The organism is Streptomyces sp. NPDC051064 (assembly GCF_044455985.1).
Taxonomy (GTDB): Bacteria; Actinomycetota; Actinomycetes; order Streptomycetales; family Streptomycetaceae; genus Streptomyces.
On record NZ_JBITFK010000001.1, the window covers coordinates 110,557 to 223,566 of the forward strand.

105 protein-coding genes and 2 pseudogenes (1 of these 107 only partly in view) are annotated in these 113,010 nt (G+C 71.0%); 32 read left to right on the plus strand and 75 right to left on the minus strand.

Annotated features, from left to right (window positions below; translation table 11 throughout):
• Positions 1-115 precede the first annotated feature (115 nt).
• The 16 genes and pseudogenes from ACIBCU_RS00555 to ACIBCU_RS00630 all read right to left on the minus strand — a co-directional run bounded on the left by ACIBCU_RS00555 (position 116) and on the right by ACIBCU_RS00630 (position 18,775).
• Entirely contained in the window at positions 116-1,219 is a 1,104-nt protein-coding gene (locus ACIBCU_RS00555) for a pectinesterase family protein (RefSeq protein WP_399228257.1), read from the minus strand.
• 94 nt (positions 1,220-1,313) lie between these two features.
• Complete coding sequence (locus ACIBCU_RS00560; RefSeq protein ID WP_399228259.1) at positions 1,314-2,642, minus strand: polysaccharide lyase family 1 protein; 1,329 nt, start codon at positions 2,640-2,642, stop codon at positions 1,314-1,316.
• A gap of 58 nt (positions 2,643-2,700) precedes the next feature.
• Positions 2,701-3,528, minus strand: coding sequence for a rhamnogalacturonan acetylesterase (locus ACIBCU_RS00565; protein ID WP_399228261.1), 828 nt, complete (start codon positions 3,526-3,528; stop codon positions 2,701-2,703).
• Positions 3,529-3,658: 130 nt separating this feature from the next.
• The gene (locus tag ACIBCU_RS00570) at positions 3,659-4,993 is read right to left on the minus strand and encodes an ABC transporter substrate-binding protein (RefSeq protein ID WP_399228263.1); all 1,335 of its coding nucleotides are present in this window, start codon (positions 4,991-4,993) and stop codon (positions 3,659-3,661) included.
• 69 nt (positions 4,994-5,062) lie between these two features.
• A pseudogene (locus ACIBCU_RS00575) lies at positions 5,063-6,142 on the minus strand (polysaccharide lyase family 1 protein); the annotation flags it as partial.
• Positions 6,143-6,168: 26 nt separating this feature from the next.
• The gene (locus ACIBCU_RS00580; protein ID WP_362934575.1) at positions 6,169-7,716 is read right to left on the minus strand and encodes a glycoside hydrolase 43 family protein; all 1,548 of its coding nucleotides are present in this window, start codon (positions 7,714-7,716) and stop codon (positions 6,169-6,171) included.
• Positions 7,713-8,537, minus strand: a complete 825-nt coding sequence (locus ACIBCU_RS00585) for a PmoA family protein (RefSeq protein ID WP_362934578.1) — start codon at positions 8,535-8,537, stop codon at positions 7,713-7,715. Before ACIBCU_RS00585 ends, ACIBCU_RS00580 begins: the two co-directional genes overlap by 4 nt.
• The gene (locus tag ACIBCU_RS00590) at positions 8,534-9,706 is read right to left on the minus strand and encodes a Gfo/Idh/MocA family protein (protein ID WP_399228266.1); all 1,173 of its coding nucleotides are present in this window, start codon (positions 9,704-9,706) and stop codon (positions 8,534-8,536) included. The genes ACIBCU_RS00585 and ACIBCU_RS00590 overlap by 4 nt, the downstream gene beginning before the upstream one ends.
• Positions 9,703-11,070, minus strand: coding sequence for a polysaccharide lyase family 1 protein (locus tag ACIBCU_RS00595; protein WP_399228268.1), 1,368 nt, complete (start codon positions 11,068-11,070; stop codon positions 9,703-9,705). Before ACIBCU_RS00595 ends, ACIBCU_RS00590 begins: the two co-directional genes overlap by 4 nt.
• A gap of 5 nt (positions 11,071-11,075) precedes the next feature.
• Positions 11,076-11,993, minus strand: a complete 918-nt coding sequence (locus ACIBCU_RS00600; protein ID WP_393755275.1) for a carbohydrate ABC transporter permease — start codon at positions 11,991-11,993, stop codon at positions 11,076-11,078.
• Positions 11,990-12,928, minus strand: a complete 939-nt coding sequence (locus ACIBCU_RS00605) for a carbohydrate ABC transporter permease (protein WP_104789979.1) — start codon at positions 12,926-12,928, stop codon at positions 11,990-11,992. The genes ACIBCU_RS00600 and ACIBCU_RS00605 overlap by 4 nt, the downstream gene beginning before the upstream one ends.
• A gap of 123 nt (positions 12,929-13,051) precedes the next feature.
• Positions 13,052-14,794 (minus strand): L-arabinonate dehydratase, encoded by a 1,743-nt coding sequence (araD, locus tag ACIBCU_RS00610; protein ID WP_362934588.1) that lies wholly within the window; start codon positions 14,792-14,794, stop codon positions 13,052-13,054.
• The gene (locus ACIBCU_RS00615) at positions 14,791-15,693 is read right to left on the minus strand and encodes a dihydrodipicolinate synthase family protein (protein ID WP_399229709.1); all 903 of its coding nucleotides are present in this window, start codon (positions 15,691-15,693) and stop codon (positions 14,791-14,793) included. The genes araD and ACIBCU_RS00615 overlap by 4 nt, the downstream gene beginning before the upstream one ends.
• Positions 15,694-15,743: 50 nt before the next feature.
• Positions 15,744-16,400 (minus strand): GntR family transcriptional regulator, encoded by a 657-nt coding sequence (locus tag ACIBCU_RS00620; RefSeq protein WP_362934591.1) that lies wholly within the window; start codon positions 16,398-16,400, stop codon positions 15,744-15,746.
• Between the two features lie 234 nt (positions 16,401-16,634).
• Positions 16,635-17,819 carry a hypothetical protein gene (locus ACIBCU_RS00625; protein WP_399228272.1) on the minus strand — a complete coding sequence of 395 codons (1,185 nt, stop codon included), beginning with the start codon at positions 17,817-17,819 and terminating at the stop codon, positions 16,635-16,637.
• Positions 17,816-18,775 (minus strand): 5-dehydro-4-deoxyglucarate dehydratase, encoded by a 960-nt coding sequence (locus tag ACIBCU_RS00630; RefSeq protein WP_399228274.1) that lies wholly within the window; start codon positions 18,773-18,775, stop codon positions 17,816-17,818. The genes ACIBCU_RS00625 and ACIBCU_RS00630 overlap by 4 nt, the downstream gene beginning before the upstream one ends.
• A 335-nt stretch (positions 18,776-19,110) precedes the next feature.
• On the opposite strand from ACIBCU_RS00630, the gene ACIBCU_RS00635 reads away from it, so the two are divergent.
• The 3 genes from ACIBCU_RS00635 to ACIBCU_RS00645 all read left to right on the plus strand — a co-directional run bounded on the left by ACIBCU_RS00635 (position 19,111) and on the right by ACIBCU_RS00645 (position 21,507).
• The gene (locus ACIBCU_RS00635; protein ID WP_362934600.1) at positions 19,111-19,920 is read left to right on the plus strand and encodes an NAD(P)-dependent oxidoreductase; all 810 of its coding nucleotides are present in this window, start codon (positions 19,111-19,113) and stop codon (positions 19,918-19,920) included.
• Between the two features lie 56 nt (positions 19,921-19,976).
• Complete coding sequence (locus tag ACIBCU_RS00640) at positions 19,977-20,210, plus strand: hypothetical protein (protein WP_362934603.1); 234 nt, start codon at positions 19,977-19,979, stop codon at positions 20,208-20,210.
• A gap of 64 nt (positions 20,211-20,274) precedes the next feature.
• A complete protein-coding gene (locus ACIBCU_RS00645) occupies positions 20,275-21,507 on the plus strand; it encodes a TerD family protein (protein WP_399228276.1) in 1,233 nt (410 codons plus the stop codon).
• 108 nt (positions 21,508-21,615) lie between these two features.
• On the opposite strand, the gene ACIBCU_RS00650 is transcribed toward ACIBCU_RS00645, so the two are convergent.
• The 5 genes from ACIBCU_RS00650 to ACIBCU_RS00670 form a co-directional block, all read right to left on the minus strand.
• Positions 21,616-21,846: a hypothetical protein gene (locus tag ACIBCU_RS00650; RefSeq protein ID WP_014156926.1), complete on the minus strand. Its 231-nt coding sequence runs from the start codon at positions 21,844-21,846 to the stop codon at positions 21,616-21,618.
• Between the two features lie 79 nt (positions 21,847-21,925).
• Positions 21,926-23,506: a TROVE domain-containing protein gene (locus ACIBCU_RS00655; protein ID WP_399228279.1), complete on the minus strand. Its 1,581-nt coding sequence runs from the start codon at positions 23,504-23,506 to the stop codon at positions 21,926-21,928.
• 334 nt (positions 23,507-23,840) lie between these two features.
• Positions 23,841-25,307: an alkaline phosphatase PhoX gene (locus ACIBCU_RS00660; protein WP_399228280.1), complete on the minus strand. Its 1,467-nt coding sequence runs from the start codon at positions 25,305-25,307 to the stop codon at positions 23,841-23,843.
• Between the two features lie 220 nt (positions 25,308-25,527).
• Positions 25,528-27,000, minus strand: coding sequence for a hypothetical protein (locus ACIBCU_RS00665; RefSeq protein ID WP_399228282.1), 1,473 nt, complete (start codon positions 26,998-27,000; stop codon positions 25,528-25,530).
• Positions 27,001-27,317: 317 nt separating this feature from the next.
• Entirely contained in the window at positions 27,318-27,947 is a 630-nt protein-coding gene (locus ACIBCU_RS00670; RefSeq protein WP_362934615.1) for a DUF4232 domain-containing protein, read from the minus strand.
• A gap of 145 nt (positions 27,948-28,092) precedes the next feature.
• On the opposite strand from ACIBCU_RS00670, the gene dapA reads away from it, so the two are divergent.
• Complete coding sequence (gene dapA, locus ACIBCU_RS00675) at positions 28,093-28,980, plus strand: 4-hydroxy-tetrahydrodipicolinate synthase (RefSeq protein ID WP_362934618.1); 888 nt, start codon at positions 28,093-28,095, stop codon at positions 28,978-28,980.
• On the opposite strand, the gene dapD is transcribed toward dapA, so the two are convergent.
• Positions 28,977-29,975: a 2,3,4,5-tetrahydropyridine-2,6-dicarboxylate N-succinyltransferase gene (gene dapD, locus ACIBCU_RS00680; RefSeq protein WP_362934621.1), complete on the minus strand. Its 999-nt coding sequence runs from the start codon at positions 29,973-29,975 to the stop codon at positions 28,977-28,979. The two genes, dapA and dapD, sit on opposite strands and share 4 nt — an antisense overlap.
• A gap of 9 nt (positions 29,976-29,984) precedes the next feature.
• A complete protein-coding gene (locus ACIBCU_RS00685; RefSeq protein WP_399228285.1) occupies positions 29,985-31,262 on the minus strand; it encodes an MFS transporter in 1,278 nt (425 codons plus the stop codon).
• 87 nt (positions 31,263-31,349) lie between these two features.
• On the opposite strand from ACIBCU_RS00685, the pseudogene ACIBCU_RS00690 reads away from it, so the two are divergent.
• Positions 31,350-31,654 (plus strand): annotated as a pseudogene (locus ACIBCU_RS00690) (redoxin domain-containing protein); the annotation flags it as partial.
• Between the two features lie 44 nt (positions 31,655-31,698).
• Here ACIBCU_RS00690 and ACIBCU_RS00695 read toward each other — a convergent pair.
• Both ACIBCU_RS00695 and ACIBCU_RS00700 read right to left on the minus strand, forming a co-directional pair.
• On the minus strand, positions 31,699-32,247 hold the full coding sequence (locus ACIBCU_RS00695; RefSeq protein ID WP_362934627.1) for a TetR family transcriptional regulator: 549 nt from the start codon (positions 32,245-32,247) through the stop codon (positions 31,699-31,701).
• Positions 32,247-32,567 (minus strand): DMT family transporter, encoded by a 321-nt coding sequence (locus ACIBCU_RS00700; protein ID WP_399228288.1) that lies wholly within the window; start codon positions 32,565-32,567, stop codon positions 32,247-32,249. The genes ACIBCU_RS00695 and ACIBCU_RS00700 overlap by 1 nt, the downstream gene beginning before the upstream one ends.
• Positions 32,568-32,725: 158 nt before the next feature.
• Between ACIBCU_RS00700 and ACIBCU_RS00705 the strand changes: the two genes are divergently transcribed.
• The gene (locus ACIBCU_RS00705; protein WP_399228289.1) at positions 32,726-33,874 is read left to right on the plus strand and encodes a hypothetical protein; all 1,149 of its coding nucleotides are present in this window, start codon (positions 32,726-32,728) and stop codon (positions 33,872-33,874) included.
• Between the two features lie 100 nt (positions 33,875-33,974).
• Here ACIBCU_RS00705 and ACIBCU_RS00710 read toward each other — a convergent pair whose 3' ends face one another.
• The 9 genes from ACIBCU_RS00710 to ACIBCU_RS00750 all read right to left on the minus strand — a co-directional run bounded on the left by ACIBCU_RS00710 (position 33,975) and on the right by ACIBCU_RS00750 (position 40,809).
• Positions 33,975-34,139, minus strand: coding sequence for a hypothetical protein (locus ACIBCU_RS00710; RefSeq protein ID WP_399228291.1), 165 nt, complete (start codon positions 34,137-34,139; stop codon positions 33,975-33,977).
• Between the two features lie 89 nt (positions 34,140-34,228).
• A complete protein-coding gene (locus ACIBCU_RS00715) occupies positions 34,229-34,567 on the minus strand; it encodes a metal-sulfur cluster assembly factor (RefSeq protein ID WP_093539690.1) in 339 nt (112 codons plus the stop codon).
• Positions 34,564-35,019, minus strand: coding sequence for a Fe-S cluster assembly sulfur transfer protein SufU (gene sufU / locus ACIBCU_RS00720; protein ID WP_104789963.1), 456 nt, complete (start codon positions 35,017-35,019; stop codon positions 34,564-34,566). The genes ACIBCU_RS00715 and sufU overlap by 4 nt, the downstream gene beginning before the upstream one ends.
• Before the next feature lie 26 nt (positions 35,020-35,045).
• Complete coding sequence (locus ACIBCU_RS00725; protein WP_362934642.1) at positions 35,046-36,314, minus strand: cysteine desulfurase; 1,269 nt, start codon at positions 36,312-36,314, stop codon at positions 35,046-35,048.
• On the minus strand, positions 36,311-37,075 hold the full coding sequence (sufC, locus tag ACIBCU_RS00730; RefSeq protein WP_099176101.1) for a Fe-S cluster assembly ATPase SufC: 765 nt from the start codon (positions 37,073-37,075) through the stop codon (positions 36,311-36,313). The genes ACIBCU_RS00725 and sufC overlap by 4 nt, the downstream gene beginning before the upstream one ends.
• A 7-nt stretch (positions 37,076-37,082) precedes the next feature.
• Positions 37,083-37,400: a bifunctional 3-phenylpropionate/cinnamic acid dioxygenase ferredoxin subunit gene (locus tag ACIBCU_RS00735; RefSeq protein ID WP_018555702.1), complete on the minus strand. Its 318-nt coding sequence runs from the start codon at positions 37,398-37,400 to the stop codon at positions 37,083-37,085.
• On the minus strand, positions 37,400-38,581 hold the full coding sequence (gene sufD / locus ACIBCU_RS00740; RefSeq protein ID WP_362934648.1) for a Fe-S cluster assembly protein SufD: 1,182 nt from the start codon (positions 38,579-38,581) through the stop codon (positions 37,400-37,402). The genes ACIBCU_RS00735 and sufD overlap by 1 nt, the downstream gene beginning before the upstream one ends.
• 60 nt (positions 38,582-38,641) lie before the next feature.
• Positions 38,642-40,063: a Fe-S cluster assembly protein SufB gene (gene sufB, locus ACIBCU_RS00745; protein ID WP_351327858.1), complete on the minus strand. Its 1,422-nt coding sequence runs from the start codon at positions 40,061-40,063 to the stop codon at positions 38,642-38,644.
• Positions 40,060-40,809: a metalloregulator ArsR/SmtB family transcription factor gene (locus ACIBCU_RS00750; protein ID WP_362934651.1), complete on the minus strand. Its 750-nt coding sequence runs from the start codon at positions 40,807-40,809 to the stop codon at positions 40,060-40,062. Before ACIBCU_RS00750 ends, sufB begins: the two co-directional genes overlap by 4 nt.
• A gap of 234 nt (positions 40,810-41,043) precedes the next feature.
• On the opposite strand from ACIBCU_RS00750, the gene ACIBCU_RS00755 reads away from it, so the two are divergent.
• The 4 genes from ACIBCU_RS00755 (at position 41,044) to ACIBCU_RS00770 (ending at position 44,431) form a co-directional block, all read left to right on the plus strand.
• Positions 41,044-41,970 carry an ABC transporter ATP-binding protein gene (locus ACIBCU_RS00755; RefSeq protein ID WP_362934654.1) on the plus strand — a complete coding sequence of 309 codons (927 nt, stop codon included), beginning with the start codon at positions 41,044-41,046 and terminating at the stop codon, positions 41,968-41,970.
• Positions 41,967-42,734: an ABC transporter permease gene (locus ACIBCU_RS00760; protein WP_399228297.1), complete on the plus strand. Its 768-nt coding sequence runs from the start codon at positions 41,967-41,969 to the stop codon at positions 42,732-42,734. Before ACIBCU_RS00755 ends, ACIBCU_RS00760 begins: the two co-directional genes overlap by 4 nt.
• Before the next feature lie 81 nt (positions 42,735-42,815).
• Positions 42,816-43,799 (plus strand): COX15/CtaA family protein, encoded by a 984-nt coding sequence (locus ACIBCU_RS00765; protein ID WP_362934742.1) that lies wholly within the window; start codon positions 42,816-42,818, stop codon positions 43,797-43,799.
• A gap of 161 nt (positions 43,800-43,960) precedes the next feature.
• Positions 43,961-44,431, plus strand: a complete 471-nt coding sequence (locus ACIBCU_RS00770; RefSeq protein ID WP_399228300.1) for a hypothetical protein — start codon at positions 43,961-43,963, stop codon at positions 44,429-44,431.
• Here the strand turns inward: ACIBCU_RS00770 and ACIBCU_RS00775 are convergent.
• Both ACIBCU_RS00775 and ACIBCU_RS00780 read right to left on the minus strand, forming a co-directional pair.
• Positions 44,428-44,796, minus strand: a complete 369-nt coding sequence (locus ACIBCU_RS00775; protein WP_362934663.1) for a hypothetical protein — start codon at positions 44,794-44,796, stop codon at positions 44,428-44,430. The two genes, ACIBCU_RS00770 and ACIBCU_RS00775, sit on opposite strands and share 4 nt — an antisense overlap.
• Before the next feature lie 95 nt (positions 44,797-44,891).
• Positions 44,892-45,845, minus strand: coding sequence for a heme o synthase (locus ACIBCU_RS00780; protein ID WP_362934666.1), 954 nt, complete (start codon positions 45,843-45,845; stop codon positions 44,892-44,894).
• A 286-nt stretch (positions 45,846-46,131) separates the two neighbouring features.
• Between ACIBCU_RS00780 and tkt the strand changes: the two genes are divergently transcribed.
• The 5 genes from tkt to pgl are packed head-to-tail and all read left to right on the plus strand — an operon-like array spanning position 46,132 to position 52,717.
• Positions 46,132-48,219, plus strand: a complete 2,088-nt coding sequence (gene tkt, locus ACIBCU_RS00785; protein ID WP_362934669.1) for a transketolase — start codon at positions 46,132-46,134, stop codon at positions 48,217-48,219.
• A gap of 34 nt (positions 48,220-48,253) precedes the next feature.
• A complete protein-coding gene (gene tal, locus ACIBCU_RS00790; protein ID WP_362934672.1) occupies positions 48,254-49,372 on the plus strand; it encodes a transaldolase in 1,119 nt (372 codons plus the stop codon).
• Positions 49,373-49,377: 5 nt separating this feature from the next.
• Positions 49,378-50,910 carry a glucose-6-phosphate dehydrogenase gene (gene zwf, locus ACIBCU_RS00795; protein ID WP_362934675.1) on the plus strand — a complete coding sequence of 511 codons (1,533 nt, stop codon included), beginning with the start codon at positions 49,378-49,380 and terminating at the stop codon, positions 50,908-50,910.
• The gene (gene opcA, locus ACIBCU_RS00800) at positions 50,907-51,938 is read left to right on the plus strand and encodes a glucose-6-phosphate dehydrogenase assembly protein OpcA (protein ID WP_362934678.1); all 1,032 of its coding nucleotides are present in this window, start codon (positions 50,907-50,909) and stop codon (positions 51,936-51,938) included. Before zwf ends, opcA begins: the two co-directional genes overlap by 4 nt.
• Entirely contained in the window at positions 51,935-52,717 is a 783-nt protein-coding gene (pgl, locus tag ACIBCU_RS00805) for a 6-phosphogluconolactonase (protein ID WP_399228304.1), read from the plus strand. Before opcA ends, pgl begins: the two co-directional genes overlap by 4 nt.
• Positions 52,718-52,795: 78 nt before the next feature.
• Here pgl and ACIBCU_RS00810 read toward each other — a convergent pair whose 3' ends face one another.
• Positions 52,796-53,848, minus strand: coding sequence for an esterase/lipase family protein (locus tag ACIBCU_RS00810; protein ID WP_399228306.1), 1,053 nt, complete (start codon positions 53,846-53,848; stop codon positions 52,796-52,798).
• Positions 53,849-54,074: 226 nt separating this feature from the next.
• On the opposite strand from ACIBCU_RS00810, the gene ACIBCU_RS00815 reads away from it, so the two are divergent.
• A complete protein-coding gene (locus tag ACIBCU_RS00815; protein ID WP_399228309.1) occupies positions 54,075-55,799 on the plus strand; it encodes an alpha/beta fold hydrolase in 1,725 nt (574 codons plus the stop codon).
• Positions 55,800-55,809: 10 nt separating this feature from the next.
• Here the strand turns inward: ACIBCU_RS00815 and ACIBCU_RS00820 are convergent, their stop codons facing one another.
• Positions 55,810-57,063, minus strand: a complete 1,254-nt coding sequence (locus ACIBCU_RS00820) for a beta-ketoacyl-[acyl-carrier-protein] synthase family protein (RefSeq protein ID WP_399228311.1) — start codon at positions 57,061-57,063, stop codon at positions 55,810-55,812.
• Complete coding sequence (locus ACIBCU_RS00825) at positions 57,044-57,241, minus strand: hypothetical protein (RefSeq protein ID WP_362934693.1); 198 nt, start codon at positions 57,239-57,241, stop codon at positions 57,044-57,046. Before ACIBCU_RS00825 ends, ACIBCU_RS00820 begins: the two co-directional genes overlap by 20 nt.
• A gap of 520 nt (positions 57,242-57,761) precedes the next feature.
• On the opposite strand from ACIBCU_RS00825, the gene ACIBCU_RS00830 reads away from it, so the two are divergent.
• Positions 57,762-58,286, plus strand: a complete 525-nt coding sequence (locus ACIBCU_RS00830; RefSeq protein ID WP_399228314.1) for a helix-turn-helix domain-containing protein — start codon at positions 57,762-57,764, stop codon at positions 58,284-58,286.
• Positions 58,287-58,350: 64 nt separating this feature from the next.
• Here ACIBCU_RS00830 and ACIBCU_RS00835 read toward each other — a convergent pair whose 3' ends face one another.
• The 6 genes from ACIBCU_RS00835 to ACIBCU_RS00860 form a co-directional block, all read right to left on the minus strand.
• On the minus strand, positions 58,351-59,100 hold the full coding sequence (locus ACIBCU_RS00835; protein WP_362934699.1) for a response regulator transcription factor: 750 nt from the start codon (positions 59,098-59,100) through the stop codon (positions 58,351-58,353).
• Between the two features lie 51 nt (positions 59,101-59,151).
• Positions 59,152-60,585 (minus strand): MFS transporter, encoded by a 1,434-nt coding sequence (locus tag ACIBCU_RS00840; protein WP_362934702.1) that lies wholly within the window; start codon positions 60,583-60,585, stop codon positions 59,152-59,154.
• A gap of 88 nt (positions 60,586-60,673) precedes the next feature.
• Positions 60,674-61,603 (minus strand): ThiF family adenylyltransferase, encoded by a 930-nt coding sequence (locus ACIBCU_RS00845; RefSeq protein ID WP_399228317.1) that lies wholly within the window; start codon positions 61,601-61,603, stop codon positions 60,674-60,676.
• Positions 61,600-62,595: a hypothetical protein gene (locus ACIBCU_RS00850; RefSeq protein WP_362934708.1), complete on the minus strand. Its 996-nt coding sequence runs from the start codon at positions 62,593-62,595 to the stop codon at positions 61,600-61,602. The genes ACIBCU_RS00845 and ACIBCU_RS00850 overlap by 4 nt, the downstream gene beginning before the upstream one ends.
• A complete protein-coding gene (locus ACIBCU_RS00855) occupies positions 62,592-63,818 on the minus strand; it encodes an acyl-CoA dehydrogenase family protein (protein ID WP_399228319.1) in 1,227 nt (408 codons plus the stop codon). The genes ACIBCU_RS00850 and ACIBCU_RS00855 overlap by 4 nt, the downstream gene beginning before the upstream one ends.
• A 62-nt stretch (positions 63,819-63,880) precedes the next feature.
• Complete coding sequence (locus ACIBCU_RS00860) at positions 63,881-64,273, minus strand: hypothetical protein (RefSeq protein WP_362934714.1); 393 nt, start codon at positions 64,271-64,273, stop codon at positions 63,881-63,883.
• A gap of 623 nt (positions 64,274-64,896) precedes the next feature.
• On the opposite strand from ACIBCU_RS00860, the gene ACIBCU_RS00865 reads away from it, so the two are divergent.
• Positions 64,897-66,042 carry a SagB family peptide dehydrogenase gene (locus ACIBCU_RS00865; RefSeq protein WP_362934717.1) on the plus strand — a complete coding sequence of 382 codons (1,146 nt, stop codon included), beginning with the start codon at positions 64,897-64,899 and terminating at the stop codon, positions 66,040-66,042.
• Positions 66,043-66,069: 27 nt separating this feature from the next.
• Here ACIBCU_RS00865 and ACIBCU_RS00870 read toward each other — a convergent pair whose 3' ends face one another.
• The 14 genes from ACIBCU_RS00870 to uvrA all read right to left on the minus strand — a co-directional run bounded on the left by ACIBCU_RS00870 (position 66,070) and on the right by uvrA (position 83,362).
• A complete protein-coding gene (locus ACIBCU_RS00870; protein WP_399228323.1) occupies positions 66,070-67,578 on the minus strand; it encodes a PH domain-containing protein in 1,509 nt (502 codons plus the stop codon).
• The gene (locus ACIBCU_RS00875) at positions 67,575-68,078 is read right to left on the minus strand and encodes a PH domain-containing protein (RefSeq protein ID WP_399228325.1); all 504 of its coding nucleotides are present in this window, start codon (positions 68,076-68,078) and stop codon (positions 67,575-67,577) included. Before ACIBCU_RS00875 ends, ACIBCU_RS00870 begins: the two co-directional genes overlap by 4 nt.
• Before the next feature lie 3 nt (positions 68,079-68,081).
• On the minus strand, positions 68,082-69,734 hold the full coding sequence (pgi, locus tag ACIBCU_RS00880; RefSeq protein ID WP_399228327.1) for a glucose-6-phosphate isomerase: 1,653 nt from the start codon (positions 69,732-69,734) through the stop codon (positions 68,082-68,084).
• A 213-nt stretch (positions 69,735-69,947) separates the two neighbouring features.
• The gene (locus ACIBCU_RS00885) at positions 69,948-70,283 is read right to left on the minus strand and encodes an RNA polymerase-binding protein RbpA (protein ID WP_078598194.1); all 336 of its coding nucleotides are present in this window, start codon (positions 70,281-70,283) and stop codon (positions 69,948-69,950) included.
• 109 nt (positions 70,284-70,392) lie between these two features.
• On the minus strand, positions 70,393-70,629 hold the full coding sequence (gene secG / locus ACIBCU_RS00890) for a preprotein translocase subunit SecG (RefSeq protein ID WP_031094498.1): 237 nt from the start codon (positions 70,627-70,629) through the stop codon (positions 70,393-70,395).
• 113 nt (positions 70,630-70,742) lie between these two features.
• Entirely contained in the window at positions 70,743-71,519 is a 777-nt protein-coding gene (tpiA, locus tag ACIBCU_RS00895) for a triose-phosphate isomerase (RefSeq protein ID WP_362934730.1), read from the minus strand.
• Between the two features lie 6 nt (positions 71,520-71,525).
• The gene (locus tag ACIBCU_RS00900) at positions 71,526-72,737 is read right to left on the minus strand and encodes a phosphoglycerate kinase (protein ID WP_362934733.1); all 1,212 of its coding nucleotides are present in this window, start codon (positions 72,735-72,737) and stop codon (positions 71,526-71,528) included.
• Between the two features lie 114 nt (positions 72,738-72,851).
• Positions 72,852-73,862 carry a type I glyceraldehyde-3-phosphate dehydrogenase gene (gap, locus tag ACIBCU_RS00905; RefSeq protein WP_104789935.1) on the minus strand — a complete coding sequence of 337 codons (1,011 nt, stop codon included), beginning with the start codon at positions 73,860-73,862 and terminating at the stop codon, positions 72,852-72,854.
• A gap of 666 nt (positions 73,863-74,528) precedes the next feature.
• Positions 74,529-75,518, minus strand: coding sequence for a DNA-binding protein WhiA (gene whiA / locus ACIBCU_RS00910; protein WP_104789934.1), 990 nt, complete (start codon positions 75,516-75,518; stop codon positions 74,529-74,531).
• On the minus strand, positions 75,509-76,543 hold the full coding sequence (gene yvcK, locus ACIBCU_RS00915) for a uridine diphosphate-N-acetylglucosamine-binding protein YvcK (protein WP_362938875.1): 1,035 nt from the start codon (positions 76,541-76,543) through the stop codon (positions 75,509-75,511). Before yvcK ends, whiA begins: the two co-directional genes overlap by 10 nt.
• Positions 76,540-77,454 carry an RNase adapter RapZ gene (rapZ, locus tag ACIBCU_RS00920; RefSeq protein ID WP_362938872.1) on the minus strand — a complete coding sequence of 305 codons (915 nt, stop codon included), beginning with the start codon at positions 77,452-77,454 and terminating at the stop codon, positions 76,540-76,542. The genes yvcK and rapZ overlap by 4 nt, the downstream gene beginning before the upstream one ends.
• A 56-nt stretch (positions 77,455-77,510) precedes the next feature.
• On the minus strand, positions 77,511-79,601 hold the full coding sequence (gene uvrC / locus ACIBCU_RS00925; RefSeq protein ID WP_399228333.1) for an excinuclease ABC subunit UvrC: 2,091 nt from the start codon (positions 79,599-79,601) through the stop codon (positions 77,511-77,513).
• Between the two features lie 73 nt (positions 79,602-79,674).
• Positions 79,675-80,103: a Rieske (2Fe-2S) protein gene (locus ACIBCU_RS00930; protein WP_362938866.1), complete on the minus strand. Its 429-nt coding sequence runs from the start codon at positions 80,101-80,103 to the stop codon at positions 79,675-79,677.
• Between the two features lie 241 nt (positions 80,104-80,344).
• Positions 80,345-83,362, minus strand: coding sequence for an excinuclease ABC subunit UvrA (gene uvrA, locus ACIBCU_RS00935; RefSeq protein ID WP_362938863.1), 3,018 nt, complete (start codon positions 83,360-83,362; stop codon positions 80,345-80,347).
• A gap of 175 nt (positions 83,363-83,537) precedes the next feature.
• Between uvrA and ACIBCU_RS00940 the strand changes: the two genes are divergently transcribed.
• Together ACIBCU_RS00940 and ACIBCU_RS00945 are read left to right on the plus strand one after the other, a co-directional pair.
• Entirely contained in the window at positions 83,538-84,227 is a 690-nt protein-coding gene (locus ACIBCU_RS00940) for a maleylpyruvate isomerase family mycothiol-dependent enzyme (protein ID WP_362938860.1), read from the plus strand.
• A 10-nt stretch (positions 84,228-84,237) separates the two neighbouring features.
• Positions 84,238-84,894 carry an MBL fold metallo-hydrolase gene (locus tag ACIBCU_RS00945; RefSeq protein WP_399228336.1) on the plus strand — a complete coding sequence of 219 codons (657 nt, stop codon included), beginning with the start codon at positions 84,238-84,240 and terminating at the stop codon, positions 84,892-84,894.
• 66 nt (positions 84,895-84,960) lie between these two features.
• Here ACIBCU_RS00945 and ACIBCU_RS00950 read toward each other — a convergent pair whose 3' ends face one another.
• From ACIBCU_RS00950 to ACIBCU_RS00970, 5 genes are all read right to left on the minus strand, one after another.
• A complete protein-coding gene (locus ACIBCU_RS00950; RefSeq protein WP_399228338.1) occupies positions 84,961-85,959 on the minus strand; it encodes a TerC family protein in 999 nt (332 codons plus the stop codon).
• A gap of 266 nt (positions 85,960-86,225) precedes the next feature.
• Positions 86,226-88,160 (minus strand): TerD family protein, encoded by a 1,935-nt coding sequence (locus ACIBCU_RS00955; protein WP_362938851.1) that lies wholly within the window; start codon positions 88,158-88,160, stop codon positions 86,226-86,228.
• 121 nt (positions 88,161-88,281) lie between these two features.
• Positions 88,282-88,860, minus strand: a complete 579-nt coding sequence (locus tag ACIBCU_RS00960) for a TerD family protein (protein WP_362938848.1) — start codon at positions 88,858-88,860, stop codon at positions 88,282-88,284.
• Between the two features lie 131 nt (positions 88,861-88,991).
• On the minus strand, positions 88,992-91,112 hold the full coding sequence (gene uvrB / locus ACIBCU_RS00965; RefSeq protein WP_362938845.1) for an excinuclease ABC subunit UvrB: 2,121 nt from the start codon (positions 91,110-91,112) through the stop codon (positions 88,992-88,994).
• Positions 91,113-91,151: 39 nt separating this feature from the next.
• Entirely contained in the window at positions 91,152-92,024 is an 873-nt protein-coding gene (locus tag ACIBCU_RS00970; protein WP_399228341.1) for an MHYT domain-containing protein, read from the minus strand.
• A 215-nt stretch (positions 92,025-92,239) separates the two neighbouring features.
• Here ACIBCU_RS00970 and ACIBCU_RS00975 point away from each other — a divergent pair, with 215 nt between their 5' ends.
• From ACIBCU_RS00975 to ACIBCU_RS00995, 5 genes are all read left to right on the plus strand, one after another.
• A complete protein-coding gene (locus ACIBCU_RS00975; RefSeq protein ID WP_399228343.1) occupies positions 92,240-93,112 on the plus strand; it encodes a glycerophosphodiester phosphodiesterase in 873 nt (290 codons plus the stop codon).
• A gap of 48 nt (positions 93,113-93,160) precedes the next feature.
• The gene (locus ACIBCU_RS00980; protein ID WP_399228345.1) at positions 93,161-93,706 is read left to right on the plus strand and encodes a methylated-DNA--[protein]-cysteine S-methyltransferase; all 546 of its coding nucleotides are present in this window, start codon (positions 93,161-93,163) and stop codon (positions 93,704-93,706) included.
• Between the two features lie 113 nt (positions 93,707-93,819).
• Positions 93,820-95,136, plus strand: a complete 1,317-nt coding sequence (locus ACIBCU_RS00985) for an MFS transporter (RefSeq protein ID WP_362938834.1) — start codon at positions 93,820-93,822, stop codon at positions 95,134-95,136.
• A 64-nt stretch (positions 95,137-95,200) separates the two neighbouring features.
• Positions 95,201-96,154: a pseudouridine-5'-phosphate glycosidase gene (locus ACIBCU_RS00990; RefSeq protein WP_399228348.1), complete on the plus strand. Its 954-nt coding sequence runs from the start codon at positions 95,201-95,203 to the stop codon at positions 96,152-96,154.
• Positions 96,151-97,065: a PfkB family carbohydrate kinase gene (locus ACIBCU_RS00995; RefSeq protein WP_362938828.1), complete on the plus strand. Its 915-nt coding sequence runs from the start codon at positions 96,151-96,153 to the stop codon at positions 97,063-97,065. The genes ACIBCU_RS00990 and ACIBCU_RS00995 overlap by 4 nt, the downstream gene beginning before the upstream one ends.
• A 12-nt stretch (positions 97,066-97,077) precedes the next feature.
• Here the strand turns inward: ACIBCU_RS00995 and ACIBCU_RS01000 are convergent, their stop codons facing one another.
• A complete protein-coding gene (locus tag ACIBCU_RS01000) occupies positions 97,078-97,719 on the minus strand; it encodes a uridine kinase (RefSeq protein WP_362938825.1) in 642 nt (213 codons plus the stop codon).
• Between the two features lie 34 nt (positions 97,720-97,753).
• Between ACIBCU_RS01000 and ACIBCU_RS01005 the strand changes: the two genes are divergently transcribed.
• Complete coding sequence (locus ACIBCU_RS01005; RefSeq protein WP_362938822.1) at positions 97,754-98,119, plus strand: nuclear transport factor 2 family protein; 366 nt, start codon at positions 97,754-97,756, stop codon at positions 98,117-98,119.
• A 57-nt stretch (positions 98,120-98,176) separates the two neighbouring features.
• Here the strand turns inward: ACIBCU_RS01005 and ACIBCU_RS01010 are convergent, their stop codons facing one another.
• Positions 98,177-98,599, minus strand: coding sequence for a cupin domain-containing protein (locus ACIBCU_RS01010; RefSeq protein ID WP_362938884.1), 423 nt, complete (start codon positions 98,597-98,599; stop codon positions 98,177-98,179).
• A gap of 52 nt (positions 98,600-98,651) precedes the next feature.
• Positions 98,652-99,338 (minus strand): helix-turn-helix domain-containing protein, encoded by a 687-nt coding sequence (locus tag ACIBCU_RS01015; protein WP_362938819.1) that lies wholly within the window; start codon positions 99,336-99,338, stop codon positions 98,652-98,654.
• 70 nt (positions 99,339-99,408) lie between these two features.
• Here ACIBCU_RS01015 and ACIBCU_RS01020 point away from each other — a divergent pair, with 70 nt between their 5' ends.
• The 4 genes from ACIBCU_RS01020 to ACIBCU_RS01035 all read left to right on the plus strand — a co-directional run bounded on the left by ACIBCU_RS01020 (position 99,409) and on the right by ACIBCU_RS01035 (position 102,281).
• Complete coding sequence (locus ACIBCU_RS01020; RefSeq protein WP_362938816.1) at positions 99,409-100,620, plus strand: pyridoxal phosphate-dependent aminotransferase; 1,212 nt, start codon at positions 99,409-99,411, stop codon at positions 100,618-100,620.
• Positions 100,617-101,246: a peptidase gene (locus tag ACIBCU_RS01025; protein ID WP_399228353.1), complete on the plus strand. Its 630-nt coding sequence runs from the start codon at positions 100,617-100,619 to the stop codon at positions 101,244-101,246. Before ACIBCU_RS01020 ends, ACIBCU_RS01025 begins: the two co-directional genes overlap by 4 nt.
• Positions 101,247-101,359: 113 nt before the next feature.
• Complete coding sequence (locus ACIBCU_RS01030; RefSeq protein WP_399228355.1) at positions 101,360-101,860, plus strand: DUF3574 domain-containing protein; 501 nt, start codon at positions 101,360-101,362, stop codon at positions 101,858-101,860.
• A 112-nt stretch (positions 101,861-101,972) separates the two neighbouring features.
• Entirely contained in the window at positions 101,973-102,281 is a 309-nt protein-coding gene (locus ACIBCU_RS01035; RefSeq protein WP_362938807.1) for a hypothetical protein, read from the plus strand.
• A gap of 15 nt (positions 102,282-102,296) precedes the next feature.
• Here ACIBCU_RS01035 and ACIBCU_RS01040 read toward each other — a convergent pair whose 3' ends face one another.
• From ACIBCU_RS01040 to ACIBCU_RS01050, 3 genes are all read right to left on the minus strand, one after another.
• Positions 102,297-103,568 (minus strand): SWIM zinc finger family protein, encoded by a 1,272-nt coding sequence (locus ACIBCU_RS01040; RefSeq protein WP_399228358.1) that lies wholly within the window; start codon positions 103,566-103,568, stop codon positions 102,297-102,299.
• Positions 103,565-106,459: a DEAD/DEAH box helicase gene (locus ACIBCU_RS01045; protein WP_399228360.1), complete on the minus strand. Its 2,895-nt coding sequence runs from the start codon at positions 106,457-106,459 to the stop codon at positions 103,565-103,567. Before ACIBCU_RS01045 ends, ACIBCU_RS01040 begins: the two co-directional genes overlap by 4 nt.
• Positions 106,460-106,581: 122 nt before the next feature.
• Positions 106,582-107,652, minus strand: coding sequence for a slipin family protein (locus ACIBCU_RS01050; protein WP_399228362.1), 1,071 nt, complete (start codon positions 107,650-107,652; stop codon positions 106,582-106,584).
• A gap of 218 nt (positions 107,653-107,870) precedes the next feature.
• On the opposite strand from ACIBCU_RS01050, the gene ACIBCU_RS01055 reads away from it, so the two are divergent.
• A complete protein-coding gene (locus tag ACIBCU_RS01055; protein ID WP_362938795.1) occupies positions 107,871-108,227 on the plus strand; it encodes a hypothetical protein in 357 nt (118 codons plus the stop codon).
• 226 nt (positions 108,228-108,453) lie between these two features.
• Here the strand turns inward: ACIBCU_RS01055 and ACIBCU_RS01060 are convergent, their stop codons facing one another.
• The gene (locus tag ACIBCU_RS01060; protein ID WP_362938792.1) at positions 108,454-109,158 is read right to left on the minus strand and encodes a class I SAM-dependent methyltransferase; all 705 of its coding nucleotides are present in this window, start codon (positions 109,156-109,158) and stop codon (positions 108,454-108,456) included.
• Positions 109,159-109,315: 157 nt separating this feature from the next.
• On the opposite strand from ACIBCU_RS01060, the gene ACIBCU_RS01065 reads away from it, so the two are divergent.
• Positions 109,316-109,540 (plus strand): DUF6343 family protein, encoded by a 225-nt coding sequence (locus ACIBCU_RS01065; protein ID WP_399228366.1) that lies wholly within the window; start codon positions 109,316-109,318, stop codon positions 109,538-109,540.
• A gap of 46 nt (positions 109,541-109,586) precedes the next feature.
• Here the strand turns inward: ACIBCU_RS01065 and ACIBCU_RS01070 are convergent, their stop codons facing one another.
• The 4 genes from ACIBCU_RS01070 to ACIBCU_RS01085 form a co-directional block, all read right to left on the minus strand.
• Complete coding sequence (locus tag ACIBCU_RS01070) at positions 109,587-109,955, minus strand: tetratricopeptide repeat protein (RefSeq protein ID WP_362938786.1); 369 nt, start codon at positions 109,953-109,955, stop codon at positions 109,587-109,589.
• A 70-nt stretch (positions 109,956-110,025) separates the two neighbouring features.
• Positions 110,026-110,628, minus strand: a complete 603-nt coding sequence (gene coaE, locus ACIBCU_RS01075; protein WP_362938783.1) for a dephospho-CoA kinase — start codon at positions 110,626-110,628, stop codon at positions 110,026-110,028.
• A gap of 43 nt (positions 110,629-110,671) precedes the next feature.
• Positions 110,672-111,610: a PAC2 family protein gene (locus ACIBCU_RS01080; RefSeq protein WP_362938780.1), complete on the minus strand. Its 939-nt coding sequence runs from the start codon at positions 111,608-111,610 to the stop codon at positions 110,672-110,674.
• Between the two features lie 81 nt (positions 111,611-111,691).
• On the minus strand, positions 111,692-113,010 hold the 3' portion of the coding sequence (locus tag ACIBCU_RS01085; RefSeq protein WP_399229712.1) for a flavin monoamine oxidase family protein. The gene runs 205 nt beyond the window's last position; the window shows 1,319 of its 1,524 coding nt (coding positions 206-1,524); its start codon lies beyond the right edge, outside the window; it ends in the stop codon at positions 111,692-111,694.

Genomic DNA, 113,010 nt, shown 5'->3' on the forward strand with positions numbered 1-113,010 from the left:
GCGCGCCAGGCCGGGAAGTCACGGCCCGCGGACCTCTCCCAGGAGAGCGGGAAGGTGAGTTCGTCCCTGAGCCGCTCGTGGAAGGCGGGGAGAACCCCTCGGGTGATGCCCAGGTTCACGCGTAGGGGCGCCAGTCGCCCAGGTATCCGGCCGCGGTGTGCGCCCGGGCCTCGGAAGCGGTCAGCTGCGGGCGGTTGCCGGGGACCGTGAGGCGCGCGCCCGGGCCGGTGTTGCGGTACTCGGCGAAGCGCTGGTCCTGCCACGGGAAGCCCGAGGACATCGTGCCGTACGGCGTGACCGCGTCGATGCCCGCGCCGAGGTGGCTGTCGCGGACGGTCAGCATCGGGTGCGCGGTGAGGTCCGAGGAGGGCACCCAGGGGCGGGCCAGCTTGTAGTACGCGTCGGGGGCGGTGCTGGTGATCCGGGAGCGCAGGACGAGGTAGCCGCGCGGGTTGGCTCCCGCGGTGCTGGGGGCGAAGACGAAGCCGTACGGGGCCGAGGCCAGGTCGGTGCGGGTCAGGGTGCGGAAGTGGCACCGGTCGTAGACGGCGGTGGCGCGGCCGAAGACGAAGTCGACGTCTCCCTCGACGTAGCAGTCGCGGTAGTACTGCCGGGCGAAGGCGGTGAGGGCGAGGGAGTCGGCGTACAGGGTGTCCTGGTGGCCGAGGAAACGGCAGCCGTGGAAAGCGGAGCGATCGCCCTGCACCTTGATCGCGACGGCCTGGGTGCCGGTGTACTCCGGGTTGTCGGAGCGCAGCCAGTCGTTGGCGAAGGTCACGTCGCGGGCGGTGAAACCGGCGGCCTGGACGGTGACGGTGGCCGATCCGCTCGTGCCGTAGGTGCCGGATCCGTCGGGCTTGGGCGTACCGGCGGCGTTGTCGTACACGAGGACGGTGTCACGCGGGTCGCCGCTCGCGCCGATCAGCGTGAGCTCCGCCCGGTCGGCGGTGACGAGGACCGTGGAGCGGTAGGTGCCGGGCGCGAGCACCAGGGTGCGGCCGGTGCCGGACGCGGCGTCGACGGCGGACCGCACGTCGGTGTGGTCGCCCCTGCCGCGCGGGTCGACGTAGAGCGTCCGTGCGTCGAGCCGGCGGGACGGCGAGCCGTAGCGGCCGAAGGGGCGCGGGTGCGCGGGCCGGGCCATGGCGGCGGGCGTACCGAGGGCGAGGGCCGCGCCCGCACCCGCGAAGAGGGTCAGCGCGCTGCGTCTGCTGGGCATGGCGGTACTCCTTGCGAAGAGGGGACGGGCCGGAGCGGCGCCTTCCGGGGTGGTGGAAGGGTGCGGTGCCGCTCCGGCCGGTCCGGGGGTGGGGTCAGCGGGCCGACGTCTTGCCGGCACCCGCCTGGATCCCCACCAGCAGGGGGACGGCGAGGGGGTGGTCGACCTTCGTGCGCAGCGTCGGGGTCCAGCCGGCTCCCTCGGTGAGCTGCTCGGCGGGAACGCCCGCGTTGTGCACGGCGATCAGGTCGGTCTTCCGCCCGTTGACGTAGTTGTCACCGGCCGTGAGGGAGGACTCGGACCACTTCTTGAGGATGGTCGCCTTGTCGAAGCCGGCGGGCACGGTGAAGGCGTTGTGCTCCGCGACGAGGTGGGACTCGGCACCGATGCCGTACGTGTAGCCGTACGCGGCGCCCTCGGTGGCGGCGAAGTAGTTGTTGTAGGAGTCGACCTGGCCGAAGCGGACGCGGGGCGCGCGCTCCTTCACGTCCTTGAAGAGGTTGTGGTGCAGCGTCACGCGGAGCTTGCCCCGGTCGCTCGCCCCGGCGCCGTCGCTGTTCCCGATGAGCATGGTCTTGTCGTGGTCCTTGAGGACGTTCCACGACACGGTGACGAGGTCGGCGCCGCGCACGATGTCGAAGAGGCCGTCGTGCTGCTGGTACACCTCCCCGAAGTAGTGGGGCTGGCCGGCGTCGGGGCGGTCGCCGTCGCCGAAGGTGTTGTGGTCGACCCAGACGTGGCTGGAGCCGTGGACGACGAGGTTGTCGTACTCGGAGTTCCAGGCGCCCTGGTCACCGTCGGTGGGGTCCCACTGGGGGAAGCAGTCGTAGGTGTCCTCGAACGAGATGTTGCGGACGATGACGTTGGAGACGTTCTTCACCTGGAGGCTGGCGCCGATGATCGTGGCGTCCTTGCCGACGCCGACGAGCGTGGTGTTGGACGGGACGTTCACGTTGACCGCGGCCGCCTGCAGCTTCGCGGACGCGACGCGGGCGTCCTCCAGCGGGCCCGACGGGACCGCGTCGGTGCCCCAGACGGCCGGGTCGTAGGCCGCGAGGTACTTCTCCAGGGTGTAGCCGTCCTGCTGGTAGGCCTCGCAGCCGATCGGGGTGCCGGCGGCGTCGGAGTTGCCGTGGACGGTGCCGGCGATCCTGACGATCTTCGGCGCGTCCCCGGCTTCCTCGAAGGCGGCGATGAGCTCGGCCCGGTTGCTCACGGTGTAGATGTGGTCGGGGGTGGCCTTCGAGCCCCCCGTGGTGGAGCCCTCGGCCGCGGCCCAGCCGTCGCCCGAGGGAAGTACGGCGCGCTCGATCCCCTTGCCGTGGTGGGACGAGGCCTGGGCGGGGAAGCTCACGGCGAGGGCGAGCGAGGCACAGCCCGTCACCACGGCGATGGCGCGGACATGTCTCATGCGTGCGGGCATGGCGGATCCCTAACTGTCGTACGGGGAATGGAATGAGGAGGAGTGCGGGGAGCGGGGGTCAGGCCTGGGGCCAGGTGATCCACGTCCCGGGCACCGGCTCGCCGAGGCGGCGCAGGTCGCGCCGGTCCAGCACACGCCGGTCCAGCAGGGCGCGGGCGGTCATCCTGGCCACCTCGACCGCGCCGTCGGGCCGGAAGTGGGTGTTGTCCTGCTTGCCGTCGGGGTAGTTCGGCGACTCGCCGGGCTCCAGCCAGTTGAAGTACGCCTCGGTCCCGTCGGGGCCGAGTTCCTGCCAGCGGGCGAGGGAGAGCGCCTGGATGTCGAGCAGGGGCACGTCCTCCTCGGACGCCAGGGCGCGCATCGCGGCGGGGTACTCCCCGTGGGTGGGCTTCGCGGTGCCGTCCTCGGCGAACCGGCGGCGCTCGACCGGGGTGATCAGCACGGGTTCCGCGCGTCGGGCGCGGGCGCCCTCGACGTACTGGCGCAGGTACTCCTGGTAGGTGGTGTACGGGTCGGTGCCGCGGGCGGGGTCCTCGGTCTTCTCGTCGTTGTGCCCGAACTGGACGATGACGATGTCGCCCGGGCGGACGCCGTCCAGGAGGGTGGTGAGACGGCCCTCGTCGATGAAGCTCTTGGAACTCCGGCCGTTCATCGCGTGGTTGGCGACGGCGAGCGACCGGCCGAGGAAGAAGGGCAGGGCCATGCCCCAGCCGGTCTCGGGCGCGGCGTCCGCGTACTTCTGGGCCGCCGTGGAGTCGCCCGCGATGTGGAGTGTCCGGGGCCCGGGCCGGCCGCCGCCACCGCCGTGCGCGAACGCGGGAGTGGCGGAGAGGGCGAGGGGCAGCGCGAGGAGCGCGGCTGCCGTCCGTCTGCGGGTGAGTGACACAGGTTGACTGCCTCTCTCGGAGGACGAACGTGTGGTGGTGCGCGGGAAGAGGGACCGGCGGCGGGGTGCGACCCGGACCGCCGCCGGTCCCCCGGTCATCGGGGGTGGGGCTGGGGTGGGACAGCCGGGATCAGCCGTTGCCCAGTTCCTTCCACTCCTTCTGGGCGGTGTTCAGCTCTTCGGCCATCTTGTCCAGGAAGTCCTTGGCCGTGACCTTGCCGAGGAGCAGCTTCTGGAACTCCGGCTCGTTGTCCGCCTTGCTGATGTTGTTCCAGTCGGGCAGGTAGTACGGCAGGTCGACGATCTTGGTTGAGCCGTCGGTGAGGGCCTTCGCGGCGAGCGCGGTGGGCTCGGCCTCGTTGATCCACGGGTCCTTGGCCGCTTCGGTGTTGGCCGGGATGGCGCCCGCGGACTCGTTCCACTTGCTGTTGGACTCGTGCGAGGCCGCGAACTCGATGAACTTCCAGGCCGCGTTCTTGTTCTTGCTGGACCGGAAGAGGCCGAGTCCGTCGACGGGGTTGGAGACCTGGACGCGCGTGCCGCCCTCCCCGATGGGGGCGGGTATGCCGGCGAACTTGCCCTCGCCCAGCGCCTTCAGGTGGTCCTGGTAGGAGCCGAGGTTGTGGCTGAGCATCCCGATGGTGCCGGTGTCCCACTGGGCGACCATCTTGGTGAAGTCGTTGTTGACGTCGGCGGCCGGCGTCGTCTTCTTGAAGAGGGCGGCGTACTTCTCCAGTGCCGCGACGTTCTTCGGGTCGTTCAGGGTGGTCTTGTCGCCGTCCCAGAAGTCCGTGATGCCGGTCTGGCCGTAGATCGCGTCGAGGGCCTGTGCGATGGAGCCGGCGCCGCCGCGGATGGTGTAGCCGAACTTGTTGTTCTTCGCGTCGGTGAGCTTGTCGGCGGCCTCGTAGAACTTGGGCCAGGTGGTCGGCGCCTCCAGCTTCGCCGCCTCGAACAGGTCGGTGCGGTACCAGAGCGCGCCGTTGTTCGCGGAGGTCGGCACGGTGTACATGTCGTCGCCCCGGCCGGCCGCGGCTCTGACGCTCTCGACCATGTTCTCGACGAGCTTGCCCTTCAGCTCCGACTTCTCCAGCCGGTCGCTGATCGGCTCCAGGGCCTCCTGGGACACGATGTTGGCCAGGTACGCGGTGCCGACGCCGCCCACGTCCGGCAGGCCGCCGCCCGCGATGGCCGTGTCGTACTTGGACTGGACGTCGGCGATCGGGATCGGGACGTACTTGACCTCGATGTCCGGGTTCTTCTTCTCGAAGTCCTTGATGATCTCGGTCCAGATGGCGGTGCGCGGACCACCGTTGTTGTCCCAGAAAGTGATCTCGCCCTTCCCGCTGCCCTCCGTGCCTGAGCTGCTGCCGTCGTCGCCACAGCCGGTGGCCGCGAGTGCCAGGACCGCGGTGAGGGACACCGCGGTCGCGGTACGCCCCCGGAGCGTCTTCGAGATGTTCATGTCGGCTCTTCTCTCTCGGATCTGTACGCGTACGTGGGGGGAGGGTCAGTGGTGTGTGCGGTGCGGGGCGGTGCCGATGTACTCCTGCGGACCCGCGTTCCGGGTCACGAGCCTCGGTACGTCGGCGGCGCGGTCCAGCGTGTACGGGTAGAAGTCACGCGGTTCGAACGCGGCGCCCCAGGCGTCGGTGCGGCCCGTGGTGTTCTTCAGGATCGATCCGCGCTGGACCAGCTCGGCCGTGGCATCGGCCTGGTAGGGGTGCTGGACGTCCCGGTAGTAGCTGTTCTCGATGACCATCTTCGTGGCGCCGCGCGCCCAGTTGCCGTACGTCCACAGCGGGTCCCCGTCCGCGACCTGCGCGGAGAGGTAGTTGTTGTAGAGGTGGGCGTAGGCGCAGTTGTCGGCGGACGGGTTGCGCTGCTTCGTGCCGCTGAACCAGTTGTGGTCGATCGTGATCTGCGTGGTGACGTTCTCGGTCCAGCCGATGCCGAGCGCCTTGTTGTGGTTGTCGAAGTGGTTGTACGACACGGTGATGTACTGGCTGTCCTTGCGGATGTCGAGCAGCCCGTCGCCCATGTGCGTCAGCCGGTTGTGGTCGATCCAGACGTGGTCGGCGGTGTCCATCTGGATCGCGTCGAAGTCGGTGGTCTTCCCGTCCCAGTCACCCTCGACATTGGGGTCTCCCCTGCTCGAACGTAGTTGAGAGCTTGGGGAAGAGTCGCGGATGGTGAGGTTACGGATGATGACGTTGCTGGTGCCCGGGTTCAGGTGGAGTTCGCCGTGGACGATCTCGCCGGTGTCGCCCACCCCGACGATGGTCTTGTCCGACGTGACGTCGATGTCCGCGCCGAAGGGTTCGACGGCGATGGAGCCGGCCACCCGGATGACGTAGGGCTCCTCGGCACCGGCGTACCGCTCCAGGCCCGCCTGGTCGGTGACGGTGACCACCTCGCCGCCCCGGCCCCCTGTGGTGCCGCCCGCCAGCGAGGCGAAGCCGTGCGGTGTGGCGCCGCCGTGGTGCGCCGCGGGCGGTGACCCGGTGGCGGCCGACGCCCCGCCGGGGGCGGTGGGCAGGAGAAAGGCGGCCGCGAGTGCGATCGCCGTGCACAGTGTTCTCGTTCTGGTGCGCTCGGTACGGAGGTGCGTCATTGCGACTCTCCCAAAGCGGTGCGGGGTCAGGTTCTGGGTGGTGTTCCGGTGGTGCGGAATGCGGTGAAGCCGGCTGTTCCGGACGGCCCGTTGCCGGCCGGCGCGGTGGCGAAGAGGCCTAGGAGCGCTCCCACCCAGCGCCAGGGGGTGGCCGCGAAGACCTGGCCGGACGCCTGGAAGCCGGCCCCGTCGCCGCTGTCGGCGTAGAAGCGGCAGCGGGCGCCCCGGGTGACCTCGATACGGACGCGGACGGCTGCCCCGGGCGCGGGGCGCGGGTGTTCCGCGTCCCGCTCGTGCTCGGCGACGGTCTCGGCGTACCGGTGCACGAGCCTGGCAGTCCCGTCGGCTCCCGCCTCCAGGCCGATCCACGAGAAGGCGTCCCCGAGCACGGCGAGCCCGGCCTTGGCCCCGGGTTCGGCGGAGTCCAGCGTGATGCCGGTCTCGACGGTGAACTCCTCGGCCGGCAGCCGCTGCACCAGGATGTTGGGCAGGGCGCGCAGATCGTGGGCGTACGCGGTCCGTACGCAGCTGAGGCGCAGCCCGTCGCCGCCGTGCCCGACCGTCCAGCCGGGCCGCGGGTTGGCCGTCCACTGCCACTGACGGCCGTAGCGGCCGCCGGGGAAGTCGTCGCTGGAGGCGGGTGCTTCGACGGGCTGCTCGGGGGCGCTGGGGCGACGGTGCACGAGGACGGGTTCGCCCTCGTCGCCGATGACCGGCCAGCCTCCCTCCCAGCGCATCGGCTGGAGGTGCACCACACGGCCGTACGCTCCGCGGGCCTGGAAGTGCAGGAACCAGTCCTCACCGGCGGCGGTCCTGACCCAGCCGCCCTGGTGCGGGCCGTTGACCTCGGTGGTGCCCTGCGCGAGGACGACCCGCTCCTCGTAGGGCCCGTCGAACGTCCGCGAGCGGAAGGCGCCCTGCCAGCCGGTCTCCACTCCCCCGGCCGGGGCGAAGATCCAGAACCAGCCGTCGTGGCGGTAGAGCTTGGGGCCCTCCAGGGTGAACCAGCCCGGGATGGTGTCGGCGTCGACGAGGGTCGTGCCCTCGTCGAGCAGTTCCCGGCCGTCGGGGCTCATCCGGTGGCCGGTGAGGCGGTTCTTGATGCCGGAGCGGGACTTCGCCCAGGCGTGCACCAGGTAGGCCTCGCCGGTCTCCTCGTCCCACAGGGGGCACGCGTCGATCAGGCCCTTGCCGGACTTCACGAGGTGCGGGGCACTCCAGGGGCCGCGGATGTCCTCGGCGTTGATCTGCTGGATGCCGTGGTCCGGGTCGCCCCAGAAGATCCAGAAGCGTCCCGCGTGGTGGCGCAGTGAGGGCGCCCACACCCCGCAGTCGTGGCGGGGCACGGCGAAGTCGGCGTCCGGTCCGATCCGGTCGAGGGCGTGGCCGACCAGGGTCCAGTTGACCAGGTCACGGGAGTGCAGCAGGGGCAGTCCGGGGACGCGGCCGAAGCTGGACGCGGTGAGGTAGTAGTCGTCGCCGACGCGTACGACGTCGGGGTCGGACCAGTCGGCGTTCAGGACCGGGTTGCGGTAGGTGCCGTCACCGAGGTCGGCCGTCCAGGGCATCGTCATGCGGAGACCGCCTTGCGGACGTGGGCGGCCGCGGCGTCCCGGTCGAGGCGTCCGTCGGCGACGACGGTGACGACCCGGCGCACGACGGTGTCCCCGGCGGGGACGGGAAGCCGGCGGTCGGCGGCGAGGGAGGAGCCGACCCCCGGGTATGCGGTGGTCCGCACGAACCACGGGTCGCGCCGGGTCTCGTCGGTCGCGCCGGCGAAGACCAGCGTCCAGCCGTCCCCGGCGAGGGCCAGCCAGTCGGCGGCCCTGCCGTGGACGGCTTCCTCGCCGTCGAGCGTTCCGCTGAACACGGCGGGCGGCGCGGCCTCCTTGGGGGCGCGCCAGAAGAAGCCGCCGTAACCGGCGCCGGGGCGGCCGTTGGTGGCGGGGCTGCCGATGGAGAGGTCCGTGGAGCCGCGGTTGGAGAGGGAGAAGGAGAAGTCCAGCGCCCAGGCGGTGTCGGAGATCTCGGCGACGGCGACCGTGCGGTGCTCGCGCAGCAGCTCGGCGCCGTCGGCCTCCCAGCTGAGCTCCTCCACGAAGCCGTCCGGGTCGCGCAGCTTCCAGCCGAGGTGGCGCTGCGTCCCGTGGTTGTCGAGCTCGGTGGGGCCCTGGTCACGGACGAAGGTGCGGCCGCCCCAGAAGTTGTGTCCGGCCACGTCGGGCACCGCGACGGACGCGCCGAGGTGGTGGATGTGGTCGGCCGGACGCTCCTCGGTGACGGGGGTGCCGGCGAGCGTGGTGACGGGGTGCAGATAGGGGCGGCTGTCGGTCCCGTTCCCGTAGGTGTAGCGGCCGACGGGGCGTCCGGCGCAGCTGAGGAGTGCGGTGGTCATGAGGTGCTCACCTCGCTGGGTCGCGCCCAGGAGGCGCCTAGTTCGGAGAAGAGGGTGAGGGTGTCGGCGGCGGCGGCGACGGTGCCGTCGATGCCGCGCACGATGCGCCGTACGCCGTCGCCCGTGTCGGCGGGCCGGGTGTGCCAGGCGGTGGCGGGCAGCGCGGTGGGCTCGGGGGCGGTGCGTACGGCGTCGAGGACCCGCATGAACGCGCCGGTGCGCTCCGGCGGTACGAGGAGCGCGGTGCCGTGCTCCAGGTGGTCGACGAGGTTCTCCAGGAGGTCGGTCCGTCCGTGCACGGTCTCCTCCGGGCCGTGTCCGGCGCGCTGGACGAGGACCCGGTCCTGCTTGTACCAGAAGGTGATGCGGCCGCGGTCGCCGTGGACGATCACATAGGGTTCGCCGGCCTCCTCCGCGCAGAGGGTGACCGCGACGGTCACCGGCAGCCCGTCGCTGGTGGTGACCCGGACGCAGCTGGTGTCGTCGGACTCGATGTCGTGGGCCCGGAAGAGCTCGGTCTCGATGGACGCGACGTCCTCGGCCGTTCCCCGGCCCGCGAGTTCGAGCGCGGTGGCGACGGCGTGGGCCAGCGGGTTGGTGAGCACGCCGTCGACCACGTCGGTCCCGCCCAGCCGACGGCGGCCGGCCCAGGGCGCGCGCCGGAAGTAGGCGTCGTCGCGGACCCAGGCCCCGGCGGCGCCGATGCCCCGTACGGTGCCGATGGCTCCGGTGCGTACGAGGTCCTTGATGGCCGTCACGGCGTGCGAGCCGAAGGACTGGAAGCCGATCTGGCAGGCGATGCCCGCCTCCCGTACTCCATCGGCCATGCGGGCGTAGTCGTCCCAGGTGGCGGCGGGCGGCTTCTCCAGGAGGAGGTGGACGCCCCGGGCCGCCGCGGTGAGGGCCAGTGTGGTGTGGGTCGGGATGGGGGTGCAGACGATGGCGGCGCGCGCGCCGGTGGAGTCCAGGAGGGCCCCGAAGTCGGCGGACTGCTCCGGCATCTCGTCGGCGAACATGTCGAGTTCGGCGTCGGTCAGCGGGTTCAGTTCGCAGACGCCGGCCAGCCTGACCAGGCCCTGGTGCTGGAGGCGGCGGATGTTGGCGAGGTGCCAGCGGCCGTGGCCGCGGGCTCCGGCCAGGACGACGGGGAGGGGTGTGGTCGCGCTCATCGGGCGGCCCTCCCCGCTCCGGCCTCGCGGGCCACCTCGGCGGCGGCGCCCCGGGCGCTGTCGACGGGACCGTGCAGGGTGGGTGTCCAGCCGGTGTCGGTGGCGAGATCGGCCTCGCTGCCGGAGTTGTAGGCGTTGTAGATGGAGACCAGGTCGACCGGGAAGCCGTTGAACACGGTGCCGCGCTGGGTGAGGGCGCTGCCGTTCCAGCTCTTCAGCAGGTCGGCGACCTCGACGTGGCCCGGGGTCTCGAAGGCGTTGTTCTCGGCGACGATCCGGGACTCGGTGGAGACGCCGAGGGAGTAGCGGTGGCCGCCGTCCTCGGGGATGACGTAACGGTTGTTGTAGAGGTGGACCTGGCCGAAGCGGACCCGGGGGGCGCGCTGCACGACGGAGTGGAACTCGTTGTGGTGCAGGGTGACGCGGAGCTTGCCCCGGTCGGTGGTCACGCCGTCGCCGTTGCCGATGAGCATCGCCTTGTCGTGGTCGGCGAACCGGCTCCAGGAGACGGTGACGAGGTCGGAGCCGTTGGTGATGTCGAGGAGCCCGTCGTGGCGCAGGTAGTTGCGCCCGAAGTAGGTGGGCTCCCGGTCGTCCGGGTGGCCCTTGTCGCTCGCGGTGACGTGGTCGACCCAGACGTGGGTGGCGCCGCGCAGCCACAGCGTGTCGTACGCGGTCTTCCAGTCGCCGAGGCCGCCGGTGTTGGGCTGCCAGGCCGGGAAGCAGTCGTAGGCGTCGCGGAGTTCGAGGTTGCGGATGATGACGTTGTCGGCGTCCTCGACCTGGAGGCTCGCGCCCTTGAGCACGGCTCCCGCACCGATCCCGACGATCGTGGTGTTCGAGCCGACCGGCAGCTCGACGCGCTCGGCCTGGCGGGCGGCGGACGCCTTGCGGGCGTCCTCCTGCACCCCGGCGGGCTTGGCGCCACCCCACGTACGGGGGTCGTAGGCGGCCAGATAGGCGTCGAGGGCGTAACCGTCGGTGGCGTAGTCGGCGCAGTCCAGCCGCCGTCCCCGGTCGTCCGTGTTGGCGTCGATCGTGCCGGCCACCCGGATGATCTTGGGGACGGAGCTGCCGCCGTCGAGCGCCGCGACGAGCTGGGCCCGGTTGCGCACGGTGAGGACGTGGTCCTCGTCGGCCGCGGAGCCTCCGGTCGTTCCCGTGCCTTCCGCGGCCCAGCCGTCGTCGTCGGCGAGCACCTCCCGGCCGAGATCCCGGCCGGGAGCCGTCGCGGCCGTCTCCGGCGCCGTGTCCGGCGACGCGGTGGCCGCCTGGGCACCCGGCTGGAGGACCGTGCTGCCCAGCAGCAGGGCGAGCGCGGCACCGGCGCGGCGCGCGGTACGGGGGCGGAGCTTCCAGGTCATGTACGTCATCCCTTCACGGCGCCGGCGCTGAAGCCGGTGATGAGCCACTTCTGGATGAAGGCGAAGACGATCACCACGGGCACGGCGGCGATGACACCGCCCGCGGCCAGCGCCCCCAGGTCGACGCTGTCGGCGCCGATGAGGGTGTTGAGGCCGACCGGGATCGTCTGCTTGTCCTGCTCGCTGAGGAACATCAGGGCGAACAGGAAGTGGTTCCAGCTGTGGACGAAGGCGAACGAGCCGACCGCGATCAGTCCGGGGCGCAGCAGCGGCAGGACGACGGCGCAGAAGGCCTTGAAGCGCGAGCAGCCGTCCACCCAGGCGGCCTCCTCGAGGGAGACCGGCACGTTCTTGATGAAGCCGCTGATCAGGATGATCGAGAGGGGGAGCTGGAAGACGGTCTCCGCGATGACGACGCTCCCCAGGGAGTTGATCATCTGGAGGTTCTTGAAGATCTCGAAGAGCGGCACGAGCATCAGGGCGCCCGGGATGAACTGCGAGCAGAGCAGCGCCAGCATGAAGGCGCCCTTGATCTTGAAGTCGAACCGGGCCAGGGCGTAGCCGCCGGCCAGCGCGACCAGGGTCGTGGCGATCAGCGTCGCGACGCCGACGATCATGCTGTTCTGGAAGAAGAGGGCGAAGCTGCGCTCGTTCCAGACCTTGGAGAAGTGGTCCCCCGTCATCGGCCAGGGCACCAGCGAGGTGGAGCCGGCGGGCCGTACGGCGAAGAGGAACATCCAGTAGAACGGGATGAGGGTGAAGAGCAGATAGATCCCGAGCGGCACGTAGATCTGCCAGCGCGGTACGTCGTCGAAGGCCCGCTCACGCTTGGTCCGGCGGTGCGAGGAGGGGGGCGGGAGGTCGTTGCCCCCGGACAGTCCCGGCGTGCGGGCGTCGTTCTTCTCCACGAGTGCGGCAGTCACTTGTTGTCGCCTCCGAACTTGCTCAGGCGCAGATAGACGATCGAGCAGAAGAGGAGGATCACGAAGGCGACGGTGGTGAGCGCGGAGGCGTATCCGAAGTCGTGGCCCTCGATGCCTGTGTTGGCGACGTAGAGGGGCAGGGTGGTGGTCTCGCCCGCCGGTCCGCCGCCGGTGAGGGTGTAGAGCAGGTCGACGTTGTTGAACTCCCAGACCCCGCGCAGCAGGGTGGCCAGGATGATCGCGTCGCGCAGGTGCGGGAGCGTGATGTGGAAGAACTGCCGCAGCCGGCCCGCGCCGTCCACCGACGCCGCCTCGTACAGCTCCTTGGAGACGGACTGCAGGTCGGCGAGGATGAGGATGGCGAAGAAGGGGACCCCGCGCCAGAGTTCGGAGATGGTCGCCGCCCAGAAGACGGTCCCGGTGTCGGAGAGGACCGACGTGCCGTACTCACCGATCCCGGCGTCCGCGAGGTAGCGGCTGAAGCCGGTCGAGGAGTTGTAGAGCAGGATCCAGATGGTGCTGGTCAGCACCCCGGAGACGGCCCAGGGCGAGAAGACCATGGCGCGGGATATGCCGCGGCCGATGAAGGTCTGGTTGACGATCAGCGCGAGGGCGAGACCGAGTGCGAGCTGCAGGGTCACCTGCGTGAAGACCCACTGGGCGCTGAAGCCGAGCGTCGGCCAGAACTGCTCGTCCTCGGTGAAGATCTTGGTGAAGTTGTCGAAGCCGGCGAAGCCGTTCCGCCACGGCTTGGTGACGTTGTAGTTCTGCAGGCTGTAGTAGAAGACGCTGACCACCGGGTAGGCGATGAAGCCCAGCATCAGCAGGCCCGCGGGCGCGATCAGCAGATACGGCAGGCGGCGGGGGGTGGCCGAGCGGCGCTTGGACGCCTTCCCCTTGGGGGGCGGTGTGGCCACGGCTGCGGATTGGGCCATGACGCGTCTCCGATCTGTGGAAAGTGCTGGATGTGCCGTGCTTTCGGTGCATGGTGCAAGCGCTTACCGCATGCCGTTCGAGATCCCGGACGGGGCGGTGCGCGGAATTCCCTTCGCCCGGCTTCAGCCCGCGTACGGGTCGGGCACTTCTCCCTGCCGTGCCAGGAACGCGAAGTCGCATCCGGTGTCGGCCTGGGTGATCTGGTCCTGGTAGAGCGCGCCGTAACCGCGCCCGTAACGGGCGGGCGGCTCGGTCCACTCGGACCTGCGGAGTTCCAGCTCCTCGTCGGTCACGTCGAGGTGGAGCAGCCGCGCCTCGACGTCCAGCGTGATGCTGTCACCGGTGCGGACCAGGGCGAGCGGTCCGCCGACGAAGGACTCGGGCGCGACGTGCAGGACGCAGGCCCCGTAACTGGTGCCGCTCATCCGGGCGTCGGAGATCCGCACCATGTCCCGTACACCCTGCTTCAGCAGGTAGTCCGGGATCGGCAGCATGCCGTACTCGGGCATGCCGGGGCCGCCCTTGGGGCCGGCGTTGCGGAGCACCAGCACATGGTCGGGGGTGAGGGCCAGGGCCGGGTCGTTGATGGTGCGCTGCATCTCTTTGTAGTCGTCGAAGACGACCGCGGGACCGGTGTGGCGCAGCAGGTGCGGCTCGGCGGCGATGTGCTTGATGACCGCGCCGTCGGGGCAGAGGTTGCCGCGCAGGACCGCGACACCGCCCTCCTCCGCCAGAGGGTTGTCCCGCTCCCTGATGACGTCGGGGTCGTGGACGAGCGCCCCGTCGAGCTGTTCGCGCATCGTGGTGTGCGCGACGGTGGGCCGGTCCAGGTGGAGCACGTCGGTGAGCCGCGCCAGGAACCCGGGCAGCCCTCCGGCGAAGTGGAAGTCCTCCATCAGGTACTTCCCGCCGGGGCGGAGGTTGGCGAGGACGGGCACGGTGCGGGCGATGCGGTCGAAGTCGTCCAGGGTGAGCTTCACCCCGGAGCGGCCCGCCATGGCGATCAGGTGGATGACGGCGTTGGTGGAGCCGCCAAGGGCGAGAACGGTGGCGACCGCGTCCTCGTAGGCGTCCGCCGTGAGGAGCTGCGACAGCTTCAGCTGCTGCCACACCAGTTCGACGATCCGGATCCCGGACTGTGCCGCCATCCGGTCGTGACCGGAGTCCACGGCCGGGATGGAGGAGGCACCCGGCACGGTGACGCCCAGTGCCTCGGCGGCCGCCGTCAGGGTCGAGGCGGTGCCCATCGTCATGCAGTGGCCGGGCGAGCGGGCGAGCCCGTTCTCCAGCTCGGCCATCTCGCAGTCGCCGATCAGGCCGGCCCGCTTGTCGTCCCAGTACTTCCACATGTCCGTGCCGGAGCCCAGGACCTCGTTGCGCCAGTGCCCCGGCAGCATCGGCCCGGCGGGCACGAAGACCGTCGGCAGGTCGACGGACGCGGCGCCCATCAGCAGCGCGGGCGTGGACTTGTCGCAGCCGCCCAGCAGCACGGCGCCGTCGACGGGGTAGGAGCGCAGCAGCTCCTCCGTCTCCATCGCCAGCATGTTGCGGTAGAGCATCGGGGTCGGCTTCTGGAAGGTCTCCGAGAGGGTGGAGACCGGGAATTCGAGGGGGAAGCCGCCCGCCTGCCAGACTCCCCGCTTGACCGCCTGCGCGCGGTCGCGCAGATGGACGTGGCAGGGGTTGATGTCCGACCAGGTGTTGAGGATCGCGATGACCGGCTTGCCCAGGTGCTCCTCGGGGAGGTAGCCGAGCTGCCGGGTACGGGCGCGGTGGCTGAACGAGCGGAGCCCGTCCGTGCCCCACCACTGATGGCTGCGCAGCTCCTCGGGGGCGATGCGGCCCGCCGTGCCGTTGTCCGTCATACCGACCACCCGGCGACCAGACCGGCGACCTCGGCGCGCTGCTCCTCGGGCAGTGCCCGGCTCGGTGCGCGTACGTCGCGGCGGCAGAGCCCGAGCGAGGACAGGGCCTCCTTGACGACCGTCACGTTGTTGGCGGACTGCTGGTCGGCGCGCAGTTCCTCGAAGCGGCGGATCTGCTCCCAGACCTTCATCGCCGCGAGGTAGTCGCCCGCCCGCAGCGCCTCCAGCATGGCGAGCGAGACACCGGGGGCGACGTTGACGAGTCCGGAGGTGAAACCGCTGGCGCCGGTCGCGAAGTAGGAGGGGGCGTAGAGCTCGGCGAGCCCGGCGACCCATACGAACCGCTCCAGGCCGGCGTCCCGCGCGAACGCGCCGAAGCGGGCGGCGTCCGGGACGGCGTACTTCACGCCGATGACGTTGGGGCAGCTGTCCGCGAGCTCGGCGAGGCGCTCGCCGGCGAGCAGCGGGTTACGGATGTACGGGACGACCCCGAGCCCGGGAACGGCCTCGGCGATGGCCCGGTGGTAGTCGATCCAGCCCTCCTGCGAGACGTAGGGGTGCACCGGCTGATGCACCATCACCATCTCGGCCCCGGCGTCCCTGGCGTGCTCGGCCGCGGCCACGGCGGTCGGCACGTCGTGGCCGACCCCCACCAGGACGGTGGCACGGCCTCCGGCCTCCTCGACGGTCAGCTCGGTGACGGTGCGCCGCTCGTCGGGGGTGAGTGCGTAGAACTCACCGGTGTTGCCGTTCGGGGTGACGATGCGGACGCCGCCGTCGAGCAGCCGTCGCAGCAGTGCGCGGTGCGCCGGGACGTCGATGCTCCCGTCCTCGGCGAACGGGGTCACCGGGATCGCCACAACGTCAGCGAGGGCCGCCTTCAGCGGGGAGAGGTCCATGCGGACTGGCCTTTCGTCGAGGTGCTGGTGATACACGTCCAGCTGGTGGTTCACGCTGTGTCACCCCCGTCTTCGTCGTCGGGGAATGCGCGGCGTACGAAGGATGCGATGTGGTCGTGCAGGGCCCTCACGGCGGCCGTCGCGTCGTCGGAGAGGGCGAGCCGCAGGATCTCCCGGTGCTCGGCCGCCTCGCGCTCCCAGGACGGGTTCGCCGACCAGGCCACGGTCGAGACGAGTGCGGCCTGGTCGCGGATCTCGTCGAGCATCCGGGCGAGCAGCGGGTTCCCGCAGGGCAGGTAGAGGGCCCGGTGGAAATCCCGGTTGGCGAGTGACCTGTCCGCCTTGTCGATCGCCGAGTCGGCACGCTCCAGGGCCTCCTGGGCCGCTTCGAGCGAGACCTTGCGGGTCATGGAGCGGCGCAGCGCCTCCGGCTCGAGGAGCAGGCGTACGTCGTACACCTCCCGGGCCATGGCCGCGTCGACGAGTCGCACGGTGGCACCCTTGTACTGGCTCATGACGACCAGCCCGGTGCCGGCGAGCGTCTTCAGTGCCTCGCGTACGGGCGTCTTCGACACCCCGAACTGCGCGGCGAGTTCGGTCTCCACGAGCGCTTGCCCTGGCTTCAGCTGCGCGGTGAGGATCGCGTGCTTGATCGCCTCCAGCACGTACTGGGTCCTGGAAGGAATCGGGGCAGGCGCAAAGGTCATGGGTGAAGAGCTCTCACATCTCGCGTATCGCGTCTCATATATGACGTACGAAGTACGACGCGATGAAGCTAGAGCGGTGGGAATGTTTCGTCAACGCTTCTGGCAAAAGAAGTTCCGCGAACGTCGGATCCGCGTCCTCCGGGGGCGGCCCTCGCACCCCCGGGCGGACATGACTCAGGCCCCCGGCCGCACGCCGGGGACCTGAGTTCTTCGCGCGTGGGGAACGCGCCGGGATCAGCCGCCGCGGACGGCGGAGAGGGCGGTCGCGACGGCGCTCAGGTCCGGCCCGGAGGCCAGGCCCGCGTGGTAGAGGCGCAGTTCGTTCGCGCCGAGCGAGGCCGCGTGCGCGGCGTCCCGCTCCAGCGTGCCGGGGCTGCCGCCCATGCCGCTCACCACGTTGAAGTTCGCCGCCAGCACCCCGGACAGCTCCGCGAACGGCCCGAGAACGGCCTCGCGTGCCGTTGCGCCACCGGTGCAGGGCAGCACGACGCCGTCCGCCGTGGAGAGGATGTGCGCGGGGTCGACCCCCACGTTGGCCCCGGTGCGGTAGGAGGCGGGATCGGCGTGGAGCAGGACCTGGAAGTCCGGCCCGGGTGCCGCTCCCCTTACGGCGGCGACTGCGGCCTCCTGGAGCCCTCTGGCGACAGGGGCGCGCCACCGCCGGGTGGCGTCGGCGAGGCCGGCGCCGAGCAGCTTCTCCACCCCGGCCCAGCCCTGCTCACCGGAACCCGATCCGGCCCAGACCGGTTCCAGGGCGTGGCGCACGGCGGTGCGCAGCTCTTCGGCGTCCTGCCCCACGGAGGCGTAGCCGGCCCGGCAGTCGGCGCAGAAGCAGAGGGACATCAGATACTGCGCCGCGTCCCCGAGCGCGACCCCGGAGGTCTTGTCGTGGGCGTGCAGATGGGCGAAGCCGTACCAGCCGCACGATTCCAGCTCGGTGCCCGACGCCCCGGGGCGGGCGCCCGCCTCCGCCGCCAGGTCCACCAGATACGCGCGGACGGCGGGCTGCGCGATGCACGGCGCCCAGGGGTAGCGGTCACCGTAGGCGTTGACCACGGAGGTGTCCGGGTGCTCCGCGCCCAGGCGCGAGTTGTGCGCGAGGACCACCCAGGAGTGCACCTGGAGGCCGGCGCCCGCGAGGGCCTCGGCCGCCTCGGCGTACGGGTCCTCCCCCGCCACCCAGGACTGCGTGTAGGGGCGCAGCTCACGCCGCGCCCAGCGCGTGGCGTCCGGCGGGTAGAGCACGGCCGCGTGTTCGGCGGTCACGATCCGGCGGCCGGGGTGGCGCGGGGTGAGGGCCCGGGTGGAGTGGTAGGCGGAGGCGAGCGTCACCTGCTGGACGCCGAGGCCGGCGAGGCGGGCGGGGGCGTCCGGGTCCCCCACGACGTCCCAGGGGTACAGGAAAGCCGAGGCCTTCACTTCACCTCACCCGCGCGGTACTTCTCCAGGACCGCGCGGCCGTTGGCGATGATCGAGGTCAGCTCCTCGATGTGCACGGCCGGGGGCTCGGTGAGCGGGGTGCGCACCGTCCCGACGGCCAGACCCTCGAGCCGGACGCCCGCCTTCACGAGCGACACGGCGTAACCGTGGCCCTTGGCCCGGAGTTCGACGAGCGGACGGTAGAAGTGGTCGAGCAGGGCGTTGACCAGGTCGTCGTCACCGGAGTCCAGCGCCCGGTAGAACGCCAGGGCGATGTCCGGGGCGAAGGCGAAGACGGCGGAGGAGTAGAGCGTGACGCCGATGCCCCGGTAGGCGAGCCCGGTGAGCTCGGCGGTGGGCAGCCCGTTGAAGTACAGGAACTCCTCGCCGGGCAGCCCGGTGCGCACGGCGCTGACGATGCGCTGCATCAGGTCGAGGTCGCCGTAGCCGTCCTTGAGGCCGATGATCCCCGGGGTCCGGGCCAGGGCGACGACGGTCTCCGGGGTGAAGAGCGCGTTGTCCCGCTGGTAGACGACCGTCTCCAGGGAGGTGGCGGCGGCGAGGGCCGTGTAGTGGGCCAGCAGCCCTTCCTGGCCGGCGACGACGAGATAGGGCGGCATGGCGAGGAGCCCGTCCGCCCCCGCCTCCTCGGCGAGCTTCGCGTACTGGATCGCGAGCGCCGTGCCGTAACCGGCACCGGCGACCACGGGCACCTGTCCCGCGGTCTCCTCGACGGCCGCCCGGACGACGAGCCGGAACTCCTCCGGGGCCAGTGCGTGGAACTCGCCGGTGCCGCAGCAGGCGAAGACGGCCGCGGCACCGGCGTCCACGCCCTTGCGCACGTGCGCGCGGAAGGCGTCGAGGTCGACGGCGCCGTCCGGTCCGTAGGCGGTGACGGGGAAGAAGAGCGGCCCGGCGGCATCGGTGAGTCGGGCGGCAAGAGGGGCTGAGGTCACGGGCGCTCCCTGTGCAGATTCAGTCGTGCACAATTATGATCGGTGTCCATATCTCTGAACGCCGCCACGCTAAAGCAGCCGTGCTGCGCCGGTCAAGACAGGAACACCCAGCCTCGGGACGAACCCACCCGGACCGAGCGACACTTGACGGGTCCGCCGCGAGTTCCTAGCGTGTCCACGCATGTGAATGCTGCCCATGGATTTGACGCCTCGGGCGGTCGCGTGACTTCGGCGTGCCTGGCGCACCCCGCCGCCCGCACCCCCACGCAGCACCGCATCACCCCGTCCGCGCACGTCGCGCCCGCACCCTGCGCCCGCACCGAGGAGACCCCCGAATGCCAGCTCCGCGCACCGTCCTTCTCACCGGCGCCGCCGGCGGCCTCGGCACCCTCATGCGGGGACTGCTTCCCGCGTACGGCTACGACCTCCGGCTGCTCGACCTCACGCCCATCGAGGGCGAACCGGACGCCGTCACCGCCGACCTCGGCGACAAGGCCGCGCTGCGGGAAGCGGTACGGGGCGTCGACGCGGTCGTCCACCTCGCGGGCATCTCCCTCGAGGCCTCGTTCGACAAGATCCTGCGCTCCAACATCGAGGGCACCTACAACCTCTACGAGGCGGCACGCGAGGAGGGCGTCAGGCGCATCGTGTTCGCCTCCTCGAACCACGCCATCGGCTACACCCCGCGCCCGGTCGCCGGCGACCCGCTGATCCCGGTCGACACCCCGCGCCGGCCCGACACCTTCTACGGCCTGTCGAAGTCCTTCGGCGAGGACCTCGCGCAGTTCTACTGGGACAAGCACGGCATCGAGACCGTCTCCGTGCGGATCGGCTCCTGCTTCATGGAGCCGACGTCGGTGCGGATGCTCTCCGTCTGGATGAGCCCCGGCGACGGGGCGCGCCTGTTCCACGCGGCCCTCACCGCAGAGGACGTGCGGCACACGGTGGTCTACGGCTCCTCCGACAACACCCGGCTCTGGTGGGACCTGACGACGGCCCGTTCCCTCGGCTACGAGCCGCAGGACGACTCCGAGCAGTACGCGGAGAAGCTCGTCGCCGAACACGGGGAGCTGGACCCGGCGAACCCCGACCACGCCCACATCGGCGGCCACTTCGTCACGGACCCGCCGATCTGGCCGTACTAGGACCGGGCCCACGCAATTCACGCGACGCGGCACCGCGGGTCGGGCACCATTCGGGCATGCCGAAACCCTCCGGATTCCGGTACGAGCAGCACGGCGACGCGAGCGTCACCATCACGCACCACGGCCGCCCCGCGGGCACCCTGCGCGGCGGCCGGGCGGAGAAGTTCCTCGCGGAGGTGACCTCCGGCGACGCCCAGCTCGTCATGGCCCGCTGGACGGGCGCGTACCGGCACGGCAACGAGCGCACCGCCCGCGAACACCCCCGCAACCGGGCGCGCGGCGGGCGCTGAGCCGTACGGAGCAAGTCCGCGAAGGTAAGGGAACGGCAAAGCCGGGTCGTTCGTTACCCCGTGCATGACCGCAATGACCCCCGGCTCGAACATCCCTCTCTCCGCCGCCCGCGTGGCGGTGGACGTCGCCGCCCCGGTGCGGCTCGACGTCTCGGGCCTGCTGCTCACCGCCGACGGCAAGGTGCGCTCCGACGACGACTTCATCTTCTACAACCAGCCATCGGGCCCCGGCGTGACCTACCGCTCGGGCGGCGGGTCGGCGCCCGACGCGATCGTGGTGGACACCACCGCGGTCCCCCCGGGCATCGAGAAGATCGTGGTCACGGCGAGCCCCGACGCCGCGGGCCAGACCTTCCGGGGCGTGGAGCCCACCGCCACCGTGCGCAACGCGGACGACGGCAGCGCGCTCGCCACGTTCACGCCGCCGCAGCTGGGCGGCGAGACGGCGCTGGTGGTCATCGAGATCTACCTGCGCAACGGCGCCTGGAAGGCCCGCGCCGTCGGCCAGGGCTATGCGAACGGCCTGGCGGGCATCGCCACGGACTTCGGCGTCTCGGTGGAGGAGCCCGCCCCGGCGGCGACGCCCGCACCGGCCGCCGCACCCGTCGCACCGCCCGCCGCTCCGCCCATGGCTCCCCCGGCCGCCGCGCCCGTCGACCCGCGGCTCGCGCCGCCGGCCCCCGCGGCACCGCCCGCACCGCCGGCCCCCGCCGGCTCCGGCAAGATCAATCTCGACAAGGGCCGGATCAGCCTCCAGAAGAACCAGACCGTGTCCCTGGTCAAGGGCGGCAAGCCGCTGCTCTCGCAGGTCAAGATGGGCCTCGGCTGGGAGCCCGCGTTCCGTGGCAAGGACATCGACCTCGACGCCTCGGTGATCGCCTTCGGCCCCAACCGCAATCACCTGGACAGCTGCTACTTCGGCAAGCTCTCCATCCTGAACGGCGCGGTCAAGCACTCCGGCGACAACCTCACGGGTGAGGGCGCGGGCGACGACGAGGTGATCGTCGTGGATCTCGGCAGGATCCCCGCGGACGCGACCGGCCTGGTCTTCACGGTCAACTCGTTCACCGGGCAGAAGTTCACCGAGGTCGCCAAGGCCTACTGCCGGCTGATCGACGCGCGCACCGGCGAGGAGCTGGTCCGCTTCGACCTGACCGGCGCGGAGCCGCAGACCGGCGTCATGATGGCCAAGCTGATCAAGCAGTTCTCCGGCGAGTGGGAGATGACCGGAATGGGCGAGTTCGTGAAGTCCCGGACCGTCCGCGGCATGGTCAAGCCCGCCGCCAAGGCCCTGTAGCACCGCCGCCCCCCGGAAACGGCTTCCGGGGCACCCGCGGGTTCTCCCCTCAGGTGCCCCGGATCCGGAGAGTTTCCGGTGGGACGCGGTGCGTGCTCGTTCGCTCTCTCAGAGCTTGGTCAGCTTGGAGTACGGGCTCAGGATCCTCCCCTGTCGCCCCGAGAAGTCGATGAGCACTGCGTCGTTGTCGCCCTCGACAGCGAGGACTCGGCCGAGTCCGAACTGGTCGTGCGACACCCTGTCGCCCACATCGAAGCATTCGACCGGTGGGGCCGCCTGGGCCGGGCGGTTGAAGGGACTGGAAGGCAGGTGACGCCGGGAACCGGCTGACTGTTTCATTACGGTCGAGTATGCGCCCTGTAAGCGCCCGACGCCATGCCCGACCGCTCCGGAGCGGTCAGTAGTGCCGCATTCGTAATCAGCGGTTCCAGGGCCAGTCCGCGCTCCTGCCCGCTTCCAGCAGGGGCACCATGCGGAACGCCGCGTCGGAAAAGCCCCCGAAGGTGTGGCGGTTCTCGCCTCCCGACGGCGCGTGCCCGACCCGGTACCCGGCGAGGTTCCAGGTGTAGACGGGCACGTCCGCCGGGATGCCCTCGGTGGCGTCCCCGTAGTGCGTGAACGACGCCTGCTCGTCGGTGACGATCAGCACCCGGTCGTGCCCGCGGTAGTGCTTGCGTACCGCCTGCACGGTATTCGTGCCGCCCAGGTCGCCGAAGCGCTCCAGGATCTTCAGTACGGACTCGCCCTTGCGGCACTCCACCTGCCGGCTGCCCGTACCGAACTGCACCAGATCGGCCTCTGCGGCCCGCAGCGCCAGTGCCGCGCCGAAGACCGCCGCGGCGTCGGCCCGGTTCAGGAGCGAGCGGTCGGAGAGCGGTGACCACATCGAGCCGGACCGGTCGACGAGGACCAGGGTGCGGCCGGGCAGCGCGGGGACATTGCCCAGCGAGTGCCCGAGCGCCCGCTCCAGCGGGTACGCCCACCGCAGTGACGGGGCGTGCTGGTACGCCGCGAGGTAGCGGAAGGGGAACTGCCGCGAGGCGGCGACCGCCTCCGGGTCGCTGATCCTCTCCGCCACCCCCGCCGCGACGTCGTCCGACACACCCGCCTCGTCGAAGTTGCGCAGGTTCCGCACGAGCGCCATCGCGCCCATGGACGGGATCACGGCCTCCCAGGCGGCGGCGTCCATAGGTCCCTGCAGCCAGCCCGCCAGCGCCTCCCAGGTCATGCCCGCCTCGGCCAGCCGGTCCACGCCACCGGGCCCGGTGATCACCGCACGGCGCTCGGCGACCGGCAGCGCCATCAGCGCCCGGTGGGCGGTCAGCGTGCGGTCCGACGCGGGCGCCACGGCGTCCTCGGGGTGGTGCCTGCGGTCCAGGGCGTACCGGAACAGGTCCCCCTGCCAGGGCTTGGCGGGGTCGGGCGCGGCGTGCACCAGATTGAGTACGTCGCCGAAGCGATAGCCCTTGGACGCCGTGTCGTACTTCAGCAGCGTCCTGCCGCTGTAGAGCCGGCGCACGGCGTCGGCGATCCCCCGCTTGACCGGCTTGGGCACGGCGCGGCCGTACCGCGAGGTCCAGTATCCGAGCAGCTCACCGGGCTCGTCCGCGCGCAGCAGCACGGAGTCGACGACCTGCCGGTTGGACGGGCCGTCCTCCGCGCCGGCCTCGAGCCGCGCCTTCACGTACTCGGCGGCACCGACGACCGACGCCGTACGCATCCGGCCCTCGCGGCGCAGCCAGCTCAGCAGCCCCGCGGTCCACTCCGGGTCCTCCACGGCGAGCGTCCGCACCAGCGTGGCGAAGCGGCTGTCGCGGCTCTCGCCGTCCTCGTGGAAGGTCTCCTGCGAGACGAAGTTGGCGACGCCGAGCAGAAAAAGTTCGGAGCGGTTGTCCCGGAGGTGCCCCACGGCGCCCTGGTGGTTGCGCGCGGTGCGCCCGGTGGACTTCACGGGCGAGGTGGCATGGGGCCGGGTGGAGCGGGTGTTGAAGCGTGCCATGTGAATTCCCCCGAATTCATGGGAGAGGACACAGCGAAGAAGGGGTGCCCGAGATCTGGAGTCGGCGACGGTGCTATTCCGATGCTCTACCCAATTGAGCTACCGGCCGTGGCCGGACGGGACTCGAACCCGCAACCGTCAGATCAAAGAAGTATCCGTCGCCTGCGCACCGGGCACCCCGGCGCTCGTGCCTCCCGAGGTCAGGATGGCCGCGGCGTGATTTCGGGAAAGGAAGTAGCCGCTGCCTTCGCACCGGGAGGTGCGTGGCCCTGACTCTAGGAGAACAACTGCGCGGCGCGCGAGAGGATTTCCCCACGCGCCGCGCAGGCTGGTGTCAGTGCTTGTCCGGCTGGCGCTTCCACGGACCCGTGATGGCGAGCATGATGCCCGGGGTCTGGATGTTCGCGAACAGCGTCTTTCCGTCCGGGGAGAAGGTGACCCCGGCGATCTCGCTGTAGGAGGGGTCCTCCTCCGTGCCGGCGTTGAGGTCGTTGCGCGCGATCGGGTAGGTGCGGCCGCTGTCGGTCGCGCCGAAGAGGTGCTGGATCCCGTTGCCGTCCTCGGAGATGACGATGCCGCCGTACGGGGACACGGTGATGTTGTCCGGGCCGTCGAAGGCGCCGTCCACGGACGGGTCGGCGTTGACGCCGAGAAGGACCTTGAGGGTGACCGTGCGGCGCTTGGGGTCGTAGAACCAGACCTGGCCGTCGTGGGCCACGGGGCTCTCGTCCCGGGCGAAGGAGGAGACGAAGTAGGCGCCGCCGTCGCCCCACCACATGCCCTCGAGCTTGCGGGCGCGGGTGACCTCGCCATCGGCGAACTGCTTGCGCACGGACACGGTCTTCGCGTCGCGGTCGGGGACGTCGACCCAGTCCACGCCGTAGACGGTGCCGATCTCGGTGGCGCGGGACAGGTCGTCGACGAACCTGCCCTTCTTGTCGAAGCACTTGGTGGCCTGGAGGACACCGGCGTCGTCGGCGAGGGTGCGCAGCTTCCCCCGGCCGTGCTCGAAGCCGTGCGGCGGGACCCAGCGGTAGAGCAGGCCGTTGGGGCCGGACGCGTCCTCGGTCAGGTAGGCGTGCCCCCGCTTCGGGTCGATGACGACGGCCTCGTGCGCGTACCGGCCGAACGCCTTGATGGGGCGCGGGTCGCGGTTGGCGCGCTTGTCGTACGGGTCGACCTCGAAGACGTAGCCGTGGTCCTTGAGCAGACCGTTCTTGCCGGCCTTGTCCTCGGTCTCCTCGCAGGTGAGCCAGGTGCCCCACGCGGTGCTGCCACCCGCACAGTTGGTCGACGTACCCGCGATGCCGACCCACTCGGCGGTGCGGCCGTCGCGACGGGTCTCCACGACGGTGCAGCCGCCGGCCGCGACCGGGTCGTAGACGAGGCCCTCGGTGAGCGGGACGGGGTACTCCCAGCGGGCCCGGGTGCCGGCCAGCTCGTGGTTGTTGACCAGGAGCGTGACACCGCGGGCGCCTTCGAAGGCGGCGGTGCCGTCGTGGTTGGAGGGGGTCGGCTCGCCGGTCTCCAGCTTGGTGACCCCGCTGTGGGTGATGACGCGGTACGAGAATCCGGCGGGCAGCGCGAGGATGCCCTTCGGGTCGTCGATCAGCGGCCCGTAGCCCAGTTCCTTGCCGTGCCCGTGGCCCTTGTCGTCGTCCCCGTGCCCATGGCCGTGCCGCGAGTCCTCGGCGGCCAGGGCGCCGGGTGCCGTGGCCAGTGCGCCGACGGCGCCGGTCAGGGCTATCCCCGCTCCGGTGAGGGCGGACTGTCTGCTGAATTCCCTGCGGGTGATCAACATGGCGGGCTCCTGGTGCTGCGTGGCCGGGTGGGCTGGCGCGATCACGTTCCCTCCCCCGCACCAACTCCGGCTGAACGCCGGTCGGCGCTCCGGGGGCCTGTGGCCCAACCCGCTCCCCGGGTCAGGACAATTACGCCCAGAAGTGCGGCGACAACAGGCCGCGTCTGGCTGAAACGCACCGGTCCACCAGGTGGTGCGGCTGCCGTCCCGTACCCGCGCGTCAGCTCTGCTGCCGCGACCGCGCCTTGTACGCCGCCTTGCGGGCCGCTTTCGCGGCGCCGCGGTCGCCGTGGAGGCGGCCCATCGCCTCGAGGACCTCGGCGGTCGCCGGGTGCTCCACCCGCCAGGCCTCGTCGAAGAAGCCGCTGTGCTGGCCGGAGAGCCCCTCGACCAGCTCCTGGAGCTCGTCCAGGTCGCCGTCGGCGTCCAGTTGGGCGGCGATCGTGTCCACGGCCAGCCAGAAGATCATCGACTCCGGGGGCGCGGGCACGTCCGCCGCGCCGCGCTCCGCGAGCCAGACCCGCGCCAGACCGCCGAGCTCGGGATCACCGAGCACCGCGCGCACCGCGGGCTCCGCCTCCGGGCCGACCAGGGCGAGGGCCTGCTGGCAGTGGAGCCTGCGCAGCGGTGCCCGCCGGTCGGCGCCGCGCGCCGCGTCCAGGAGCTCCACCGCGGCGGCCTCCGCCCCCTCGGCTCCGCGGCGGCCGAGCCAGAGACCGACCTCGGTGCGCGCGGCCTCCTCGGGGTAGTACGCGATGCCGTCGAGGAGGGCGTCGGCCCCCTTGTCGGCGAGGTCACCGACGGCGGGGGCGTCCACACCGGCCTCCAGCATCCGCTCCCGGATGCCGTAGAGGCCGAGCGGCGTCAGCTTCACCATGCCGTAGCGGGTGACGTCCTCGTCGTCGACGGGCGGTGTCGCCTCCTCGCCCTCCTCGGTCAGCAACGTCTCGTCCACCGGCCGGTATTCGACGATCCCGATGGGTTCGAGGACCCGGAACTGGTCGTCCAGCCGCATCATCGCCTCGGACACCTGCTCCAGGACGTCGTCGGTGGGCTCCCCCATGTCGTCGGGCACCACCACGGAGGCGGCGAGGGCCGGCAGCGGCACGGGGCCGTCGGCGGGACCGGCCTCCGAGAGGGTCAGCAGATAGAGGTTGCCGAGCACCCCGTCGAGGAACTCGGCCTCCTCCTCCGGGTCCCAGTCCAGGGCGTCGAAGTCGACGCTGCCGTCCTCACCGATGAGATCGGCGAAGTCGTCGAAGGCCGGGGCGGTGGCGTCCGCGTGCACGGCCTCCAGCCCGTCGAGCCAGATCGCGAGGACGTCCTGCGGGGATCCGGAGGTCAGCAGCGCCAGGTTCTCGCCGGCCGTGACGGTGCCCTCCGCATCGCCCTCCCCGGTCCCGTCGGCGTCCTGCGGGTCCTCGAAGTCGACGAGCCCGGTGTCGACGGCGAGGCGCCACGCCTCGCTGGCGTAGGCGGCGCCGTCCTCGTCGTCGCCGAGCCCCAGGTGCTGTGCGGCCTCGGGCAGCTGCGCCTCGACGAGCTCACCACCGGCGCCGACCCGGGTCGCCGGCCCCGCCCAGCGGGCGAGGCGGACGGCGCGGGCGAGCAGCGGAGCGGCCAGCGCGTCCCGTGCCAGCTCGGCCTCGGTGTGCAGCCGCACCGGCGGCAGGGAGGGGCGCTCTGCGGACATCAGTGGGTTCTCCTCGGGGGCGTGCGCGGGCTGTGTGCGAGGGGCCGGCCCGGTGTGTACGGGGCCTTGGCCGCCCCCCAGCGTAGACGCATTTCGTCCCGAGCCCGGTTCTCCTACAGGCCGGACGCGAGGCGAGCGCGGGTGTGTAGCGGCGGACGGTACTGCGCCTCAGGGCGGGGTGACTCTGGACCCGGTGCCACCGCGGTGTCATCGGTCCGACCCCGGTGGCCCGAGGCGGCGAGCGCGTCGACGTGGGCCTGTGCACTCTCCCACGATCACCACCCTCATACGTCAAGTGCGCTTGAGGTCAAGACCGGTCATCCGGCCGTCCGCGCACGCCACGCCGTCGTGTTCAGCTCGTCCATCAGGCGTATGTCGTGGCCCTCCAGCGGGAAGACGCGTGCCCCCGCGTCCGGGGCGGCGGCGATCTCCAGGGCGTCGCCCTCGATGAGGTCGCCGCCTTCCTCGGTGGAGACCCAGGCCAGCGTCGATGTGACGCTCGCGCCGGGCTTCAGCATGACCTCCTCCGGCCCCTCGTCGTTGCCGAACATCGATCCGCCCGCGTTCACGGGTACGGGGATGCGTTCACCCTCGTCACCCAGCGCGCGGACGGACGGGTAGCCGTGGACGCGGTAGGGCTGCTTCCCGCAGTTGGTGAGCGTGAGGGTGACGGCGCGGTGGAACATCGCCGTCTGCACGGGGCCCATCTCCACGACCACTCCGGAGGCGGGGCAGCCGTCGGCCGGCGCGGTGGGCGTGGGCGCTCCCTGGGCGGGTGCCTCCGTCGTGGCCCCGGCGCCCGGGGCGGGCTCGGCGTCCGTCGGCCGCGTCGTGCGGGTGGGGCCCGGCTCCCCCTCGCCCGCGGGGACGAGGAAGCCGGCACAGCCGGACAGCGTCAGCGTGGCCGCCGTGAGCACGGCGGCCGGGATCGTTCTTCGTACGCGCATGCCGTGCACCCACCCCCGGAACGGTTTGTCGCAACCGCGTTCGATCATGCCAGACGCCGCGCCGCCTCACCGTTCAGCGTCTCTTGCCCTTCACCCGAAGCAGAACTAAGTGGACCCGCACGCACCGGAAGCCGAGACTGCGGACATGACATCCCACACGGCCAGGCCCTTCGGCCGCGCCCTCTGCGCCATGATCACCCCGTTCACCGCCGCAGGTGACCTGGACCTGGACGCCGCCCGCCGTCACGCCGCCGGTCTCGTCGCGGACGGCTGCGACGGCCTCGTGCTCAGCGGCACCACCGGCGAGTCACCGACCACGACGGACGAGGAGAAGACTGCGCTCCTGCGGGCCGTCCGGGAGGCGGTCGGCGGCTCCGTCCCGCTCGTCGCGGGCGTGGGCAGTTCCGACACCCGGCACACGGTCCGGCTCGCGCGGGAGGCCGAGGCCGCGGGCGCCGACGGGCTGCTGGTGGTGACGCCGTACTACAGCCGTCCCCCGCAGGCCGCCGTGGAGGCGCACTTCCTCCGGGTCGCGGAGGCCACGGGCATCGGGCTGATGCTGTACGACATCCCGGGCCGCACCGGCACGAGGATCGAACCGGCGACGCTGCTCCGGCTGGCCGGGCACCCGCGCGTCGTGGCGGTCAAGGACTGTTCGTACGACATGCTCGCGGCCGCCAAGGTGATGGCGCGGACCTCGCTGGCCTACTACTCGGGATGCGAGGAGCTGAACCTTCCGCTGTACGCGCTCGGCGGGGCCGGCTACGTGAGTACGGTCGCCAACGCGGCCCCGCGTCAGATGCGGGCCGTGCTGGACGCGTTCGACGCCGGCGACACCGCGGAGGCGGCCCGTCTCAACGGGCTCACCGCCCCGCTGATCGAGGCCATGATGGCCGCCGGCCTGCCCGGCACGGTCACGGCGAAGGCACTGCTGGACGCGGGCCCGGTCCGCGAACCGCTGCAGCCCGCCGACCGCGAGGCGGTCGACGGGCTGCGCGGGGTGTACGAGGAACTCCTCGCCGCTACGGACTAGTCGTTGCTGTGCAGTACGTCGTTGAGCCCGTCCCAGACCGCGTTGTTCGGGCGGGCCTCGACGGCGCCGGTGACAGAGTTGCGGCGGAAGAGGATGTTCGAGGCGCCGGAGAGCTCACGGGCCTTGACGACCTGGCCGTCGGGCATCGTGACCCGGGTGCCGGCCGTGACGTAGAGCCCGGCCTCGACGACGCACTCGTCGCCGAGCGCGATCCCGATGCCCGCCTCGGCGCCGATCAGGCAGCGCTGCCCGATGGCGATGCGCTCCTTGCCACCGCCGGACAGCGTGCCCATGGTGGACGCGCCGCCGCCGATGTCGGAGCCGTCGCCGACGACGACGCCCGCGGAGATGCGGCCCTCGACCATGGAGGTGCCGAGGGTGCCCGCGTTGAAGTTCACGAAGCCCTCGTGCATGACGGTCGTACCGGAGGCCAGGTGGGCGCCCAGCCGCACCCGGTCGGCGTCGGCGATCCGCACGCCCTTGGGCGCGACGTAGTCCGTCATCCGGGGGAACTTGTCCACCGAGGTGACCTGGAGGTGCAGGCCCTCGGCGCGGGCGTTGAGCCGGACCTTCTCCAGGTCGTCGACGGCGACCGGGCCCAGCGAGGTCCAGGCGACGTTGGCGAGGAAGCCGAACATGCCGTCGAGGTTCTGCCCGTGGGGCTGCACGAGACGGTGCGAGAGCAGGTGCAGCCGCAGGTAGATGTCGTGCGCGTCGAGCGGCTTGTCGTCCAGTGAGGAGATGACCGTGGACACGGCGACGATCTCCACGCCGCGGCGTGCGTCCACGCCGATGGCCTTGGCCGCGCCGTCACCGAGACGGTTCACCGCCTCCTCCGGGCTCAGGCGCTGCGTCCCGGCCGGGCCGGGCTCCGCGGCGAGCTCGGGGGCGGGGAACCAGGTGTCGAGGACGGTGCCGTCACCGGCGATGGTGGCGAGGCCGGCGGCGACGGCGCCGGTGGTGCGGGCGGAGCCCTGGGAAGTCGTGTCGGTCATGAACAGAACCTAACCGTCGGAGCCCCGCGCGGGCGAACCGGTCTCAGTTACCGGAGCGTGTTCGCCCGGAGGAACGGGGCGACCGGGCCCCGCGCCGCCTGTCACCCGTGGCCCGGACGAGGGTTCGTGCAGCCGCCGTGCCGCCAGTACGGCCACGCCCGCGCCGCACGCGAGGGCCGCGCAGAGGGGCCAGAGCAGGGAGGGCGCGGCGGTGTACAGCGCGCCCCCGAGGGGTGGGGCGAGGACCTGGCCGCTGATCGACGCGCCGGCGTACAGGCTCTGGAACCGGCCCTGGGCGTGGAGCGGCGCCTGGTCGGCGACGTAGGCCGTGGCCGTCGTCTTGTAGAGGATCTCGCCCAGGGTCAGCGACACCATCATCGAGACGGCGAAGAAGGCACCCGCCCCGGGGATCAGCACCGCGTAGCCGAGCCCGACGAGGAGCAGCCCGGTCCCGACGACGGTCAGAGGCGCCCGGCGGCGCAGGGCGTGTGCGGCGGGGAGTTCGAGGCAGAGGATGACGCCCCCGTTGACCGCGATCAGCCAGCCGTAGAACTGGGTGCCGTAGCCGTGGTGGGCGAGGAAGACGGGCAGGGTGGAGTACTGCTGACGGTAGACGAGGTCGACGCAGACGATCGCGGCGAGCAGCACCAGCACCCCGGGCCTGGCCCGGAGTTCGCGCCGGAGGCCCGGTGCGTGCGGATCGTGCGTGCTCAGGGTGTGCACGGTGCCGCGGGACGGCAGGATCGCGGCCGCGTAGCCGGCGAAGAGCAGGGTGCCCAGTCCGTCCGCGAGGAAGAGCCAGTCGTACGAGGACGCGGCAGCGATGAGCGCGCCGAGGGGCGGCCCGACGGTGAAGCCGCCGTTGGAGGCGAAGCGGGTGACGGCGAAGCTCTGGCGGCGCCCTCCGGCGGGGACGGAGACCGCGACGAGCGCCGCGCCGGCCGCGCGGACGACCCCCGAGGCGTACTGGGCCGGCGGCAGCACCGCGTACAGGGCGGCCAGGGGCAGCAGGGGGAGGGCGACGAGAGCGGCGCCGCTCACACAGGCGCCGGTCAGAAGCATCCGCCGGTGGCCGTACCGGTCCCCGAACCAGCCGCCGGTGAAGTTTCCCGCGACCAGGCCGATCCCGCCGATGCCGCTGATCACACCCGCCTGGGCGACGGAGAGGCCGCGCGGTCCGGTGAGGTACACGAAGAGATAGACGAAGGTGAAGCTGACGACGGCGTTGAGGAAGGCGCCGAACGCCAGGAGCCGCACCGTTCTCGGTACGCCGCGCAGCATGCCCATCCCGCCCCCAGGCAGTGAGTTCCTTTTGGGAACGGACTATGGCAGCCCGGCATCCGCTGGTCAACCGAGCAGGGCGTGCACACCTGTCCGCCGGAGTGGGCCGGGATCCCGGGTGCGAAAGGCTGCACTTTCGAGGCGTGCACCACCGCGACCAGCCGGCCGAGTTCACGGAGGCCGGCGCGAGCGTGCACGGCGTGTCCACCCAGCACCCGGACGAGCAAAGGGCGTTCACCGAGAAGGAGAGGCCCCACTTCCCGCTGCTCTCCGACGCCGGACTGACACCGACGGCCGCGCTGCGGCTCCCCACGTTCCGCACGGCGGGCGTCAGCCGGCCGACGCTGGTGACGGACCGGGACCGTACGGTCGTCGAGGCCCTGGACCCGGTCACGGACGGGCGGCGCCGGCGGCGGTCCGGCGGGTCACCGTCTGACCGGTGTCAGCGGCCCGCCCCGTGCGCGACCCTGGCCAGCATCTCCCTGGTGTACTCCGGGTCGAAGTCGCCGCCGGTGAGCAGCACCTGGAGGCTGATCCCGTCCAGCAGGGCCGTGAGCGCCCGAGCGGTGGCCCGGTCGGTGCGGTCGGCGATCACGACGGCCAGGGCGTCGGCCCACTCGGCGGCGACCGGCCGCAGAGCGGGCCGGCGGAGGGCCGCGAGGTACAGCTCGTACTCCAGAGCCAGCGACCCGCGCCCCGCGGCGAACCACTCCCCCAGCAGCCGGGTCAGCTCGTCGGCAAGCGGGATCTCGGGGTCGGAGAAGTACGGGCTCTCCCGCACCGTCCGGGCGAAGCTCTCGTTGCACCGGCGCAGGGCGGCGACCAGCAGTTCGTCGAGCGAGCCGAAGTGATACGTCGTCGAGCCGAGCGGCACGTCGGCCTCGGCGGCCACGGTGCGGTGGCTGAGCCCGCCGATACCCCGGTCCGCGACGACGCGGATGGCCGCGTCGATGATGCGCTCACGCCGCTCGGGGTCGTACCGCCGGACCATCAGTGGGCTCCTCCGAGATTGAGGACGACGACCCCCGCGATGACCAGAGCGATGCCCGCCAGCTTGGCGAGGCCCGCGGACTCGCCCATCCAGAGGATGCCGATGGCGGCGACAGCCGCGGTGCCCGTCCCCGCCCAGATGGCATAGGCGGTGCCGATCGACAGCGTCTTGAGGGTCTGGGCCAGCAACGCGAAGGCCAGGACATAGCCGACGACGGTGATGAGCGAGGGCCACAGCCTGGTGAACCCCTCGCTGTACTTCATGGCCGTCGTGCCGGCCACCTCCGCCGCTATGGCCGCAACCAGCATTCCGTATCCCATGCGTACAAGCGTACCCAACGTTGCGTACGACCGTACACAAGAACGGTGCACCCATATCGTGACCGGCCAGGAAGGGATTCGGGGGCACCCCGGGACGCTACGGTGTCCGCACCGGCAGGACCGGATGACAACCGGACGATACGAGCAACGGAGCAGTGGTGGCGCAGGACGCAGGGTGGGGCGGGGGCGCCTACGGGGGCGCGGCGTACGGCGGTAGTCCCTACGGGGGGCCGCCGGGATGGGGCGGCTGGGCGCCACCGCCGAAGCCGGGGGTCATACCGCTCGCCCCGCTGAGGCTGGGGGACGTGCTGGGCGGGGCGTTCTCGACGATGGGCAGGTACTGGAAGCAGCTGTTCGGCATGGCCGCCGCGCTGTACGGCGGGGCCGCGCTCCTGATGGCGGCGGCGGTGGCCATCGCCTACTCCGCCGTCTCCGACCACCTGGAGCGGGTGGTCTCCCTCGACTACGACGAGGGAGCGTCGTCCTCGGACATCGTTCCGCTCGTGACCGCGGGCTGCCTCCTCGCCTTGCTCGGCATCGTCACCATGGCGGTCGTCTCCGGCCTGATGTACGCGGCGGTCCCGGCCGTGCTGCAGGAGGCGGTCCTGGGCAGGCCCGTGGCCTTCTCGACGGTGTGGCAGAGGGCCTGGGCCCATGTCGCCCCCGTGATCGGCGCCCTGATCCTCACCGCCCTGGTCGCGATGGTCCCCGTGCTGCTGGTCATGGCGGTCTTCATCGGGGCGATCATCAGCCTCGTCACGATGGACAGTGGCGGCGGCGCCGCCACCGCCATCACGCTGGGCGTCGTCGGCGTCCTGATCACCGGGCCGCTGGCGGCCTGGATCTGGATAAAGGTGAGCCTGGCACCCGCGGCAGTGGTCTTCGAGGGCCGGGGGCCCGTCGCCGCGCTGCGCCGCTCGTCCCAGCTGGTGCGCGGCGACTGGTGGCGGATCTTCGGCATCACCCTGCTGGCCGGCGTGATAGCGGGCGCGGCCGGCTATGTGATCCAGATGCCCTTCTCGGTCCTCGGCCTCTTCCCCGGCATGATCGGGACAGCATCGCTGGAGGACGACCCGAGCCCCGCGGCGGTGATGGTCGCGATGAGCGGTTATCTGGTCGCGACGCTCCTGGGGCAGCTCGTGAGCCAGATCATCTCGACGACATTCCCCCAGCTGGTGACCGGCCTGCTCTACGTCGACCGGCGGATGCGGACGGAGAACCTGGGCCCCGTCCTGGCCGAGGCCGCCGGCGTCCCCGCACAGGGCCCGGTACCTCCGCCGTACGGGGGCGGCGCCCCGCAGTGGTGACCCGGCCGGGGCAGGAGCCCCCGGCCGCGCCGGGGCACCGCCCGCGGGAGGCGGCACCGCCCGAACCCTCCTGAACCGGGCGCGAGCAGCCGCCCGAGCGTCAGCCGTTCGACAGCTGTTCGCGCAGGACCGCGCCCGCGGTGACGGGCTCGCGGCCGATCAGGGCGGCCGGTGTCGGGTCGACGGTGGCGAACTCCCCCGCCCGGGCGGCGGTGAGGATGCCCAGGAGCTGGTCCGCGGTCTCCGCGGCAACCCCTCGGTCCACCGCCTGCTCCACCGCCTGGCCACCGAAGGCTGACCACGGACGAGGAAGGCCCCCGGCACAGTGCCGGGGGCCTTCCAGGACGTCATGACTCAGACGTTGAAACCGAGCGCGCGAAGCTGCTCGCGACCGTCATCGGTGATCTTGTCGGGGCCCCACGGCGGCATCCAGACCCAGTTGATCCGGAGCTCGTTGACGATGCCGTCCGTCGCGGACTTCGCCTGGTCCTCGATGACGTCGGTCAGCGGACAGGCCGCCGACGTGAGGGTCATGTCGAGGGTGGCGATGTTGGCGTCGTCGATGTGGATGCCGTAGATCAGGCCCAGGTTGACCACGTCGATCCCCAGCTCGGGGTCGACCACGTCGTACAGGGCCTCGCGGACCTCCTCCTCGGAGGCCGGCTTGGTCGTAAGAGTCTCGTTGTCGCTCATGCCGTCTTCCCTTCGGACAGCGCCTGCGCCGTCGCGTCCTTCCACGCCATCCAGCTCAGCAGCGCGCACTTGACCCGGGCCGGATACTTGGAGACGCCGGCGAACGCGACCGCGTCCTCCAGCACCTCCTCCATCGCGTCGTCCGGCTCCAGCTGACCCTTGGACTGCATCAGTTCCAGGAAGGTCTCCTGGATCTTCTGCGCCTCGCCGAGCTGCTTGCCCACCAGCAGCTCGTTGAGCACGGAGGCGCTGGCCTGGCTGATGGAGCAGCCCTGGCCCTCGTAACTGACGTCGGCGATGGTGTCGCCGTCGTACTTCACGCGGAGCGTGATCTCGTCGCCGCACGTCGGGTTGACGTGGTGCACCTCGGCGTCGCCGTCCCGCAGGCCACGCCCGTGGGGGTGCTTGTAGTGGTCCAGGATCACTTCCTGGTACATGGAATCAAGCTTCACCAGTCAACCCTCAGCCGCTCTGCCATCTAACCGAAAAAGTTCCGCACGTGCTCGAGCCCGTCCACCAGGGCGTCGACCTCGGCGGGCGTGGAGTACAGATAGAACGACGCTCGCGTCGTCGCAGGAATTCCGTACCTCAGGCACACCGGGCGTGCGCAGTGGTGTCCCACCCGGACCGCGATGCCCTGCTCGTCGAGCACCTGGCCCACGTCGTGCGGGTGGATGTCGCCGAGCGTGAACGAGATCGTCGCACCCCGGTCCTCGGCAGTCGCCGGGCCGATGATCCGGAGGTCCGGAACCTCCAGGAGCCGCGTCACCGCGTACTGGGTGATGGCCTGCTCATGGCGGTGGATGTTCTCCATGCCGATCGAGGAGAGGTAGTCCACGGCCGCGCCGAGGCCGACGGCCTGTGCGATCGGGGGCGTGCCCGCCTCGAACTTGTGCGGTGCCGGAGCGTACGTCGACGAGTGCATCGACACGGTCTCGATCATCTCGCCGCCACCGAGGAACGGCGGCAGGTCCTCCAGGAGCTCCTGCCGTCCCCAGAGCACGCCGATGCCGGTCGGGCCGACCATCTTGTGGCCGGTGAAGGCCACGAAGTCGGCCTGCAGCGCCTGCACGTCGAGCACCATGTGCGGGGCCGCCTGCGAGGCGTCGATGCAGACCAGCGCGCCGACCTGCTGGGCGCGGCGGATGATCTTCTCGACCGGGTTGATCGTGCCCATGATGTTGGAGACCAGCGTGAAGGAGACGATCTTCGTCTTCTCCGTGATGATCTCGTCGATGTCGGACAGGTCCAGCCGGCCGTCGTCCGTGATGCCGAACCACTTGAGCTTCGCGCCGGTGCGCTGCGAGAGCAGCTGCCACGGCACGATGTTGGAGTGGTGCTCCATCTCGGTGGTGACGATCTCGGTGTCGCTGTCGACCCGGTAGGGCTCGTCCGCCCAGCCGAGCATGTTGGCGACGAGGTTCAGCGACTCCGAGGCGTTCTTGGTGAAGATCACCTCGTTGCGGCTGGGTGCGTTGATGAAGGCCGCGACCTTGTCGCGAGCGCCCTCGTACAGCGCGGTGGCCTCCTCGGCGATCGTGTACACGCCGCGGTGGACATTGGCGTTGTGCCGCTCGTAGTACTCGTTGAGCGCGTCGAGCACCTGCCGCGGCTTCTGCGAGGTCGCCGCGCTGTCCAGGTAAACGATCTTCTTGCCGTCGTGGACCGTGCGGTCCAGGATCGGGAAGTCCTTGCGGATCGCCTCGGTGTCGAGGAGGCCGGAGAGCCCCTGTCGGGCGTCAGTCACGCGGAAGCGCCACCCTTCGTGTAGGCCTCGTAGCCCTCGTTCTCCAGCTGGTCGGCCAGCTCGGCACCGCCGGAGGCGGCGATCCGGCCGTTGGCGAAGACATGCACGTAGTCGGGCTTGATGTACTTGAGGATGCGTGTGTAGTGCGTGATCAGCAGAGTGCCGACCTCGCCGGTCTCGCGCACGCGGTTGACGCCTTCGGAGACCGTCTTCAGAGCGTCGACGTCCAGACCGGAGTCGGTCTCGTCGAGGATCGCGATCTTCGGCTTGAGAAGCTCCAGCTGAAGGATCTCGTGGCGCTTCTTCTCACCACCGGAGAAGCCCTCGTTGACGTTGCGCTCGGCGAAGGCCGGGTCCATCTGGAGCTGGGCCATCGTCTCCTTGACCTCCTTCACCCACGTCCGAAGCTTGGGGGCCTCACCGCGGACGGCGGTGGCGGAGGTGCGCAGGAAGTTGGAGACCGAGACACCGGGGATCTCGACCGGGTACTGCATGGCGAGGAACAGGCCGGCGCGGGCCCGCTCGTCCACGGACATCTCCAGGACGTCCTCGCCGTCCAGGGTCACCGTGCCACTCGTGATCGTGTACTTGGGGTGACCCGCGAGCGAGTACGCGAGGGTGGACTTGCCGGACCCGTTCGGGCCCATGATGGCGTGGGTCTCGCCCTGCTTCACGGTCAGGTCGACGCCCTTGAGGATCTCCTTCGTGGCGTTGTCGGCCTCGACGGAGACGTGCAGGTCGCGGATTTCAAGCGTTGCCATGGGTGACTCAGGACTCCTGGGTGACGGAGACGAGCACATCGTCCCCTTCGATCTTTACGGGGTATACGGGGACGGGGCGCGTCGCGGGAAGACCGGACGGCTTGCCGGTGCGGAGGTCGAAGCTCGATCCGTGCAGCCAGCACTCGATCGAGCAGTCCTCCACCTCGCCCTCCGACAGCGAGACGTTCGCGTGCGAGCAGATGTCGTTGATCGCGAACACCTCGCCCTCGGTGCGGACGACGGAGACCGGCGTGCCGTCGAGCTCCACCCTCTTCGGGGTGTCGTCCTCCAGCTCGCTCAGCGCACAGGCTTTGACGAAGGCCATCAGACCGACGCCTTCAGCTCGGTCTCGATCTTGTCGAGGAGACGGGCTTCGACGTCGGGCAGACCGATCTGCTGGACCAGCTCGGCGAAGAAGCCGCGCACGACGAGTCGGCGGGCCTCCTCGGCCGGGATACCGCGGGACTGCAGGTAGAACAGCTGCTCGTCGTCGAAGCGGCCGGTCGCCGAGGCGTGGCCGGCGCCGACGATCTCGCCGGTCTCGATCTCCAGGTTCGGTACGGAGTCGACACGGGCACCGTCGGTGAGAACCAGGTTGCGGTTCATCTCGTAGGTGTCGGTGCCCTCGGCCGCGGCCTGGATGAGCACGTCACCGATCCATACGGCGTGTGCGCCATCGCCCTGCAGCGCGCCCTTGTAGGCCACGTTGGACTTGCAGTGCGGGGCGTTGTGGTCGACAAGGAGGCGGTGCTCCTGGTGCTGGCCCTTGTCGGTGAAGTACAGACCGAAGAGCTCGGCCTCGCCGCCGGGGGCGGCGTAGGCGACCCGCGGGTGAAGGCGGACCAGGTCACCTCCGAACGTCACGATGATCGACTTGAAGGAGGCGTCGCGGCCGACCAGCGTGTTGTGCTGGCCGACGTGGACGGCCTTCTCGTCCCAGTCCTGGACGGAGACGACGGTCAGCTTCGCACCGTCACCCAGGACGTATTCGACGTTGGCGGCGAGCACCGCGTCACCGGTGTGGTCGATGACGACGACGGCCTCCGCGAAGGCGCCCAGCTCGATGACCTGGTGGCCGTAGGCCACGCCGCCCTCGCCGTGCACGGTGATCCGGACCGGCTCGCTGAGCACGGCCTCCTTGGCGACCGTGACGACCGAGGCGTGCTGGAAGGACGAGTACGCCTGGGCGGCGACCCGGTCCACCGGCGTCCCGGCCTTGCCGAGCCGCGCGTCGTCGCGGCCGACGGTCTCGACCGTGACGCCCGAGGGCGCCTCGACGACGACCTTGACACCGTCACCGGTGGCGACGGCGGTGCCGTCGTGCAGGCCGCGCAGCCGCTCCAGCGGCGTGAACCGCCACTCCTCCTCGCGGCCGTGCGGGACCGGGAAGTCCGCGACGTCGAAGGACGGGGGCGCGCTCATGCGCGTGGCGACGGTGGACTCGGCCGCCACCGCGATGGAACCGGCGGTCGTCGAACCGGCCGGGATGTTCTGAGCCTCAGCCATGGCTGTCGTAGTGCTCGCTTTCTCAGTCAAGAACTCTTCGGGACGCGGTCGGCGGGCGTACTAGCCGACCGAACCCTCCATCTGCAGCTCGATCAGCCGGTTGAGCTCCAGGGCGTACTCCATGGGAAGCTCCTTGGCGATCGGCTCGACGAAGCCGCGCACGATCATCGCCATGGCCTCGAACTCGGTCATGCCGCGGCTCATCAGGTAGAAGAGCTGGTCCTCGGAGACCTTGGAGACGGTCGCCTCGTGACCCATCGACACGTCGTCCTCGCGGACGTCGACGTACGGGTAGGTGTCGGAGCGGGAGATGGTGTCCACGAGCAGCGCGTCGCACAGCACGTTGGACTTGGCGCCCGGCGCACCCTCGCCGATCTCGATGAGACCGCGGTAGGAGGTGCGGCCACCGCCTCGCGCCACCGACTTGGAGACGATGTTGGAGGAGGTGTTCGGAGCCATGTGGACCATCTTGGCGCCGGCGTCCTGGTGCTGGCCCTCGCCCGCGAAGGCGATGGACAGGGTCTCGCCCTTGGCGTGCTCGCCCATCAGGTAGACGGCCGGGTACTTCATGGTGACCTTGGAGCCGATGTTGCCGTCGACCCACTCCATGGTCGCGCCCTCGTACGCCACGGCGCGCTTGGTGACCAGGTTGTAGACGTTGTTCGACCAGTTCTGGATGGTCGTGTAGCGGCAGCGGCCGCCCTTCTTCACGATGATCTCGACGACCGCGGAGTGCAGCGAGTCCGAGGAGTAGATCGGCGCGGTGCAGCCCTCGACGTAGTGGACGTAGGCGTCCTCGTCGACGATGATCAGCGTCCGCTCGAACTGGCCCATGTTCTCCGTGTTGATACGGAAGTAGGCCTGGAGCGGGATCTCGACGTGCACGCCCTTCGGCACGTAGATGAAGGAGCCACCGGACCACACGGCGGAGTTCAGCGAGGCGAACTTGTTGTCACCGACGGGGATGACGGTGCCGAAGTACTCCTTGAAGAGCTCCGGGTGCTCCTTGAGCGCGGTGTCGGTGTCCATGAAGATGACACCCTGCGACTCGAGCTCCTCGTTGATCTGGTGGTAGACCACCTCGGACTCGTACTGCGCGGCGACACCGGCGACCAGGCGCTGCTTCTCCGCCTCCGGGATGCCGAGCTTGTCGTACGTGTTCTTGATGTCCTCGGGCAGGTCCTCCCAGGACTCCGCCTGCTTCTCCGTGGACCGCACGAAGTACTTGATGTTGTCGAAGTCGATGCCCGACAGGTCCGAGCCCCAGTTCGGCATGGGCTTCTTGTCGAACAGCTTCAGGCCCTTGAGCCGGAGCTTGAGCATCCACTCCGGTTCGTTCTTCTTCTCCGAGATGTCGCGGACGACAGCTTCGGACAGGCCGCGCTTCGCCGCCGCGCCTGCCGCGTCGGAGTCGGCCCAGCCGAATTCGTACGTGCCCAGGCCATCGAGCTCAGGGTGGGCAGTCTCCGTAGGGAGCGTCATGCGGGGTTCCTCCCGGCCGTACTTGCGGATGCTGAATGAGTGGTCTGTGAAGCCTGTGGCGCTGCGGGGCTGCTGCGCGGAACGAACGTCGTGCACACACCGTCGCCGTGGGCGAGGGTGGCGAGACGCTGCACATGGGTCCCGAGCAGACTGGAGAAGAATTCCGTCTCCGCCTCGCACAGCTGCGGGAACTGCTCGGCTACGTGCGCGACCGGGCAGTGGTGCTGGCACAGTTGCTCGCCCTGCTGACGGCCCGGCGCGCTGCGCGCCGTAGCAGCGTACCCGTCGGCCGACAAGGCCTTGGCCAAGGCCTCGGTGCGGGCCTCGGGGCCCGCGGCCTCGATCACGGCCCGGTACTTCTCGGACTGGGAGGCCATCCTGGCGCGGGCGAAGGCGACGAGCGCCTCGTCCCCCGCCGTTTCGGCGATCCAGCCCAGAGCGTCGGCGGCGAGCTTGTCGTAGGACTGGTCGAACGCGTCCCGGCCGCAGTCGGTGAGCGCGAAGACCTTGGCCGGACGGCCGCGGGTCCGCGCTCCGTAGACCCGCTGTTCGCGGGCCTCGACCACATCGTCGGAGACGAGTGCGTCCAGGTGGCGACGGACGGCGGCCTGGGTCAGACCGACGCGCTTCGCCAGATCGGCGACGGTGGACGGGCCGTGGTCCAGGATGGAGCGCGCGACCCGGTTGCGCGTCGAGCGCTCACCGGTCGCGAGTTCCTCCTGAGGAGCCTCGCCAACGTATTTCACAACGCCATTGTTGCGTAATTCCTTCGGGCCTGACAACCCACCTCCCGGCCGGGGGCGGTGCCCTTCATCACTTAGGCAGACCTAAGTTGACCTGCGGAAACAGACGATCACAGCAGGCCGTCGCAGGTGGGGGCCGCCCGGACCGGCCGGTGGCCGGACCGCCGGAAAGGCTCCCGGGACCTGGGGGAACCCGGCGCGCCGGACCCCTCACCTGCCAGCCTAGACTTGCGCGCCATGAGCAGTGAGCCCGTCGTACAGGCCAGGGGCCTCGTCAAGCGGTACGGCACCAGAGCAGCGGTCGACGGCCTCGATCTGAAGGTCGCGGCGGGCGCCGTGACCGCGGTCCTCGGCCCCAACGGCGCCGGCAAGACCACCACGATCGAGACCTGCGAGGGCTACCGCCGTCCGGACGAGGGGACCGTACGGGTCCTCGGCCTCGACCCGGTCGCGGACGCCGCGGCGCTCCGCCCCCGAATCGGCGTGATGCTGCAGTCCGGCGGCGTCTACTCGGGCGCCCGCGCCGACGAGATGCTGCGCCACATGGCGAAACTGCACGCGCATCCGCTGGACGTCGACGCCCTCGTCGAACGCCTCGGGCTCGGCGGCTGCGGCCGGACCACCTACCGCCGGCTCTCCGGCGGCCAGCAGCAGCGCCTCGCGCTGGCCATGGCCGTCGTCGGCCGCCCCGAGCTGGTCTTCCTGGACGAGCCGACGGCGGGTCTCGACCCGCAGGCCCGCCGCTCGACCTGGGACCTGGTCCGGGAGCTGCGCACCGACGGGGTGTCTGTCGTCCTCACCACCCACTTCATGGACGAGGCCGAGCAGCTCGCCGACGACGTCGCCGTCATCGACGCGGGCCGGGTCATCGCCCAGGGCAGCCCGGAGCAGCTGTGCCGCGGCGGCGCCGAGAACACCCTGCGCTTCACCGGCCGCCCCGGCCTGGACCTCGACTCGCTGCTGAAGGCGCTGCCCGACGGCAGCGAGGCGGCCGAGCTCACCACGGGCGCCTACCGCATCACCGGCCGGATCGACCCGGAGCTGCTGGCGACCGTCACCTCCTGGTGCGCCCAGCACGGTGTGATGCCGGACGGCATCGCGGTGGAGCGGCACACCCTCGAGGACGTCTTCCTCGAACTGACCGGCAAGGAGCTGCGCGCATGAGCGCCGGTACGTACACCCCGCGCCCCGGCGCCGCCCCGCTGCCGCGCATGATCGCCGCGCAGGCCGCGCTGGAGACGCGGATGCTCCTGCGCAACGGCGAGCAGCTACTGCTCACCGTGGTCATCCCCACGCTGCTGCTCGTGCTGTTCAGTGCGGTCGACATCGTCGACACGGGCACGGGTGAGCCGGTCGACTTCCTGGCGCCCGGCGTCCTCGCGCTCGCGGTGATGTCCACGGCGTTCACGGGCCAGGCCATCGCGACAGGATTCGAACGCCGTTACGGGGTGCTCAAGCGGCTGGGCGCCTCACCCCTGCCCCGCTGGGGCCTGATGACGGCGAAGACCATCTCGGTGCTGGTCACGGAGGTGCTGCAGATCGTCCTGCTGACGGTGATCGCCTTCGCTCTGGGCTGGTCGCCCGAGGGCAGTCCGTTCGCCGTGCTGCTGCTCCTCGCACTGGGCACCGTGGCCTTCTCCGGGCTCGGGCTTCTGATGGCGGGGACGCTGAAGGCCGAGGCGACGCTGGCGGCGGCCAACCTGGTCTTCCTGCTGCTGCTGGTCGGCGGCGGGGTCATCGTGCCGCTGGACAAGTTCCCCGACGCGGCGCGGTCGGCGCTGGGCCTGCTGCCGATCTCGGCGCTCTCCGACGGGCTCAGGGACGTCCTCCAGCACGGCACGGCGATGCCCTGGGGCGACGCAGCGGTCCTGGCCGTCTGGGCGGTCGTGGGGCTGGGCGCGGCGGCCAGGTTCTTCCGCTGGGAGTGAGCGGCCGGTGCCCGCCGGTATGTCCGGGCTCAGCCGGTCATGCCCACCCCTCGTGAAAACATGCACAAGCCGTTCCCTACGATAGGGCGCGTGGAAACCCCCATCTCCTACATCGCCAAGCGCTGGACACCGTCGGTGAGGACGGCCAAGCGCGCCGCTCTTTCCGCGGTGGTGATGAGCGTCTTCATCATCATCACCGGCGGCGCGGTCCGGCTGACCGGTTCCGGCCTGGGCTGCGACACCTGGCCCAAGTGCACCGACGACAGCCTCTTCGCGACACCCGAGCAGGGCCTGCACGGCGCCATCGAGTTCGGCAACCGGATGCTCACCTACGTCCTGTCGGCCGCGGTCGGCTGGGCGATCATCGCGGCGCGCTCGCTGAAGCCCCGCCGGCGCGGTCTCACCCGACTGGCGTGGTCGCAGTTCTGGCTGGTGATGGGGAACGCCGTGATCGGTGGGATCACCGTCTGGGCGGGTCTCAACCCGTGGTCGGTGGCCGGGCACTTCCTGCTCGCCAACTGCCTGCTCACGGTGGCCGTGATCACCTGGGTGAGGATCGGCGAGGGCGACGGCGCCCGGCGTCCGCGCGCCCCGCGCCCGGTGCGGCAGCTGTCCTGGGCCATCGTCGCCACCACGGTCGTCCTGATCGTGCTCGGCACCACCGTGACCGGCTCCGGCAAGCACGCCGGTGACAGCAGCGACGTACCGCGCATGCCGTGGGACTGGAGCGCGGCCGCGCACATCCACGCCATCGCCGCCTGGGCCGTCTGCGCGCTGGCCCTCGCGATGTGGTTCGTCCTGCGCGTCGTCGACGCCCCCGCGGACACCCGGGCACGCGCCCGGGACCTGCTGATCGTGCTGGTGGCGCAGGGCGGCATCGGATACGTCCAGTACTTCAACGACGTGCCCGAGCTCCTGGTCGGCCTCCACATGTTCGGCTCGGCGCTGCTGTGGATCGCGGTGCTGCGTCTGCTGCTGTCGCTTCGCGAGCGCCCGGTGGCCGACGCCGGCATTCCCGCGCCCGCGGCTGCCGGAGAGCTGCCGGAGCACGCCGCCGCGCGCTGAGCAAGAACGCCTCCCCGGCACGTTCCACCCGGCGTTTCGGACACGGTGCGTCCGTCCTCTGGACGGGTGCCGCCCCCGCCCTCCACCATGGTCCCGGTCGACGACCGCGCGTCCGTCCGGGGGAAGGTGGGGCGATGGGCTCGTGCTCCGGGGAACACCGCATGGCCTGTTTCTACGAGAAGAGCTACGACGTAGGGGCCTTCAAGGACCGCGCCCAGCCCCTGCGCCGCGACGAGCTCCCCGCGGTACCCACCCACGCGCCCCTGCTGATACCGGTGGCCGGGGTGCTGCTGCTGGTGGCCGACTTCTCCTGGAAGCTGGTCGTGCTCGAACTTCTCCTCGTCCCCGTCCTGGTGCTCCTGGCACGCCGACGGGTGCGGGCACGGCTCAGGGCCCGTGAGGAGGCCGCGGCGTTCGCGGAGCGCGCGTACGCGCCTGCGGGCAGCGGCCGGTCGGGCTCGGCGATCCGGCACTGTTCCGGGTGCACGGGCGTCCTCGTACGCGCGAAGGACACCGACTCCCCGGACGACTACTCCACCCCCACCGACGCGGACGGCTGGGAGGCGTGGGCCCGCGATCAGGGCGCGGAGTTCGGGCCGGCCTCGCGGCCGGCCGAACCCGAGAAGCCTTAGGCCTTGTCGTTGGACGGGCCGCCGACCTGGATGCCCGCCATGCGGGACCACTCGTACGGGCCCGTGCGGACCTTGGCCGCGAACTCGCCGTCGAAGTCCTCGTGGACCGTGATGCCCGCCTTCAGCGTGGCGCTCTCGGCGACGGCGTAGGAGGGCGCGACCAGGTCGCCCCAGCCACCGTCCTCGCCGACCAGCACGATGCGGGTGCCCATCTGGCCGAGGTAGGCGAGCTGCCCCTCTGCGCCGCCGTGCGCCTTGGCGAAGGCGCCGATCTGCTTGGCGAGCTTCGCAGCCCTGCGCTCCGCGCGGGCCGCGTGCTTGCTGTCGTCCGTCTGCCGGTTCTGAGGCTCTGCCGTCTCTGCCATGGACAGGATGCTACCGACGGGTAGATCAACTGGCGACGGGCGGGGGGCGTGGCATCGGCCACGTCCCCCGCCCGTCGGCAGGTCTTCGGCGCGGGCTACCTCAGGAAGGGGTCCACCGCGACGGCGACGAAGAGGAGCGAGACATAGGTGATGGACCAGTGGAACAGCCGCATCTCCTTGAGCTTGGCGCCCGTCACGCCGGACTTCGCACGGTTCTGCAGACCATGCGCCTCCCAGAGCCAGAAACCACCGGTCAGCAGGGCCACGGCGGTGTAGAACCAGCCGGTGTAGCCCAGCGGGGTGAGCAGCAGCGAGACCCCGACCATGACCCAGCTGTAGACGACGATCTGGCGGGCCACCACGCGGTTGGAAGCGACGACAGGGAGCATCGGGACGCCGACCCGGGCGTAGTCCTCCTTCACCTTCATCGACAGCGGCCAGTAGTGCGGCGGCGTCCAGAAGAAGATGACGGCGAAAAGGATCACCGCGGCCCAGGACATCGAATTGGTCACGGCGGACCAGCCGATGAGCACGGGCATGCAGCCCGCGATTCCACCCCACACGATGTTCTGCGACGTACGGCGCTTCAGCAGCATCGTGTAGACGACGACGTAGAACAGAAGTGCGCCGAGCGAGAGGGCCGCGGACAGCCAGTTGACGAGCAGCCCGAACCAGACCGTGGAAATCACCGCGAGGGCGATTCCGAAGGCGAGGCACTCACGGGGACTCACCATGCCCGTGACCAGCGGGCGCTGGGACGTACGGTCCATCAGCGCGTCGATGTCGCGGTCGATATACATGTTGAGCGCATTGGCACCGCCCGCGGAGAGATATCCGCCGATGGTGGTGGTCACAACGAGCCAAAGATCGGGCACGCCCTGAGCGGCGAGGAACATCACCGGAACGGTGGTGATCAACAGCAGCTCGATGATGCGCGGCTTGGTAAGAGCCACGAATGCCTTGACGCGGGCCCCGAACGGGCGATGGCCCCTTGGGCTCGGAGTCAAGGCGACCCCTGCGGGTCGGGACTCGACGGCCGTCACGCACACCCCTGACAGAGAAATCCCAGCAAGCTCCGGGCGTGAAGGCCCGGTAAAGACTTGCGCGAACCAGACCACTGTAGACGTTGGGCATACGCCGCTCTTCGCGGGGGTGGGGTCGTGTTGGGGTGGCGCAGAAGTGAACGGCGGCGCTCATACGGGAGGCGAACTCCGCAGGTCGCCCGCACTGTGGAAAGGGCAGAAGTACGGCCTTCCGACGGGGGTAGGCTCGACAATGCCCGGTGCGGTAACCAGCCACCGGTTTACGAACAGTGGAGAGGAGCCCTGACTCAGGGTGAGCACCAAGCCGACCACCACAGACCTCCAGTGGACCGAATTGGACCAGCGGGCCGTGGACACCGTCCGCGTCCTCGCCGCGGACGCCGTACAGAAGGTCGGAAACGGCCACCCGGGTACGGCGATGAGCCTCGCTCCTGCCGCGTACACCCTCTTCCAGAAGGTGATGCGCCACGACCCGGCGGACGCGGACTGGACCGGTCGCGACCGGTTCGTACTGTCCGCGGGCCACTCCAGCCTGACGCTGTACATCCAGCTCTACCTCGCCGGATACGGCCTGGAGCTGGACGACCTCAAGGCTTTCCGCACCTGGGGCTCCAAGACGCCCGGCCACCCGGAGTACGGCCACACCACCGGTGTCGAGACGACGACCGGCCCGCTCGGCCAGGGTGTCGCCAACGCCGTGGGCATGGCGATGGCCGCCCGCTACGAGCGCGGTCTCTTCGACCCGCAGGCGGCCCCCGGCACCTCCCCGTTCGACCACACCATCTGGGTCATCGCCGGTGACGGCTGCCTCCAGGAGGGCATCTCGGCCGAGGCGTCCTCGCTGGCCGGCCACCAGAAGCTCGGCAACCTGGTGCTGCTGTGGGACGACAACCACATCTCGATCGAGGGCGACACGGAGACCGCGGTCTCCGAGGACACCCTGAAGCGCTACGAGTCCTACGGCTGGCACGTCCAGCGCGTGGACCAGTCGCCCAGCGGCGACCTGGACCCCGAGGGTCTGTACCGCGCGCTGCAGGCCGCCAAGGCCGAGACGGAGCGCCCGTCGTTCATCGCGGCCCGCTCGATCATCGCCTGGCCCGCCCCGAACGCCCAGAACACCGAGGCCGCGCACGGCTCGGCGCTCGGCGAGGACGAGATCGCGGCCACGAAGCGGGTGCTCGGCTTCGACCCGGAGAAGACCTTCGAGGTCTCCGACGAGGTCATCGCGCACACCCGTGAGGCGCTGGACCGCGGCCGCGAGGCCAAGGCCGAGTGGGAGAAGTCCTTCGCCGCCTGGCGCACCGCCAACCCGGAGCGCGCCGCCGACTTCGACCGGATCGACGCCGGCGAGCTGCCCGCGGGCTGGGAGGAGCACCTCCCGGTCTTCGAGGCCGGCCACGGGGTCGCCACGCGCGCCGCCTCCGGCAAGGTCCTGCAGGCGCTCGGCGGTGTCATCCCCGAACTGTGGGGCGGCTCCGCCGACCTCGCCGGTTCGAACAACACCACGATCGACAAGACGTCGTCGTTCCTCCCGGTGGGCAACCCGCTGCCCGAGGCCGACCCGTACGGCCGGACGATCCACTTCGGCATCCGCGAGCACTCCATGGCCGCGGCCATGAACGGCATCGCGCTGCACGGCAACACCCGCATCTACGGCGGCACCTTCCTGGTGTTCTCCGACTACATGCGCAACGCCGTGCGCCTCTCCGCGCTGATGCACCTGCCGGTGACGTACGTGTGGACGCACGACTCGATCGGCCTCGGCGAGGACGGCCCGACCCACCAGCCGGTCGAGCACATCGCCTCGCTGCGCGCCATCCCGGGCCTGAACGTCGTCCGCCCGGCCGACGCCAACGAGACGGCCATCGCCTGGCGCGAGATCCTCAAGCGCGGCAAGAAGGACTTCGGCAAAAGCGCCCCGCACGGTCTGGCGCTGTCGCGCCAGGGCCTGCCCACCTACGCGGCGAACGAGAACGCCGCCAAGGGCGGCTACGTGCTCTTCGACGCCGAGGGCGGCGAGGCGCAGGCCGTGCTGATCGCCACCGGCTCCGAGGTCCAGCTGGCCGTCGAGGCCCGCGACGAGCTCCAGGCCGCCGGTGTCCCGACCCGTGTGGTCTCGATGCCGTGTGTCGAGTGGTTCGAGGAGCAGGACCAGGCGTACAAGGACAGCGTGCTGCCGCCGTCCGTGAAGGCCAGGGTCGCCGTCGAGGCGGGCATCGGCCTCACCTGGCACCGGTACGTGGGCGACGCCGGCCGGATCGTCTCGCTGGAGCACTTCGGTGCGTCGGCGGACGCCAAGGTCCTCTTCCGCGAGTTCGGCTTCACCGCCGCGCACGTGGCGGAAGCCGCCCGGGAATCTCTCGCCGCCGCCGCGCGCTGACGCGAACATACGACTAGTAGGAGATGCAATTCTCATGACAGACGCACTCAAGCGCCTCTCCGACGAGGGCGTGGCGATCTGGCTCGACGACCTGTCCCGCACACGGATCACCTCCGGCAACCTTGCCGAGCTGATCGACCAGAGTCACGTCGTGGGTGTCACGACCAACCCGTCGATCTTCCAGAAGGCGATCTCCCAGGGCCACGGTTACGACCAGCAGCTCACCGACCTCGCCGCCCGCAAGGTGACGGTCGAGGAGGCGATCCGCATGATCACGACCGCGGACGTCCGTGACGCCGCCGACATCCTGCGTCCGGTCTTCGACGCGACGGACGGCCAGGACGGCCGGGTCTCCATCGAGGTCGACCCGCGCCTGGCCCACAACACCCTGGCCACGGTCGCCGAGGCCAAGCAGCTGGCCTGGCTGGTGGACCGGCCGAACACGCTCATCAAGATCCCGGCGACCAAGGCGGGCCTGCCGGCGATCACGGAGACCATCGGGCGGGGCATCAGCGTCAACGTGACCCTGATCTTCTCGCTGGAGCGCTACCGCGAGGTCATGGACGCCTACCTCGCGGGCCTGGAGAAGGCGAAGGCCGCCGGCCTGGACCTCTCCAAGATCCACTCGGTCGCCTCCTTCTTCGTGTCCCGCGTGGACACCGAGATCGACAAGCGGCTGGACGCGGTGGGCAGCGACGAGGCGAAGGCCGCGAAGGGCAAGTCCGCCCTCGCCAACGCCCGTCTGGCCTACGAGGCGTACGAGCAGGTCTTCGCGGGCGACCGCTGGGCCGCCCTCGACAAGGCGCACGCCAACAAGCAGCGTCCGCTGTGGGCCTCCACCGGTGTCAAGGACCCGTCCCTCAAGGACACCCTGTACGTCGACGACCTCGTCGCGCCGAACACGGTCAACACCATGCCCGAGGCGACGCTCGACGCCGTGGCCGACCATGGCGAGATCTCCGGCAACACCGTTGCCGGCCGTTACGACCAGGCCCGTGCCGACCTCGACGCGATCAAGAAGCTCGGGGTCAGCTACGACGACGTCGTCCAGGTGCTGGAGGACGAGGGCGTCGAGAAGTTCGAAGCCGCCTGGATCGACCTGCTCAACTCCACCGAGGCCGAGCTCAAGCGCCTCGCTCCTTCGGAGGGCTGACCACCTTGTCTGGTGTTCCCGGAGCCAACCCGCTCCGTGACGCACAGGACCGACGGCTCCCGCGTATCGCGGGGCCGTCGGGCCTGGTGATCTTTGGCGTCACGGGCGATTTGTCCCGTAAAAAGCTGATGCCCGCCGTCTACGACCTGGCCAATCGCGGCCTGCTGCCACCGGGCTTCTCGCTCATCGGCTTCGCGCGCCGCGACTGGGAGGACGAAGACTTCGCCCAGGTCGTCCATGACGCCGTGAAGGAGCATTCCCGCACCCCGTTCCGCGAAGAGGTCTGGCAGCAGCTCAGCCAGGGCATGCGCTTCGTCCAGGGCAACTTCGACGACGACGACGCCTTCGAGACCCTCAGGGCGACGATCGAGGAGCTCGACAAGGCGCAGGGCACGGGCGGCAACTTCGCCTTCTACCTCTCCGTGCCGCCGAAATTCTTCCCCAAGGTCGTCCAGCAGCTCAAGAAGCACGGGCTGGCCGACCAGAAGGAAGGCAGCTGGCGGCGGGCCGTCATCGAGAAGCCGTTCGGTCACGACCTGGAGAGCGCGCAGGAGCTGAACCAGCTCGTGCACGACGTCTTCCCGCCGAACGAGGTCTTCCGTATCGACCACTACCTCGGCAAGGAGACGGTCCAGAACATCCTGGCGCTGCGCTTCGCCAACACGATGTGGGAGCCGATCTGGAACAGGTCGTACGTCGACCACATCCAGATCACGATGGCCGAGGACATCGGCATCGGCGGCCGGGCCGGTTACTACGACGGCATCGGCGCGGCCCGCGACGTCATCCAGAACCACCTGCTCCAGCTGCTTGCGCTCACGGCGATGGAGGAGCCCGGCTCCTTCCACCCCAAGGCCCTGGTCGCCGAGAAGCTGAAGGTGCTCACGGCGGTGGAGCTGCCCGAGGACCTGGGCAAGCACACGGTGCGCGGGCAGTACGCGCACGCCTGGCAGGGCGGTCAGGAAGCGCTCGGCTATCTGGAGGAGGACGGTATCGACCCCAAGTCGAAGACCGACACCTTCGCCGCGATCAAGCTGACGATCAACAACCGCCGCTGGGCGGGCGTGCCGTTCTACCTCCGTACCGGCAAGCGCCTCGGCCGCCGCGTCACCGAGATCGCGGTCGTCTTCAAGCGCGCCCCCTACCTCCCCTTCGAGTCCGGTGCGACGGAGGAGCTCGGCGGCAACGCCCTGGTCATCCGGGTGCAGCCCGACGAGGGGGTCACGGTCCGGTTCGGCTCCAAGGTGCCCGGCACCTCCATGGAGGTGCGGGACGTCACGATGGACTTCGCCTACGGCGAGTCCTTCACGGAGTCCAGCCCGGAGGCGTACGAGCGGCTCATCCTCGATGTCCTGCTCGGTGACGCCAACCTCTTCCCGCGCCACCAGGAGGTCGAGCTCTCCTGGAACATCCTCGACCCGATCGAGGAGTACTGGGACAAGCACGGCAAGCCCGCCCAGTACGCGGCCGGCACGTGGGGACCGGCCGAGGCCGACGAGATGCTCGCACGCGACGGACGGAGCTGGCGCCGGCCATGAAGATCGATCTCACGGAAACCACGTCCAGCAAGATCAACCAGTCCCTGGTCTCGGCGCGCCGCTCCATCGGCACGCCCGCCATCGGCATGGTGCTCACCCTCGTCATCGTCACCGACGAGGAGAACGCCTACGACGCGCTCCGGGCGGCGAGCGACTCGTCCCGCGAGCACCCGTCGCGGATCATCGCGGTGATCAAGCGGGTCAGCAAGTCGCCTCGTGCCCGGCGCGACGCGCGGCTCGACGCCGAGATCCGGGTCGGTTCCGACGCGGGCTCGGGTGAGACCGTCGTGCTGCGTCTCCACGGTGAGCTGGCCAACCACGCCCAGTCGGTCGTCCTGCCGCTGCTGCTGCCGGACGCCCCGGTCGTGGTGTGGTGGCCCGAGGACGCTCCGGCGGACCCGGCGAAGGACCCGCTGGGCGCGCTCGCCCAGCGCCGTATCACCGACACGTACTCCGCCGAGCACCCGCTCGACGAGCTGTCGGTGCGCGCGGCGACGTACCGGCCCGGGGACACCGACCTGGCCTGGACGCGCATCACGCCGTGGCGCTCGATGCTGGCCGCGGCGCTCGACCAGCAGCCCGCGCAGCTCGTCTCGGCGACGGTCGAGGGCGAGTCCGACAATCCGAGCTGCGAACTGCTGGCCATGTGGCTCGCGGACCGGCTCGGGGTCCCGGTGGAGCGCACCCACTCCGGCGGTCCCGGTCTGACGGCCGTACGGCTGGAGACCAAGAACGGCGCGATCGTTCTGGACCGGCCCGACGGCTCGCTGGCGACGCTCTCCATGGCCGGCCAGCCGGACCGTGCGGTCGCGCTGAAGCGGCGGGAGACCGCCGAGCTCCTCGCGGAGGAGCTGCGCCGCCTGGACCCGGACAACATCTACGAGTCCACGGTGAAGTTCGGCGTGGAGCGCCTCGGCGGTCCCACGGAGCCGTCGTCCGTCGGTACGGGGCAGAAGCGGCCGGAGCCCGCGGGTTCCGCCGCCCCTGCCGCGAAGAAGGCGGCTGCCAAGAAGGCGGCGTCGAAGTGAGTGCTCCGCAGCTCGTCGTGCACCGCGACAAGGAGCTGATGGCCCAGGCCGCGGCGGCCAGGCTGATCACGAAGATCGTGGACGCCCAGGCCGCTCGTGGTTCCGCCTCGGTGGTCCTCACCGGTGGGCGCAACGGCAACGGCCTGCTGGCCGCGCTCGCCGGCTCGCCCGCCCGGGACGCGGTCGACTGGTCGCGGCTCGATCTGTGGTGGGGCGACGAGCGGTTCCTGCCCGAGGGCGATCCGGAGCGCAATGTCACGCAGGCCCGTGAGGCCCTGCTGAACAAGGTGGAGCTGGACCCCACCCGGGTCCACGCGATGCCCGCGTCCGACGGACCGTACGGCGGTGACGCCGACTCCGCGGCCGCGGGGTACGCGGCGGAACTCGCCGCCGCGGCGGGGCCGGAGGACCATGGGCCCGTGCCGACGTTCGACGTGCTGATGCTGGGCGTCGGGCCGGACACGCATGTCGCGTCGCTCTTCCCGGAGCTGCCCGCGGTGCGGGAGACCGAGCGCACCGTCGTCGGTGTGCACGGCGCTCCCAAGCCGCCGCCCACCCGCGTCTCGCTCACGCTGCCCGCCATCCGGGCGGCGCGTGAGGTCTGGCTTCTGGCCGCGGGTGAGGACAAGGCGGAGGCGGCCGAGATCGCGCTGTCCGGGGCCGGGGAGATCCAGGCACCGGCGGCGGGGGCCTACGGCCGCAGCCGCACGCTGTGGCTGCTGGACGCCGCGGCGGCCTCGAAGCTGCCGCGTGCGCTGTATCCGCCGGCCTCGGCGTAGCGGATCACTCCGTCGCGAAGGCCCGGCCCGCTCCCAGGAGCGGGCCGGGCCTTCCCGCGTGGGTCGCCCCCTGATCCTCTACGAGGGGCCTCGGCCGGGGGCGGCCCCGGTGGGGCCGCAGTCGGGGCGCCGTGCCGTCGCGGGGTCGAGGGCATTGCCCACCAGGCGCAGGACCACGGGGTCGTAGGGGCTGCCCATGTGCCCCGTGCGGTCCTGCGGGCACACGTCCTGGACGGTGATGTTGGTGACCTGGCCGGCGGAGGGACCGGGGCGGAGGTACTGGCGCTCGTACGGGGTGACGATCCTGTCCCACCGGGTGACGAGCGTGGTGTACCGCACGCCGCGCACGGTGTCGCCGCCCGCGTCGAGCCGGCGGTTGACGGCTGAGCCGATCGTCTGGTCGGCCAGTGCCTGCCCGCCGAATTCGGCGACCGGGGCGAGGACGCGCAGCCGCTGGGCGAGGGTGGCGAGCCCGGACACGGTGCTGCCGTGGTTGGCCGGGGAGATGCCGATCAGGTGGTGCACCGTGTTGCGGGCGGGATGGCCCGGGTCGGCGCCGCCGGCGAATTTCAGGTAGTAGCGCGGCAGGATTCCGCCCCCCTGGGAGTGGCCCACCATGTCGACCTGGCGGGCTCCCGTCCGGTCGAGGACCCGGTCGACGAAGCGGGCGACCTCCACGGCGGAGTCGGGGATGGCGGCTCTGCCCTTGACGACGTCGCCCCGCGGCGCACCGAAGTTGCCGGCGAAGACGCAGTAGCCCTCCGCCCTGAGCCGGGGGGAGAGTGCGCTCCAGTTGCTGAAGGCGTTCTCGTACGTGCCGTGGACGAGGACGACCGGCCTGGGGTGCCGGGCCGCCGGTTCGCAGTTCCAGTCGTTGGCACGCGGCGGAGGGGCGTCGGGGTGGTCGACGGAGGCGAGGAACGCCCGCTTCCAGCGCGGGTGTCCGGTGTCCGGATCGCCCGCGGAGCCGGCGGTGAGCGGGGAGCGGCCGTCCGGAGCGGATGCGACGACGAGGGCGAACAGGACGCCGAGGGCCGTCAGCACCGCCGGCCGGCGGAACACGCGGCCGTTCCGGGGCCTTCGGCCGGTGGGTAGGTCGGGCTCGGTGGTGCGGAGATACGGGACCTGCATGGAGGTGCCTCCCGGATGGGTTCTCAGGGTCTGTTCAGGGGCGTGCGTTGATGGGGTGTCTGTCGGCGACCGCCCGGGCCGGCGCGCTTTCGGGTGACGCCACGCCAGGGGTTGTTCACGGAGAGTGAGATTGCCGGTACGGTGGGAGGCGTCGTGTGCGGGCCGGAGCGCCCGCTCCGTCCCCCGACGCAACACGTCACCTCGTGCCCGGCCGCAAGGAGATGGCATGCCCGCGAACTCTGTTGTCTTCGGTGCCGGTGGCTTCATCGGCCGCTCCCTGGTGGCGGAACTCCTGCGCCGCGGCCAGGAGGTCGCCGCAGCCGTGCACAGCGGCGGTGACCGGCTGACCCGGTGGCTCGCGGACCAGCAGGTGGACACCGGCCGGCTCACCGTCGTCCACGCCGACATCACCCGGCCCGGACTCGGCCTGCCCGCGCAGGACTTGGCCGAGGTCCGTGACGTGTACAACACGGCGGCGCGGTTCGCCTTCGGCATGGACCCTGCCGAAGCCAGAGCGGTCAACGTGGACGGCGCCGTCCATGTGATCGAGTGGGCCGCGGCCCGCCCGCACCTGCGCCGGGTGGTGCACATCAGCGGCTACCGCATGGCCGCGGCCGGTGCCGACTCGCCCGACTACGCGCGTGACGGCGCCTACGAGGCGTCCAAGCGTGAGGGGGACGCCGCGACGCGGGCACGGGCTCGCGATCTGGGCGTCCCGCTGACGGTCGCCAATCCCAGCACGGTGATCGGCCAGGGGCAGTACGTCGGCCTGGCCGACCTGGTCGGGGAGCTCTGGCGGGGCCGCCTCGCCGCACTGCCCGGCGGCCCGGACATCTTCCTGCCGGTCGTCACGATCGACTACTTCGTCCAGTTCCTGGCCTCCCTTCCCGAGCGTCAGGAGAGCGCGGACAACACCTACTGGCTGCTGGACGACGCCACACCCCGGCTCCCGCAGCTCGTCGCGCTGCTCGCCGAGCACATGGGGGTGCGGGCGCCGCGCCGGTCCGTTCCCGTCGGTCTCCTGAAGCGGCTGCCCCGCGCACTCACCAGGGCGGACCCCGAGACCCTGTCGTTCCTCTCCACCGACCGCTACGACACGTCGTCCGCACGGAAGTTCGCGGAGTCCTGCGGTCTCGAGATGCCACCGGTGCGTGATGCCCTGCGCGGGTGGACGGACGACCTGGTCGCCGCACGCTTCGGCAGGGTCCGGGCACCGCGCGGCCCGTACGGCTTCCAGCAGGTCGGCAAGGACCGGACCTGGGTGACGGGTGACCGGGAGGAGCCAGGCTACGTCTTCCTGCACGGGCTCCCGGTCGATGCCGACTCCTGGGCCCCCGTGGCCGACCGGGTGGACGCCCCCACGCTCGCGGCCGACCTGCCGGGCTTCGGGCGCTCCGCACCTGCCCGTCAGTCGCACGACGACTGGCTGAGCGCCCTCCTCGCACCGGTCCGGGGCCGGCCGGTCCTGGTCGCGCACTCCTACTCCTGCGGACCGGCCCTGCGTTACGCGCTGCGGCACCCCGAGCGCGTGGGTGCGCTGGTCCTGGTCTCCCCGGCCTTCCTCCAGCCCGCCTCCTCATGGCTGATGCGCTCACCTCTCGCCGTACCCGTGCTGCGCGGGATGTCCGCCGAGCGGCTGGCCGGATCGCTGGGGCTGCCGCACGACGGTTACCTCGAGGGGCCGGCGGCGGATCTGCGCCGAGCGGGGGCGGCGGTCCGGGTGGTGGCCGCCCTGCGGTCGGCGTACGGGCAGCGCGGTGCGCTCCGGAGCGCCCTGCACCGTGTCACGGTGCCGGTGGAACTCGTCGTCGGAGCACAGGACCCGCTGGAGGAGCCGAGCGTCCTCCCGGTCACCGAGATCGCGTCGGCCGGCCACTACCCCCAGCTCACCCATCCTGATGACGTCGCCCGTCACCTCATCCCGGTGAGGGAGCGGGCAGCGGCCCGCTAGCGGCCGGTGCTCAGTCACGGGTGAAGGCCAGCACCACGTTGTGCCCACCGAAGCCGAAGGACGTCGACAGGGCCGCGGTGGCGTCGGCCTTGCGCGGCGCGCCGGTCACCAGGTCGAGTCCGATGCCGTCCCCGATCTCCTCCAGGTTGCGCACCGGCGGTACCAGCGATTCCTTGAGCGCGAGCACCGTGAGGATCGCCTCCACCGCGCCGGAGGCACCCAGCAGATGACCCGTGGCGGACTTCGGGGCCGTGACCACCGGGTGATCGCCCACCGCGGCCGTCACGGCCCGGGACTCGGCGACATCGCCCTGGGGTGTGCCTGTCGCGTGTGCGTTGACGTGGCCGATGTCGCCGCCGGTCAGGCCCGCGTCGCGCAACGCCTCATCGATCGCTCGCGCCTGGCCCGCCGCGTCGGGCAGCGTGATGTCGTGGGCGTCGGACGTGACACCGGCCCCCGCCAGCGCCGCATGGACGCGCGCGCCCCGCGCACGTGCGAAGTCGCCCCGTTCCAGCACGACCATTCCCGCACCCTCGGACATCACGAAGCCGTCCCGCCGCCGGTCGAACGGACGGGACGCCCGGTCGGGTGCGTCGTTGCGCAGCGACAGCGCGCGCATCTGCGCGAACGCGCCGAGGGAGAGCGGATGGATACAGGCGTCCGTGCCCCCGGCCACCACCACATCGGCGCGGCCGGCACGGATCAGCAGGGCGCCCACCGCGATCGCCTCGGCGCCCGAGGCGCAGGCACTGGTCGGGGCATGGGTGCCGGCGCGTGCTCCGAGCAGCAGACTGACCACGGCCGAAGGCCCGTTGGGCATCAGCCGCGGGACGGTGTACGGGGATACGGCACGCTGTCCGCGCTCCCCCATGCGGTCGTGCTGGTCCAGTATCGTCAGCGCGCCCCCGATCCCGGTGCCCACCACGACGGCCAGCCGTTCGGGCTCGACCTCCGGCGGCCCCGCGTCGGACCACGCCTCCCTGGCCGCGACCAGCGCCGCCGCCTGACTCCGGTCCAGCCGCCGGCGCTGCACCCGGTCCACGTCGGCGTACGGATCCTGGAGCATGCCGCCGGCGATGTGGACCGGCAGCCGCGTGACCCAGGGAGCGATGATCGGGGAGATTCCGGACCGGCCCGCCAGCAGCCCGTCCCAGGTGCCCGGGACGTCGGCGCCGAGCGGGGTGGTGGCTCCCATACCGGTCACCAGCACGTCGTTCCCCACCCGGTCGCGGGTCCGCGCGGTTTCACCGGCCGTACGCCGCACGGCCGACCCCCTCGCGGGAGCCGCCGGCCGACCACGCGCACGCGCTCAGCCCGGCCGCGGTGAGCCTCACCACGGCGAGCATGAGGTCGCGGGTCCCGGCCACCTGGGCCGGGTTGTCATGGAAGTCGGGCCGCCCGGACTCCTCCCCGCCGCGAAATGCATTCGCTTCCACAGTCACACACATACCATCTCCCCATTCCTTTGCGCCGCGTGTGGCTTGAAAATGCCGTAGCCGCCGGACGGGCGCACGGAATGCCACAGAGACACGGCCGAGTTAGCGGCTACGGATTCGCCTCCCCGCAACCGCAACTCAATCTATGCGCCGCCGCCTCCTGCGCACCTCGGCTATTCTGTCGAATTATCGCCTCCCTCTTTCAGCGGATTCTCCTCCGTCAGGGGGACGCAGGGAGTGCAACTGACGGCCCAGGAAGGCGCCTCACCTCCTCTGCGCGTACAGTATGCCCAGCTCAGCACCATGATCAAATTCTTTCTGACTTGTCGTACAATGCCTTCGATTATTGCTTATTGCCACAACACTCAGGAATGCTGCATAGTGAAGAAAGAGGCTGCAGAGAACGGTTCTCCAACGCCGACCTCGGACTCCGGTGCACTTCAAAAATAAATCAATGCACAGTAGGGGCCAGGGCAGCTCACGGATGACTTTCCCGTTCTCCTGCAAAATCCGGAAAGGGAGCTTCGTGCCGCACACCAAAAGGCCTCAGCCGTCCTCGGACGAGGAACAGGTTCACGTAGTCCGCTGGCCCCTCGAAGCGTCGAAGCTGGAGCACTTCCGGCACAAGGGCGCCCTCCGTCTCCTCGTGATCGAGAACGGGGCGACACCGCCCGTGTCGACGGACGTGCGGGAGGACTGGGTCCGATCGCCGATCACCCGGGAGGACTTCGCCGCACGTGTCTCGGCCCTGCGCGCCAGGGCGTTGTCGCACGATGTGCCGGTGCTGGACCACGACGGTCTGCTCAGGTACTGCAGCCGGGTCGTGCCGGTGTCCCCGACGGAGATGTACCTGCTGCGGCCGCTGGTGCAGCGCTTCGGAAGCCTGGTGGGCCGCGACGAGCTGCTCACGCTGCTGAGCACACGGGGCTCCACCGCGAGCCGGAACGCCCTGGACCTGCACGTGATGAGGATCCGGCGCCGCGTCCTGCCGCTGGGTCTGCGGGTCCGCACCGCCAGCCGGCGCGGCTATCTGCTGGAGGCGCTGGGCTGACCACGGAGCCCCTGCCGGACGTCGGTCCGGCAGGGGCTCCGTGGGTGTGTGGGGGCGTCCGTGCTCAGCCCGCTCCGGTCCGCTGCGGTCCGGAGCAGGCACAGAGCGCGGGCGCCAGTCCCGTCCGGTGTGCGTAGATCACCGCGTGCACCCGGTTGCGCAGGTGCAGCTTGTCGAGCAGGTTCTGCACATGTGACTTCACCGTGCTCTCGCTCACCACGAGCTCGGCGGACATCTCGGCGTTGCTGAGGCCCCGGGCGAGGAGCTGCAGCACCTCGTGCTCCCGGCGCGTCAGCAGCCCGGCGCGGGCGCGGTCCGCGTCCGCCCCCGGCCGGGAGGCGGTCGCGGGCCACGGCTCCCCGCCGCCCGCGCCGTGCCCGAGTCCGGCTGCCATGTAGACGGCGTACCCCGCCGAGACCATGTGGACGGCGGAGACCAGCTGCTCCGGGGTGGCACTGCTCAGGACGACGCCCTTGGCACCGGCCCGGAACGCCTCCCGCGCGGTGGAGTCGGTGCCCTGGGCGGTCAGAAGGACGGCGGGCATGGTGTCCCCGCACCGTGCGGTCAGTGCGGCGACCATACCGACGACGTCGAGGCCGGGTGACTGGGCTCCGGCGAGCACCACTCCGGGGCTGAGGCGGAGCACCTCGCGCTCGGCGGCCGCGGCGTCGGAGGCCTCCCCGACCACCTCGATGGTCCCGTCCTGGTCGAGAATGGCGCGGATGCCGGTCCTGGTGATGGCTCGGTCGTCGACGAGCAGGACGCGGACGGATGCGGTGATCGGTCTCTCCTTTCCTCCGGAGCGTGGGAACACTCCGCGGTGATCCGGACCTTCGGTCCGGGCCGGCCGATGAGGGGCCCGGCGTCAGGCCTGGGCGCTCTCGGCGCCGGGAATCTTCATGCCGGTGCCCCTCCCGGCGGTCCGTTCCGTCTTCGGGCGCCTCGGTGTCGTGAGGACCGCGACAGCGCCGACGGCGATGAGGCACGCGCCGGTCCACAGGGCGGGGATCATGCCGTCGGTGAACCGGCCCGCCGTGGCGAGGTCACCGTGCGCGGTGAACACGGAGGCGAGCACGGCGACTCCGAGGACACCGCCCAGCTCGCGCAGCGAGTTGACCGCGCCCGAGGCCATCCCCCGGTCCTGGGCGTCGACCGAGCTCATCACCAGGTTCGCGGTCGGGGAGAAGTAGAAGGTCATGCCGAGCCCGCACAGGACCAGGGCCGGCACCAGGGAGACGTAGTCCACGTCCGGTGAGACGCGTGCGGCGATCCAGCCCAGCCCGCAGGCCTGGAAGGTCAGGCCGATCGCCACGATGGACCGGCTGCCGATCCGGTCGGAGAGGAATCCGACGATCGGTGCGACGAAGATCGGCACCGCCGTCCAGGGCAGGATGCGCAGGCCGGCCTCCATCGGGGAGTAGCCGCGCGGGCCTTGGAAGAACTGGGTGAGGAGGAAGACCGAGCCGAACATGCCCGCGAACATCAGCAGCCCCGCGGCGTTCATGCCGCTGAAGGTGCGGTGGCGGAACAGCCGCATCGGGAACATGGGCATGGCGCTACGGATTTCCCAGGCGACGAACGCGGCCACGACCAGGGCGCCCCCGGCCAGCGCGGCCAGGACGTGGGGGCTCGTCCAGCCGTCCGTGGGGCCCTGGATGAGGCCGAACACGATGCCGAAGAGACCGGTACCGGCCAGGACGGTCCCGACCAGGTCGAGCCGGGAGTTGGGGCCGCGGCTCTCGGCGAGCTTCCACCGGCCGAGCGGCAGCAGGACGAGGCCGATGGGCACGTTGATCCAGAAGATCCACTGCCAGGTGAGGTGCTCCACCATCACCCCGCCGACGAGCGGCCCCATCGCGATGGCCAGTCCCTCTACGGCGCTGAGCGCCCCGAGGACGGCGCCGCGGCGCGCGGGCGGAGCGACCGCCGTGAGCAGGGTCAGATTGAGGGGCATCAGCGCGGCGGCGCCGAGGCCCTGCAGGGCGCGGGCCGCGATGAGCGCGCCGATGCCGGGGGCGAGCGCCGCGGCGGCCGACGCGGCGGTGAAGACGCCCAGGCCCACCACGAACATCCGCCGCCGCCCGAACCGGTCGCCCAGCGCCGCACCGGGGAGCATCAGGACGGCGTAGGTGAGTGTGTAGGCGTTGACCGTCCACTCGAGTTGCTGGATGTCGCCGCCGAGGCTCTCGCGGATCGCGGGCAGGGCGGTGATGACGACCAGATTGTCGAGGGAGACCATGGCCACGCCGAGGCCACAGCAGAGGAACGTCCACAGGACGCTCCGCTTGGAGACATGCATGATTGCCTTTTCCTGGAGGGTGTCGCCGCGGCCGGACACCGGTGGCGGTCCCGCGGGGCCGCCACCGGTGACGCGTGCGCGGTCGCGTTCAGCGCGCGCCGGAACGGCGCATGAGGCGGAGCATCGGCGGCACCAGGGCCGCCAGTTCGACCGGCCATCGCAGGCGGTTCAGCCAGCGCTCGCCGAGCGGCCGGGCCATCTGGTGCACGTCCATGCCGATCTCCTGACGCACCCGCTTCCCGGCGAGGACACGTACGGCCATATGGGAGCTCAGCACCCCGAACGCCGTCGCGGTGTAGGCGACTTGGGGGAAGCTGTAGTCCGTACGCAGGTGGTTCGCCCGGATCTCCGCCAGCATCTCGGCCGGCACCCGGCGCAGCGGCACCGCGCGGCGCAGGAGCTCCCAGGTGTCCACGCGCCCGATGTCGGCCAGGGTGATGGCTCCGGCGAAGGGCTCCCGGATGCGCCGGTAGTCGTAGCAGCGCACGTACTGGGTTCCGGCCATGTCCCAGCCGGTGATGAGGGGAAGCTTCCGCTGGACCGCCACGCGGTGCAGAAGGTGCTTCGCGTGCCATCCGTCGGCGGTGGTGACGTCCACCCCGTCGATGATGATCTGGCAGGGCGCGGTGAGCCGCTGCACGGTCGCCGCGGTCACCCCCTCGGTGAACACGCTCACCCGGGCGTGCGGGTTGATCGACATGATGCGTTCCGCCGCGCCGACGGCCTTGTTCTGCTCGATGTCGGCAGCGACCGCGCTCTGGCGGTTGAGGTTGTTCAGCTCGAACGTTCCGGGGTCCGCCACCAGGAACCGCTGCACCCCGAGCCGGGTCAGCGGCTCCACGGCGGCGCCTCCGATCGACCCGCAGCCCGCCACCAGGATCGTGGCGTTGCGCAGCGCCAGCTGCTCGTCGGCGGAGACGACACCCGCGTTGCGGGTGACGAGCTCCTCGTAGAAGACGCTGTGCGGTCCCGACTCCACGCTGTCCGCCGACGGCAGGCCCAAGCTCTCCGGGGTCATACGGCACCTCCTCGCTGGCGGGGGATCAGGGAGCCGCCCACCGCCTGCCTGCGTCCGGCGAGCCGGGCGACCATCTCGTGGTACGAGGTCAGATCGCTGCTGCCGTCCATGTACGACCGGACGACGTCGCGGTACCAGGGCAGGTCTTGGGGCACCGGGGCGACGAAGGGCTTGGCGAGGACGCCCTGGTGATAGATCGGCGCCAGCGGGTCCGACGAAGGCAGGCTGGGGGAGGTGTCCTCGACGACGTGGAGGTCGAAGCCGGCCAGCCGCAGGTGGCGCAGGGCCACGTGTTCCTTGGCGTCGCCGAGCACGAGGCGGATCGAGTCGTCGAGCTGGATCATCGCCTCGCCCATGCCGAGCATGAGGTGCCACGGCACCCGGTCGTGCTGGATACCGAGCGGCATCGACTGGTCGCGCAGGAAGCGCTTGAGCTCGAAGACCTGGTGGGTCCCCAGACCCAGGCGCGCGTACTGTGCCAGCAGGTCGATGCCGTGGGCGGCCTCGGTCGGGAACAGGGCGCGCCTCGGCGAGTCGAGAGGCAGGCTCACGGCGTCCGCCGAGCAGCTCAGCCCGACGTAGCCGCGGATCCTTCCGGTGCGCGAGCAGAGGGTGACCGTGTGGATGCTCTCCATCTGGCCCGGGCGGGGCAGCGGTTCGTGGTACGCCGCCGTCCGGTAGACGAGGTCGGCCGAGATCCAGCTCAGCCGCAGGTACTGGGCCAGCCGGAAGCCGAGGATGCCTCTGAGGTACCGGGCGGGGATCTGGCTGTCCCGTGCGGTGAGGGTGATCAGCCCGCTGTGCACGTCCTCCGTGTGGTAGAGCGGTGTTCCGGCGATCTCCGCCGGCAGCTGCCGGTAGCTGAGCCGTTCGTGGAGTTCGATGATGTCGGCGACGTAGCGCAGGGCGCGGGAACCCGCCGGGTCCGCGGAGGTCGGGATGGTGGTGCGGGCGGGCCCGTCACCGCCCGCGAGGGGGGAGGCGGTGTTCATTCGGCGTCGTCCTCGGCGTAGAGGCTCTCGGTGATCGTGAGCGCCAGGACCTCGGGGGTGCCCTCGTACACGCGGGTGCCGTAGGCGTCGCGGAGCATCTTCTCCACTCCGTACGAGCGCAGGTAGCCTCTTGCGCCGATGAGGGAGAGAGCGGCGTCGGCCACGTCGATGGCGGCCCGGTCGGCGAAGAGCTTAGCGACGGCCGGCTCGTAGGCGGGTGGGGGCAGTTGGGTGTCCACGGTGTTCGCCGCGTGCAGGTACAGCAGGCGGGCGGCGTCCACCTTTGCGCTCATGCCGGCCAGCTTCGCCGCGGTGAACTGGTGCCGGTGCAGGAGTTCACCGCCCTGGACGCGTTCACCGGCCCAGGCCACGGCCTGTTCCAGGGCTCCGCGGGCCACACCGGTGGAGATGCCGGCGACGGCGGCGCGGGCCATGTTGCTCTGGGCCATGTTGATGGGCATGCCCTCGCCCTCGCCGCCGATCATGTTCTCGGCGGGCACCCGGACCTCGTGGAACTCCAACTCGCTTCCCAGGCAGGCGCGGTAGCCCATCTTGTCGGCGACCGGGCCGCGTACGACCCCGGGGAGGTTCAGGGGCACGATGAAGGAGGTGAGCCCGGTGGCTCCGGGGCTGCCCTCCATGTTCGCGAAGACGGAGGCGAATGCGGCGAAGCGGGCGTTGGTGATGAACCGCTTCCTGCCGGTGAGCACGTACTGGTCGCCGTCCCGGCGCGCGGTCATGACGTTACGTGCGTGCCGTGCGTTGGCCGGGATGATCAGGTCGCACCCGGCGTCCTCCTCCGTCACCGCGTTGCACGCGAGCACCGGCTCGTCACCGGAGAAGAGCGGGAGGTAGCGCGCCTGGAGACGGGGGTCGCCGGAGAGCAGGAGCGGGGCCTGGCCGAGCATGGTGGCCCCGAAGACGAGCGCGGTGCCGGGGCACACGGCGGCCACTTCCTCCAGGGCGGTGGCGACTCCCAGCATGCCGAGCCCGAGACCGCCGTAGTCGGTGGGGACGGCGGCCCGGGTCAGACCGATCTCGTGGCCGCGGCGCACCACGTCCCAGTCGAAGTCCTCCGCCGGCGCCTGGTCGAGTTGCCCGACCAGGGGCTTCACGGTCTCCTGCGCGAACCGCCGCGCGTCGTCCTTGAGTTGCCGCACGTCCGGGGGCAGCACGTCGAAGTTGAGCTCTGGGGAGAGCTCTGCCGGTACGTCGATGGTCATGGGTTTCGTGGCTCCTCGGTCACAGGTGTCGTCGGGGGCGGTCGGGGGATGCAAGCGGCGGGTCAGGCGCCGACGCCGGACTCCGCGGCGATCGTGGGGTAGCTGTCGAAGGCGGGCCGGAGCATCGGCACCAGATCCAGCACCTTGGCGATGCGACCGCGGATCCGGACCTTGCCGGTGGCGATGGCGGCGGGCACCAGCAGCCGGCCCATCCACAGCGCGTGCGCGGTGTCGCAGGACATCTTGAGAGTGATCGCGGCCTTGAACGGCACGTCGTCCCCGAGGACGACGCCCTCGGACGAGACGAAGACCCGGCACTCGGGCTTGCTGTGCACCAGCTGCACCGACAGAGCCTCCTTGCGCGCCTTCTCCACGAACTGCTCGTCCTCCAGCAGCACACCGAAAAGCCGGCCGAACACTTCGGAGGCCATTTCGCTGGACGAAAAAACGGTCATGCTTCCCCTTCGCGATTTCAGTGGTACGGCACCCGGCCCGCAATGAATGGACACATTGCCTGGCCGCTTCTTCTGCTTGTCGAGTGCCGATGTCCGCACGTTATGACACCTTCCGGAGAGCTTCGTCCGCATCGACAGGTAGCCGAAAAAAGCCTGAAAGAAATTGGTAAGCAGTCGTTCCACGGCGCTCTGACCAGCAGTGATAATCCACCGCCGCTCCCGTCTCCCGTATACGGAACAAGTTGACAGCGCGTGATAACACTCCCCATGAATGCGACTCGAAGGAAAAGCCGGGGCCATAGGTCCCACCACGAAAGAGTGATGAGAGAAATCAGGTATTGCGCATGGCGATCCCGTGATGCGTCATGGATATGCCGTCGCGGCGGCGTACAGAGAAGTAACCCCGAAGCACGGAAGAAGGAGGTGAAGAAGAATGCGCAGGATCGAGATGAAGCACCGGATCGCCATCCGGGCCGACCGCCCCAAGGCCGGCGAGGGTTCCACCTGGAACTGGACGTGGGCCTACCGCCAGGCGTGACAGCGCGCGTGGGGCCGGGTACCCCCTTGCCCGGCTCCACGCGTATGTCCGGTCCTTCCCCTACCTCCCCCTTGCAGGAGTCACCGTGCGTCTACGCCGTTCCCGTTGCCTGACCTGCTACTGGCACGACAGCGCCTTCGTCGTCCACCCTCATCCGCACGGCACACCCACGGCACTGCACCCGGCCGCCGCGGAGATCCTGGCGGCCTTCGAGGACTGGAGCACTCCCGACGAGGCCGCCGGGGTCCTGGGCCACCTGACCCCGGACACCGTCGCGGATGCCGTCGAGGCGCTGGTGCGGAGCGGAGCCCTGCTGGCCCACGGCAGCGCGGCCGCGCAGCTCGACGAGCGGATCGCCGGGCAGTGGGGCGCGTGGATGCCCGAGGCGTCGTTCTTCCACTACGCCACCCAGGACGTGTACGACTCCCCGCAGGCCGCGGCCCCCGCCTGCGAGGTCCGGGAGCCGGCCCCCGCGGAGCCCGTGCAGGGACCGGTGCGGGAGTCGCCGCCTCCCCTGTTCACGGGGCATCCGGAGGCTCCCCGGCTCCTGTTGCCCCGCAGGCCGGCCGGGCTCCGGGCCCCGTTCGAGCAGGTCCTGTACGACCGCCGTACCCACCGCGACTTCACCGGCGCGCCGGTGTCGCTGGAGACACTGGCCGCCTTGCTGGCCGTGGTCTTCGGCCCGGTCGACTACATCGACTGCGGGCGGGGCGCCCTGTACCGGCGCACCAGTCCGCAGGGCGGCTCCCGGCAGGAGATCGACGCGTACGTCGGCGTCCTGGGCGTCAGCGGCCTGTCCCCGGGCTGGTACCACTACAACGGCTTGCAGCACGCGCTCGAACTGCTCTCCGAGGGCCTCACCCCCTCGGAGGCCGCCCGTCTCTGCGCCGACCAGTCGTGGGCCGCACGCCCCGCCTTCCTCGTCGTTCTCGCCGCGCGTCTGGAGCGGATGAGCGTGAAGTACCCGACGCCCCGCGCCTACCGGGTCTGTCTGCTCGACGCCGGACACCTGGGGCAGACCTTCGCCCTGACCGCGACGGCCCTCGGCCTCGGCCCGGCCCAGACCGGCGCCTTCAGGGACTCCGCGGTCGCCGGCCGCTGCGGCCTGGACAACACCGGCCACACCCCGCTGTACGTACTGGCCGCCGGCCACCCCGCTCCGACGCCCCAGGACGCTCCTCCGCCGGCCGGCGTTCCGGCCTTCGACGCCACCGCACTGCTCGACGGGTGACCCGACGGGGCGCCGTTCCCCCTCGGCTCAGTCGCGGTCCAGGAAGGGCTCCAGAAGCCCCGGCACGGCGTCGGCGGCGAAGGTGAGACCTTCGGACGCGTCGGCGTCGTGCGCGGTGTAGGCGCCGCCTCCGGCGGCCGTCGTGGCGGTGACGCTCAGCAGCCCGGCCCGGCGCTGGAACCAGGACTGTTCGACCGTCCACCCGATCACACCCGCCCGCTGCAGGGCCGCCGTGGACCGCCGGACCGAACCGGATCGGGTCACCAGGTACCTGCCGGTGAGCGTGTGCCCCAGCGAGCGGTACGCGTCGACGGCCAGGAGCACCGCGACCGGCACGGACACCACCGCGCAGGCGAGCGCGGTCCAGAGCAGCACGGGCGTCAGCAGGACGCCCAGGACCACCTGGACCAGCACGGGTGCCAGGGCGACAGACAGGGCGCGGCGGAGCCGGCGGCCCCTGGCGGCGAGGGGGTGGCCGGTCAGGGAGGCGCCCGTCGGGGAGGCCGGCTCGCGCAGCACCTCGGCGGCGATGGTGTCGGCCAGCGGGCGGGGCACGGCCGGCAGGAGGGTGTTGGGGTCGGCCCCCCGCGCCTCCTCGTCCTTGGCCAGACCCGTGGTGATCGCGTCCACCCTGGCGGCGCCCGCCAGCCGTACGCCCAGTGGCTCCACCAGGTCCACCCCGCGCAGGCGCCGCTCCTCCACGGACAGGGAGCGCGAGGTGAACAGTCCACGCCGCACCCGCAGGGTGCCGCCCGGTTCGCGCTCCAGGCGGTAGTTCCACCACATCTCGATCCACAGGCCGAGCGCCCCGACGACACCGGCGACCAGCGCCGCCAGGACCAGGGTGACGATCGCCCAGACCAGCGGCGTGTCCCGGAAGCGGTCGGCGACCCAGTCGATCACCTCGCCCTGCGCACCGACCCATTCGCTGATCTGCATCACACCGCCGGCGGCCGCGCCCCCGAGCATGGGCGCGACGAAGGAGACGGGTGCGTAGCGGACCCAGCGGAGGTCGAGCGTGGCCAGTTCCCCCTCGCGGTGCGATCCGGAGTCCCCGGATGCGGCACGGACGAGGAGCTCGCGACGCAGCCGCTCACCCTCGGCGCGGGAGACGGGGTCGAGTTCGAGCGTGGAGTCGCCGCCCGAGTGCTCACCGGTGCCGATGCGGACCGAGACCAGCCCCAGGATCCGCAGCAGCGGATGGGCGGTGACGTCGACGCTGCGGATCCGCTCACGGGCCAGCGAGCGGCGCTTCACCAGAAGAAGCCCGGTGTGCAGGTCGACGCGTTCGGCGCCGACCCGGTAGCGGGTGCGCCGCCACCGTGCGTAGTCCCCGGCGGCCGCGCAGCCGATCAGCAGGCCGACGCCCGCCAGGACCCAGCCGATGGCCGCCGCGTATCCGAGACGGCCTGACAGCGCGACCGTGACCGGCACGGCCGCGCCCGCTGCGACCCCGGCCGTGACCAGCGCGGTGACCAGGACCGTCCGGGGATGGAGCCGCCGCCAGCCGGGGCCGCTGTCGACGGCCGTGCTCATGTGGCGTCCCCGGGGGTCTCCTGGGTGATCCGGGTCAGCCGCTCGGCAAGCTCGGCCGCGATCTCGTGCGTCAGGCCTTCGATCTGCAGGGCACCCTTGGCGGACGCGGTGGTGACGGTGACCGTTGCCAGCCCGAAGAGCTGTTCCAGCGGGCCACGCACGGTGTCCACGGTCTGGATGCGGGACATCGGCGCGATCCGCCACTCCCGCAGGAAGGCCCCGGTGCTCACATAGACCGCCTCGTCGGTGACCTCCCAGCGGTGGGTGCGGAACCACCAGAGGGGGAAGAGGACGGCGCACAGCAGGCCGACGGCGCCGAGCACAGCGGCGGGCATCAGCAGCCAGAATCTGGCGGGCCCGATGAGCGCGCCCAGGATGCCGAGGACCGCGACCGGGGCCGCGGTCAGCAGCAGCCACTGGGCCCGCCACCAGCTGACGGCCCGGCGGTCGGGCGCGTTGCGCGGCGGCCTGAGCCGTATCGTCCCCTCCCCCGTGGTCATCGCTCAGCGGCCCCGCAGCGAGCGGTACGTCGAGACGAGCGCGGCGGTGGAGCTGTCCAGCTGTTCGCCGCCGGTGCCCTCGGTGAGGACCGGCTCGATCTTCTTGGCGAGGACCTTGCCGAGCTCGACGCCCCACTGGTCGAAGGAGTCGATGTTCCAGACGGCGCCCTGGACGAAGACCTTGTGCTCGTACAGCGCGATCAGCTGGCCGAGCACCGACGGGGTGAGGCGGTCCGCGAGGATCGTGGTCGTCGGGTGGTTGCCGCGGAACGTCTTGTGCGGCACGAGCTCCTCGGGCACGCCCTCGGCTCGGACCTCCTCCGGCGTCTTGCCGAAGGCGAGCGCCTGGGTCTGGGCGAAGAAGTTGGCCATCAGCAGGTCGTGCTGGGCGATCAGCCCGGGCAGCAGGTCCTGGACCGGTGCGGCGAAGCCGATGAAGTCGGCCGGGATGATCTTGGTGCCCTGGTGGATCAGCTGGTAGTAGGCGTGCTGCCCGTTGGTGCCCGGGGTGCCCCAGACGACCGGGCCGGTCTCCCACTCCACCGGATCGCCGTCCCGGTCCACGGACTTGCCGTTGGACTCCATGTCCAGCTGCTGCAAGTACGCGGTGAACTTGGACAGATAGTGACTGTAGGGCAGCACCGCGTGCGACTGCGCGTCGAAGAACTGGCCGTACCAGATGCCCAACAGGCCCAGCAGCAGCGGGGCGTTCTCCTCGGCGGGGGCGGTGCGGAAGTGCTCGTCGACGAGATGGAAGCCGTCGAGCATCTCGCGGAACCGGTCCGGCCCGATGGCGATCATCAGCGACAGGCCGATCGCCGAGTCGTAGGAGTACCGGCCTCCGACCCAGTCCCAGAACTCGAACATGTTGGCCGTGTCGATGCCGAAGTCCGCGACCTTCTCGGCGTTGGTCGACAGCGCCACGAAGTGCTTGGCGACGGCATCCTGACCGGCCCTCAGCTCGGTGAGCAGCCAGTCGCGGGCCGAGGTGGCGTTGGTGATGGTCTCGATCGTCGTGAAGGTCTTGGACGCGACGATGAAGAGGGTCTCGGCCGGGTCGAGGCCCTGTACCGCCTCGTGGAGGTCGGCGCCGTCGACGTTCGACACGAAGCGGACGGTGAGCGAGCGGTCCGTGAAGGAGCGCAGGACCTCGTACGCCATGGCGGGGCCGAGGTCCGAGCCGCCGATACCGATGTTGACGATGTTCTTGATCGGCTTGCCGGTGTGCCCGGTCCACTCGCCCGACCGGACCCGGTCGGAGAAGGCGGCCATCCTGTCGAGGACGGCGTGCACGGCCGGCACCACGTTCTCGCCGTCCACCTCGATCACGGCGCCCCGCGGCGCGCGGAGCGCGGTGTGCAGGACGGCGCGGTCCTCCGTGGTGTTGATCTTGTCGCCGCGGAACATGGCGTCCCGCAGCCCGGCCACGTCCGTGGCGGCCGCGAGCTCGCGCAGCAGCCGCAGCGTCTCGTCGGTGACCAGGTGCTTGGAGTAGTCGATGTGGAGGTCACCGACCCTGAGGGTGTACTGCTTCCCCCGGTCCGGCGCGTCCGCGAACAGCTGCCGCAGATGCGTCCCCCCGAGCTGCTCACGGTGCTTGCCGAGAGCCGTCCACTCGGGCATCTGGTTGAGCTTGGTTCGGCTTTGTGCGTTCATCCCGGAAATCGCCCACTTCTCTCGTACCTGCAACCTTCCCCGCTGCCCCTCCAACCTAATTGATCTGGAGGGTCCGACGGGGCACCGGCGAGCTGGTGGGCGGCATACCGATTCCGGCCGGGCACCCAGAGGGTGACCGGCCGGTGAAAAGTGAGGGTCTTCCGTTCGGATCAGGCCCCGCTCCCTGATCCGGCCCGAACCGACCGAGAGGCCCTAGATCTCGCCGCGGAGTTTCGCGAGGGCTTCGGCGAGGATCGCCTCGCCGTCCGCGTCACTGCGCCGCTCGCGCACGTACGCCAGGTGCGTCTTGTACGGCTCCGTGCGCGGCGGGGCCGGCGGGCTGTCCCGGTCCTGTCCGGCCGGGAAGCCGCAGCGCGGGCAGTCCCAGGTCTCCGGTACCTGCGCATCATGGGCGAAGCTCGGCTGCGTCTCGTGCCCGTTCGAGCACCAGAAGGAGATGCGGAGGCGGGGCGCGGACTCGCCTCGCTCGGCCTCCCCCATCGGCCCCGCTCCGACCCGGCTTCCCCGGATCGCGTTGCCACTTGCCACGGTCGTAACTCCCTGCGTGATGGTGCTCGAAGATGCCCCAGTCTACGTAAGGCCCAACGCGCGTCCAGTGAAAGGAGTTACACCCTCACAAGGAATCGCGGACGACGGGTCAGCTGTCCAGCTTGATGAGCAGGGCAAGGACGACAATGCACGCGAACCAGCCCAGACCGACCACAACGGTGATGCGGTCGAGGTTCCGCTCCGCGACCGAGGAGCCACCGACGGAGGACTGCATTCCACCACCGAACATGTCGGAAAGGCCGCCGCCCTTCCCCTTGTGCATCAGCACCAGCAGCATCAGCAGCAGGCTGAAGACGATCAGGGCGATCTCGAACGCCAAAACCACGGCTGGTCCCTACTTTCCGGAATTCCTAGGACTGCATGTACGAACAGCGGGGGCCCGGGGGTAGACCCCCCTCGGCCCCCGCAAGGGTACGACGGATCCGCGCTACCGCATACTCACTGGTCGCGGAAGCGGACGATCTTGACGAACTCGTCGGCGTCGAGGGCGGCGCCGCCGATGAGGGCACCGTCGACATCGGGCTGCGCCATGATGGCCGCGACGTTGCCGGACTTCACCGAGCCGCCGTACTGGATACGGACCGCGTCGGCCAGCTCCTGCGAGTACAGCTCCGCGAGACGGCCGCGGATCGCGCCGCAGACCTCCTGGGCGTCCTCGGGGGTGGCGACCTCGCCGGTCCCGATGGCCCAGACCGGTTCGTAGGCGATCACGATGGACTCGGCCTGCTCGGCCGGGATCTCCTTCAGGGCGCCGTCGAGCTGCGCCAGCGTGTAGGACACCTGGTCACCCGCCTTGCGGATGTCCAGGCCCTCGCCGACGCAGAGGATCGGGGTCAGGCCGTGCTTGTACGCGGCCTTCACCTTGGCGTTGCAGATCTCGTCGTTCTCGCCGTGGTACTGGCGGCGCTCACTGTGGCCGACGGCCACGTACGTGCACTTCAGCTTGGCGAGCATCGGGCCGGAGATCTCACCGGTGTACGCGCCGGAGTCCTGGGCCGAGATGTCCTGGGCGCCGTACTTGATCTTCAGCTTGTCGCCGTCGACCAGCGTCTGGACGGAGCGCAGGTCGGTGAAGGGCGGCAGGACGGCGACCTCGACCGCGTCGTAGTCCTTGTCGGCCAGGGCGAAAGCGAGCTTCTGGACGTGGGCGATGGCCTCGAGGTGGTTGAGGTTCATCTTCCAGTTGCCCGCCATGAGCGGGGTGCGGGTGGTCATGAAAGGTCAGTCCTCCAGTGCGGCGAGGCCGGGAAGCGTCTTGCCCTCGAGGTATTCGAGGCTGGCGCCGCCACCGGTCGAGATGTGGCCGAATGCGTTCTCGTCGAAGCCCAGGATGCGGACGGCGGCCGCGGAGTCGCCGCCGCCGACGACGGTGAAGGCCTCGGAGTCGACGAGGGCCTGGGCGACCGCCTTGGTGCCCTCGGCGTAGTCGGGGTGCTCGAAGACGCCCATCGGGCCGTTCCAGAAGACGGTGGCCGCGTCGGCGAGCTTCGAGGCGTACAGCTTGTTGGTCTCCGGGCCGTTGTCCAGCCCCATCGCGCCGGCGGGAATGGCGTCGGCGGCGACGGTGGTGGGGTTGCCCGGGGTCTTGGCCTTGAGGTCGGGGAACTGCTCCGAGACGACGACGTCGACGGGGAGCACGAACTCCACACCCTTCTCCTCGGCGCGCTTGAGGTATTCGAGCACCGCCGGGATCTGGTCCTCCTGGAGGAGGGAGCTGCCGACCTCGTACCCCTTGGCCTTGAGGAAGGTGTAGGCCATCCCGCCGCCGATGAGGATGCGGTCGGCCTTCTCCAGCAGGTGGTCGATGACACCGAGCTTGTCGGAGACCTTCGAGCCGCCGAGGACCACGGCGTAGGGGCGCGTGACGTCCTCGGTGAGCTTCTTCAGGACACCGACCTCGGTGGCGATCAGGCTTCCGGCCGCGTGCGGCAGCCGGGCCGGGAGGTCGAAGACCGACGCGTGCTTGCGGTGGACGGCACCGAAGCCGTCGCCCACGTACACGTCGGCGAGCTCGGCGAGCTGATCGGCGAAGGCTCCGCGCTCGGCGTCGTCCTTCGACGTCTCGCCGGCATTGAAGCGGAGGTTCTCGATGACGGCGACCTGGCCGTCGGTGAGAGCGGCGACCGTGGAGCGGGCGGACTCGCCGACGGTGTCGGTCGCGAAGGCGACCTCGGCACCGAGCAGCTCGCCCAGGCGCGCGGCGGCGGGGGCGAGCGAGAAGGCCGGGTCCGGGGCGCCCTTGGGGCGGCCCAGGTGCGAGGCGACGACGACCCGCGCGCCGGCTGCGGCGAGCCGGGCGATCGTCGGCTGGACGGCGCGGATGCGGCCGTCATCGGTGATCGTGGTGCCGTCCAGCGGCACGTTGAGGTCGGCGCGGACGAATACCCGCTTGCCCGCGACCCCTTCGTCGAGAAGTTCGTCGATCGTCTTCATCTCTGTTCCCATACTCCTTGGAAGGACGGATGAGCATGCGAGGGGGCTCGGACGGCGCCGCGTCGCGCCGTCCGAGCCCCTCACATCACACCTGGATGCCTGTCGATCCTAGGATCAGAGCTGGCCGCCGACGAAGACGGTCAGGTCGACGAGGCGGTTGGAGTAACCCCACTCGTTGTCGTACCAGCCGAGGATCTTCACCGAGTTGCCCTCCTGGACCATGGTCAGGGAGGAGTCGAAGGTGCAGGACGACGGGTCACCGACGATGTCCGAGGACACGATCGGGTCCTCGGTGTAGGTCAGGAAGCCCTTGAGGTCGCCGTCGTCGGACGCCTTCTTGAACGCGGCGTTGACCTCGTCCTTGGTGACCTCGCGCTGAAGGGTCACGACGAGGTCGGTGGCGGAGCCGGTCGGGACCGGGACGCGCATCGCGATGCCGTCGAGCTTGCCCTTGAGCTGCGGGAGGACCAGGGCGGTCGCCTTGGCGGCGCCCGTCGTGGTCGGGATGATGTTCTCGGCGGCGGCGCGGGCGCGACGCAGGTCCGAGTGCGGGAAGTCCAGGATGCGCTGGTCGTTCGTGTACGCGTGGACCGTCGTCATCAGGCCCTTGACGATGCCGAAGTTCTCGTCGAGAACCTTGGCCATCGGCGCCACACAGTTGGTGGTGCAGGAGGCGTTGGAGATGACGTGGTGGTTGGCCGCGTCGTACTTGTCCTGGTTGACGCCCATCACGATGGTGATGTCCTCGTCCTTGGCCGGAGCCGAGATGAGGACCTTCTTGGCGCCACCGGCGATGTGCTTCTCGGCGTCGGCCTTCTTGGTGAAGATGCCGGTCGACTCGATGACGATGTCGACGCCCAGCTGACCCCAGGGGATGTCGGCCGGGTTGCGCTCGGAGAGCACCTTGATGGTGTGACCGTCGACGGTGATGGTGTCGGCGGTGTGGCTGACCTCGGCCTTGAGACGACCCAGAATGGTGTCGTACTTCAGCAGGTGAGCCGTGGTCGCAGTGTCACCCAGGTCGTTGACAGCCACGATCTCGATGTCCGCACCCTGCTCCAGCAGCGCGCGGAAGTAGTTACGACCGATGCGGCCAAAGCCGTTGATGCCTACGCGGATCGTCACGAACCGATCTCCTCGTTAGGAACGCCGGTTTCGATGCCGGCGAGTTTTATAGGGATGTCCCCGACCGCCTCCGACCCTACCTCTCCGAAGGCTCCGGAGTGACATCGAGAGCGGTGGTGCGAAAAGGGATCCCCTTACTCCCGAGTAGGAGTAAGGGATTCCGGTCGGTGGAACCAGTGGGGCCGGCCGCCGCGCCACCCGGTCACCAAGCGTCAACACCCGGCACGGCCGGGCCTCTTGCGGCGCAAGGGCGGCCGGCGCCCTTTTGCCACCGGGAGTCACTGATGTCGGCCCAGTTGTCGCGGTTCCGCCGGCCAGGGGCGTCGGCAATGGTTTCCGCGGATCATTTTCCGTCAAACGCGGGGGCGGCCCCGCAAGCCCCACGCTCAATTGTGCGCAGCCGTACTCAATCGTTGAAAGTGGCAGGCCAACTGCACACTTCCGCGGGACACGGACGACGGAACTGATGAGTTCGCCCGCTCAATCGTGCGGGGCGGCGCTCGGAAAACCAATAGGGAAAAGCTCTACGTCCCCTACGGAAGACTCCCGCCCCGGCCAGGGGGAAATATTGCCGGCCGCGGCCTCCAGGGGCCCGGCCCCCGCGCTTCCTGCCGCGGCAGGGCCCCGGCCGCGCCCGAGGGGGCGGCCGGGGCCCTGCCGCGGCTGTCAGCCCACGAGGCCGTCGGCCAGCTCCTCGCTGAGGGTCGATTCCGTGCCGGGGATGCCGAGGTCCTGGGCTCGCTTGTCGGCCATGGCCAGCAGACGCCTGATCCGGCCCGCGACCGCGTCCTTGGTCAGCGGCGGATCGGCGAGCGCTCCCAGCTCCTCCAGCGAGGCCTGCTTGTGCTCCATGCGCAGCCGTCCGGCCGCCGCGAGGTGCTCCGGGACCTCCTCGCCCAGGATCTCCAGCGCGCGCCCCACGCGGGCGCCCGCGGCGACCGCGGCACGGGCGGAGCGGCGGAGATTGGCGTCGTCGAAGTTGGCGAGCCGGTTGGCCGTGGCGCGGACCTCGCGCCGCATCCGGCGCTCCTCCCAGGCGAGCACCGCGTCATGGGCCCCCAGGCGGGTCAGCAGCGCGCCGATCGCGTCGCCGTCACGGACGACGACACGGTCCACCCCCCGCACCTCGCGCGCCTTGGCGGCGATGGAGAGCCTCCGGGCCGCGCCCACCAGGGCCAGGGCGGCCTCCGGGCCGGGGCAGGTCACCTCCAGCGAGGAGGAGCGGCCCGGCTCGGTGAGCGAACCGTGGGCCAGGAAGGCTCCCCGCCAGGCGGCCTCCGCGTCGCAGGTGGCCCCCGAGACCACCTGCGGGGGGAGGCCCCGGATGGGACGGCCGCGGCCGTCCACCAGGCCGGTCTGGCGGGCCAGCTGGTCGCCGCCCGCCACCACGCGTACGACGAAACGCGAGCCGCGCCGCAGTCCGCCGGGGGCCATCACGATCAGCTCCGAGCTGTGCCCGAAGATCTCCAGGATGTCCCGCTTCAGCCGGCGTGCCGCGCTCCCCGTGTCCAGCTCGGCCTCGATCACGATCCGGCCGCTCACCAGGTGCAGCCCGCCCGCGAAACGGAGAATCGCCGAGACCTCTGCTTTTCTGCAGCAGGTCCGGGTCACGGGAAGCCGAGAGATTTCGTCCTTCACCGCTGGCGTCATCGCCATGGGCCGATCCTTCCATGCATCCGAAAAATACGGTCGTACGCGGCGGCCAACAGCTCCGGCTCATGAATCGGAACGCCGTCGGGTGAGGCCACGGGGGCCAGCTCGACCGCGGCTCCGAGCCGCTGTGCGGCGTCGGCGAGGGACTCGCGGTCGGGCACGGCGGCCTCGTCGGCCAGCACCACGTCCATGGCGAGTTTAGGGGCGTGTCGTCCCAAAACCTCCAAATGACGCTGCGGTGAGAACCCTTCTGTTTCACCGGGCTGTGGTGCGAGGTTCAGCGAAAGGACCTTACGGGCCTTCGTGGTCACCAGTGCGTCGAGCAGCTCCGGGACCAGCAGATGCGGAATCACGGAGGAAAACCAGGACCCTGGGCCCAGAACCACCCAATCGGCGTCGAGAACGGCGGCGACCGCGTCGGGAACCGCGGGCGGATCGGCCGGCACGACGTGGACCGACTGCACCTCCCCCGGGGTCAGCGCCACCGTCGCCTGTCCGCGCACGGTGACCGTCTCGTCGGGGCGCTCCGGGTCGTGCCCCCGTACGAGGGCCTGGAGCTCCAGGGGGACGGCGGACATCGGCAGCACCCTGCCGTGCGCTCCGAGCAGCTTGCCGACCAGGTCGAGGGCCTGGACATGGTCGCCCAGCTGCTCCCAGAGGGCGACGATGAGCAGATTGCCCACCGCGTGCCCGTGCAGATCGCCCTTGGACTCGAAGCGGTGCTGGATGACCTGCGCCCAGGTCTGGCCCCACTCGTCGTCCCCGCAGAGGGCGGCGAGCGCCTTGCGCAGGTCGCCCGGCGGGAGGACGCCGAGCTCCTCGCGGAGCCGGCCGCTGGAACCGCCGTCGTCGGCGACGGTCACGACGGCCGTGAGATCGCCGGTGATCCGGCGCAGCGCCGTGAGCGAGGCCGAGAGGCCCATGCCGCCGCCGAGGGCGACGACCTTGGGCTGTGCGCCGCGCTTACGGCCGGAGAGCGCGGCCGTGGCCCTGCTCAGCCTGCGCTGACGCGGATTGCGACTGGTCACTCGCGCCCCATGTCCCGGTGGACGAGGACGGTCTCGATCCCTTCGGTGGCCAGCCGGGCGGCCAGCTTCTCCGACATCGCGACGGAGCGGTGCTTGCCGCCCGTGCACCCGACGGCGATGGTCACGTAACGCTTGCCCTCGCGGCGGTAACCGGCGGCGATGAGCTGGAGCAGCTCGGTGTACTGGTTGAGGAATTCCTTGGCGCCCGGCTGGTCGAAGACGTAGTCGGACACCTCTTCGTTGAGCCCGGTGAAGGGGCGGAGTTCCGGGACCCAGTGCGGATTCGGCAGGAAGCGGCAGTCGACGACGAGGTCGGCGTCTACCGGCAGCCCGTACTTGTAGCCGAACGACATCACCGTCGCCCGCAGCTCCGGCTCCTCGTCGCCGGCGAACTGCGCGTCCATCTTGGCCCGCAGCTCGTGCACGTTGAGGCTGGACGTGTCGATGACGAGGTCGGCGTCGCCGCGCAGCTCACGCAGCAGGTCACGCTCGGCCGCGATGCCGTCGACGATGCGGCCGTCGCCCTGGAGCGGGTGCGGACGGCGGACCGATTCGAAACGGCGTACGAGGGCGTCGTCGGAGGACTCCAGGAAGACGATCCGCCGGGTGACGTGCTTGGCCTCCAGGTCCGCGAGGGACTCCCGGAGGTTGTCGAAGAATCGGCGGCCCCGTACGTCGACGACGACGGCGATGCGGGCGACGTTGCCCTGGGACCGGGCGCCGAGCTCCACCATCGTGGGGATCAGCGCGGGCGGCAGGTTGTCGACGACGAACCAGCCGAGGTCCTCCAGACACTTGGCGGCGGTGCTGCGCCCGGCGCCCGACATGCCGGAGATGATCACCAGCTCGGGGATGGCCGGCGTGGTGGCCTCGGCCTTCTCCGCGGTGCTTCCCGTACTCCCCGTACTCATGTGTGCTGCTCCGTCTGCTCGGCCGCGTTCGTTCTGCTGTTCATGCGCGTGGTCGGTCATGTCCTGCTGCCCCCGTCGTCCTCTTCAATGATCTCTCCAGTGGCGGTGTTCACGGCCGGTGCGGCCGGGGCGGCCGCGGCGAAGGCGGCAGCCACCGATTCCGCGGTTCTGCGCCCTATCCCCGGCACCCCGCAGATCTCGTCGATTGTCGCCTGCCGCAGCTTCTTGACGGAGCCGAAGTGCTTGATCAGCGCCTGCTTGCGGGTCTCGCCGAGGCCCGGGACGTCGTCCAGAGGGCTGCTGCGGATGCGCTTGGCCCGCTTGGCCCGCTGGTAGGTGATGGCGAAGCGGTGGGCCTCGTCCCGGATGCGCTGGAGGAGATAGAGACCCTCGCTGGAGCGGGGCAGGACCACCGGATCGTCGTCATCGGGCAGCCAGACCTCTTCGAGGCGCTTCGCGAGACCGCAGACGGCGATGTCGTCGATGCCCAGCTCGTCCAGCGCGCGCTTGGCGGCGGCCACCTGGGGCCGGCCTCCGTCGACGACGACGAGCTGGGGCGGGTAGGCGAAGCGTTTGGGGCGGCCGTCGTCCTCCCGGGGCTCCTCGCGGACGAGGGCGGGGTCCTGTGCCTCCGGCGCGACCGCACCGGGCGCCGGCTGACCGGGCACGGGGCCGCCGGGCGCGAGCTCCGCGGGCGCGGGGACGGGGCCGGTGGGCGCCGGGGTCTCCTCCCACTCCCCCGTCCGCTCCTTCTCCTGGAGGTAGCGCCTGAAGCGGCGGCCGATGACCTCGTGCATCGACCGGACGTCGTCCTGGCCCTCGAAGCCCTTGATCTGGAAGCGGCGGTATTCGCTCTTGCGCGCGAGGCCGTCCTCGAAGACCACCATCGACGCGACCACGTCGTCGCCCTGGAGGTGCGAGATGTCGAAGCACTCGACGCGCAGCGGAGCGGTCCCGAGACCGAGCGCCTCGGCGATCTCCTCCAGGGCACGCGAGCGCGTCGTGAGATCGGAGGCGCGCTTGGTCTTGTGCAGCCCCAGCGCCTGCTGGGCATTGCGCTGGACCGTGCCCATCAGGTCCTTCTTGTCGCCCCGCTGCGGGATGCGCAGGCTGACCTGGGCCCCCCTGCGGCCCGCGAGCCACTCGGACACCGCGTCGGGGTCCTCGGGGAGCGCCGGGACCAGCACCTCCTTGGGGACGGAGTCGCCCGACTCCTCCCCGTAGAGCTGCTGGAGCGCGTGCTCGACCAGGCCCGCCGTGTCGACGGCCTCGACCTTGTCGGTGACCCAGCCGCGCTGGCCCCGCACCCGTCCGCCGCGGACGTGGAAGATCTGGACCGCCGCTTCGAGCTCGTCCTCGGCCACGGCGATCAGGTCGGCGTCGGTGGCGTCGGCGAGGACGACGGCGCTCTTCTCCATGGCCCTCTTCAGCGCCTCGGCGTCGTCGCGCAGCCGGGCCGCACGCTCGTACTCCATCTCCTCGGCCGCCTGCATCATGTCCTTCTCGAGGCGGCGGATGTACGTCCCTGTGCGGCCTGCCATGAAGTCGCAGAAGTCCTCGGCCAGATCCCGGTGCTCCTCGGGGGTGACGCGACCGACGCACGGGGCGGAGCACTTGCCGATGTAGCCGAGGAGACAGGGGCGTCCGGTCCGCTCGGCGTTCTTGAAGACACCGGCGGAGCAGGTCCGCACGGGGAAGACCCGGAGCATCAGGTCCACGGTCTCGCGGATGGCCCAGGCGTGCCCGTACGGACCGAAGTAGCGCACGCCCTTCCTCTTGGCGCCGCGCATGACCTGGACGCGGGGAAACTCCTCGTTGAGCGTGACCGCAAGGTAGGGATAGCTCTTGTCGTCGCGGTACTTGACGTTGAACCGGGGGTCGAACTCCTTGATCCAGGAGTACTCCAGCTGGAGCGCCTCGACCTCGGTGGAGACCACGGTCCATTCCACGGAGGCGGCCGTGGTGACCATCGTGCGGGTACGCGGGTGCAGACCGGCCAGGTCCTGGAAGTAGTTGGCCAGGCGCTGGCGCAGGTTCTTCGCCTTGCCGACGTAGATCACCCGGCGGTGCTCGTCGCGGAACTTGTAGACCCCCGGGGAGTCGGGGATCTGTCCCGGCTTGGGGCGGTAGCTGGAGGGGTCTGCCATGTCTCACACCCTACTTGCGGGCGGTGACAGAGCGGCATTTCCGGGGCCCCGGGTGCCGGGACAGGCGGCCCGGTCAGGCTTCGGGGCCCGCGACGAGCTTTCCGCCCTCGACTCTCAGCGGGACGGAGGGCAGCGGCACGGTGGCGGGGCCCTGCAGCGCCTTGCCCGTGGTCATGTCGAAGCGGCTGCCGTGGCAGGGGCAGTTGCCCTCGTTGCCCTCGACCTTGTCCAGGAGGCAGCCGGCGTGGGTGCACTGCGCGCTGAAGGCCTTGTACTCGCCGGCGGCCCGGCAGCTCACGACGACCCGCTGCTCCCGGTAGAGCTTCGCCCCGCCGACCGGGACCTCGTCGGCGGCACCGAGCTCCACGGGCGCGGTGGGCGTGGGCGTCTGCGCGTGGCCGAGCTTCGACTCGGTCGAACAGGCCGCCGCTCCCAGCCCGGCGGCACCGGCGAGAGCGGCCCCCTTCAGAACGGTACGGCGGGCGGCGGGCAGGCCGGGCATGCGGTCTCCACTGGTCGGGGGGACAGAGAGCCGCCGTCACCGTCCGGGGCACCGGGTGCCACGGACTCCGGGCACGGGCCGCACCTGAAGGTATGGGCGACAGACCCGACGATACCGGCGGAGAACGCCGGCCCTTCGACCGGCCCCGGACGGCGCGGGGCGGACGGAGGGGCCGGCGGGCGGGGTGACTGCCCGGAGGGGGCCGGCCCCCAGGTGCGGGGCCCGCCCTCTCCGGCCGGTGTCAGGCCTTCCGAGCCCGGGCGGCCTTCTTCGGCGCGGGCTTGTCGTCCGCCGCCTTACCCGCCGTCCTGGCCGTGGCGGTCCTGCGGGCCGTGGACGTCTTCGCGGCGACGGCCTTCTTCGCGGGTGCCTTACGGGCCTTACGGGCCGCGGGCACCGCTGCCCCACCGATCCGGTCCGCGCCCAGGATCTCCTGGAGGAACTTCCCGGTGTGGCTGGCCGGTACCGAGGCGATGTGCTCCGGGGTGCCCTCGGCGACGACCAGACCGCCGCCGCCGCCGCCCTCGGGACCCATGTCGACGACCCAGTCGGCGGTCTTGACGACATCGAGGTTGTGCTCGATGACGATCACCGTGTTGCCCTTGTCGACCAGGCCCGAGAGGACCGAGATGAGCTTGCTGATGTCCTCGAAGTGCAGACCGGTCGTCGGCTCGTCCAGGACGTAGACCGTGCGGCCGGTGGAGCGCTTCTGCAGCTCGCTCGCCAGCTTCACCCGCTGGGCCTCACCGCCGGAGAGCGTCGGCGCGGACTGGCCGAGCCGCACGTAGCCGAGGCCGACCTCGTTGAGCGTGCGGAGGTGGCGGGCGATCGTCGGAACGGCCTCGAAGAACTCCAGGCCCTCCTCGATCGGCATGTCCAGCACCTCCGCGATGGACTTGCCCTTGTAGTGGACCTCCAGGGTCTCCCGGTTGTAGCGCGCGCCGTGGCAGACCTCGCACGGGACGTACACATCGGGCAGGAAGTTCATCTCGATCTTGATCGTGCCGTCGCCGGAGCAGTTCTCGCAGCGGCCGCCCTTGACGTTGAATGAGAAGCGGCCCGGCAGATAGCCGCGCACCTTCGCCTCCATCGTCTCGGCGAACAGCCGGCGCACATGGTCGAAGACTCCGGTGTACGTCGCCGGGTTGGAGCGGGGTGTGCGCCCGATCGGCGACTGGTCGACGTGGACGACCTTGTCGACGAGGTCGTCGCCGTCGACCCGGGTGTGCCGCCCGGGGACCGACTTGGCGCCGTTGAGCTCGCGCGCGAGGTGGGTGTAGAGGATGTCGTTGACCAGGGTCGACTTCCCCGAACCGGAGACGCCGGTGACCGCGGTGAGCACACCGAGCGGGAAGGAGACGTCGATGTCCTGGAGGTTGTTCTCCCGGGCGCCGTGCACCGTGAGCCGGCGCTTCGGGTCGACGGGACGCCGGATGCCCGGCATCTCGATCTCCCTCTTGCCCGAGAGGTACTGGCCGGTGATCGACTCCTCGTTGGCCAGCAGTTCCTTGAGCGAGCCGGAGTGGACGACCTTGCCGCCGTGCTCACCCGCGCCGGGACCGATGTCCACGACCCAGTCGGCGACCTTGATGGTGTCCTCGTCGTGCTCGACGACGATGAGCGTGTTGCCCATGTCCCGCAGCCGGACCAGGGTCTCGATCAGCCGGTGGTTGTCGCGCTGGTGCAGGCCGATGGACGGCTCGTCCAGCACGTACAGCACGCCGACGAGCCCCGAACCGATCTGGGTGGCGAGCCGGATGCGCTGGGCCTCGCCGCCGGACAGGGTGCCCGCGGCACGGTTCAGCGACAGGTAGTCGAGGCCGACGTCGACGAGGAACCTCAGCCGCTCGTTGACCTCCTTGAGGACCCGCTCCGCGATCTTCTTGTCACGGGCGTTCAGCTTGAGGCGGCCCAGGAACTCGGCGCACTCGCTGATCGACATCGCGGAGACCTCGGCGATGGACTTCTCCATCACCGTGACCGCGAGGACCAGCGGCTTGAGCCGGGTGCCCTCACAGGTCGGGCAGGCCACCTCGCGCATGTAGCCCTCGAAGCGCTCCCGGCTGGAGTCGCTCTCGGCCTCGGAGTGACGCCGCTTGACGTACTGGACGGCGCCTTCGAAGCGGGGGGTGGTGTAGGCGCGCTCGCGCCCGTACCTGTTGCGGTAGCGGACCTCGGTCTGGATCTTGTGGCCGTGGAGCAGGGCCTTCTTGGCACGCTGCGGCAGTCCGGCCCAGGGGATGTCCGTACGGAATCCGAGGGCGTCGGCCAGCGCGGTGATCTGGCGCCCGAAGTACTCCTTGGTGTGGCCGTGCGACCAGGGGTGGATCGCGCCCTCGTCCAGGGACTTGTCCTCGTCGGGGACGATCAGCTCCGGGTCGACCTCCATGCGCGTACCGATGCCCGTGCAGTCGGGGCAGGCGCCGAAGGGGGAGTTGAAGGAGAAGGAGCGGGGCTCCAGCTCCTCGAAGGAGAGGTCGTCGTACGGGCAGTAGAGGTGCTCGGAGTACATCCGCTCACGCTCGGGGTCGTCCGCCTCGAGGTCGACGAAGTCGAGCACGACCATGCCGCCGGAGAGGCCCAGCGCCGTCTCGACGGAGTCGGTCAGCCGGCGCTTGGCGCTGTCCTTCACCGTGAGGCGGTCGATGACCACCTCGATGGTGTGCTTCTCCTGCTTCTTCAGCGTGGGCGGCTCGGACAGCTGGATCGTCTCGCCGTCGACCCGGGCCCTGCTGTAGCCCTTGGTCTGGAGGTCGGCGAAGAGGTCGACGAACTCCCCCTTGCGCTCACGCACCAGCGGGGAGAGCACCTGGAAGCGGCTGCCCTCGGGCAGGCCGAGCACCTTGTCGACGATGGCCTGCGGCGACTGGCGCGCGATCGGCCTTCCGCACTCGGGGCAGTGCGGCTTGCCGATCCTGGCGAAGAGCAGCCGGAGGTAGTCGTAGACCTCGGTGATGGTGCCGACCGTCGAGCGCGGGTTGCGCGAGGTCGACTTCTGGTCGATGGAGACGGCGGGCGAGAGGCCTTCGATGAAGTCCACGTCCGGCTTGTCCATCTGGCCGAGGAACTGCCGGGCGTACGAGGAGAGGGACTCCACGTAGCGCCGCTGCCCCTCGGCGAAGATCGTGTCGAACGCGAGCGAGGACTTGCCCGATCCGGAGAGCCCGGTGAAGACGATGAGGGAGTCACGGGGGAGATCGAGCGAGACGTTCTTCAGGTTGTGCTCGCGCGCGCCACGGACGATGAGACGGTCGGCCACGCCGGTCCGCACCTTTCTGGAGAGAAGTGGGGGAACTGAGCCCCTGTCCCAGGGTATGGGGGGCGCCACAGCGGTGTACGAAGCTTTCGACTCCGAGCGTATAGCACGCGCATTCGATTTACGGTCGACCGGAGACTCCATCACCCGAATGAGTGGCGGGGTCTACGCTCGGGCCATGACTGATCATGCGCGCGACCTGGAAGCTGTACGTGAAGCGACCGATCGGCTGCTCAGTGCCACGGGCAGGATGGACGACGGCGCCGTTGCCGAGCCGTCGCGTCTGCCGGGCTGGAGCCGCGGCCATGTTCTTGCCCACTTGTCACGTAACGCCGACGCCCTCGTAAATGTTCTCCAAGGGCGCCCGATGTACGCGAACAGCGAAACCCGGGACGCCGACATCGAACGCGACGCCGCTCGTCCGGTGGCCGAACACCTCGCTGACCTGCGTACGAGCGGAGCGGCCTTCCTCGTCGCCGCCGAGGCGCCGGCCGACTGGTCGCGCACGGTCACGATGCGCAACGGCGTGACGGAATCGGCCTCCCGGATTCCCTTCCGCCGCTGGATCGAGGTCGAGCTGCACCACGTCGACCTGGGGGTGGGATACGAGCTGGAGGATCTGCCGGAGGAGTTCGTGATCCGGGAGAACGACTTCCTGGCGGAACGGTTCGCCGGGCATCCCGATGTCGTCCCCACGACGGCCGTCGCCCCGGACGGCCGGCTGTGGGCCACGGGCGGCGGCGCCGACGGCGCTCCGGTCACCGTCCGGGGCACGGCCTCCGGCATCCTCGGCTGGCTCTGCGGACGCCGTGACGGCTCCGCGCTCACCGTGGAAGGCGGCAGCCTCCCCGCGCTGCCGCCGCTATAGGCTGCGTCACATGACGTACAGCGGAACGGTCAAGGTCGGCGGAGCTGCGGATGTGCACGAGCTGACGGATCTGATGATCTCCAAGGTCGCCGTCGGACCGATGAACAACAACGCGTATCTGCTGCGCTGCCGGGCCACCGGCGAGCAGCTCCTGATCGACGCGGCCGCCGAGGCCGGGACACTGCTGCGGCTGATCGGCGAGGACGGCATCGCGTCCGTCGTCACGACGCACCGGCACGGCGACCACTGGCAGGCGCTCGGCGAGGTGGTGGCGGCCACCGGAGCACGGACGTACGCCGGGAGGTACGACGCCGAGGGCATCCCCGTCCCGACCGACGAGCTCGTGGAGGACAACGGCACGATCCGGGTGGGCCGGGTCTCGCTGACCGCGAGGCATCTGACCGGTCACACCCCGGGGTCCATCGCCCTGGTGTACGACGACCCGCACGGCGCCCCGCACGTGTTCACCGGGGACTGCCTCTTCCCCGGCGGCGTAGGCAATACGCACAAGGATCCGAAGGCGTTCGCGAGCCTGCTGCACGACGTGGAGGCGAAGCTCTTCGCCCGGCTCCCGGACGAGACGTGGGTCTACCCGGGCCACGGTCACGACACCACGCTCGGTGCCGAGCGCCCGCATCTGCCGGAGTGGCGCGAGCGCGGCTGGTGAACCGCTGAATGCCGGACGGCCGGGTGCCCCTCGCGGGGCCCCGGCCGTCGGTGTGTCCGTCAGGCGCTACTTCTCCGCGCCGACGTTCTTGCTGTCGTCCTTCTCCCCGTCCCTCTCCGCCGCTTCCTGCTTCTTGTTGGCGATGAGGCTGGTGATCGTGGTGATCACCAGGACGCCACAGATGAAGGTGAGGGAGAACGGGATGGAGATCTCCGGGACGTGCACCCCGGACTCGTGCAGCGCGTGCAGCACCAGCTTGACGCCGATGAATCCGAGAATCACCGAGAGCCCGTAGCTGAGGTGGACCAGCTTCTTCAGCAGACCGCCGATGAGGAAGTACAGCTGACGCAGGCCCATCAGGGCGAAGGCGTTGGCGGTGAAGACGATGTACGGGTCCTGGGTCAGGCCGAAGATCGCCGGGATGGAGTCCAGCGCGAACAGCACATCGGTGGTGCCGATGGCGAGCATGACCACCATGAGGGGGGTCATGACGCGCTTGCCGTTGTTACGGATGAAGAGCTTGGTGCCGTGGTACTTGTCGGCGACACCGAAGCGGTGCTCGATCGACTTCAGGAGACGGTTCTCCTCGAACTCCTCTTCGTCCTCGCCGGCCCGCGCCTCCTGGATCAGCTTCCAGGCGGTGTAGATCAGGAACGCGCCGAAGATGTAGAAGATCCACGAGAAGTTCGCGATGACCGCGGCACCGGCTGCGATGAAGATCGCACGCAGCACCAGGGCGATCAGCACACCGATGAGCAGCACCCGCTGCTGGAGATGGCTGGGCACCGAGAACTTCGCCATGATCAGGACGAAGACGAAGAGGTTGTCGACACTGAGCGACTTCTCGGTGATGAAGCCGGCGAAGAATTCGCCCGAGGCCTGGCTCTCGCCGAAGACCAGCAGGCCCAGTCCGAAGAGTGCGGCCAGAGCGATCCAGACGATGGTCCAGATTCCGGCTTCCTTGGTCGAGACGTCATGGGGCTTGCGCCCGATGAAGAAATCGACGGCGATGAGGGCGACCAGACCAAAAATGGTCAGCGCCCAGAGGGTCCATGAAACGTCCACTGCGCCTCCGGCAGTTTGCTACGGGCTATAGATCAGCGTCGTCGCTGCCGGAGGTCTCTTCCACCCGGGAGCGCGGGATGCGCGCCGGGCCGACGCCCCGGGACCGGTCACAGTCCGTACTGACGGGAACGCCGCGATCGGGAGTACTCCCCTCCGCACCAAGAACAGTACATGAAGCACCAAGAAACGGTAAAGTCCGTGCCAAGCAGTGATCAAAATGCCAGGCCAGAAGCTATGCGCGGATAATTGACCTACCGTCATCCGGCTCAGCGGTGACCGTTTCGCCGCGCCGCGGCCACCAGCGCGAGCACCTGTTCCAGGACGCGGCTGCCCTGCGGCGCCCTCAGCGGCTCGTACGTCCACGCGTGGCCCACCCAGGGGTCGGCCAGGTGGTCGTCGGCCACGGGGGTGATCCGCAGCAGGGAACGCCACAGCGGGTCGAGCACCGGCCCGTAGGCGTGGGCGTCCTCGCGGTCGGCCACCATCAGCAGGTGCACGCCCACCGAAGGCCCCTCGTCGGCCAGATAGCGCAGCTGGGTGACGGCCCTGTCGTCGAAGCCGTGCGGGAAGTCGTTGACGATCAGCAGGTGCTCCCCCGTGTCGAGGTCCGGGGGCAGTGCGTCCGCCGCGCCGGCCCTGATCGCCATCTGCACCAGATCGACACGCCGGGTGAGGTGGGCGAGGACCGAGGACACGCCTTCCGCTCCGGCGGCGGGCGGCCCGGCGAGAACCCCGGAGGCGACCAGGGGGGAGAGCGGGCCCGCGGCGGAACCGGCCGGGTCGATCACGTGTACGGAGAATTCGTCCGCCGGGTAGACGGCGAGCAGCCGCGCGGCCAGGGCGACCGCGGTCTCCATGGCCAGGGTGCGCAGTTGGTCCCCGGTCGTCGCGGCAGCCGCCTCGGAGGCCGTACGTCCGCTGTCGACCCAGATCCCGCGCTCCAGGGGCAGCCGCACCAGCAGCGGGATGCGCAGGCCGATGCCCTCGGGCAGATGGAGGTCGCCGATGCGCAGGGCCATCGGGATCTCCATCGGGACGCGGTAGCCGTGCCAGACGGGGTTCCCCCAGCCCGCGTAGGCGGCGGGGAGGGCCGGTTCGACGACGGCGGACTCGGCGGCGAGCTGGGCGAGATCGCGCTCGAGCGCCTCGCGCGCCCGGCCGGTGAGTTCGTCGTGCTTGGCCCGGGCCTCCTCGCGGGCCCGGTCGCCGGCACCACCGATGCGGCTGCGCGGGTCGGAGAGCGTCCGGTCGAGCTCCTGGTCCATCCGGGACTCGGCGAAGTCGACGGCGCTCCGGTAGGCGGCGACGGCGCGGGCCAGGTCCTCGAACATGCCCCAGATCTGGTTGTAGAGGCGCTCGTCCATGGACCAGCCGGTGGCGTCGCCGGCGACGGGCTGCGCGGGCTGTCCCGGGGCGGCGGGTGGGGCCGCGGGCGGCGGCGGGGGCGGCGGTGAGGTCTGTCGCCGTGGGTGCGCGTAGTTGACGGGACCGCCAGGTGCGTCGGTGTGCGGGGGCGCGGGCTCTGCCGACGGCTCGGGGATCCGCGCCGAGGCGGGCGGCCTGCCGCCGCCTCCGGTGGTCGCGGGGCCCGCCGGGTGGCGTACGCGCTCGCCTTCGGGGGCACGGGGCGGCGGGGGCACGGAGCGGGCGAGCCCGGAGGCGACCGCCTCCTGGATGGAGGCGGCCAGCTCCGCCGCCTCGGCCACCCCCTGGTCGGCGAGCATCTCGGCGAGCCCCGCGGCATAACCCTGGCCGACGGCGCGGACCTTCCAGACCCCTTGGCGGCGGTAGAGCTCCAGTGCCGACACGGCGGACTCGGTGTCCAGGCCGGTGAGGGTGAACGTGGCGATCTCGGTGCCGTCGAGTCCGGTGACGGCGACGAAGGGGGCGGCCACGGCACCGAATCTGCCCGGCCGCCCGGCCCCGATGGGCAGGGCGAGGAGCACGGTGACGCGGTGCACGGAGTCGGGCAGGGCGTCCAGGTCCACGGCCAGCCGGTGGTCGGCGGCCGCCTGCCGGGACACCTCGAGTCCGGGCACCCGGTGCGACGCGGGGTGGGCGATCCACTCGGCGCCCCGGACGGTGCCCCGCTCGTCCCCGAGCGTGGCCCCGGCCACGACGGGTGAGCCCGCCGACACCCTGATCTCCAGACGGGTCTGGGGCAAGGTGTGGTTCTGCCCCCGGACCAGCTCGGCCGTCATTGCCCTGTCCCCTCGACGTTCGGTGTGGTGCCCTGCCATGGGCGCAGCTCCCGGCGGCGGGTGCCTCCGGGAGCTGCTCGTACGGATCTGCGGGCCGGGTGCCACCCGTGCCCTGCCGCGTCTACAGGTGCGGCAGGATCGCCGGCATCAGGTCCTGGAACGTGCGGCCGTTGGCCGGGTTACCGAGGGCGGTCATCTGCCATCCGCTGCCCGCGCGGTGCACCTTCGCCATGATCTGCGCCGTGTACTGGCCGCCGCCGTCCAGCGTGTAGCGGGCGAGCTCCTGGCCGTTGGTCTCGTCGACGATGCGACAGAAGGCGTGGCGCACCTCCTGGAACGTCTGGCCGGTGAACGAGTTCACCGTGAAGACGATCTGGTCGATGTGGACCGGGACCCGCTGCAGGTCGACGAGGATCGCCTCGTCGTCGCCGCCCGAGCCGGCGCCGCCGACCAGGTTGTCGCCGGTGTGCTTGACCGAACCGTCGTCGCTGACGAGGTGGCGGAAGAACACGACGTCCACGGGCTGCTTGTCGGCGAAGAGCACCGCCGAGGCGTCCAGGTCGATCTCACGGGTACGCGAGCCGAACAGCCCTCGGCGCGGGGCCGCCTGCCAGCCGAGCCCCATCCGTACCGCGGTCAGGGTCCCCCCGTCGCTCTTCTGCAGGCTGATGGCCTGGCCCTTGGTCATGTTGACCGTCACGCGCTGTCCCCTCTCCGCTTGCCCCGCAACCGTCGGTGTGCGGTTTCCGAGCACCCTACGCAGTCACCGCAGGCGGGAAGAGTCGTGGACCGTTTTTGTGTCGGTCCTGCAACACTGCGGGCCCCAGGGGGTCAGGCCAGCCCCGCCTCCCTCATCTGACGCAGCTCCTTCTTCAGCTCCCCCACCTCGTCACGCAGCCGTGCGGCCACCTCGAACTGCAGGTCGGCGGCGGCCGCACGCATGCGGTCCGTCATCTCCTCGATGATCCCGGCGAGCTCGGCGGCGGGCCGGTCGGTGACCACCGCGCCGCCCTTCTTCGCCTTGCCCCCGGCGGCCGCCTTGCCGCCCAGCGAGGGGACGGGGGCCTTGGTGTCCTTGGCCTGCCGGTAGCCGGTGCCGAGGAGCTGCTCGGTGTCGACCTCCTCGCGGGCGATGGACGCGACGATGTCGTTGATCTTCTTGCGGAGCGGCTGCGGGTCGACCCCACGCTCGGTGTTGTAGGCGATCTGCTTCTCGCGGCGGCGGTTGGTCTCGTCGATGGCCTGCGCCATCGCCGGGGTGACCTTGTCGGCGTACATGTGGACCTGCCCCGAGACGTTACGGGCGGCACGGCCGATGGTCTGGATCAGGGACGTGCCGGAGCGCAGGAAGCCCTGCTTGTCGGCGTCGAGGATGGCCACGAGCGACACCTCGGGCAGGTCGAGGCCCTCACGCAGGAGGTTGATGCCGACCAGCACGTCGTACTCGCCGGAGCGCAGCTCGCGCAGCAGCTCGATCCGGCGCAGCGTGTCGACGTCGCTGTGGAGGTAGCGGACCTGGATGCCCAGCTCCAGGAAGTAGTCCGTGAGGTCCTCGGACATCTTCTTGGTGAGGGTGGTGACCAGGACGCGCTCGTCCTTCTCGGTCCGCATGCGGATCTCGTGGACCAGGTCGTCGATCTGGCCCTCGGTGGGCTTGACGACGACCTCCGGGTCGACGAGCCCGGTGGGCCGGATGATCTGCTCGACGAAGCCGTCGCCCCGGGACATCTCGTACTTCCCGGGTGTGGCGGAGAGGTAGACCGTCTGATCGATACGGCCCAGGAACTCCTCCCACTTCAGCGGGCGGTTGTCCAGGGCGGAGGGCAGCCGGAAGCCGTGGTCGACGAGGGTCCGCTTACGGGAGGCGTCGCCCTCGTACATCGCGCCGATCTGCGGCACGGTGACGTGCGACTCGTCCAGGACGAGGAGGAAGTCCTCGGGGAAGTAGTCGAGGAGGGTGTTGGGGGCGGTGCCGGGAGAGCGGCCGTCGAAGTGCATCGAGTAGTTCTCGACGCCGGAGCAGGTGCCGATCTGCCGGAGCATCTCGATGTCGTACGTGGTGCGCATGCGCAGCCGCTGGGCCTCCAGCATCTTGCCCTGCTTCTCCAGCTCGGCGAGGCGCACCTCCAGCTCCTGCTCGATGCCGCTGACCGCCTTCTCCATGCGCTCGGGGCCCGCCACGTAGTGGCTGGCGGGGAAGACGTGGAGCGAGGCGTCCTCGCTGATGACCTCGCCGGTCAGGGGGTGGAGGGTCGAGAGCGCCTCGATCTCGTCGCCGAACATCTCGATGCGGACGGCGAGCTCCTCGTACACCGGGAAGATCTCGATGGTGTCGCCGCGGACGCGGAAGGTGCCGCGGGTGAACGCGAGGTCGTTGCGCGTGTACTGGATCTCGACGAAGCGGCGCAGCAGCTGGTCACGGTCGATCTCGTCGCCGACCTTGAGCTGGACCATCCGGTCCACGTACTCCTGCGGGGTGCCCAGGCCGTAGATGCAGGAGACGGAGGCGACCACGACGACGTCGCGCCTGGTCAGCAGCGAGTTCGTGGCGGAGTGGCGCAGCCGCTCGACCTCCTCGTTGATCGAGGAGTCCTTCTCGATGTAGGTGTCCGACTGCGGGACGTACGCCTCGGGCTGGTAGTAGTCGTAGTACGAGACGAAGTACTCCACGGCGTTGTTCGGGAGGAGCTCGCGGAACTCGTTGGCCAGCTGGGCGGCCAGCGTCTTGTTCGGTGCCATCACCAGGGTGGGGCGCTGAAGCTTCTCGATCATCCAGGCGGTCGTCGCCGACTTGCCCGTGCCGGTCGCGCCGAGCAGGACGACGTCCTTCTCACCCGCGCGCACACGCCGGTCCAGCTCGGCGATGGCCGCCGGCTGGTCACCGCTGGGCTGGTAGGGACTGACGACCTCGAAAGGCGCCACCGAACGTTCGATCTTCGAGACTGGCCGCATGCAACCACCGTACGACCCCCCACTGACAACGACCGGGGATCAGCGGTTCCACGACTGCCGGGACGCCTTGCGGGCGGCGCTCGCGTAGGACGGCGTGTGCCGTCGCTGGGCCGGGATCGATGTCATCGGCCCCCCGCCCCGTGCGGCCTGTCCCGGCAGTCGCCGGGCTTCTCCGGGGCCGCCGGACACCACCAGGGGGTCGATCATCACGACGACGGCGGCGAGCAGCAGGAAGCAGCCCGGGCCGATCATCATCGGCAGGAGCAGCGAGGTGGGCGCCTCGCCCGGCGGTGCCGGCACCGCGTCGGGGTGCAGGTGCACCCGGAGCGCGGCCATCCCCGTGTAGTGCATCCCGCTCACGGCCACGCCCATGACCACGCTGGCGCCCAGGCTGGGGAGGAAGCCGTGGACGGAGACGGCCGCCCAGAGCGCGGCTGTCGCGGCCACCACGGCGATGACGACGGAGAGCGCGACGGTGAGGGTGTCGTACTCGAACAGTCCCTCGAAGTTCATTCCGGCCATGCCGAGGTAGTGCATGGAGGCGACCCCGAGGCCGGTGATCGTCCCGCCCGTGACCAGCGCCATCCGGGTGGCGCCCCGGTAGCCCACCAGGAAGATGCCGACCCCGACCATCCCGACCCCCACGGCGAGACTGGCGTAGGTGAGGGGCCTGTCGTAGCTCACCGGCGCTTCCCGGACGGTGAAGCCCAGCATCGCGATGAAGTGCATCGTCCAGATGCCGGACCCGATGGAGGTGGCGCCGAGTGCCAGCCAGCCGGCTCTGGAGGCTCCACGGGTGCGCAGGGACCGTGTGGTGCACCGAAGACCGAGCGCGGCACCGAGGCATGCCATGAGGAACGCCGTGACGGGCGTCACGAGGCCGTAGGTGAATCCGTCAACTGTGCCCTGCATGCTGGTACGCCCTTCGCGGTGTGCCCGGGTTCGGGGTGACCCTAAAGGGCAAGGCCCGGCAAGCAAACATAAGAGCGGCATTTTATCCGCCTCCGGGCCCTCCGCGGACTCGGCGCCCACCCTTCCGTTCACAACATGGCCATCATCCTCCTCCCCTCCGTTGGGGATCTGATGCGAGTCTCTGCTCTGACGACATCCCGACGCGAGGAGTACACGTGTCCGTACGCACAGCAACCGCTTCCGGCGCCGCCGCCGCCATGCTCGGCGCCTGCGTCCTGCTGCCCGCCACCCAGGCCCAGGCCTCGGGCGCGCAGGACAGCCCGGTCGTCTACGCACACCGGGGCGCTTCCGCCTACGCCCCGGAGAACACCCTGGCCGCCGTGGACGCGGCGGACGACCTGGGCATCGCGTGGGTGGAGAACGACGTCCAGCTCACCAAGGACGGCGTGCTGGTCGTCGTGCACGACACCACCCTGAACAGGACCACCGACGCGGAGGAGGTCTTCCCCGACCGCGCGCCCTGGGCGGTCAAGGACTTCACCGCGGCGGAGATCGCGAAGCTGGACGCCGGCAGCTGGTTCGGCGCCGGCTTCGCGGGCGCCCGGGTGCCGACGCTCAGCCAGTACCTGCACCGTGTCGAGCGCAACCGCCAGAAGCTGCTCCTGGAGATCAAGAGCCCGGAGATCTACCCGGGGATCGAGAAGGAGACCCTGCGGGTCCTGCGCAAGGAGGGATGGCTCGACCGCGCCCACGTCAAGCACAAACTGATCATCCAGAGCTTCGGTGCAGAGAGTGTGAAAACTGTTCATGTTCAGCGTCCGGACGTCGTCACGGGCTTCCTGGGCACCCCGGCGGTGGCCGATCTGCCGTCGTACGCGGCGTTCACCGACCAGATCAATCCGTCGTACACGACGATCGGCGCCGACTACGTCGCCGCGGTGCAGAAGCTGAAGGGCGCCCACGGCAAGCCTCTCCAGGTCAACACCTGGACGGTGAACGACGCGGCGAAGGCTGCCGAGGTGGCCGGCTTCGGCGTGGACGGCATCATCACCAACAACCCCGACGTCGTCAGGGACGCCACCCGCTGAGCGGCTGACGGGACGGCACTGTCAGTGGCCGGCCGTACGGTGGATCGCATGGAGAGCAGCGAGCAGGTCGTGGAGTGGTCCGTCGTGCCGAGCGACATCGGCCCGCTCCTGCTGGCCGCGACCCGCTCCGGCCTGGTGACCGTGGTCTTCCACGCGCGCCCGGCGGTCCGGGACAAGGTGCTGGAGCGGCTGCGGACACGGCTGGGCGCGGAGCCCGTGGAAGCCCCGGACTCCGCGCTGCTGGCCGAGCCGGTGCGCCAGCTCGCCGCGTATTTCGCCGGAGAGCTGCGGGACTTCTCGCTCGCTCTGGACTGGTCGCTGAGCTCCGGCTTCCACCGCGAGGTTCTCACCGAGCTGGCCTCCGGTGTGCCCTACGGGACCGTCGTGGGCTACGGCGACCTGGCGAGCCGGGTCGGCCAGCCGGGCGCCGCCCAGGCCGTGGGGGCGGCCATGGGCTCCAACCCGCTGCCGGTCGTGGTTCCGTGCCACCGGGTGGTGGAGAGCGGCGGCGGGCTCGGCGGGTTCGGCGGCGGGCTGGAGACGAAGCGGCAGCTGCTGGCTCTGGAGGGCATACTCCCGCAGCCGCTGTTCTGAACGCCGTCCGTGCCGGGCCGAAGAGACGATCACCGCGTCGTCCCTTCGCCGAAGGGCACATCACCGCGTCGTGCCGCGCTCCGTCGCTTCGTACCGACCGTGTCCGTCACGCCATGTCGCACGGAGGTACACGCTGGCACACTGCGACGGTGACGCCAGCCACCCCCGCATCCCGGATCACAGCCACCGAGCTGCCGGCCCTGCGGCGCCGGATATCCGCCGTACTCGTCGGCAGCCAGATACTCGGCGGTCTCGGCGTGGCCGTCGGTATCGCCCTCGCCCCGGTCCTGGCGGCCGAGGTGAGTGGTTCCGAAGCCCTGTCGGGGCTCGCGCCGACCGCCTCCGTGACGGGCACCGCACTGCTGTCGCTGCCGCTGGCCGCTCTGATGACCTCGCGGGGCAGGCGCGCCGGGCTCGTCCTGGCCTACCTGATCGGGGCGTTCGGCGCCTTCCTCGTGGTGACCGCTGCCGTCGTGGGCAGCTTTCCGCTGCTGCTGCTCGGCATGGCCGGCTTCGGTGCCGGCTCGTCGGCCAATCTCCAGGCGCGGTTCGCGGCGGCCGACCTCGCGGAGCCGGAGCGGCGCGGCCGGGCGATCTCCACCGTCATCTGGGCCACCACGATCGGTTCGGTGCTCGGCCCGAACATCGCCGCTCCCGCGAGCCGGGTGTTCCGGGGCACCTTCGTGCCCGAGACGGCGGGCCCGTTCGCCTGGGCCGCCGTCATTTTCCTGCTCACCGGGGCCGTGGTCGCCGTGCTGCTGCGCCCCGACCCGCTGCTGACCGCGCGGGCGCTCGCCTCCGAGGACACGGCCGACGCGGCGAGCCGATCGCTGCGGGCGGGGATCGCGGCGGTGCGGGCGGCCCCGATGGCCCGGCTGGCACTCGTGACGGTCGCCGTGTCCCACACCGTGATGGTCTCCATCATGGTCATGACCCCTGTCCATCTGGGGCACCACGGCGCGGACATCCAGCTGATCGGCCTGGTCATCAGCGGACACATCGCCGGCATGTACGCGCTGTCCCCCGTCATGGGCTGGCTCTCCGACCGGGTCGGCCGGCTCTCCGTCATCGGGCTGGCAGCCGGACTGCTCTGCTGCGCGGCGGCGTTGGCCGGTACGTCGGGTGACGGGCACATCCGGACGGCCGCAGGCCTTTTCGTCCTGGGGCTCGGCTGGTCGGCGGGCCTGGTAGCGGGCTCGGCGCTGCTCACCGACTCCGTACCGCAGGCGGCACGGGCCGCCGTGCAAGGACTCTCCGACCTCACGATGAGCACGGCGGCCGGCATCGGCGGCGCCGTCGCCGGAGTGATCGTCTCCCGGCTGGGCTACGGCTGGTTGAACGCGGTCGCCGCCTGCCTCCTCCTGCCGATGGCCGCGCTCGCGTTGCGCAGGGCGCCGGCCCGGCCGGCCCCGGATTCCGCGAAGGCCTGACCACCCGCTCGACAGCCGGGCCGTCGCGGGTTTGCGGCGCCCGGGCCCGCGACAGAGATGGGGCATGCCTCAGAATCCATCGGCACCCCTGTCGCAGGAACCCGGCCGCAGCACCCCCGTACTCTCCGAAGAGGTGCGGGAGGCCCTGGAAGAACAACGTCCCGTGGTCGCCCTGGAGTCGACGATCATCGCGCACGGGCTGCCGCGCCCCCGCAATCTCGACGTCGCCCGGGAACTGGAGGAGCTGGCGCGGAAGGCCGGCGCCGTCCCCGCCACGGTCGCCGTGCTGGACGGCCGTGCGCATGTGGGTCTGGACGGCGCCCAGTTGGAGCGGGTCGCCGGGGACCCGGACGTACGCAAGCTGGGCCACCGTGATCTCGCGCCCGCGCTGGCCCTCGGCGCGAGCGGGGCCACCACCGTGTCCGCCACCGCCTTCCTCGCGGCGCGGGCCGGTCTGAGCGTCTTCGCGACCGGCGGGCTCGGTGGCGTACACCGCGAGTGGACACAGACGCAGGACGAGTCCGCGGACCTCCGGCTGCTCGCCCGGACCGGGATCACGGTGGTGTGCGCGGGCGTGAAGTCGATCCTGGACGTACCCGCGACACTCCAGCGCCTGGAGACCCTCGGTGTCGCCGTGCTGGGCTACGGGACGGAGTATTTCCCCGGCTTCTACCTGAGCAGCTCCGGCGAGCGGGTCGACTGGACCGTCCGTACGCCCGAGGACGTCGCGCAGGTGATGCGGGCCGGGGAGCAGCTGGGCGGCCCGCCCGCGGCGCTGATCGTCGCCAACCCCGTACCGGAGGACGAGCAGTTGGACCCGGCGGTGCACGACCGGGTGCTCGCCGGGGCCCTGGACGCCTGCCGGAGGCGGGGGGTCACGGGACAGGCGGTCACCCCGTTCCTGCTGGAGTATCTGATGCGGGAGACCGGCGGGGCGTCCCTGGAGGCCAATCTCGCCGCCGTACGCGGAAACGTACGGCTGGCCGCGCGGATCGCCGTGGCCGCGGCCGGCCGGTGAGCGGGACCGGCCGCGCGGTGGGCGGGGGCGGTCTGCTCGTGGTCGGGGAGGTGGTCACCGACGTGGTCGTACGGCACACCTCCGCACCGCTGCACGGCACGGACACGCCCGCGCGGATCTCCACACTGCCGGGCGGGGCGGGGGCCAACGCGGCGTGCTGGGCGGTGCGTTCGGGGTGCCGGGACGTCCGGCTGCTCGCCCGGGCCGGGGCGGAATCCGCGGCCTGGCACCGGGACGCGCTACGTCGGGCCGGGGTGCGCCCCCTGCTGTGCGTGGACGAGGACGCTCCGACCGGCACGGTGGTGGCCCTGGTCGATTCCTCGGCCGAACGCACCTTCCTCACCGACAGCGGGGCGGTCCTGCACCTCTCGCCCGGCGACTGGTCTCCTTCGCTGCTCGACGGCGCCGCCCGGCTCCATCTGTCCGGCTACCTCCTCTTCGGGCCGACGAGCCGGGCGACGGCGGCACTGGCGCTGCGGGAGGCCCGGCTGCGGGGTGTCCCGGTGAGCGTGGATCCGGCTTCGGCCGGATTCCTCGCCGCACTGGGCGCCGCCACGTTCCTGGACCTGGTAGAGGGGGTCGATCTGCTGCTGCCCAACGCGGACGAGGCACGCGAGCTGACGGGGCTGCCGGATCCGTCGGACGCCGCGGCCAAGCTGAGCCGTCATGTGGGCCGGGTCGCCGTCACGCTCGGGGCCCGGGGCGTGCTGTTGGCGGCCGACGGCACGGTGACCGCGCGTGTGCCCGCCGGGGAGGTCGGCGCCCCGGTCGACTCGACAGGGGCGGGGGACGCGTTCACCGGCGGCTTCCTCGCCGCCCTCATCGCCGGTGCGGACGAGGTCTCGGCGGCCGCGGCGGGCTGCCGGGCAGGGGCCGAAGCGGTCGCGACGGTCGGGGGCCGCCCGGCGTGACGACCCCTCGCTTCAACCGCCGGGCCCCGTCCAGGCGGGGTGGTGCGGGTCGTCGGCCCGTACGACGACGTCCGCGCGGTCGGCCGGGGCGACCTCGTCCTCGTACCTCGCGAAGGCGGGCAGCGTCCACCGCTCGCTCTCCCGCGTACGCCGTCGCAGCGCTCCCGGCGAGAGGCTCAGATGTACTCCGAGGTCGAACGGGAACCAGTGCCCGAAAAGCAGCGGCCCGTGCAGGATCAGTACCCCGCCCTCGGGCAGCACCTGGTACGGACTGCGGGTCGCCCGGTCAGTCGCGGGGTTCCAGAGATCGGGCAGGACCCGTCCGCTGCCGTCCGCCTCGAGCGGGCGGAACACCTCGCGCCACAGCGCCCCGGTGTCGAACCAGCTGTCGGCGTACGAGTCCGGGTCCTCCTTGCCGTATTCGTAGCGCAGGCTGGCCGGGCGCAGAAAGCCCCCCGTGGAGACGGTGAGCACCGGGCGCCCGCGGGCCCGCAGTGCCTCGGCGAGGTGGGCGGCGGCTTCCTCGGGGCGGGCGGCGGGAGCGCCGTCGACGCCGATCCTCAGCCGGGACCCGCCGTCGGCCGGTTCGAGTCCGTCGGCATGGGCGGCGAGGGCGCGGGCCAGCCGTTCCCAGGTGATGGGTTCAAATTGCACGCATCCATCATCACCCTGTCGCATCATCATCCGTATGGATCTCGCATACGCCCGTCGGTTCGCGTCCCGGTGGCAGGACGACTGGAACTCCCACGATGTGGACCGCATCCTCGCCCACTACGACGAGGACGTGACCTTCAGCTCGCCGATGATCGCCCGGCTGACGGGCTCCCCGGCCGGGACGCTGCAGGGCAAGGCGGCGCTGCGGGCGTACTGGGCCGCCGGGCTGGAGAAGATCCCCGACCTGGAGTTCGAGGTGATGGACGTACGGGCCGGCGTCGACGCGCTGGTGATCGACTACCGCAACCAGATCGGCGGCCGGGTGTACGAGGTGCTGACTTTCCGGGACGGGCTCGTCGTCTCCGGTTTCGGGGCGTACGGGGAGACGGCCGCCGTCTGACGGACGGCTCGGGGGCATACGGGGGCGCCCGCTGCCGGGCTGGCTCCCCCGGCGCTCTCATCCGGCCGGGCAGTCCACCGCGTCGGCGTCGTCGGAGAGTTCACTGCCCTCGGGGAGCAGGTAGGTCACCCACAGCACGGCGGGTTCTGTGCCGAGGTTGCGCCCGATGTGCCGGTGGCCGGCTCCGGACGGCTCGATGAACGACGTACCCGCCGGTGTCACCTCGGCCGAGCAGTCGTGGAGGGTCCGCGTCAGCGTCCCGGACTTGACGACGGCGATCAGCTGTCCGCGATGGGTGTGCCAGCCGGTGGAGCCTCCCGGCGCCACCGTGATCTCCCGGAAGGTCACATCCGTGCGCTCCTCGGGAGTCTCCACCTGCAGCTTGCCCTCGGACGTGCCCTCGGCGACGACCGTGCCGCTCACGCCGCTGCCCGGTGTCGCGACCGCCGCCGGCACGAGGCCGAGCGCCGCGACGCTTATCGAACATGCTCACGCTACGCGCGAGTCGGCCCGCCGGCACCGACGGCGCGGGTCAGCCGCCGCCACGGAGTTCGACGGCGAGCGGGCCCTCGCCCAGGACTTCGGCCCGGCCGTCCTTGACGGCCTCGGCGAGGGTGCCGCCACCGCGCCCGATGGTCAGGACGGCCTCCGCGTCCAGCACGAGGCACGCGTCCGGGGCGTCGGCGGGGCCGTAGCCGTACACCTCGCCTCCCGTCGCCTCCGCACCGGCGCGGATGTGGAACTCGCCCTCGGGAAGCCTGACTCCGATGACTCCGCTGTGGGTGAGGCCGTCCATGGCCCGCAGCAGCGGCAGGGCGAACCAGTGGGCCCTGACCGCGTCCGTGGGCCGGCGTTCGCCGAGCGCGGGCGCGCCCCACCCGGCGAGCGCGGTGAGGACGGGGAGCAGTCCGCGCCCGCGCTCGGTCAGTTCGTAGACAGCGACGGCCGCCGGGGGCGGCATCCGGCGGCGCGCGGCCAGGCCGCCCTGTTCCATGTCCTTGAGCCGGGAGGCCAGCACATCCGTGCTCACTCCCGGCAGATCGGCGTGCAGATCCGTGTAGCGGCGCGGCCCGGCCAGCAGTTCACGGACGATCAGCAGGGTCCACCGGTCACCGACGGAGTCGAGGGCACGGGCGGTGGCGCAGAACTGGTCGTAGCTCCGGCGGCGGGCGGGACGTGCGGGCTGCTGCTGACGTGGCATGCGACGCAGTCTAGACATGTTGTTGGACTTTCCAAGCCCGAGCTTGGTAAAACCAAGTAACGCATATTCAGGGTCGGGGAGGCACCGCATGGAGTTCCGGCAGTCCAGCAAGCTGAACGAGGTCTGCTACGAGATCCGGGGCCCGGTCATCGAGCAGGCCAACGCCCTGGAGGAGGCGGGTCACAGCGTGCTCCGCCTCAATACGGGCAATCCGGCGCTGTTCGGGTTCGAGGCCCCCGAAGAGATCGTCCAGGACATGATCCGGATGCTCCCTCAGGCGCACGGCTACACCGACTCGCGCGGCATCCTGTCCGCGCGCCGGGCCGTCGCACAGCGCTATCAGGCGATGGGACTGGCCGATGTCGACGTGGACGACATCTTCCTCGGCAACGGGGTCTCCGAGCTGATCTCCATGGCCGTGCAGGGGCTCCTGGAGGACGGTGACGAGATCCTGATCCCGAGCCCCGACTATCCGCTGTGGACCGCCGTCACCACACTCGCGGGCGGCAGGGCCGTGCACTACACCTGCGACGAAGGAGCGGACTGGAACCCCGACCTCGCCGACATGGCCTCGAAGATCACCGACCGCACCCGGGCCATGGTGATCATCAACCCGAACAACCCGACGGGCGCCGTCTACTCCCGCGAAGTCCTCGACGGCATGCTCGACCTGGCGCGCAGGCACGGGCTGATGGTGTTCGCCGACGAGATCTACGACCAGATCCTCTACGACGGTGCCGAGCACCACAGCGTGGCGGTGCTGGCTCCCGATCTGCTCTGCCTCACCTTCAGCGGGCTGTCCAAGACGTACCGTGTGGCGGGGTTCCGCTCCGGCTGGATGGTGGTGTCGGGCCCGCAGCAGCACGCCCGCAGCTATCTGGAGGGGCTCACCATGCTCGCCTCCATGCGGCTCTGCCCCAACGCCCCCGCGCAGTACGCGATCCAGGCGGCGCTCGGCGGCCGGCAGTCGATCCGGGAGCTCGTCGCCCCGGGCGGCAGGCTCCACGAGCAGCGCGACCGGGCCTGGGAGCGCCTCAACGAGATCCCCGGGGTGTCGTGCGTGAAGCCGAAGGGCGCGCTGTACGCCTTCCCGCGCATCGACCCGAAGGTCCACCACATCGTCGACGACGAACGGTTCGTCCTGGACCTGCTGCTGCGGGAGAAGATCCAGGTGGTGCAGGGCACCGGCTTCAACTGGCCGCGCCCGGACCACTTCCGCATCCTCACCCTCCCGCACGCCGACGACCTGGACGCCGCGATCAGCCGCATCGGCCGCTTCCTGAACGGATACCGCCAGTGACCTGCACGACCTGCCGTACACCCGTGCACACGCAGTTCGCCTCGCCCGGTCTGGTGGAGGCGATCGTGGAAGGCGGGCTCGATCCGGCCGGGGACCCCCGCTGGGCGGAGTCGGGCGCCGCGTCGGCCTCCGAGTACGCGCGCTGGGCAGGCCATCTGTGCGGTATGGCCTGCCTGCGCATGGCGCTCGGCACCTGTGCGCCGCCCCTGTTCGCCCTGCGGGACGGGGCGTTGAAGTACGACGCGTACACGGAGGACGCCGCCGGGGTGATCAAAGGGCTGGTCTACGCTCCCTTCGCCCGGTATGTGTCCGAGGTCCACGGCCTCGACGCGGTCGTCCACCGGGACCTCTCCCCCGCCGGCATCCTGGAGCTGCTGGACGAGGGGCGAAGGGTGATGGCCTCGGTGCACTACGGGATCCGGCACCCGGAGCGGCCGGCTCCGGGGCGCGGTGGCCATCTGGTGCTGCTGACCTCCCGAACGGCGGACGGGTTCGGCGTCCACTTCCACAACCCGTCGGGGACCACGGCCGCGACCCGCGCGGCCGGCCTTCCGCTGCCGGTCTTCGAGCGCTTCTTCGCAGGCCGCGGGGTCTCCCTCCCCGGCGCCGCGGCAACAGGCGCGTAGGGGCTCACCATTACGGGTGGTTCGGCCTCGGTCAGGATGTCCCTCCGCGTGGGCGCGGCGCCCTCGTGCCACGGTGGGCGCCGACCTCGTCCGACCGTTCAGGGGAGAGCACCTTGCCGCGTCAGAGCACACCGCCCGAGCCGCGTCCGAAGCGTTCCGGCAGGCGCCCCGCGCTCACCGCAGCCGTCGCGGCCGCCGCCGTGCTGGCCGGAGGGACACCGATCGCGTACGCCGCCCTCGGCGAGGAAGTCCCCCCGGCCGCGGCGGCCCCCGCCGCGCGGGGCACGGCCCATGTGGAGACCCGCCTCTTCTTCGGCACGGAACGCCCGGACGGCGGGCCCGATGTGACGGGCGAGCAGTTCCGGTCGTTCATCGACCGCACAGTCACGCCCGCCTTCCCGGACGGGCTCACGGTCCAGGAGGGCCGGGGGCAGTGGCGCGACTCCAACGGGGTGATCGAGCGGGAGCGTTCGTACGAACTGATCCTGCTGTACCCGGCGTCGGAGGCCCGCCTGCGCGACCCCCAGATCGAGCGGATCCGCACCGCGTACGAGAAGGCCTACGCCCAGGACTCGGTGGCCCGGCTCGACGAACGCACCCTCGCCGACTTCTGAGGGCCTCACACCGGGGGCGGACCGGCCCCGTCACCCCGGTGTTCGCTAGTGTTCCGCCGCCGGGATTCACGAACCGGCGCTCACGGACGGACACGAGCAGGGAGCAATCGACATGGGTGCGGCGATACGCCACTTCACCGCCATCGGCCCCGGGGACCACGTGTTCACGGTGAACATCGAGCGTGACTTCCGGTACGACCCGTACCGCGATTTCCTCGTCTGCGCGCACTGTGACTGGTCCCCGTCGCTGCTGACCACGCAGCGGATCGACGCCATGGCCTGGGAGCATCTGGCCGGCGCCCACGACGCCTCCCGCGGGCGGACCGATCAGGAGAACGAGTCCTTCCGCAAAACGCGCTGGGTGGTGCTCCCGCTGTGCGCGGTCCTGATCATCGCTCTGCTGGTGTTCCTGCAGAGCTGACGCGGCTGCCGGGCCTCAGCCCCGCAGGGCCGTGAGGGCGGCGACCGGGTCGGGGTCCGGCGCCGCACGGGGCCACCAGTCGTCCTCGCCCGGCTCGGATTCGTAGCCGTACCAGCGGCTGTCGTGGCCGAAGCGCAGCTGGAGGGTGCCGCCGGCGTTGGTCAGGTGGTTGCGCCAGGGCTGGAAGCGCGGGTGGTCGGCCGCGGCGAGGGCGGGCCGTGCCCGGTCGAACGGGCCGGCCGGCGGGTCCCACGGGGTTTCCAGCACCTCCAGCCCCTCCGCGCCGCCCTGCCGCCACGCGGCGACGGCCCGGGCCAGGTCCGTCGTGCTGCGGCCGGTGGCGAAGGCCAGCTCGCGATAGAGGGCCCGGGTCGTGGCGGTGAGCCCGGCAGTGGGGCGGGACGCGGCGATCCGGACGGCGTCCTGCCAGGTGCTGAGCCCGGCGAGCGGGTCCTCCCCGGTGGTGAGCATCGTATGGGCGCGGGCCGCCGCGTCCGTGGCGAGGTGGTCGAGGCCGAGCGGGTCACGCGCGCCGGGCAGCTCCGGGTAGGACGGCGGCTCTCCCGGGTACGGCGGCACGGGCAGGGGTGCGGGGAGCGGCGGCAGAAAGCGGTCGGCGAGGGCTTCATGAGCCGCGATCGAGGGCATGGCGGGGGTCTCGGGACGTTCGCGCGCGGAGTGCTCGGCGTTGCGTCGGCCCAGCTCTTCGAGGAGCTCGCGCTCTCCCCGGCCGCGCATCAGCAGGAGGACGAACGGGTCGCTGTCCAGCAGCCGTGCCGTCTGGAAGCAGAGCGCCGCCACGTGCTTGCAGGGCCAGCCGCGGTCAGGGCAGGAGCAGTCCGGGTCCAGATCACCGGCGGCGGGCAGCAGCCGGATACCGGTCTCGCCCGCCGTGTCGACCAGGGAGTGCGGCATCTCCTTGTCCAGGAGCGCGGACAGATGCCCGGGCCTGGCCGCGACGGCGTCCAGGAAGGTGTCCCAGTCGGACGCCGAGAACGTACGCAGGCGGAGCTCCGCGCGGTAGGGGCGGGGGCGGCTGCCGTGGACGTAGGCGATGACCCGGCCCGGGGTGACGGTGACCGCGGCGACATGGCCTCCGTCGGCGTACGTACGGCCGCGGGCGAGACGGCCCTCGTCCATCGACAGGGACTGCAGGGCGTCCACCCAGGCGCGGCCCCACCAGCTGTCCGCGAAGGGCCCCTCGGAGGTGCGGGCGGGCACCGCCTCGAAGGTGCGCCGCAGATCGTCGGGGCCCGGGCGGGCCGCGGGGCTCCCACCGGGACTCATGACGTCCTCCGGAGCGAGACGAGGTCGGCCAGGTCACGGTCGCTGAGCTCGGTCAGGGCGGCCTCGCCGGAACCGAGCACCGCGTCGGCGATGGCCCGCTTGGACCGGAGCAGCTCGCTGATCCGGTCCTCGACGGTGCCCTCGGCGATCAGCCGGTGCACCTGCACGGGCTGGGTCTGGCCGATGCGGTACGCACGGTCGGTGGCCTGCTCCTCGACCGCCGGGTTCCACCACCGGTCGTAGTGGATGACGTGGGCGGCCCGGGTGAGATTGAGTCCGGTGCCCGCCGCCTTCAGGGAGAGCAGGAAGACGGGGATCTCGCCGGACTGGAAGCTGTCCACCATCCGCTCCCGCTCGGGCACCGGCGTGCCGCCGTGCAGCAGCTGGGAGGGGATCGCGCGGGAGGCGAGGTGGGCGGCGAGGAGCCTGGCCATCGACACGTACTGGGTGAAGATCAGGACGGAGCCGTCCTCCGAGAGGATGGTGTCGAGGAGCTCGTCGAGCAGGGCGAGCTTGCCGGAACGCCCTGTGAGCCGGGTCGGCTCCTCCTTCAGATACTGCGCGGGGTGGTTGCAGATCTGCTTGAGCGAGCCCAGGAGCTTCATGATCAGGCCGCGGCGGGCGATGCCCTCCGACTGCTCGATGAACGCCATCGTCTCGCGGACGGCCGCCTCGTAGAGCGTGGCCTGTTCCCGGGTGAGGAAGACCGGGTGGTCGGTCTCGGTCTTGGGCGGAAGCTCGGGCGCGATGCCCGGGTCGGACTTCTTGCGGCGCAGCAGGAAGGGCCGGACCAGCCGCGAGAGCCGCTCGACGGCCTCCTCGTTGCCCAGGCCGGCGGCGGTGCCGGTGTTCTCGACGATCCTGGCGTGCCGGGAGCGGAACGCCTTGAGCGGGCCGAGCAGGCCCGGGGTGGTCCAGTCGAGCAGGGCCCACAGCTCGGAGAGGTTGTTCTCGACAGGGGTGCCGGTCAGGGCGACGCGGGCCGGGGCGGGGATGGTGCGCAGTGCCCTGGCGGTCGAGGAGTGAGGATTCTTCACGTGCTGCGCCTCGTCGGCGACGACCAGCCCCCAGGTGTGCGCGGCGAGCTGCTCCGCGCTGGAGCGCATCGTGCCGTACGTCGTGAGGACGAAGCCGCCGTCGGAGCCGCCGAGGGTGCGGTCGGTGCCGTGGAAACGGCGCACGGGGACGCCGGGTGCGAAGCGGTTGATCTCGCGGTGCCAGTTGCCGAGGAGGGAGGCGGGACAGACCACCAGCGTGGGGGCGGCATGCGCGCGGTGCAGATGGAGGGCGATGACGGTGATCGTCTTGCCGAGGCCCATGTCGTCCGCGAGACAGCCGCCCAAGCCGAGCGAGGTCATGCGGTCCAGCCAGGCCAGGCCGCGGAGTTGGTAGTCGCGGAGGGTGGCGTCGAGACCGGGCGGCGCCGGAAGGGTGGCGTCCTCGTCCAGGATGCGCGCGCGGAGCGCGGCGAGGGCGCCGGCGGGCACGGCCTCGACCTGTTGGCCGTCGACCTCGGCGCTGCCCGTGAGGGCGACGGCGAGCGCGTCCACCGGGTCCAGGAGACCGAGCTCCCGCTTACGTGCCTTGCGGACGAGCGCGGGATCCACGACGACCCATTGGTCGCGCAGCCGCACCACCGGCCGGTGCGCCTCGGCCAGGGTGTCCATCTCGGCCTCGGTGAGCCGGTCGTCGCCCAGGGAGAGCTGCCAGTTGAAGGCGAAGAGCTGCTCGGCGTCGAAGAAGGAGGTGCCGTCGGTGGCGGACCCGGGCGCCGGGCGGACGACGGCCGCCGCCGTGAGCGAGCGGGCGAGCTCCCGGGGCCAGTGGAGCGCCACCCCCGCCGCCGCGAGCCGTGCTCCGGCCGCGCCGATCAGCTCGTGGAGCTCGTCCTCGGTGACGGCGAGGACGTCCGGGACGGGCTGGTCCAGCAGCCTCTCCAGCGGCGGCCAGACGCGGGCGGCGCGGCGCAGCGCGAGCACGGCGTCGATCCGGGCCCGCGGCCCGAAGGGCTCCCCGGCCCCGCCGCTCCACAGTGTGGCCGCGTCGGTGACGTACGTCGGATCGGCCAGGCTGTGCACCTGGGTGATGGCGGCGGCGGCATGGCGCGTGGCGGCCGGTGTGCGGGACGTCTCCTCGTCCCCGGCGTCCTCCCCGGAGGAGTCGAAGAGGTCGTACGCCGAGAGGTCGAGCCGGAGTGAGATGCGCACCCCCGCGTCGAGGCCGGCGGCCACCTCGACGGCCCAGGCGCGGGCGTCCGGCAGGTGCTGCCCTCCGGGGGCGGCGAACGGCGCTCCCATGGCATGGGCGGCGGCGGGTGTCCGGGGCAGGGTGTCGGCGACGGCGTCGAGGAAGGCGCCGATCAGTGCACGGGGTTCGGGGACGCGCAGGGGCATGCCGTCCAGCGGGACGGCGTGGCCCTCGGGCGGCATCGAGGCGGCGACGGCCCTGAGGTGGGCGATGTCCTCCGCGTCGCGCGGTCCTGCCCGCCAGGCGTCATGGCCGTCTGCGGTCAGGCCGGGCAGGAGCCTGCCGCGCGCCACGAGGGTGAGGGCGTGCAGGGCCGCCGCTCCCCACGCGCGGGCGGCCGGGTGGGCCGCTGCGCGGTGCCTGGCGCGCGCGAGCAGGGACACCGCGTCCCCGACGGGAAGCGCGACGGCAGGCACGGTGCGGGTGCGGGCTCCGTCCGTGCTGTGCCGGCCGACGACCGTGAGCTCGGTGACGCTCCACGCGGGCCCGGCGGCGGGCAGCACCGCGTCGGGGCCCGGGAGGCCGACGGCTCCTTCGGGGTCCCAGAAGGCGATCCGGCCGTCGCGGGGCAGCTCTGCCGGCAGGAAGACCGCCGCGCACCGCAGCAGCCGGTCGACCGTGACGTCCTGCTCCTGCCGCGTCATGTCCACCGTCCCCTCCTGCCTCGCTCCGCTCGCATTTCTCCTGTCTTCGCGAGTCTAGGCGGGGGGTGTGACAGCGCCCGCCCCGGCCGTGTTTCCACAGGTGGGGCGGGCGGACAACCGTGTCAGTGACGGGTGAAGGGCCTGGTCCGGGAGCGGTCGGACGGCTCCTCCGGATCGAGCTCCGGGAGCGCCTCCGGGTCGAACTCCGGCACCCCGTCCAGCACCCCGTCCGGCTCCGGGCCCGTGTCCGGGAGAGGGGCGTCCGGGAGCGGCCGGTCCGTGAACGTCTGCTCCGTGACCGAGGTGACCGAGGGATCCACGGCGGGCGCGTCCGCGGTGGGCGTGTCCGCGGCGGGCGTGTCCGCGGCGGGCGCGTCCGCGGGCTGCTCCGGGGCCGTCTTCCCGGCGCCCACGGGCGGCTTCGGTTCCTGGCCCTGCTGTGCGCGTTCCAGGAAGCGGAGGAGCTCCACCGGGAAGGGCAGGACCAGCGTGGAGTTCTTCTCGGCGGCGACCGCGACCACCGTCTGCAGCAGCCGCAGTTGCAGAGCCGCCGGCTGGGTCGACATCTGCTGCGCCGCCTGGGCGAGCTTCTTCGACGCCTGCAGTTCCGCGTCGGCGTTGATGACCCTTGCGCGCCGCTCACGGTCGGCCTCTGCCTGCCGGGCCATGGACCGCTTCATCGTCTCCGGCAGCGACACGTCCTTGATCTCGACCCGGTCGATCTGCACACCCCAGCCCACCGCGGGGCTGTCGATCATCAGCTCAAGGCCCTGGTTCAGCTTCTCGCGGTCGGACAGCAGATCGTCCAGGTCGCTCTTACCGATGATCGAACGGAGGGAGGTCTGCGCCATCTGGGAGACCGCGAACCGGTAGTCCTCCACCTGGATCACCGCGCTCGCCGCGTCCACGACCTTGAAGTAGATGACCGCGTCCACCCGCACCGTGACGTTGTCGCGAGTGATCCCGTCCTGGGCGGGCACGGGCATCGTCACGATCTGCATGTTCACCTTACGGAGCCGGTCGACCCCCGGGACGATCATGGTGAAGCCCGGAGGGCGCACCGCGTCGTGGAGCCGGCCGAGCCGGAGCACGACGCCCCGTTCGTACTGCTTGACCACCCGGGCCGCGGCCATGCTGTAGAGCAGGCCGCCCGCGAGCACGGCCACCAATACGACCAACAGAACCTGGACCATCACGGCCCCCTGACTCCGGGATGCGTCACCGCACCCACCCATCATGCCCTATTAACACGATATGCCCGATGCGCACCCTTTCGAACCCCCGTCCGGGTGCCAGTGGCCCCGGCCGGCCGCGCACCGGATGCCGGCGCACCCGGGACCGGGCAGGGTGGCAGCGCCAGCACGTCTCTGTGACGTACCGATGAGCCGGACGAGCAGACGAGGACCCGCCCATGTCCGTCACCGCGCCCCCCACCGTTCTCCGCCGACGTACCGGCATCGCCGCCGGTGCGGCCCTGCTCGCCCTGGCCGCCACGGGTTGTTCCGGCCTCGGGCGCACGGCGGTGGGGCCGGTCTCCTACACCACCGAGAAGGACGAGGTCGTCACCGTGCACAGCCCCTCGGTGAAGGGCTGCCACGCGATGGACCCGGCCGGTTCGGGCAAGGTCGACAACCGGACCCTGATCGACATGGTCCTCTACACCACCCGCGACTGCTCCGGCCGAGGGACCGCCTACGTGGCCACCACGTTCTCCGACACCAACGCCGCGCGCGCCCTGCCCTGGCGCAGCTACCGGTTCGTCCACTGACCGGCGCGGGCACGCCCCTGCCCACGGAGCAGCGCGAACAGCCCCCGGGTCCGCTCCCGACGGTCCCGGGCGTTGAGGACGACCCGAGGAGCGGGATCAGCAGGCCGGCGCGCCCGCCGGCTCCAGACCGCCGATCGCGTACATCGCGCCGCTGCCGCACTTACGGAGAGGTGGACCGCGCCGGTCTCCGGAACCGATCGCCCCACGGCCCCCGATCCGCCTTCTCTCAGGGCTGCTGGGGCCGCGCCAGCACCCAGATGCCGTCCGGGGTGAGGTAGCGGCCGACGACGAGCCCGGCCTCCTCCAGATACGCCTCGAACCGCTCCACGGACAGCTCCCGCGACCGGAAGGTCTGGGTCCACCGGGCGTCCTCGAAGACGTACTCCACGCGCACCTCGTCCACCCCGTCACCGACGGGGTCCGACGAGAGGATCCGGATGGTGCAGCCCGCGGCCCGGTCCTCCCTCTCCCTGGGCACATCGGAGTGGTAGTCGGCGCCTTCCCGCTGAATGAGCACGACGCCGTCGTCCTTCACATACCTGCGGCAGGTCCCGAGGAGCCCTTCCCTGACCCGGTGATCGCTCGTGTGCACCAGGAACGACCCGAGTACCACGGCGTCGAACCGTTCCTCGCCGAGGTCCAGCGTCTCGATGGGGCTCCGGACCGTGCGCGCTCCGTGGACGCGCTCCAGCATCTGCGCGGACTCGTCCACCGCGGTCACGTCGAAGCCCAGGGCGACGAGGGGGTGGGTCACCCGGCCCGCCCCGCATCCCAGTTCGAGCACGCTCGCTCCCGGGCTCAGCGCCGAGGCGATCACCTCGGGTTCGCTGCCGGCGGACATGCGGGCGTACAGCTCGACCGCGCAGCCGTCCGGTGTGATCGCGCCTGGCCCCGTCCCCGTGTGCCCCTCACGTACCAGTTGTCCGCTCATACCCGCCAGAACGTACGGACGCGGGGCGGCGTTCCCTGTCGCGCCGCGGACGGCGGCCGTCGGGCTTCCGTCCGGCGCGCCGCGGGGTCATCCTGGAGAGGAGGCGATGCAGATGCGTACCGGAAGTGAACCGTCCACCGCACGGAGCCCTCTGCGGATGCGGCTCTGGCTGAGTCTCTGGGGAATCATCTGGGCCACGCTCGGCCTGGTGGCCTTCGTGGCGACCGGACGCGTCGGCTGGGCGACGGCCTGCGGTGTGCTGCTGGTGGTCGCGGTCACGGACTTCTGCGTCGTCGTCCGCCATATACGGCAGGGCCCGCACTACCAGCCGGGCAGGGACGTCCCTCCGTACGAACCTGACCGGGGCGGGCGGGGCCGGTAGGGCCGCTGAGTCCCGCCGGGGCGGGCCGGGCCCCCGCCCGGCGCCGTCAGGAAGGTTCGTCGAAGCGGGCCGCCCGCAGGTACTCCGGGTTCGGGTCGAGCGCGGCGGCCAGCCGGAAGTGGCGGGTGGCCTGCTCGGGCCGGCCGGCGCGCTGGAAGGTGCGGGCCAGGGCGAAGTGCGCGAAGGCGTTGTCCGGCTCCCGCTCCAGGACCAGCTCGAACTCCAGCTCGGCCGGGCGCAGTTGGGCGGCGGCGAAGAAGGCCCGGGCGCGCAGCAGCCGGGCAGCCGTGTTCTCCGGGTGGGCCGCTATCACCGAGTCGAGCAGCTTGACCGCACCCCGCGGGTCACGCGCCGCGAGCAGCTGCTCCGCCGCGCGAAAGTCGATCACATGCGTTTCCGGGTTGCTCTCGGGCACGGCCGTATCCTTCCCCTCGCCTGGCGCTCTTCAACATCTGGCCGGGGGCGCGTATTCCGCCGTACGCCGGTCAGCCGTTGGCGGCCCGTGTGGTGAGCTCCGACCAGACCCTGCGGACCTGGGGTTCCAGATCCTCCAGGGGGCCGTCGTTGTCCACGACGATGTCGGCGACGGCCAGCCGCTCCTCGCGCGTGGCCTGCGCCGCCATGCGCGCGCGAGCGTCGGACTCCGTCATGCCGCGCAGCCGTACGAGCCGGTCGAGCTGGGTGCCGGGCTCGGCGTCGACGACCACGACGAGGTCGTAGACCGGGGCGAGGCCGTTCTCCGTGAGCAGCGGGACGTCGTGGACGACGACCGCGCCGGGCCCGGCGGCCCGTTCCAGCTCGGTGGAGCGGGCCCCGACGAGGGGGTGGACGATGGCGTTGAGCGTGGCCAGGCGTGCGGGGTCGGCGAAGACGATCGAGCCGAGCGCCGACCGGTTCAGGGCTCCGTCGGGGCCGAGGATTCCAGGACCGAAGGCCTCGACGACGGCCGTGAGCCCGGGGGTGCCGGGCTCGACGACCTCGCGGGCGATCCGGTCGGCGTCGATCAGTACGGCTCCGTAGCGTGCGAGCAGCCGTGACACTTCGCTCTTGCCGGCGCCGATTCCGCCGGTCAGGCCCACTTTCAGCATGTGCCGACCCTAGCCTCCGGCCGGGGAGCGGCCGGCGGTCGCCTCAGGAATCACCCTCACGTTCCGCGAGGAAGCGTTCGAATTCGCGGCCGATCTCGTCCGCCGACGGCAGGTCGGCCGGCTCCGCGACGAGGTTGCCCCGGGTCTCGGAACCCGCGATCGCGTCGTACTGGTGCTCCAGCCCTTCGACGAGCGTGACGAGTTCCTCGTCACCCTGGCCGACCTGCCGGTCGATCTCCGTCTGGGTGCGGTGCGCCTCCGTGCGCAGCGTGTGCGCGACGCTCGGCAGGACCAGCCCGGTCGCCGCGGTGACCGCTTCCAGGGCGGTGAGCGCGGCGTCCGGGTAGGCGGACCGGGCGACGTAGTGCGGCACATGGGCCGCTACGCCGAGGACGTCGTGCCCGGCCTCCATCAGCCGGTACTCGACGAGCGCCTCGACGGAGCCGGGGACCTGCGCCTCGTCGAAGGGGCTGCGGTGTCCGGGCATCAGGTCGGTGCGGTTGCCGTGCGGGGTGAGGCCGACGGGGCGGGTGTGCGGGACGCCCATGGGGATGCCGTGGAAGCTGACGGCGAGGCGCACGCCGAGCCGTTCCACGATCTGTTCCACGGCGGCGGCGAACCTCTCCCACTCGACATCGGGCTCCGGCCCGGAGAGCAGCAGGAACGGGGCGCCCGTGGCGTCCTGGACGACCTTCACGTCCAGGGTGGGTGCCTCGAACGCCGTGTACCGGTCACGCCTGAAGGTCAGCAGGGGGCGGCGTGCCCGGTAGTCGACGAGCCGGTCGTGGTCGAAGCGGGCCACGGTCTGGTGGGGCAGCGTCTCGAGCAGGCCGTCGACGATCTGCTCGCCGGTCTCGCCCGCGTCGATGTAGCCGTCGAAGTGGTAGAGCATGACCAGGCCGGCCGACTCCTGGGCGAGCGCCATGTCGACGACGGCCAGGCCCTTCGGCTCCCATTCGTACAAACTCTGCGGATCAGGCACGGTTACCGCTCCTCCTCGTGTTCCCCGACAAGAACACCCCGCCCGGCCACGGCATTCCCGCCCGCACCCCTGCCCTCGCGGTTACGCGAGGACCCGGTTGTGCAGCGCCGTGACCGCCTTCCGTGCCGAGGTGAACGCTCCGTGCTGCCAGGCGTCGGTGTGGCTGAGGTAGTCACCGGCGAAGTACACATGTCCGGCGGGGCTGTTGAGCGGCGCGAAGGCGGGGGCGTCGGGCCCGCCGGACAGGGAGTGCCAGGAGGCCTCGAGATACGGCGTCTGGCGCCAGTGGTGGGAGAACGACGTGGCGAGCTCCGTGCGGTACTTGTCGCCGTGGATCTTCACGCCCTGGGCGACCGCCCGCGCTTCCCTCTCGCGCGGCGCGAGGGCGGCGTAGGCGTCGGCGTTCGCACCGGTGTTGTAGTAGCCGATGATGGTGCCGCGTTCGCCGAGGTGCCCGTAGGACGGGTACCAGATGTGGGAGAGGTCCATGTCCGTCTCGGTGATGCCCCCGAAGATCCGGTGGTCGCTCTCCCACCAGCGGCTCCTGTACTCCAGCCCGATCTTGCCGGCCGAGGACGGTTTGCAGGACTCCAGGGCGCTCTGCACGGCCGGACCGAGGTTGTGGGACGTCTTGGCCAGGATGTTGGGCGGGAGCGCGGCGATGCAGTAGTCCGCCTCGATGCGGCGGGTGCGGCCCGCCTGGGTGTAGGTGACGGAGACGCCGTGCGCCGTGTCCGTGATGCCGGTGACAGCCGCTCCGGTCCGGACACGCCGCTCGCCCACCGCCCGGGTGAGCGCCGCGGGTATCCGGTCCATCCCTCCCACCGGCTGGAACATCAGCATCGCCTGGTCGTACTCGAATTCGAAGGAGAAGTAGCGTCCGACGCCGCTGGCGAAGACCTCGGACGCGGTGGGCACCGGGCCGAGTTCCTCACCCGGGGTCCCGGCGGCGGCCGGGTCGACGCGGTAGCCGCGCCGGGAGCTGCCGGTGTAGTCGAGCGTGTCGCCGATGTCGCCGAAGTCCTTGAGGAACTCCAGGAGCCGCTCCTGGTCGTCGGCGGTGATCTGCCGGTCGAGGGCGCCCTTGTCGCCGGCCTTGGCGAGGAGCTCGGCGACGTAGCCGTACATGTCGGCCTTGGCGGTGCGGTAGCGCACCGGCGCCTTCATGCCGGCCTTCTCGTTGAAGAGGTAGGCGTTGGCGTTCTCGTTGGTGAACACCTCGACGGGGACACCGAGTTCCCGGCAGTAGTCGAGGGTGACCATCCACTGCGGGATCCGGCCGGGCCCGGCGTTCATGTACTGGCCGTCGCTGAAACGGGCGGTCTGCCTGTTGCCGTAGGTGTCGGTGGTCGTGTCGCCGCCCCGGACGGTGAAGTTGCGGCCGCCGGTGCGGCCGCGGG

Bases quoted from the DNA above. Each gene is read 5' to 3' on its own strand.
- ACIBCU_RS01015 (WP_362938819.1), bottom strand. From the start codon at position 99,338: ATGTCTAGACTGCGTCGCATGCCACGTCAGCAGCAGCCCGCACGTCCC.
- ACIBCU_RS01020 (WP_362938816.1), top strand. From the start codon at position 99,409: ATGGAGTTCCGGCAGTCCAGCAAGCTGAACGAGGTCTGCTACGAGATC.
- pgi (WP_399228327.1), bottom strand. From the start codon at position 69,734: ATGAACGCACAAAGCCGAACCAAGCTCAACCAGATGCCCGAGTGGACG.
- sufB (WP_351327858.1), bottom strand. From the start codon at position 40,063: ATGACGCTCCCTACGGAGACTGCCCACCCTGAGCTCGATGGCCTGGGC.
- tpiA (WP_362934730.1), bottom strand. From the start codon at position 71,519: ATGACCACCCGCACCCCGCTCATGGCGGGCAACTGGAAGATGAACCTC.
- ACIBCU_RS00815 (WP_399228309.1), top strand. From the start codon at position 54,075: ATGCCCGCGAACTCTGTTGTCTTCGGTGCCGGTGGCTTCATCGGCCGC.
- ACIBCU_RS00570 (WP_399228263.1), bottom strand. From the start codon at position 4,993: ATGAACATCTCGAAGACGCTCCGGGGGCGTACCGCGACCGCGGTGTCC.
- ACIBCU_RS00555 (WP_399228257.1), bottom strand. From the start codon at position 1,219: ATGCCCAGCAGACGCAGCGCGCTGACCCTCTTCGCGGGTGCGGGCGCG.
- opcA (WP_362934678.1), top strand. From the start codon at position 50,907: ATGAAGATCGATCTCACGGAAACCACGTCCAGCAAGATCAACCAGTCC.
- uvrB (WP_362938845.1), bottom strand. From the start codon at position 91,112: ATGCGGCCAGTCTCGAAGATCGAACGTTCGGTGGCGCCTTTCGAGGTC.
- ACIBCU_RS01045 (WP_399228360.1), bottom strand. From the start codon at position 106,459: ATGACGCGGCAGGAGCAGGACGTCACGGTCGACCGGCTGCTGCGGTGC.
- araD (WP_362934588.1), bottom strand. From the start codon at position 14,794: ATGACGGACAACGGCACGGCGGGCCGCATCGCCCCCGAGGAGCTGCGC.
- ACIBCU_RS01060 (WP_362938792.1), bottom strand. From the start codon at position 109,158: ATGAGCGGACAACTGGTACGTGAGGGGCACACGGGGACGGGGCCAGGC.
- tal (WP_362934672.1), top strand. From the start codon at position 48,254: ATGACAGACGCACTCAAGCGCCTCTCCGACGAGGGCGTGGCGATCTGG.
- ACIBCU_RS00985 (WP_362938834.1), top strand. From the start codon at position 93,820: ATGTCGCACGGAGGTACACGCTGGCACACTGCGACGGTGACGCCAGCC.
- ACIBCU_RS00580 (WP_362934575.1), bottom strand. From the start codon at position 7,716: ATGACGATGCCCTGGACGGCCGACCTCGGTGACGGCACCTACCGCAAC.
- ACIBCU_RS00855 (WP_399228319.1), bottom strand. From the start codon at position 63,818: ATGACCATCGACGTACCGGCAGAGCTCTCCCCAGAGCTCAACTTCGAC.
- dapD (WP_362934621.1), bottom strand. From the start codon at position 29,975: ATGACCGACACGACTTCCCAGGGCTCCGCCCGCACCACCGGCGCCGTC.
- ACIBCU_RS00980 (WP_399228345.1), top strand. From the start codon at position 93,161: ATGGAGAGCAGCGAGCAGGTCGTGGAGTGGTCCGTCGTGCCGAGCGAC.
- ACIBCU_RS00755 (WP_362934654.1), top strand. From the start codon at position 41,044: ATGAGCAGTGAGCCCGTCGTACAGGCCAGGGGCCTCGTCAAGCGGTAC.
- ACIBCU_RS01005 (WP_362938822.1), top strand. From the start codon at position 97,754: ATGGATCTCGCATACGCCCGTCGGTTCGCGTCCCGGTGGCAGGACGAC.
- ACIBCU_RS00990 (WP_399228348.1), top strand. From the start codon at position 95,201: ATGCCTCAGAATCCATCGGCACCCCTGTCGCAGGAACCCGGCCGCAGC.
- ACIBCU_RS00810 (WP_399228306.1), bottom strand. From the start codon at position 53,848: ATGCAGGTCCCGTATCTCCGCACCACCGAGCCCGACCTACCCACCGGC.
- ACIBCU_RS00655 (WP_399228279.1), bottom strand. From the start codon at position 23,506: ATGGCACGCTTCAACACCCGCTCCACCCGGCCCCATGCCACCTCGCCC.
- ACIBCU_RS00665 (WP_399228282.1), bottom strand. From the start codon at position 27,000: ATGTCCGCAGAGCGCCCCTCCCTGCCGCCGGTGCGGCTGCACACCGAG.
- ACIBCU_RS01055 (WP_362938795.1), top strand. From the start codon at position 107,871: ATGTCCGTCACCGCGCCCCCCACCGTTCTCCGCCGACGTACCGGCATC.
- ACIBCU_RS00645 (WP_399228276.1), top strand. From the start codon at position 20,275: ATGACCGCAATGACCCCCGGCTCGAACATCCCTCTCTCCGCCGCCCGC.
- ACIBCU_RS00620 (WP_362934591.1), bottom strand. From the start codon at position 16,400: ATGACCTTTGCGCCTGCCCCGATTCCTTCCAGGACCCAGTACGTGCTG.
- whiA (WP_104789934.1), bottom strand. From the start codon at position 75,518: ATGGCGATGACGCCAGCGGTGAAGGACGAAATCTCTCGGCTTCCCGTG.
- ACIBCU_RS00560 (WP_399228259.1), bottom strand. From the start codon at position 2,642: ATGCCCGCACGCATGAGACATGTCCGCGCCATCGCCGTGGTGACGGGC.
- ACIBCU_RS00595 (WP_399228268.1), bottom strand. From the start codon at position 11,070: ATGACCTGGAAGCTCCGCCCCCGTACCGCGCGCCGCGCCGGTGCCGCG.
- ACIBCU_RS00970 (WP_399228341.1), bottom strand. From the start codon at position 92,024: ATGCAGGGCACAGTTGACGGATTCACCTACGGCCTCGTGACGCCCGTC.
- ACIBCU_RS00585 (WP_362934578.1), bottom strand. From the start codon at position 8,537: ATGACCACCGCACTCCTCAGCTGCGCCGGACGCCCCGTCGGCCGCTAC.
- ACIBCU_RS00715 (WP_093539690.1), bottom strand. From the start codon at position 34,567: ATGAGCGACAACGAGACTCTTACGACCAAGCCGGCCTCCGAGGAGGAG.
- ACIBCU_RS00870 (WP_399228323.1), bottom strand. From the start codon at position 67,578: ATGAGCACGGCCGTCGACAGCGGCCCCGGCTGGCGGCGGCTCCATCCC.
- ACIBCU_RS00860 (WP_362934714.1), bottom strand. From the start codon at position 64,273: ATGACCGTTTTTTCGTCCAGCGAAATGGCCTCCGAAGTGTTCGGCCGG.
- ACIBCU_RS01050 (WP_399228362.1), bottom strand. From the start codon at position 107,652: ATGGTCCAGGTTCTGTTGGTCGTATTGGTGGCCGTGCTCGCGGGCGGC.
- ACIBCU_RS00650 (WP_014156926.1), bottom strand. From the start codon at position 21,846: ATGAAACAGTCAGCCGGTTCCCGGCGTCACCTGCCTTCCAGTCCCTTC.
- ACIBCU_RS00685 (WP_399228285.1), bottom strand. From the start codon at position 31,262: ATGGGCATGCTGCGCGGCGTACCGAGAACGGTGCGGCTCCTGGCGTTC.
- dapA (WP_362934618.1), top strand. From the start codon at position 28,093: ATGACATCCCACACGGCCAGGCCCTTCGGCCGCGCCCTCTGCGCCATG.
- ACIBCU_RS00930 (WP_362938866.1), bottom strand. From the start codon at position 80,103: ATGCCCGGCCTGCCCGCCGCCCGCCGTACCGTTCTGAAGGGGGCCGCT.
- coaE (WP_362938783.1), bottom strand. From the start codon at position 110,628: ATGCTGAAAGTGGGCCTGACCGGCGGAATCGGCGCCGGCAAGAGCGAA.
- ACIBCU_RS00760 (WP_399228297.1), top strand. From the start codon at position 41,967: ATGAGCGCCGGTACGTACACCCCGCGCCCCGGCGCCGCCCCGCTGCCG.
- ACIBCU_RS00640 (WP_362934603.1), top strand. From the start codon at position 19,977: ATGCCGAAACCCTCCGGATTCCGGTACGAGCAGCACGGCGACGCGAGC.
- ACIBCU_RS00590 (WP_399228266.1), bottom strand. From the start codon at position 9,706: ATGAGCGCGACCACACCCCTCCCCGTCGTCCTGGCCGGAGCCCGCGGC.
- ACIBCU_RS00775 (WP_362934663.1), bottom strand. From the start codon at position 44,796: ATGGCAGAGACGGCAGAGCCTCAGAACCGGCAGACGGACGACAGCAAG.
- ACIBCU_RS00635 (WP_362934600.1), top strand. From the start codon at position 19,111: ATGCCAGCTCCGCGCACCGTCCTTCTCACCGGCGCCGCCGGCGGCCTC.
- ACIBCU_RS01035 (WP_362938807.1), top strand. From the start codon at position 101,973: ATGGGTGCGGCGATACGCCACTTCACCGCCATCGGCCCCGGGGACCAC.
- ACIBCU_RS00700 (WP_399228288.1), bottom strand. From the start codon at position 32,567: ATGGGATACGGAATGCTGGTTGCGGCCATAGCGGCGGAGGTGGCCGGC.
- ACIBCU_RS00850 (WP_362934708.1), bottom strand. From the start codon at position 62,595: ATGAACACCGCCTCCCCCCTCGCGGGCGGTGACGGGCCCGCCCGCACC.
- ACIBCU_RS00840 (WP_362934702.1), bottom strand. From the start codon at position 60,585: ATGCATGTCTCCAAGCGGAGCGTCCTGTGGACGTTCCTCTGCTGTGGC.
- ACIBCU_RS00615 (WP_399229709.1), bottom strand. From the start codon at position 15,693: ATGGACCTCTCCCCGCTGAAGGCGGCCCTCGCTGACGTTGTGGCGATC.
- ACIBCU_RS00660 (WP_399228280.1), bottom strand. From the start codon at position 25,307: ATGTTGATCACCCGCAGGGAATTCAGCAGACAGTCCGCCCTCACCGGA.
- sufC (WP_099176101.1), bottom strand. From the start codon at position 37,075: ATGGCAACGCTTGAAATCCGCGACCTGCACGTCTCCGTCGAGGCCGAC.
- ACIBCU_RS00735 (WP_018555702.1), bottom strand. From the start codon at position 37,400: ATGGCCTTCGTCAAAGCCTGTGCGCTGAGCGAGCTGGAGGACGACACC.
- ACIBCU_RS00875 (WP_399228325.1), bottom strand. From the start codon at position 68,078: ATGACCACGGGGGAGGGGACGATACGGCTCAGGCCGCCGCGCAACGCG.
- ACIBCU_RS01065 (WP_399228366.1), top strand. From the start codon at position 109,316: ATGCGGCTCTGGCTGAGTCTCTGGGGAATCATCTGGGCCACGCTCGGC.
- uvrC (WP_399228333.1), bottom strand. From the start codon at position 79,601: ATGGCAGACCCCTCCAGCTACCGCCCCAAGCCGGGACAGATCCCCGAC.
- ACIBCU_RS00940 (WP_362938860.1), top strand. From the start codon at position 83,538: ATGACTGATCATGCGCGCGACCTGGAAGCTGTACGTGAAGCGACCGAT.
- ACIBCU_RS00945 (WP_399228336.1), top strand. From the start codon at position 84,238: ATGACGTACAGCGGAACGGTCAAGGTCGGCGGAGCTGCGGATGTGCAC.
- sufD (WP_362934648.1), bottom strand. From the start codon at position 38,581: ATGGCTGAGGCTCAGAACATCCCGGCCGGTTCGACGACCGCCGGTTCC.
- ACIBCU_RS00845 (WP_399228317.1), bottom strand. From the start codon at position 61,603: ATGACCCCGGAGAGCTTGGGCCTGCCGTCGGCGGACAGCGTGGAGTCG.
- ACIBCU_RS00955 (WP_362938851.1), bottom strand. From the start codon at position 88,160: ATGACGGCCGAGCTGGTCCGGGGGCAGAACCACACCTTGCCCCAGACC.
- rapZ (WP_362938872.1), bottom strand. From the start codon at position 77,454: ATGAGTACGGGGAGTACGGGAAGCACCGCGGAGAAGGCCGAGGCCACC.
- ACIBCU_RS00900 (WP_362934733.1), bottom strand. From the start codon at position 72,737: ATGAAGACGATCGACGAACTTCTCGACGAAGGGGTCGCGGGCAAGCGG.
- ACIBCU_RS00670 (WP_362934615.1), bottom strand. From the start codon at position 27,947: ATGCGCGTACGAAGAACGATCCCGGCCGCCGTGCTCACGGCGGCCACG.
- ACIBCU_RS01040 (WP_399228358.1), bottom strand. From the start codon at position 103,568: ATGAGTCCCGGTGGGAGCCCCGCGGCCCGCCCGGGCCCCGACGATCTG.
- ACIBCU_RS00695 (WP_362934627.1), bottom strand. From the start codon at position 32,247: ATGGTCCGGCGGTACGACCCCGAGCGGCGTGAGCGCATCATCGACGCG.
- ACIBCU_RS00770 (WP_399228300.1), top strand. From the start codon at position 43,961: ATGGCCTGTTTCTACGAGAAGAGCTACGACGTAGGGGCCTTCAAGGAC.
- ACIBCU_RS00605 (WP_104789979.1), bottom strand. From the start codon at position 12,928: ATGGCCCAATCCGCAGCCGTGGCCACACCGCCCCCCAAGGGGAAGGCG.